The sequence below is a fragment of the Nonomuraea glycinis genome (assembly GCF_014646515.1).
Classification (GTDB): Bacteria; Actinomycetota; Actinomycetes; order Streptosporangiales; family Streptosporangiaceae; genus Nonomuraea; species Nonomuraea glycinis.
Window position 1 is genome coordinate 568,262 of the sequence record NZ_BMNK01000003.1, and the last position, 113,914, is coordinate 682,175.

At 69.4% G+C, this 113,914-nt stretch carries 104 protein-coding genes, 1 tRNA gene and 3 pseudogenes (1 of these 108 only partly in view); 60 read left to right on the forward strand and 48 right to left on the reverse strand.

The window, feature by feature from the left end; genetic code table 11:
- The first annotated feature begins 132 nt into the window (after nucleotides 1–132).
- Nucleotides 133–822 carry a DUF899 domain-containing protein gene (locus IEY87_RS12150; RefSeq protein ID WP_189138656.1) on the forward strand — a complete coding sequence of 230 codons (690 nt, stop codon included), beginning with the start codon at nucleotides 133–135 and terminating at the stop codon, nucleotides 820–822.
- Nucleotides 823–890: 68 nt separating this feature from the next.
- On the opposite strand, the gene IEY87_RS12155 is transcribed toward IEY87_RS12150, so the two are convergent.
- The 3 genes and pseudogenes from IEY87_RS12155 to IEY87_RS12165 all read right to left on the reverse strand — a co-directional run bounded on the left by IEY87_RS12155 (nucleotide 891) and on the right by IEY87_RS12165 (nucleotide 3,300).
- Nucleotides 891–1,883, reverse strand: a complete 993-nt coding sequence (locus IEY87_RS12155) for a hypothetical protein (protein ID WP_189138657.1) — start codon at nucleotides 1,881–1,883, stop codon at nucleotides 891–893.
- 116 nt (nucleotides 1,884–1,999) lie between these two features.
- Nucleotides 2,000–2,832 (reverse strand): annotated as a pseudogene (locus IEY87_RS12160) (transposase family protein).
- Between the two features lie 156 nt (nucleotides 2,833–2,988).
- The gene (locus IEY87_RS12165; protein WP_189138658.1) at nucleotides 2,989–3,300 is read right to left on the reverse strand and encodes a hypothetical protein; all 312 of its coding nucleotides are present in this window, start codon (nucleotides 3,298–3,300) and stop codon (nucleotides 2,989–2,991) included.
- 423 nt (nucleotides 3,301–3,723) lie between these two features.
- Here IEY87_RS12165 and IEY87_RS12170 point away from each other — a divergent pair, with 423 nt between their 5' ends.
- Nucleotides 3,724–4,143, forward strand: coding sequence for a spore-associated protein A (locus IEY87_RS12170; protein ID WP_189138659.1), 420 nt, complete (start codon nucleotides 3,724–3,726; stop codon nucleotides 4,141–4,143).
- A 111-nt stretch (nucleotides 4,144–4,254) separates the two neighbouring features.
- Here the strand turns inward: IEY87_RS12170 and IEY87_RS12175 are convergent, their stop codons facing one another.
- Nucleotides 4,255–4,698, reverse strand: coding sequence for a pyridoxamine 5'-phosphate oxidase family protein (locus tag IEY87_RS12175; RefSeq protein WP_189138660.1), 444 nt, complete (start codon nucleotides 4,696–4,698; stop codon nucleotides 4,255–4,257).
- Nucleotides 4,699–4,810: 112 nt separating this feature from the next.
- The gene (locus tag IEY87_RS12180) at nucleotides 4,811–6,535 is read right to left on the reverse strand and encodes a hypothetical protein (protein ID WP_189138661.1); all 1,725 of its coding nucleotides are present in this window, start codon (nucleotides 6,533–6,535) and stop codon (nucleotides 4,811–4,813) included.
- A 237-nt stretch (nucleotides 6,536–6,772) separates the two neighbouring features.
- On the opposite strand from IEY87_RS12180, the gene IEY87_RS12185 reads away from it, so the two are divergent.
- From IEY87_RS12185 to IEY87_RS12245, 13 genes are all read left to right on the forward strand, one after another.
- Nucleotides 6,773–8,371 carry an AAA family ATPase gene (locus tag IEY87_RS12185; protein WP_229699327.1) on the forward strand — a complete coding sequence of 533 codons (1,599 nt, stop codon included), beginning with the start codon at nucleotides 6,773–6,775 and terminating at the stop codon, nucleotides 8,369–8,371.
- A gap of 419 nt (nucleotides 8,372–8,790) precedes the next feature.
- Complete coding sequence (locus IEY87_RS12190; RefSeq protein WP_189138662.1) at nucleotides 8,791–9,159, forward strand: nuclear transport factor 2 family protein; 369 nt, start codon at nucleotides 8,791–8,793, stop codon at nucleotides 9,157–9,159.
- Between the two features lie 659 nt (nucleotides 9,160–9,818).
- A complete protein-coding gene (locus IEY87_RS12195; RefSeq protein ID WP_189138663.1) occupies nucleotides 9,819–10,832 on the forward strand; it encodes a WD40 repeat domain-containing protein in 1,014 nt (337 codons plus the stop codon).
- 453 nt (nucleotides 10,833–11,285) lie between these two features.
- On the forward strand, nucleotides 11,286–11,963 hold the full coding sequence (locus tag IEY87_RS12200; protein ID WP_189138664.1) for a hypothetical protein: 678 nt from the start codon (nucleotides 11,286–11,288) through the stop codon (nucleotides 11,961–11,963).
- A gap of 4 nt (nucleotides 11,964–11,967) precedes the next feature.
- Complete coding sequence (locus IEY87_RS12205) at nucleotides 11,968–12,474, forward strand: hypothetical protein (protein ID WP_189138665.1); 507 nt, start codon at nucleotides 11,968–11,970, stop codon at nucleotides 12,472–12,474.
- Nucleotides 12,471–12,965, forward strand: a complete 495-nt coding sequence (locus tag IEY87_RS12210; protein ID WP_189138666.1) for a hypothetical protein — start codon at nucleotides 12,471–12,473, stop codon at nucleotides 12,963–12,965. The genes IEY87_RS12205 and IEY87_RS12210 overlap by 4 nt, the downstream gene beginning before the upstream one ends.
- 6 nt (nucleotides 12,966–12,971) lie before the next feature.
- Nucleotides 12,972–13,130, forward strand: coding sequence for a hypothetical protein (locus IEY87_RS12215; protein ID WP_189138667.1), 159 nt, complete (start codon nucleotides 12,972–12,974; stop codon nucleotides 13,128–13,130).
- A 72-nt stretch (nucleotides 13,131–13,202) separates the two neighbouring features.
- Complete coding sequence (locus IEY87_RS12220; protein ID WP_189138668.1) at nucleotides 13,203–13,685, forward strand: hypothetical protein; 483 nt, start codon at nucleotides 13,203–13,205, stop codon at nucleotides 13,683–13,685.
- Complete coding sequence (locus IEY87_RS12225) at nucleotides 13,686–14,228, forward strand: MauE/DoxX family redox-associated membrane protein (protein WP_189138669.1); 543 nt, start codon at nucleotides 13,686–13,688, stop codon at nucleotides 14,226–14,228. It abuts the gene before it with no gap.
- A 22-nt stretch (nucleotides 14,229–14,250) separates the two neighbouring features.
- On the forward strand, nucleotides 14,251–14,760 hold the full coding sequence (locus IEY87_RS12230) for a hypothetical protein (RefSeq protein WP_189138670.1): 510 nt from the start codon (nucleotides 14,251–14,253) through the stop codon (nucleotides 14,758–14,760).
- Nucleotides 14,761–15,248: 488 nt separating this feature from the next.
- Nucleotides 15,249–16,226, forward strand: coding sequence for a multicopper oxidase domain-containing protein (locus tag IEY87_RS12235; protein WP_189138671.1), 978 nt, complete (start codon nucleotides 15,249–15,251; stop codon nucleotides 16,224–16,226).
- Nucleotides 16,227–16,405: 179 nt separating this feature from the next.
- A complete protein-coding gene (locus IEY87_RS12240; protein WP_225276955.1) occupies nucleotides 16,406–20,341 on the forward strand; it encodes a ThuA domain-containing protein in 3,936 nt (1,311 codons plus the stop codon).
- A 70-nt stretch (nucleotides 20,342–20,411) separates the two neighbouring features.
- On the forward strand, nucleotides 20,412–22,046 hold the full coding sequence (locus tag IEY87_RS12245) for an OmpL47-type beta-barrel domain-containing protein (RefSeq protein WP_189138673.1): 1,635 nt from the start codon (nucleotides 20,412–20,414) through the stop codon (nucleotides 22,044–22,046).
- Nucleotides 22,047–22,274: 228 nt separating this feature from the next.
- Here the strand turns inward: IEY87_RS12245 and IEY87_RS12250 are convergent, their stop codons facing one another.
- Nucleotides 22,275–22,805 (reverse strand): hypothetical protein, encoded by a 531-nt coding sequence (locus tag IEY87_RS12250; RefSeq protein WP_189138926.1) that lies wholly within the window; start codon nucleotides 22,803–22,805, stop codon nucleotides 22,275–22,277.
- 267 nt (nucleotides 22,806–23,072) lie between these two features.
- Between IEY87_RS12250 and IEY87_RS12255 the strand changes: the two genes are divergently transcribed.
- Complete coding sequence (locus IEY87_RS12255; protein WP_189138674.1) at nucleotides 23,073–23,750, forward strand: hypothetical protein; 678 nt, start codon at nucleotides 23,073–23,075, stop codon at nucleotides 23,748–23,750.
- A 213-nt stretch (nucleotides 23,751–23,963) separates the two neighbouring features.
- On the opposite strand, the gene IEY87_RS12260 is transcribed toward IEY87_RS12255, so the two are convergent.
- The 3 genes from IEY87_RS12260 to IEY87_RS12270 all read right to left on the reverse strand — a co-directional run bounded on the left by IEY87_RS12260 (nucleotide 23,964) and on the right by IEY87_RS12270 (nucleotide 25,709).
- Nucleotides 23,964–24,539 carry a hypothetical protein gene (locus IEY87_RS12260; RefSeq protein WP_189138675.1) on the reverse strand — a complete coding sequence of 192 codons (576 nt, stop codon included), beginning with the start codon at nucleotides 24,537–24,539 and terminating at the stop codon, nucleotides 23,964–23,966.
- A gap of 114 nt (nucleotides 24,540–24,653) precedes the next feature.
- Nucleotides 24,654–24,857: a GntR family transcriptional regulator gene (locus IEY87_RS12265; protein WP_189138676.1), complete on the reverse strand. Its 204-nt coding sequence runs from the start codon at nucleotides 24,855–24,857 to the stop codon at nucleotides 24,654–24,656.
- A 78-nt stretch (nucleotides 24,858–24,935) separates the two neighbouring features.
- Complete coding sequence (locus IEY87_RS12270; RefSeq protein ID WP_189138677.1) at nucleotides 24,936–25,709, reverse strand: maleylpyruvate isomerase family mycothiol-dependent enzyme; 774 nt, start codon at nucleotides 25,707–25,709, stop codon at nucleotides 24,936–24,938.
- A 79-nt stretch (nucleotides 25,710–25,788) separates the two neighbouring features.
- On the opposite strand from IEY87_RS12270, the pseudogene IEY87_RS45625 reads away from it, so the two are divergent.
- Nucleotides 25,789–25,968, forward strand: a pseudogene (locus IEY87_RS45625) (hypothetical protein); the annotation flags it as partial.
- 86 nt (nucleotides 25,969–26,054) lie between these two features.
- Here IEY87_RS45625 and IEY87_RS12275 read toward each other — a convergent pair.
- Nucleotides 26,055–26,510, reverse strand: coding sequence for a hypothetical protein (locus IEY87_RS12275; protein ID WP_189138678.1), 456 nt, complete (start codon nucleotides 26,508–26,510; stop codon nucleotides 26,055–26,057).
- Between the two features lie 780 nt (nucleotides 26,511–27,290).
- Here IEY87_RS12275 and IEY87_RS12280 point away from each other — a divergent pair.
- The 4 genes and pseudogenes from IEY87_RS12280 to IEY87_RS12290 all read left to right on the forward strand — a co-directional run bounded on the left by IEY87_RS12280 (nucleotide 27,291) and on the right by IEY87_RS12290 (nucleotide 30,281).
- Entirely contained in the window at nucleotides 27,291–28,097 is an 807-nt protein-coding gene (locus tag IEY87_RS12280) for a hypothetical protein (protein WP_189138679.1), read from the forward strand.
- Nucleotides 28,094–28,309 (forward strand): annotated as a pseudogene (locus IEY87_RS47165) (helix-turn-helix domain-containing protein); the annotation flags it as partial. The gene IEY87_RS12280 and the pseudogene IEY87_RS47165, both read left to right, overlap by 4 nt.
- Before the next feature lie 93 nt (nucleotides 28,310–28,402).
- Nucleotides 28,403–29,284, forward strand: a complete 882-nt coding sequence (locus tag IEY87_RS12285; RefSeq protein WP_225276995.1) for an ImmA/IrrE family metallo-endopeptidase — start codon at nucleotides 28,403–28,405, stop codon at nucleotides 29,282–29,284.
- Between the two features lie 313 nt (nucleotides 29,285–29,597).
- Nucleotides 29,598–30,281: a restriction endonuclease gene (locus IEY87_RS12290; protein ID WP_189138680.1), complete on the forward strand. Its 684-nt coding sequence runs from the start codon at nucleotides 29,598–29,600 to the stop codon at nucleotides 30,279–30,281.
- A gap of 140 nt (nucleotides 30,282–30,421) precedes the next feature.
- On the opposite strand, the gene IEY87_RS12295 is transcribed toward IEY87_RS12290, so the two are convergent.
- A complete protein-coding gene (locus tag IEY87_RS12295) occupies nucleotides 30,422–30,877 on the reverse strand; it encodes a GntR family transcriptional regulator (RefSeq protein WP_189138681.1) in 456 nt (151 codons plus the stop codon).
- A 138-nt stretch (nucleotides 30,878–31,015) separates the two neighbouring features.
- Between IEY87_RS12295 and IEY87_RS12300 the strand changes: the two genes are divergently transcribed.
- The 3 genes from IEY87_RS12300 (at nucleotide 31,016) to IEY87_RS12310 (ending at nucleotide 33,423) form a co-directional block, all read left to right on the forward strand.
- The gene (locus tag IEY87_RS12300; RefSeq protein WP_189138682.1) at nucleotides 31,016–31,285 is read left to right on the forward strand and encodes a hypothetical protein; all 270 of its coding nucleotides are present in this window, start codon (nucleotides 31,016–31,018) and stop codon (nucleotides 31,283–31,285) included.
- Between the two features lie 540 nt (nucleotides 31,286–31,825).
- Nucleotides 31,826–32,515: a GntR family transcriptional regulator gene (locus IEY87_RS12305; protein WP_189138683.1), complete on the forward strand. Its 690-nt coding sequence runs from the start codon at nucleotides 31,826–31,828 to the stop codon at nucleotides 32,513–32,515.
- Nucleotides 32,515–33,423 carry a phosphotransferase family protein gene (locus IEY87_RS12310; RefSeq protein WP_189138684.1) on the forward strand — a complete coding sequence of 303 codons (909 nt, stop codon included), beginning with the start codon at nucleotides 32,515–32,517 and terminating at the stop codon, nucleotides 33,421–33,423. Before IEY87_RS12305 ends, IEY87_RS12310 begins: the two co-directional genes overlap by 1 nt.
- Here IEY87_RS12310 and IEY87_RS12315 read toward each other — a convergent pair.
- Nucleotides 33,420–34,805, reverse strand: coding sequence for an NsdA family TPR-like regulatory protein (locus tag IEY87_RS12315; RefSeq protein WP_189138685.1), 1,386 nt, complete (start codon nucleotides 34,803–34,805; stop codon nucleotides 33,420–33,422). The genes IEY87_RS12310 and IEY87_RS12315 overlap by 4 nt on opposite strands.
- Nucleotides 34,806–35,114: 309 nt before the next feature.
- Between IEY87_RS12315 and IEY87_RS12320 the strand changes: the two genes are divergently transcribed.
- The 12 genes from IEY87_RS12320 to IEY87_RS12375 all read left to right on the forward strand — a co-directional run bounded on the left by IEY87_RS12320 (nucleotide 35,115) and on the right by IEY87_RS12375 (nucleotide 44,699).
- Nucleotides 35,115–35,282, forward strand: a complete 168-nt coding sequence (locus IEY87_RS12320) for a hypothetical protein (RefSeq protein ID WP_189138686.1) — start codon at nucleotides 35,115–35,117, stop codon at nucleotides 35,280–35,282.
- 61 nt (nucleotides 35,283–35,343) lie between these two features.
- Entirely contained in the window at nucleotides 35,344–35,634 is a 291-nt protein-coding gene (locus IEY87_RS12325; protein ID WP_189138687.1) for a WhiB family transcriptional regulator, read from the forward strand.
- The gene (locus IEY87_RS12330; protein WP_189138688.1) at nucleotides 35,634–36,017 is read left to right on the forward strand and encodes an RRQRL motif-containing zinc-binding protein; all 384 of its coding nucleotides are present in this window, start codon (nucleotides 35,634–35,636) and stop codon (nucleotides 36,015–36,017) included. The genes IEY87_RS12325 and IEY87_RS12330 overlap by 1 nt, the downstream gene beginning before the upstream one ends.
- Nucleotides 36,014–37,021 carry a DUF2637 domain-containing protein gene (locus tag IEY87_RS12335; RefSeq protein ID WP_189138689.1) on the forward strand — a complete coding sequence of 336 codons (1,008 nt, stop codon included), beginning with the start codon at nucleotides 36,014–36,016 and terminating at the stop codon, nucleotides 37,019–37,021. Before IEY87_RS12330 ends, IEY87_RS12335 begins: the two co-directional genes overlap by 4 nt.
- Nucleotides 37,021–37,425 carry a hypothetical protein gene (locus IEY87_RS12340; protein WP_189138690.1) on the forward strand — a complete coding sequence of 135 codons (405 nt, stop codon included), beginning with the start codon at nucleotides 37,021–37,023 and terminating at the stop codon, nucleotides 37,423–37,425. The genes IEY87_RS12335 and IEY87_RS12340 overlap by 1 nt, the downstream gene beginning before the upstream one ends.
- Nucleotides 37,422–39,686, forward strand: coding sequence for a cell division protein FtsK (locus IEY87_RS12345; RefSeq protein WP_189138691.1), 2,265 nt, complete (start codon nucleotides 37,422–37,424; stop codon nucleotides 39,684–39,686). The genes IEY87_RS12340 and IEY87_RS12345 overlap by 4 nt, the downstream gene beginning before the upstream one ends.
- A 140-nt stretch (nucleotides 39,687–39,826) precedes the next feature.
- Entirely contained in the window at nucleotides 39,827–40,045 is a 219-nt protein-coding gene (locus IEY87_RS12350; RefSeq protein ID WP_189138692.1) for a hypothetical protein, read from the forward strand.
- Nucleotides 40,046–40,071: 26 nt separating this feature from the next.
- A complete protein-coding gene (locus IEY87_RS12355) occupies nucleotides 40,072–40,518 on the forward strand; it encodes a single-stranded DNA-binding protein (protein WP_189138693.1) in 447 nt (148 codons plus the stop codon).
- A gap of 291 nt (nucleotides 40,519–40,809) precedes the next feature.
- Complete coding sequence (locus IEY87_RS12360; RefSeq protein ID WP_189138694.1) at nucleotides 40,810–41,736, forward strand: bifunctional DNA primase/polymerase; 927 nt, start codon at nucleotides 40,810–40,812, stop codon at nucleotides 41,734–41,736.
- 23 nt (nucleotides 41,737–41,759) lie between these two features.
- Entirely contained in the window at nucleotides 41,760–42,938 is a 1,179-nt protein-coding gene (locus IEY87_RS12365; protein ID WP_189138695.1) for a DUF3631 domain-containing protein, read from the forward strand.
- 175 nt (nucleotides 42,939–43,113) lie between these two features.
- Nucleotides 43,114–43,308 (forward strand): helix-turn-helix transcriptional regulator, encoded by a 195-nt coding sequence (locus IEY87_RS12370; protein ID WP_189138696.1) that lies wholly within the window; start codon nucleotides 43,114–43,116, stop codon nucleotides 43,306–43,308.
- An 11-nt stretch (nucleotides 43,309–43,319) separates the two neighbouring features.
- Nucleotides 43,320–44,699, forward strand: a complete 1,380-nt coding sequence (locus tag IEY87_RS12375; protein WP_189138697.1) for a tyrosine-type recombinase/integrase — start codon at nucleotides 43,320–43,322, stop codon at nucleotides 44,697–44,699.
- Between the two features lie 550 nt (nucleotides 44,700–45,249).
- Here IEY87_RS12375 and IEY87_RS12380 read toward each other — a convergent pair.
- From IEY87_RS12380 to IEY87_RS12390, 3 genes are all read right to left on the reverse strand, one after another.
- A complete protein-coding gene (locus tag IEY87_RS12380) occupies nucleotides 45,250–46,848 on the reverse strand; it encodes an ORC-CDC6 family AAA ATPase (protein ID WP_189138698.1) in 1,599 nt (532 codons plus the stop codon).
- Nucleotides 46,845–47,600, reverse strand: coding sequence for a hypothetical protein (locus IEY87_RS12385; protein WP_189138699.1), 756 nt, complete (start codon nucleotides 47,598–47,600; stop codon nucleotides 46,845–46,847). Before IEY87_RS12385 ends, IEY87_RS12380 begins: the two co-directional genes overlap by 4 nt.
- A 534-nt stretch (nucleotides 47,601–48,134) precedes the next feature.
- Nucleotides 48,135–48,206, reverse strand: a tRNA-Arg gene (locus tag IEY87_RS12390).
- A gap of 114 nt (nucleotides 48,207–48,320) precedes the next feature.
- Here IEY87_RS12390 and IEY87_RS12395 point away from each other — a divergent pair.
- Nucleotides 48,321–48,698, forward strand: a complete 378-nt coding sequence (locus tag IEY87_RS12395) for a response regulator transcription factor (protein ID WP_189138700.1) — start codon at nucleotides 48,321–48,323, stop codon at nucleotides 48,696–48,698.
- Here IEY87_RS12395 and IEY87_RS46975 read toward each other — a convergent pair whose 3' ends face one another.
- Nucleotides 48,699–51,437 carry a helix-turn-helix transcriptional regulator gene (locus IEY87_RS46975; RefSeq protein WP_189138701.1) on the reverse strand — a complete coding sequence of 913 codons (2,739 nt, stop codon included), beginning with the start codon at nucleotides 51,435–51,437 and terminating at the stop codon, nucleotides 48,699–48,701.
- Between the two features lie 102 nt (nucleotides 51,438–51,539).
- On the opposite strand from IEY87_RS46975, the gene IEY87_RS12405 reads away from it, so the two are divergent.
- Nucleotides 51,540–52,157, forward strand: a complete 618-nt coding sequence (locus tag IEY87_RS12405) for a LysE family translocator (RefSeq protein WP_189138702.1) — start codon at nucleotides 51,540–51,542, stop codon at nucleotides 52,155–52,157.
- 1 nt (nucleotide 52,158) lies between these two features.
- Here IEY87_RS12405 and IEY87_RS12410 read toward each other — a convergent pair whose 3' ends face one another.
- From IEY87_RS12410 to IEY87_RS12435, 6 genes are all read right to left on the reverse strand, one after another.
- On the reverse strand, nucleotides 52,159–53,355 hold the full coding sequence (locus tag IEY87_RS12410) for a hypothetical protein (protein WP_189138703.1): 1,197 nt from the start codon (nucleotides 53,353–53,355) through the stop codon (nucleotides 52,159–52,161).
- A gap of 9 nt (nucleotides 53,356–53,364) precedes the next feature.
- Entirely contained in the window at nucleotides 53,365–53,742 is a 378-nt protein-coding gene (locus tag IEY87_RS12415) for a RidA family protein (protein WP_189138704.1), read from the reverse strand.
- 8 nt (nucleotides 53,743–53,750) lie between these two features.
- Complete coding sequence (locus IEY87_RS12420; protein ID WP_229699328.1) at nucleotides 53,751–54,608, reverse strand: alanine racemase; 858 nt, start codon at nucleotides 54,606–54,608, stop codon at nucleotides 53,751–53,753.
- A gap of 277 nt (nucleotides 54,609–54,885) precedes the next feature.
- Entirely contained in the window at nucleotides 54,886–56,415 is a 1,530-nt protein-coding gene (locus IEY87_RS12425) for an N-acyl-D-amino-acid deacylase family protein (protein ID WP_189138705.1), read from the reverse strand.
- Between the two features lie 8 nt (nucleotides 56,416–56,423).
- Nucleotides 56,424–59,693: a DUF4153 domain-containing protein gene (locus IEY87_RS12430; RefSeq protein ID WP_189138706.1), complete on the reverse strand. Its 3,270-nt coding sequence runs from the start codon at nucleotides 59,691–59,693 to the stop codon at nucleotides 56,424–56,426.
- Nucleotides 59,690–60,373: a response regulator transcription factor gene (locus IEY87_RS12435; protein ID WP_189138707.1), complete on the reverse strand. Its 684-nt coding sequence runs from the start codon at nucleotides 60,371–60,373 to the stop codon at nucleotides 59,690–59,692. The genes IEY87_RS12430 and IEY87_RS12435 overlap by 4 nt, the downstream gene beginning before the upstream one ends.
- A 73-nt stretch (nucleotides 60,374–60,446) precedes the next feature.
- Here IEY87_RS12435 and IEY87_RS12440 point away from each other — a divergent pair, with 73 nt between their 5' ends.
- From IEY87_RS12440 to IEY87_RS12450, 3 genes are all read left to right on the forward strand, one after another.
- Entirely contained in the window at nucleotides 60,447–61,286 is an 840-nt protein-coding gene (locus tag IEY87_RS12440; RefSeq protein ID WP_225276957.1) for an arylamine N-acetyltransferase family protein, read from the forward strand.
- A gap of 73 nt (nucleotides 61,287–61,359) precedes the next feature.
- Nucleotides 61,360–62,436, forward strand: coding sequence for a protein kinase domain-containing protein (locus IEY87_RS46980; protein WP_189138709.1), 1,077 nt, complete (start codon nucleotides 61,360–61,362; stop codon nucleotides 62,434–62,436).
- A gap of 105 nt (nucleotides 62,437–62,541) precedes the next feature.
- Complete coding sequence (locus tag IEY87_RS12450; protein ID WP_189138710.1) at nucleotides 62,542–62,736, forward strand: tail-anchor membrane protein; 195 nt, start codon at nucleotides 62,542–62,544, stop codon at nucleotides 62,734–62,736.
- A 70-nt stretch (nucleotides 62,737–62,806) separates the two neighbouring features.
- Here IEY87_RS12450 and IEY87_RS12455 read toward each other — a convergent pair whose 3' ends face one another.
- The gene (locus IEY87_RS12455; RefSeq protein WP_189138711.1) at nucleotides 62,807–63,130 is read right to left on the reverse strand and encodes a DUF3817 domain-containing protein; all 324 of its coding nucleotides are present in this window, start codon (nucleotides 63,128–63,130) and stop codon (nucleotides 62,807–62,809) included.
- A 2-nt stretch (nucleotides 63,131–63,132) separates the two neighbouring features.
- Entirely contained in the window at nucleotides 63,133–63,912 is a 780-nt protein-coding gene (locus tag IEY87_RS12460) for an SURF1 family protein (RefSeq protein ID WP_189138712.1), read from the reverse strand.
- Between the two features lie 104 nt (nucleotides 63,913–64,016).
- Between IEY87_RS12460 and IEY87_RS12465 the strand changes: the two genes are divergently transcribed.
- On the forward strand, nucleotides 64,017–64,187 hold the full coding sequence (locus tag IEY87_RS12465; RefSeq protein WP_189138713.1) for a hypothetical protein: 171 nt from the start codon (nucleotides 64,017–64,019) through the stop codon (nucleotides 64,185–64,187).
- An 80-nt stretch (nucleotides 64,188–64,267) separates the two neighbouring features.
- Here IEY87_RS12465 and ggt read toward each other — a convergent pair whose 3' ends face one another.
- Entirely contained in the window at nucleotides 64,268–66,028 is a 1,761-nt protein-coding gene (ggt, locus tag IEY87_RS12470; RefSeq protein WP_189138714.1) for a gamma-glutamyltransferase, read from the reverse strand.
- 95 nt (nucleotides 66,029–66,123) lie between these two features.
- Here ggt and IEY87_RS12475 point away from each other — a divergent pair, with 95 nt between their 5' ends.
- The 9 genes from IEY87_RS12475 (at nucleotide 66,124) to IEY87_RS12515 (ending at nucleotide 73,247) form a co-directional block, all read left to right on the forward strand.
- Nucleotides 66,124–67,239: a sensor histidine kinase gene (locus IEY87_RS12475; protein ID WP_189138715.1), complete on the forward strand. Its 1,116-nt coding sequence runs from the start codon at nucleotides 66,124–66,126 to the stop codon at nucleotides 67,237–67,239.
- A gap of 72 nt (nucleotides 67,240–67,311) precedes the next feature.
- Nucleotides 67,312–67,959, forward strand: coding sequence for a response regulator transcription factor (locus tag IEY87_RS12480; protein WP_189138716.1), 648 nt, complete (start codon nucleotides 67,312–67,314; stop codon nucleotides 67,957–67,959).
- Between the two features lie 120 nt (nucleotides 67,960–68,079).
- The gene (locus IEY87_RS12485) at nucleotides 68,080–68,526 is read left to right on the forward strand and encodes a MarR family winged helix-turn-helix transcriptional regulator (RefSeq protein ID WP_189138717.1); all 447 of its coding nucleotides are present in this window, start codon (nucleotides 68,080–68,082) and stop codon (nucleotides 68,524–68,526) included.
- 92 nt (nucleotides 68,527–68,618) lie between these two features.
- The gene (locus tag IEY87_RS12490; protein WP_189138718.1) at nucleotides 68,619–69,524 is read left to right on the forward strand and encodes an LLM class flavin-dependent oxidoreductase; all 906 of its coding nucleotides are present in this window, start codon (nucleotides 68,619–68,621) and stop codon (nucleotides 69,522–69,524) included.
- Between the two features lie 59 nt (nucleotides 69,525–69,583).
- A complete protein-coding gene (locus IEY87_RS12495; RefSeq protein WP_189138928.1) occupies nucleotides 69,584–69,781 on the forward strand; it encodes a helix-turn-helix domain-containing protein in 198 nt (65 codons plus the stop codon).
- Between the two features lie 8 nt (nucleotides 69,782–69,789).
- Nucleotides 69,790–70,257 (forward strand): Clp protease N-terminal domain-containing protein, encoded by a 468-nt coding sequence (locus IEY87_RS12500; RefSeq protein WP_189138719.1) that lies wholly within the window; start codon nucleotides 69,790–69,792, stop codon nucleotides 70,255–70,257.
- Nucleotides 70,258–70,477: 220 nt separating this feature from the next.
- The gene (locus IEY87_RS12505; protein WP_189138720.1) at nucleotides 70,478–70,717 is read left to right on the forward strand and encodes an SHOCT domain-containing protein; all 240 of its coding nucleotides are present in this window, start codon (nucleotides 70,478–70,480) and stop codon (nucleotides 70,715–70,717) included.
- A 164-nt stretch (nucleotides 70,718–70,881) separates the two neighbouring features.
- Nucleotides 70,882–71,766 carry an urease accessory protein UreH domain-containing protein gene (locus tag IEY87_RS12510; protein WP_189138721.1) on the forward strand — a complete coding sequence of 295 codons (885 nt, stop codon included), beginning with the start codon at nucleotides 70,882–70,884 and terminating at the stop codon, nucleotides 71,764–71,766.
- A 53-nt stretch (nucleotides 71,767–71,819) separates the two neighbouring features.
- Nucleotides 71,820–73,247, forward strand: coding sequence for a tetratricopeptide repeat protein (locus IEY87_RS12515; protein ID WP_189138722.1), 1,428 nt, complete (start codon nucleotides 71,820–71,822; stop codon nucleotides 73,245–73,247).
- A 91-nt stretch (nucleotides 73,248–73,338) separates the two neighbouring features.
- Here IEY87_RS12515 and ald read toward each other — a convergent pair whose 3' ends face one another.
- Both ald and IEY87_RS12525 read right to left on the reverse strand, forming a co-directional pair.
- The gene (gene ald, locus IEY87_RS12520; protein ID WP_189138723.1) at nucleotides 73,339–74,454 is read right to left on the reverse strand and encodes an alanine dehydrogenase; all 1,116 of its coding nucleotides are present in this window, start codon (nucleotides 74,452–74,454) and stop codon (nucleotides 73,339–73,341) included.
- Nucleotides 74,455–74,515: 61 nt separating this feature from the next.
- Nucleotides 74,516–75,898, reverse strand: coding sequence for an aspartate aminotransferase family protein (locus tag IEY87_RS12525; protein ID WP_189138724.1), 1,383 nt, complete (start codon nucleotides 75,896–75,898; stop codon nucleotides 74,516–74,518).
- A 233-nt stretch (nucleotides 75,899–76,131) separates the two neighbouring features.
- On the opposite strand from IEY87_RS12525, the gene IEY87_RS12530 reads away from it, so the two are divergent.
- The gene (locus IEY87_RS12530) at nucleotides 76,132–77,487 is read left to right on the forward strand and encodes a M20/M25/M40 family metallo-hydrolase (RefSeq protein WP_189138725.1); all 1,356 of its coding nucleotides are present in this window, start codon (nucleotides 76,132–76,134) and stop codon (nucleotides 77,485–77,487) included.
- A 9-nt stretch (nucleotides 77,488–77,496) separates the two neighbouring features.
- Here the strand turns inward: IEY87_RS12530 and IEY87_RS12535 are convergent, their stop codons facing one another.
- Nucleotides 77,497–78,126 (reverse strand): winged helix-turn-helix transcriptional regulator, encoded by a 630-nt coding sequence (locus tag IEY87_RS12535; RefSeq protein ID WP_189138726.1) that lies wholly within the window; start codon nucleotides 78,124–78,126, stop codon nucleotides 77,497–77,499.
- Nucleotides 78,127–78,189: 63 nt separating this feature from the next.
- Between IEY87_RS12535 and IEY87_RS12540 the strand changes: the two genes are divergently transcribed.
- Nucleotides 78,190–78,675 (forward strand): pyridoxamine 5'-phosphate oxidase family protein, encoded by a 486-nt coding sequence (locus tag IEY87_RS12540; RefSeq protein ID WP_189138727.1) that lies wholly within the window; start codon nucleotides 78,190–78,192, stop codon nucleotides 78,673–78,675.
- A gap of 16 nt (nucleotides 78,676–78,691) precedes the next feature.
- Here IEY87_RS12540 and IEY87_RS12545 read toward each other — a convergent pair whose 3' ends face one another.
- The gene (locus IEY87_RS12545; RefSeq protein WP_189138728.1) at nucleotides 78,692–79,219 is read right to left on the reverse strand and encodes a cysteine dioxygenase family protein; all 528 of its coding nucleotides are present in this window, start codon (nucleotides 79,217–79,219) and stop codon (nucleotides 78,692–78,694) included.
- Between the two features lie 100 nt (nucleotides 79,220–79,319).
- Between IEY87_RS12545 and IEY87_RS12550 the strand changes: the two genes are divergently transcribed.
- Both IEY87_RS12550 and IEY87_RS12555 read left to right on the forward strand, forming a co-directional pair.
- Nucleotides 79,320–80,189 (forward strand): LysR family transcriptional regulator, encoded by an 870-nt coding sequence (locus tag IEY87_RS12550; protein ID WP_189138729.1) that lies wholly within the window; start codon nucleotides 79,320–79,322, stop codon nucleotides 80,187–80,189.
- Between the two features lie 21 nt (nucleotides 80,190–80,210).
- Nucleotides 80,211–80,837, forward strand: coding sequence for a LysE family translocator (locus tag IEY87_RS12555; RefSeq protein ID WP_189138730.1), 627 nt, complete (start codon nucleotides 80,211–80,213; stop codon nucleotides 80,835–80,837).
- Between the two features lie 61 nt (nucleotides 80,838–80,898).
- On the opposite strand, the gene IEY87_RS12560 is transcribed toward IEY87_RS12555, so the two are convergent.
- From IEY87_RS12560 to IEY87_RS12580, 5 genes are read right to left on the reverse strand one after another with little or no spacing between them, the layout of a single operon-like run.
- Complete coding sequence (locus IEY87_RS12560) at nucleotides 80,899–82,494, reverse strand: acyl-CoA synthetase (RefSeq protein ID WP_189138731.1); 1,596 nt, start codon at nucleotides 82,492–82,494, stop codon at nucleotides 80,899–80,901.
- 33 nt (nucleotides 82,495–82,527) lie between these two features.
- Nucleotides 82,528–83,676: a thiolase family protein gene (locus IEY87_RS12565; RefSeq protein WP_189138929.1), complete on the reverse strand. Its 1,149-nt coding sequence runs from the start codon at nucleotides 83,674–83,676 to the stop codon at nucleotides 82,528–82,530.
- Nucleotides 83,676–84,695 (reverse strand): thiolase family protein, encoded by a 1,020-nt coding sequence (locus IEY87_RS12570; RefSeq protein WP_189138732.1) that lies wholly within the window; start codon nucleotides 84,693–84,695, stop codon nucleotides 83,676–83,678. The genes IEY87_RS12565 and IEY87_RS12570 overlap by 1 nt, the downstream gene beginning before the upstream one ends.
- Before the next feature lie 48 nt (nucleotides 84,696–84,743).
- Nucleotides 84,744–85,643 (reverse strand): Zn-ribbon domain-containing OB-fold protein, encoded by a 900-nt coding sequence (locus IEY87_RS12575; RefSeq protein WP_225276958.1) that lies wholly within the window; start codon nucleotides 85,641–85,643, stop codon nucleotides 84,744–84,746.
- Nucleotides 85,633–87,183, reverse strand: a complete 1,551-nt coding sequence (locus IEY87_RS12580) for an acyl-CoA synthetase (RefSeq protein ID WP_189138733.1) — start codon at nucleotides 87,181–87,183, stop codon at nucleotides 85,633–85,635. The genes IEY87_RS12575 and IEY87_RS12580 overlap by 11 nt, the downstream gene beginning before the upstream one ends.
- A 230-nt stretch (nucleotides 87,184–87,413) precedes the next feature.
- Here IEY87_RS12580 and IEY87_RS12585 point away from each other — a divergent pair, with 230 nt between their 5' ends.
- On the forward strand, nucleotides 87,414–88,223 hold the full coding sequence (locus IEY87_RS12585) for a crotonase/enoyl-CoA hydratase family protein (protein ID WP_189138734.1): 810 nt from the start codon (nucleotides 87,414–87,416) through the stop codon (nucleotides 88,221–88,223).
- 5 nt (nucleotides 88,224–88,228) lie between these two features.
- On the opposite strand, the gene IEY87_RS12590 is transcribed toward IEY87_RS12585, so the two are convergent.
- From IEY87_RS12590 to pgfA (IEY87_RS12610), 5 genes are all read right to left on the reverse strand, one after another.
- Nucleotides 88,229–89,335: an NAD(P)H-dependent flavin oxidoreductase gene (locus IEY87_RS12590; RefSeq protein ID WP_189138735.1), complete on the reverse strand. Its 1,107-nt coding sequence runs from the start codon at nucleotides 89,333–89,335 to the stop codon at nucleotides 88,229–88,231.
- Nucleotides 89,336–89,419: 84 nt separating this feature from the next.
- Nucleotides 89,420–90,238, reverse strand: a complete 819-nt coding sequence (locus tag IEY87_RS12595; protein ID WP_189138736.1) for an SDR family NAD(P)-dependent oxidoreductase — start codon at nucleotides 90,236–90,238, stop codon at nucleotides 89,420–89,422.
- On the reverse strand, nucleotides 90,235–91,536 hold the full coding sequence (gene dprE1, locus IEY87_RS12600) for an FAD-binding oxidoreductase (protein WP_189138737.1): 1,302 nt from the start codon (nucleotides 91,534–91,536) through the stop codon (nucleotides 90,235–90,237). Before dprE1 ends, IEY87_RS12595 begins: the two co-directional genes overlap by 4 nt.
- Nucleotides 91,533–92,438, reverse strand: a complete 906-nt coding sequence (locus IEY87_RS12605) for a decaprenyl-phosphate phosphoribosyltransferase (RefSeq protein WP_189138738.1) — start codon at nucleotides 92,436–92,438, stop codon at nucleotides 91,533–91,535. The genes dprE1 and IEY87_RS12605 overlap by 4 nt, the downstream gene beginning before the upstream one ends.
- On the reverse strand, nucleotides 92,435–93,346 hold the full coding sequence (gene pgfA / locus IEY87_RS12610) for a cell envelope lipid trafficking protein PgfA (protein ID WP_189138739.1): 912 nt from the start codon (nucleotides 93,344–93,346) through the stop codon (nucleotides 92,435–92,437). Before pgfA (IEY87_RS12610) ends, IEY87_RS12605 begins: the two co-directional genes overlap by 4 nt.
- A 116-nt stretch (nucleotides 93,347–93,462) precedes the next feature.
- Between pgfA (IEY87_RS12610) and IEY87_RS12615 the strand changes: the two genes are divergently transcribed.
- Nucleotides 93,463–94,710 (forward strand): acyltransferase family protein, encoded by a 1,248-nt coding sequence (locus tag IEY87_RS12615; protein ID WP_225276959.1) that lies wholly within the window; start codon nucleotides 93,463–93,465, stop codon nucleotides 94,708–94,710.
- Here the strand turns inward: IEY87_RS12615 and IEY87_RS12620 are convergent.
- Nucleotides 94,647–96,551: a hypothetical protein gene (locus tag IEY87_RS12620; RefSeq protein WP_189138740.1), complete on the reverse strand. Its 1,905-nt coding sequence runs from the start codon at nucleotides 96,549–96,551 to the stop codon at nucleotides 94,647–94,649. The two genes, IEY87_RS12615 and IEY87_RS12620, sit on opposite strands and share 64 nt — an antisense overlap.
- Nucleotides 96,552–96,630: 79 nt before the next feature.
- Here IEY87_RS12620 and IEY87_RS12625 point away from each other — a divergent pair, with 79 nt between their 5' ends.
- Nucleotides 96,631–97,371: a methyltransferase domain-containing protein gene (locus tag IEY87_RS12625; RefSeq protein ID WP_225276960.1), complete on the forward strand. Its 741-nt coding sequence runs from the start codon at nucleotides 96,631–96,633 to the stop codon at nucleotides 97,369–97,371.
- Here IEY87_RS12625 and pgfA (IEY87_RS12630) read toward each other — a convergent pair.
- The 7 genes from pgfA (IEY87_RS12630) to IEY87_RS12660 all read right to left on the reverse strand — a co-directional run bounded on the left by pgfA (IEY87_RS12630) (nucleotide 97,312) and on the right by IEY87_RS12660 (nucleotide 110,842).
- The gene (gene pgfA / locus IEY87_RS12630) at nucleotides 97,312–98,277 is read right to left on the reverse strand and encodes a cell envelope lipid trafficking protein PgfA (protein WP_189138742.1); all 966 of its coding nucleotides are present in this window, start codon (nucleotides 98,275–98,277) and stop codon (nucleotides 97,312–97,314) included. The genes IEY87_RS12625 and pgfA (IEY87_RS12630) overlap by 60 nt on opposite strands.
- Nucleotides 98,274–100,103 carry an ArnT family glycosyltransferase gene (locus IEY87_RS12635; RefSeq protein WP_189138743.1) on the reverse strand — a complete coding sequence of 610 codons (1,830 nt, stop codon included), beginning with the start codon at nucleotides 100,101–100,103 and terminating at the stop codon, nucleotides 98,274–98,276. The genes pgfA (IEY87_RS12630) and IEY87_RS12635 overlap by 4 nt, the downstream gene beginning before the upstream one ends.
- Nucleotides 100,100–104,287: an alpha-(1->3)-arabinofuranosyltransferase domain-containing protein gene (locus IEY87_RS12640; RefSeq protein ID WP_189138744.1), complete on the reverse strand. Its 4,188-nt coding sequence runs from the start codon at nucleotides 104,285–104,287 to the stop codon at nucleotides 100,100–100,102. Before IEY87_RS12640 ends, IEY87_RS12635 begins: the two co-directional genes overlap by 4 nt.
- Complete coding sequence (locus IEY87_RS12645; protein ID WP_189138745.1) at nucleotides 104,284–105,471, reverse strand: glycosyltransferase family 4 protein; 1,188 nt, start codon at nucleotides 105,469–105,471, stop codon at nucleotides 104,284–104,286. The genes IEY87_RS12640 and IEY87_RS12645 overlap by 4 nt, the downstream gene beginning before the upstream one ends.
- Before the next feature lie 352 nt (nucleotides 105,472–105,823).
- Nucleotides 105,824–107,401: an MmpA family trehalose lipid delivery protein gene (locus IEY87_RS12650; RefSeq protein ID WP_225276999.1), complete on the reverse strand. Its 1,578-nt coding sequence runs from the start codon at nucleotides 107,399–107,401 to the stop codon at nucleotides 105,824–105,826.
- Between the two features lie 63 nt (nucleotides 107,402–107,464).
- Nucleotides 107,465–109,642: an acyl-CoA dehydrogenase family protein gene (locus IEY87_RS12655; protein WP_189138746.1), complete on the reverse strand. Its 2,178-nt coding sequence runs from the start codon at nucleotides 109,640–109,642 to the stop codon at nucleotides 107,465–107,467.
- 60 nt (nucleotides 109,643–109,702) lie between these two features.
- On the reverse strand, nucleotides 109,703–110,842 hold the full coding sequence (locus IEY87_RS12660; RefSeq protein ID WP_189138747.1) for a hypothetical protein: 1,140 nt from the start codon (nucleotides 110,840–110,842) through the stop codon (nucleotides 109,703–109,705).
- A gap of 78 nt (nucleotides 110,843–110,920) precedes the next feature.
- Between IEY87_RS12660 and IEY87_RS12665 the strand changes: the two genes are divergently transcribed.
- Both IEY87_RS12665 and IEY87_RS12670 read left to right on the forward strand, forming a co-directional pair.
- Nucleotides 110,921–112,351 (forward strand): AMP-binding protein, encoded by a 1,431-nt coding sequence (locus IEY87_RS12665; RefSeq protein ID WP_189138748.1) that lies wholly within the window; start codon nucleotides 110,921–110,923, stop codon nucleotides 112,349–112,351.
- A 19-nt stretch (nucleotides 112,352–112,370) separates the two neighbouring features.
- Nucleotides 112,371–113,435 (forward strand): S1C family serine protease, encoded by a 1,065-nt coding sequence (locus IEY87_RS12670; protein ID WP_189138749.1) that lies wholly within the window; start codon nucleotides 112,371–112,373, stop codon nucleotides 113,433–113,435.
- Nucleotides 113,436–113,546: 111 nt separating this feature from the next.
- Here the strand turns inward: IEY87_RS12670 and IEY87_RS12675 are convergent, their stop codons facing one another.
- On the reverse strand, nucleotides 113,547–113,914 hold the end of the coding sequence (locus IEY87_RS12675; RefSeq protein WP_189138750.1) for an MFS transporter. Its footprint extends 802 nt past the window's final position; only the last 368 of its 1,170 coding nucleotides appear in the window; the start codon falls outside the window, past its right edge — the gene reads right to left on this strand; the stop codon is at nucleotides 113,547–113,549.

Here is a 113,914-nt window from a genome sequence, read left to right on the forward strand (position 1 = left end):
GTGATGTCTCGGGAGGCATGTCGTCCCTTTCGCAAAGGCTGCTGCGGCTCGCTCATTCGGATCGGCCGATCACCGATGAATTTTACGACCGGGGCAGGTCTATTCCTGGAGAGCGAGAACCTGGGAGAGACCATGAGCACGAACGCCCTACCGCCCGTCGTCGACGCCGACACCTGGCTGCGTCACCTCGAAGAGCTGCGCGCCCGGGAGAAGGCCGCGACCCGGGAGCTCGACGCCGTCGCCGCCCAGCGCCGCCGCCTGCCCATGGTGCGGATGCCGGACTACACCCTTGAAGGCGAGGACGGACCGGTCCGGCTGGCGGACATCTTCGAAGGCAAGAGGCAACTGATCGTCTACAACCACATGTGGTTCCCGGGCAAACAGTGGCAGTGCTCGGGCTGCACGGGCTTCACCTCGCAGTTCACCCGGCTGGAGTTCCTGGACAACTACGACGCGCGGTTCGTCATCGTCACCCAGGGCCCGATCGACGAGGCCCTCGCCTACAAGCGGCGGGTCGGCAACCGGATGCCCTGGTACTCCACCGCCGACAGCCCGTTCGGCGCCGACGTCGGCGCACCGCCCGGCGAAGGATTCGGCGTCAACGTGTTCCTCCGCGACGGCGACACCGTCTACCGCACCTGGCACACCAACGGCCGCGGCACCGAACAACTCACCCACACCTTCGCCCTGATCGACCTGCTGCCGTACGGGCGTCAGGAGGAGTGGCAGGACTCGCCCGACGGCTGGCCACAGTCACCCACGTACGGCGGGTGGCCCAGCTCCGAGGACATCGCCGCACGCTACGGCCCGGCCACCGCCTAGAGACTGCTGTCAGCGGGCACCTGTCTCCGTGAGCATGAGCGCCCGTGCGGAGGTCGGAAACAAGCCGGCTACACAGCAGGCAGGTCCGACCGCATCTTGGCGATCTGCTGCTTGGCCTCCGCTTCGGCGACCGCCGCCTGGCGTTCGATGTCGAGCTCCAGCGTCAGCAGCATGTCCGGGTTGAGCGTCCGCCCGACGCCGACCCCTTCGGCGGCGGCGAGCCTGCGACGCCGTAGCGACTGGAACACCCGGCGTAGCCTCTTATAGAGGCGGGAATTCCGGTAGGCCCGGCGCTTCCACTGGCCACCGACATACCGGAAGGGGGACGCCAGAGCCCCGAGGACCCCGCCGCCCACCGTGGCGACGGCCTGGTAGATCCGCACGATCAGGCGCTGGTTGATCCGCTCTTCCAGGCGCGCCCGCAGCCGCAAGAGCGCGCGCCTTTCGGGTGACTCGGGCAGGGTGTGCCACCGGTAGGCCGGGTTGTTCAGCAACTCGTTCAGCGCTCTGAGCCGCTCCACGGGCCGCAGCCGGCGATGCCAGGCCAGGGCACGCAGGACCGCCGAGCGCGCCTCGGAATCCATGCTCTGGGCAGCTTCGAGCCGATAGGCGAAGGGCGCCGACCGGTTCTCGGCGACCTGTCGCAGCACATGCTGGGCTCGCGGCTCGCCGAGACCGTTCAGCACGTGACCGAGCTGCAGCAGGTCACCCGGCTCGAGGCGAGAGTCGCCGATCAGGGCGTCCACCGACGTGACCGCGGCCGGGTGCCCGGACGGCAGCACCACGGCCACGGCTCTGATCCGGCGCACCGCGGGGACGCGTTGATCCCTGACCAGCTCGACGAGCAGGTCCAGGGCCGGTTGCGCATATCCGGCCGCGCTCAGCAGCCCGGACCAGAGGTACTCCGACCCGAGAAGCGGGCGAACCAGGTCGTACGCCACCGGCTGCCCGGCCTCCAGCAGCGTACGCACGGCCTCGGCCCGCGCCGGTGCCGCCGTCCGCCCGTCGCCGGCCAGACGCTCCAGCGCGGTGGCACCGGCTTCCCGGCCCGCGCCGAGCATCAGTCCGGCCGCCCGCGGCCAGGTACTCCGCGATGCTGCGGTGCACGAAACTCAGCCGTCCGTCCTCAACCTCGAACAACGACGTGCCTAGCAGCAGCGCGTACAGTGACGTGATCTCAGCGAATTTCCGGTAGGTAGTCATGCTCGAAATGGGTGAGGACGAGTGCTGCGCGGGCGATGTCGCCGATTCTGCTTGGGCTGACGGTGATGTGCTGGAGGGTGCGCCAGCGGCCTTTGAGCAGGGCGAACCCGCGTTCGCCGAGGCATCGGCGCGTAGGAGCCGGTTGTAGGTGCGGTTGTCCGGGCTGAGGATCTGGTTTCCTCCGGGTTGCCTGATCGGTGTGTGAACGCCGATTCCGGCACCGTCGTAGCCGCTGTCGGCGAGGGTGGGCAGTCCAGCTGCGGCTGCGGCGTACAGCGCGCCCAGCACATGTGTGCGGGCGGCGGTCAAGTTGTGGACGGAGCCGGGCTCGACCTCGGCGATCCACAGCGGCAGTCCGCCGGGTGCCGACAGGACCTGGAGGTTGCCGGCGTGCTGGTGGGCTTTGCCGGAGTACCAGGTGTCGATAGGTTCGCCCTTGACGCTGAGGCTCTGCTCGGCGCAACGGTCGATGGGGATCAGGGTGCCGTCCAGGATCACATAAGCCAGCCCGTCTGCCTGGGCACGGTCCAGCGCCTCGTGCAGATCAGGGGCTTGAGCTGCCAGGACGTCGATCCCCTCGGCGATGTAGCGGTAGGCCGTGGCGCGGGAGACGCGATGGTCGCGGCCGAGTTTGGGAATGTCGTGCTCGCCCCGGAACCAGCGCAGGATCAGCACCGCCTGCCAGAACGGGGTCAGCGCACGGCTGCCCTTGGGTGTGCCGAGCCGGCGTCGTTCGTCTCGCAGCGACCGGGCGACATGGTGAATCAGCGCGCGGGAGACGTCGAGCGTGGCACGATGAGCAATCACGTGGAGCCTTTCGGCGGCGGGATTTCTTGTGGTGAGAACTCATCTACCGGAGGCTCCACGTCCATCTCCGGCCTTCGACGACTTCTCCCGAAAGGCCCGAAACGCCACCACGGGCGTCCCAAACATCCCTCATCGTCCCGAATTATTTCCCTGAGATCACCTCAGTGCCTCGTACCATTCCGACTTCGGGGTGTCCGGCCGCAGCGCCCGCATCTCATCGCAGGCCAGGGAGAACAACCGGTCCTCAACACCGTCGACCTGGGCGGCCGCCATGGCGTTCAGAATCGGGTCGACGGCGTCCAGCAGCCAGCGCGGCAGGTCGGTGGTGTCGGGAGAGGGCTTGGGCGACAGGCGTCCCTCCCGCAACAGGCCGACGAAATGTGCGAACAACGCGGTCCTGCTACTCGGCAGACCCTTGTCACCGTCCAGCCTGAAGACGAGCGCGGCCATGGTCGCCAGCAGTGGCACACGTACCAGGGCATCGAGGCCGGTGTCATGGATCTGCTCGATGTAACCCCGTCCACCATGACCAGCCAGGGCACGCCGGGCAGCGGCTGTTCGGTGAACAAGGCCCGCAGGTCCGCGCGCACGGCCGCGTCCTCGGTGTGCGCGTGGTGGGCGGCCAGAGCGTCGGCGAGGTCCTGGTCGGCCGCGGCGGTGATGGCGGGCAGCCGTACGGCCATTGCCCCGCCGAAGGGGGCGGGTTTGCGCGGGGATCTTCCCGTTCCGATCTCGCGGAGTCCATACCGGCTTCGTGATCTGCGCCGAAGAACCCGAAAACGGACCACTGAGTCAACTATGTGCCAATCGTCACATTGATCACGACTCGTGGGCGGCAACCGTGAGCCCGTGGTTAGCATGATCGCTCCGATGGAACCCGAAAGGATATTCGTGCGCACACGCAAGCTGGCCACCCTCCTGGCAAGCACGGCCCTGGCCGCCACCACCACGCTGGTAGCGGGCGCCGCTCCGGCCGGCGCGGCCGGACCCTGCGGCAGCAGCTACTCCCGGGTCGGTGTTTACGCCGTCTCCAAGGACGGGACCCGCACGGGCACGCTGGAGGTGTACTACAGCTCCAGCACCGGGAAGAACTGCGCCTTGACCTACGGCTACGGTGCCTACGCCAACACCGTGAGCTGGAAGAGAGTCACGATCTCGAGAGGCGACGGCAGCGGAGAATCCACCGATGCCGGGGACTACAAGATCTACGCCGGCCCGGTGTACGTCTCCGCGCCCGGCCAGTGCATCGACGTTGGCGCGACCGTACCGGCTTGGACGATCCGCGAGCTCAACAACGTGCACTGCGGCTGACCTCTGGTGACCGGACCGGGTGCTCTCCAGCGGGAACGTGGAGGGCACCCTCCAGGGCGCTGTGCGGTTCGCTGCCCTTCCTGGCATGACGTTCAACGCTGGTGCGATTCCCTACGACCCGGGCAGGGAAAGAACGTTGCCCAGCACGTTCGTCACCCGGATCTCCACGACCACCCTGGACGGGTTCGGACGCGGCGGCTTGTAGCGGGCGGCGTAGCGGCGCTCGGCGTCGGCCACCTGCTCAGGCTCGGTCCGCAGCACGGCCCGGCCCTCCAGCGTCGACCACCACCGGCCGTCCACCTGGCACAGTGCCACCAGCGCGCCGGACGAACCGGACGCACCGATGAGCCTGGCCTTGTACGAGGATCCCGAGGTGATCACACGGGCGATCGCGGTGCCCAGGTCCAGCGTGGCCCCCACGGGCACCACGTGCGGCGGGCCCCCGAGCCGGGAGGTGGCGAGCGTACACAGATGCCGCTCCTGCCAGAACGCGGCGAAGCCGTTGCCCTGCTCGACCAGATCCACGATCCTCCTCGGGTGTTTCGCGAGCGCCATCGTATATCTCCCGCTCCGACACCTTTCTCCGGATGAAGCAGTGTGCGCCTCTCTCCGGGGGAAGCCGTGTGCGCCTCGCCGCTCAACGCTCCAGCTCTCGCCGCTCAACGCTTCAGTACGGGCCCCGTCCTCGCTTCAGCTTGAGCGTTGCCCTCGACGCACCCGGGAACACGACGACCAGGTGCTCCTCCCCCGCATCAGAGAGCCGCACATAGACGCGAAGCCGATAGCGGCCCTTCCCCCTGATCGCCAGGTTCGGCATCGGGGCGCCGGCGCCCACATCTCCGCCCTCGCCCATCTCCGGCACGGTCAGCCGGCCGCTGCGGCTGACGATCGGCACCTCGGTGACCTGATACCACCCGGCCGTCCGCCGTGGCGGCGCGGTGCGAAAGGCCTTCACCGTGAGACACACATCAGAGACGTCTTCGATGTGCCCGACGAGCACCGCGCTGCCGCCCACCCCGATGTCGGCGCTGTCGTCGTCGTAGACCCTGTCCATCGCCCGCTCCGACGCCTTGTCGCCGGCTTTGTCCCCGGGGTCGTGGACCAGATAGCCGGGATCACCGTCGACGAACAGGAAGTAGTTGGCCGTGGCCTGGACGACACCCTTCGTCCGGGGCCACGGGTCGCGGCACTTCGCGTTCTGCTCGTCGACGTAGGCGGTGTTCGCCTCCTCGGTCTGCGTGCTCGACCGCAGCAGGTCGGGATGGGTCGCGCCGACGATCTCCGGGCAGACGTAGACGAGGTCCCACGGGTCCGCGCCCCAGCCGGGCCGAGCGCTCCCGGCCCGCGTCAGGATCGCCTCCTGCTCGCCGCGGTCCTTCGCCCGGCACAGCGCCCGCCCGTACGCGAGGACCGCCTGGTCCGACAGGTCCTCCGGGAACATGGGCAGGACTCCGCCATCCGTGCTCCGCGCCCGGCACAGGAACACGGCATTGCGCTCCGCAGGCTTCAGGTCGCCGAAGCTGGGCCGGTCGTAGCAGTCCATCGACCAGCCGGTGTAGGTGAGGTGCGCGGTCTGCTCCGGGTGGATCTGCGAGATGATCGGCAGTACGGCCACAGCCGCCACCCCGACGCGCATCATGCGCCGCCGCCTGGGCGGAAGGTCCACCGGGAGGCTCTCCGTGGGCAGCTCACGGGCGGTCGCCGCGATCCACACGATGCTGATGAGCCCCGCCGCGTCCATCACGACCGGCATCACCACAGTGCCGCTGAAGATCCCTCCGAAAAGAATGTTGAGCGGGATCACCAGCGCGGAGATGCCCACCGACAACCACCCGGCGACCAGCGTGCCCTGGCTCCACCGGCCGTCGCGCCACTGCCCGATGACCGTGACGATGATCGCCGCCGCTCCGCCCAGCATCAAGCCCAGTTCGACGATGCCACCCGAGCCGAACTCCGGAAGGTCGAGTTCGTCGAGCAGTTCGTTGGCCATCCCGGCCAACTCGACCGCGAACAGCACGCCGGCCGCCGCGCGCAGCACGCGGGACCGCCAGCGGATGACGAGCAGGTAGAAGACGTCGATCGCGATCCCCAGCGCGAGCTGAAACACCACGCCCACCACGTCGGGGAGCAGCCCGATCGGGTACCACAGCACAAGGCCGTACGCCACCGCCAGATACAGCAGCCGACGCAGCGCCTTCTCCCGGCGGTCCAGCGCTCCCGGCACGGGGGCACGCAGGATCAGCCAGAGCAACGCGGCCTTCACCAACGCGGCCACCAGCAGCGCCGCGGTCGTCGAAGTGTCGAACCCGCCGCGCGCGTAGAACCCCGCATAGTCCGGCGGCGTCCAGGTGACGGCCGCCCAGAGCCAGGCGTCGCCGAGCACGAGGCCCACGACCGCCGCCGCAAGAACCAGACCTATTACTACAACTCTAATAATCCGCCAGGAACTATGCGAAGGCACGGGACGCGATCTTAGCGCGACGCCACCGTACCGACGGACAGTCGAGCGCACCTCCTTCTGACGGCGTGAGCACCGGATCTCCGGGTGAGGTCAAGAACGCCGCAGCCGAGGCAGGGTGGCGCTCCAGATCATCCGGACGCGAGCGTCAGAGGGTGGCAGAATGTGACCGTGCGCCCACCGCGAGCGAGATTCTTCAACACCACCGGCCCGTGCGACCCGCGCCGCCATTACATGCTGCCCCCCACGCCACGGCTCCCTGAGGCACGGGTGCTCATCGAGATGGACCGCTATTTCGTCCTGCACGCGCCCCGGCAGACCGGGAAAACAACCGCGCTGCGCACCTTGGCCGCCGAGCTGGCCACCGAGGGCGATGTCGCTGCCCTGATGTTCTCCTGCGAGCGCGCCAAGGCGGCCGGTGACGACTTCGCCCTCGCGGAATCACTCCTGCTGGACTCCCTCCGTGCGGCTGCGACGCGGTCGGGCTGGCCCGACGAACTCCTGCCGCCGGACCCCTGGCCGCAGGTCACGCCAGGAAGCCGGTTCATCGAGACGCTGAGCGAGTGGTGCCGCCGCTGCCCGCACCGGGTCGTGCTGTTCATGGATGAAGTCGACGCCCTGCAGGGCAACAGCCTGGTCAGCATCCTCAGCCAGCTGCGCGACGGCCACAACGCGCGGCCGGAGGGCTATCCCTTCCCTGTCTCCGTCGTGCTGTGCGGACTGCGCGACCTGCGTGACTACAAGGTCGCCTCAGGCGGCGACCCCGGCCGGTCCAACCCCGCCAGCCCCTTCAACATCATCGCCAAGTCGCTGCGCCTGGGCGACTTCACCACCAGCCAGATCGCCGAGCTGTACGACCAGCACACCCAGGCAACCGGCCAGGAGTTCACCAAGGACGCGGTGGACCGGGTCTTCGAGCTGACCCAGGGACAACCCTGGCTGGTCAACGCCCTCGCCTACGAGATCACCTTCGAGATGGGGGTGACCGGCGACATCACCGCAGGGCAGGTGGATACGGCCAAGGAGCGGTTGATCCGGGCGCGCGCCACCCACCTCGACGCGCTGGTGGCCCGGCTGCACGAACCCCGGGTCAAGCGGGTGATCGAACCGATCGTGGCCGGGTCGCTCCCCGAGGTCGACCTCACCTTCTCCGACGCGCTGTCGTACGTCCGCGACCTGGGCCTGATCAAAGAAAGACCTCCGCTGGAGGTGGCGAACCCGATCTATCGTGAGGTCATCCTGCAGGTGCTGGGCGACCCGGCGGAACAGTACGTGATGGCCGATCCGCACAGCTTCGTCCTGCCGGACGGCCGATTCGACCTGCCGCGCCTCCTGCAGGAGTTCGTCGTGTTCTGGCGCGAGCACGGCGAAGTACTCATCCGCCAGGAGGGCTACCACGAGGCCGCCTGCCAGATCATCCTCATGGCCTTCCTGCACCGGCTGGTCAACGGCGGCGGCCAACTCGACCGCGAGTACGCCGCCGGCACCAAACGCCTGGACGTGCTCATCCGCTGGCCCCACACCGGCCCAGAAGGCCAACGGCTGATACAACGCGAGGCCATGGAACTGAAAGTCTGGCGAACCGGAGAACACGACCCGAAGCCCGACGGCCTCACCCAGCTCGACCGCTACCTGGACCGGCTCACCCTCTCCACCGGCGTGCTCGTCATCTTCGACCGGCGCCCCGAAGCCCCAACCTGGAACGAACGCGGCGGTTTCGAGCAGACGACCACCCCGTCCGGCCGCCAGGTAACCGTCCTGCGGGTGTGATGCCTGGAACCGACGAGGCCCAAAGCTGAGGTGGCAGCGTTCTACGACCCGGCTTGGCGGGCCACACAGTGTCGGAGGTAGACAGCTCTCGAGCTGAAGGTGCGGGTCTCGACAAGTTCGAGATCCACCCGGCGCTCGCGCGGGAAAAGAACGGCATGCCACCGCCGACCAGCACCGGGTAGACCTTGGGCCAAGGCGGTTCCTTCTGGGTCTGGCCGTTCCGGCAGCGTGCTGATGGGTCCGGCAGATCCTGGAGTCGATCAGCATCCGCTTTGACCTGGACGGCCTGCCCGTCGTCACTGCGGCCGGCGTTCATCCCCTTCTGCCAGCGTGAGCGCCGGGTGATGTCAAGAACGCCGCGGCCGCTCCGACCCTCCTGCGAAGGGAAACACCCCGACCCAGGACGCTAGGAAGTACGCATGTCACAGAACATCGACACCGTCACCACCTACTTGGACGGTTTCCGTAAGAACGATCACGAGCAGATCCTGTCCTGCCTGACCGACGACATCCAGTGGACCGTCTTCGGCGCCTTCCGCCTGACCGGTAAGGACGCCTATGACGGGGCCATCGACGGCCCGCCCGAACTGATCAACCCTCCCCACCTGGAGGTCGTGCGCATGGTCGAGCAGGGCGACGTCGTCATGGCGGAGCTCACCGGGACGGTGAAGCGAGCCGCAGGCGGTGAGATGCGCATGTCCATGGCAGAGGTGTTCGTCATGCGCGACGGCAAGATCGCCGAACGTCGCGCCTGGGTCATCGAACTGAAGGACAACGACTACCGCTGACCCGAGGAGTCCCTCAGGTTGAGGGGAGGTCAGGCCGGGAGGTCGAACTCACCGGTACTGACGCCGCCGAGGAACGCCTTCCATTCGGAGGGGGTGAAGACCAGTTTGGGGCCTATGCAACCGCATCTGGTGGTCGGTGACAGCGCGCTCCGCCGGGCCGACCCGAACGTCCGAGCAAGCCATGTCGAGGCATTCACCGGAGAACTTGCCAGGGAGGGCAGTTCTCCTGCGATTCCCACATCTCGAAGGGCACGAAGAGACTGGCGGGGCACCATCGACAGGCACGTCCGGTCTGGATCTCATCGCCCATCGAAGTTTCCGCTTAACATCGGACAACCGACGGATTGATCGGTCGAGTATCCGCGCACAACCGTCAGTTACGTGATGATTATGTTACTTCAACAGGTTACCGTGTCGCTCGGCATCGCACAGGGGGCTTGGGGATCGTGAGCGAATCTGTCAACGTGAGCGGGCCGATCGCCGGCCAATTGAATACTTCTCCTGACGATTTACCAGGCCATCCGAGACGCTGGCTGACACCCCGGTCAGGTGCCCTCCTCCTTGTCTTTGCAATCGGTGTCGGCTTCCTCTATCTATATGGGAACAACAGGCCAGGACCAACGGCCTGGGACTGGCATCCGAAACCCTATGATCCCCCTATGCAATACGCCTTCATCCCCGAGGGCTCGGAATGCCACAGCTGGCCTTCCAGACGCATCGATGAGGAGACCAAGCCTCCATTGATAGGCTGCACCGAGAGGCGGTTGCACGTCAACTTCAAGAGCGGTGACGGAAGACGGGACATCGGCACGCCATATGGCGCGGGCTGCGGCGGATACCGCGGAGGAGTCAGCGTCGGCGACGACGATTGCTCAGGCGACATACCCCTCTATGACGCAGCCAGCCAGGTGGAGTTGAGCGAGAACAAACGTCGCGGCATCGCTCTGCAAGTCAGCCGCGACGGCCACCGCGTCGCATACTTGAGCAAGAAGTACATGCGGTTCATGAGCTGGGACCTGCCGACAGCACAACTGAAGGCCATCTCGCCACGGCTGGACACGGCCCAAGCGCTGGATGAAGTCCGCGACCTGGCAATTTCTCCGGACGGCAAGTTCTTCGCGGTCTCCTTCGCCGGGGCTCAACCTCGCTTGCTGGTCACAGAGTTCGCCACCGGGCAGACCATCACCATTCCAGGGTTCTGCTCGATCCTCGGCATGAGCAGAGGCGCGTCCCGGATCGCGACACAGAAAACGTGTACCGAATTTGACACAGGCAGCAGGGAGATCCTCCTGAAGCGAGACGGTGCCGTGCTCGGCGAATGGAGCGCTGTCGATTTTCCGGGATACCTCTCCCCCGATGGCCGGTCAATGCTGGCGATACTCCCCGAAGTCAGCGAAGACGGCGACGAGTACGCTGTCATCCGCGACGCCATGACCGGCAAAGTCACCAGGAAACTCAAGCTCGACCTTCTCTCGGAACCGAGCGACGCCATAGAACATGCCTGGTTGACCAACGACGAGTACATCATCGAGGCGGAAACTCCCGAGCCCGACGGATCATTCGGCTACTACCGCTTCAATGTCAAAACGGGAGCCTCGCACAGAATTCGCGATCTCGGCCTGAACCCAGGCGAGAGCATCTCGCTGGGGATCGTCTTCGCGCGCGACCACTGAGGTGCGCATGACGGGCCACGCCCGAACTCACTCGTACGGTGTCCGGAACTCCCGCGGTTCGGCAGAGAGTGGCTCCACGACGTGGGGTCGGCGTCGCGGTCGGCGGATACACGACATATCAGCGATGGAGCCTTACCTTTCGACAGCCGGGAAGGGTGGATGTCCGGCCGTACATCGGAACTACACCGATCGCGCCAGTACGCGTAGGTGACGCCCTCGACGGGTTCGGCTGACGGCATCCCTGACCTGGGAAAAGTTCGTCTCTGCCGGGAAGCCGCTCGGTGGCGGAGGGGCGTCAACACGATCTTGACGGTGGGTGGACCCCGTGAGATATTGCCACTCGATCTTCATGGAGTTCGGCGCAGGCGCCGGGCACTGACACTCCCCTGCCAGTTCCAATGCCCATCTGGGCTATTCGGCGTGCCCCCACCCCCTCCATGCGAAAGGCCCCCCATGCAGATGCGCGCACCCAACGGACAACAGCTCACGGTCGACGGTAACCCTCAGCCCTTCATCGGCGGCTGGGCCTATCTCATCTGGGCCCACGGCCCCACCGGTGGCATGCGGTTCCAGGTCACCCCGGCAGGGTCCGCCGAGCTCGTCTCCAAGCAGATGGGCGACTGGTCCCGCTTCACCGTGCGTGAGGCCCAATGGAACGGCGACCGCATCATGTCGCTGGAGGACCCGGAGAGCGGGACCAACATGGTGTGGGTGGGACCGCACAACGAAGTCGCCACCTTCTTCACCGGCACGAACGTCCCCTTCGAAGCCTTCATGGACGTCCTGGCCAAGTTCGACATCCGGGACACGCCGGAAGGATTGACCATGCTGCCCCGGGCGGGATCGGGCCTGACGCTCGGCAACCTGCTGGCGGTCAACACCATCGACCAGGTGTGCAATGTCCAGGTCAAACCGGCCGAGGAAGCGTCGGAGTCGATCCCGCGCTCCGCGGGCAAGCGGGTGCGCGGCGGCTCGATGTGGCGCGTCGACGAGCGCGACGAGGCCGGCGCCGTGCAGACCCGCTCAGCCTTCATGGTCAACGACAGCACCGCGACGACCGTGGTCGCCGCGCGCCCGGACGACGCGCGCTTCATCAGCGTCGTGGAGTCCATCTCGTGCAGGCTGAGCTAGACCGATGAGAGCATTCCTGGACTCGCTGACGGTTCTGTCCTTCCTGGGGACGGTGCTGCTGCTCTTCGCCTTCGCCGCGATGCTGAACATGGTCCGTGAACTGCAGGGCAAACTGCTGCAGGCGCAGGCGGCCGCACCGGCGGCGCCGGCCGTCAGGTCGGTGGACAGGTTCGGCTCCGCCGACGGTCTGCCGACCTTCGTCCTGGTCGTGTCGGAGCACTGCCCCAACTGCCGGGAGCGTGCCCACCACCTCGCCGCCGTGGCCGGGCCGGACCTGTCCGGCCACGCCGTGCTGCTGGCCTCCGCTGACCGTTGCGCCGAGTGGGTGGCGGCCGGCGAGGTCCTGCCCGTCATCGACGCCGCCCTGGTCGGCACGGTCGCCGTCGGCGCGACCCCGACGCTGGTCAAGTACGCCGCCGACGGGACCGAGGAATGGCGCAGAGTCGTCGGTTCCGATGACGATCTCGACGCCTTTCTCGCCGTCAGCCCTTCAGAGAGGTTAAGCGCATGACAGTCGATGTCGACAGCTACTGGGCCGAGGTGCCCTCCGTGGAGGACGAGCCGGACAGCGGCAAGCGTCCCAGCCTGACGTGGTCGGTGCCCTCCCGCAGAACCGTCTTCAAGACCGCCGGCGTGCTGGGCGGCGCCCTGGCCCTGAACGTGCTGTCCGCCCTGCCGGGCAGGAACAACGCCGCCCAGGCGGTGGTGGGGAACGAGTACACCGACTGCGCCGGTTACAGCAGCAATGCCGGTTACAACAACAACACCAAGGTCTGCGTGGGCGCCCCCTACTCCAGGAGCTACTGCGGCGGCGACGGCTGGTTCGTGCGCTCCTCCGGCACCTGCTACAACAGCTACGCGATCAAGGCTTGTGGTGCGGGCAGCCTGACCGACAGGAACGCCTGGCGGTGGACGCACAGCGGCACCAAGTACCGCTGTGCCGACGGAAACGTCGCCACCTGCGGGGGTACGACCTTCTACATCTGCTCCTGGGCCCTGTAACACCACGTGAGCAACGCCTTCGCCGCCAACCGGGTCGCGCTCGGCCTCGCGCTGAGCGCGGCCCTGGTGATGGCCGCCCACCAGTTCTGGACCCCGTCGTTCGCCCTGCTCGCCTGGACGATGATGGGGGTGACCGCCGGGTTCTCGCTGTCCGGCTCCGTTTGAAGCCTCAACTCAGCGGACCTGCTGACCTCGTCGGTCTGGCGAGGCAAGTTACCGGTTTTCACCATCGGTCTCATGCTCGGCGCACTGCTGGCCGGCCTCCTCACGGGGACGCTCGGCGGGCTGGCCTCGATCATCCCGGAGACCGTGCGGCTGTGGGCTCTCGCCCCGATCGTCGCCGTCATCATGCTCTTCGAGCTGGCCGGACGGCCGCTGTCGCTGCCGCAGAATCGCCGGCTCGTACCGCAGGACGTCATCCCTCGCTCCGACTTCTCCGGGCCGCTGCAGTTCGGCTTCGAGATGGGCACGGGTGTACGTACCTTCACCCCGACCGCGCTGCCTCACCTGCTCGTCCTGATCGTCGTGCTGGCCGGAGGACTCGGACCGGGCCTGCTGGCCGGGCTGGGCTTCGGCGTGGGCCGGGCGCTCATGCCGCTCACTCGCGCGCTCAGCGACGACCCACGCCGGTGGGACACGAAGCTGCTCGCTTCGACGGCCTGGGTGGGACGCCTGTGCGCCACCGGGTTCCTGTTGTCGCTCGCGCTCCTCTGGACATAGATGACCATCTTCGACACTCTGCCTGCCTGCTTCGCCCTGGCGGGCGCCGTACTGCTGGTGATCGCCGCGGTGCGCCGCCGCGGCGACCTGACGAAGGTGATCAGAGCACACGACCTGCTCCCCTCCTTTCTGGTACGGCTCACGCCACTGGCCGGGCCCGCCGAGGGCTTGGCGGGAGCCGCCGTGCTGGCCGGGTGGCTGGCTGGAGAGGCCCGGCTGGTGCGGTTCGCCGCCGCGGCCGTGGCGCTCTGGTACCTGGCACTGGCCGCCTATCTGGCCGTACTGCTGCGGCGTAGGGGCAGGGTGCCGTGCGGATGCCTGGACGAGACCAGCCCGGCCTCGCCGCTGAAGGTCGGCCGTGCTGTACTGCTGGCAGTGGCCACGGCGCCGCTCGTCGCGGGTTGGCCGCCCGTACCTGCTGAGATGGGCGCCCGGCTGCTCGTCTGCGGGCTCGCCGCCGTGGTGGCGGGCTTCCTGATCGTCGCCGACAAGGTGGCCGATCTTCAGGGAACCTCCGCGGCCCACGGGCGGTCATCCAGGTGACTCCGAGAGAGGATCATCAGTCGTGAACCGCACGATCGTGACGCTCCTCGCGCTGCTCTGCGCCTGCGCCGCCTGCGGCACGGAGCCGGTGAAGGCCGACCCGGCCTCCCTCCTCCTGGAGCCGGGCCAGTTGAAGGACGGCCGTACGTGGACGGTCGCGAGCACCTCGCACGGCACCTGGCGAGACCTGGACGAAAGCCTGGTGCCCTGCGGGAAGCGGGTCATCGTGCCGATGGAGGCCACGACCTGGTGGCGTTCCTTCACGGCGACGGACGGCACCGCGATGACGCAGGTCGTGGCGAGCGGGGTGGACGCCATGAACGCCTTCAAGTTCTTCTACGCGGAGTGCGGCGCGGTCGGCACCGTGACCTCGACGGTCGGGCCCAAGAACATCGCGCGCCACGACGGCGAGGTGGAGGTGGCGGCGATGTCGAAGGACAGGTTCATCGTGCTCGCCGGCACCGGCTCTGACACCGAGCTCCAGCGGTTCGCGGAGACCGCGCGCACCCACCTGGACACTGTCCCGTCCTAGACGTGTTCGGGGCGGCATACGGCCCCTCACGCACGCCGGCACACTTCCGACGCTGTCAGCGGCACCTTTCGCATGAGCATCGACATAAGCCCCTGGATCGCCGCACAACGGGATCGGAGCGGCTGGGCGCTGTGTTTCTGCCCCTGCGAGCCCACGACCGGCGATAGGAGGGGGCAGGGGGTGTGGGCGGGGCGCTGACGTGGGGGATGCGGGGAAGTTCGATCTCGGGGTCACCGTAACAGCCGCATCCACCTTTGACCAGATATAAGCGGAAGTTCCGCGTCTTTCGCCGTTACTTATTGACATTTGATCGAAAATGGCGCGTACTTCGATCGAAAGTCGATCTCATTGACTCCGCAGCATCACCCATCATGACGCGACCGGTCCAGGCCAGGCCCATGTCGTGCGCGTAAGCAGTGTCCCGAGCACCCGCAAGTCGCCCTCAAAGCGTCACCGATTGGGGAACCATGACCGAGGTAGGCAGAGGCATGGCGAAAAGCCTGCTCTCCCGGCGTGTCTTCACCACGTCCGCGACGGCTGCCGCGCTGGCAGCATTGGTCCCGGCGAATCAGACCGCGGCGTCGACCCAGGCCCGTACGGCCGGCACGACCATGGGCGCGGTCCGCCGCATCACCCTGTACGCCGAGCGGCTGGAGGACGGCCAGCTGGGCTACGGCCTGGAGCCCGGCAATGCCACGATTCCCGGGCCGCTCATCGAGCTGGTCGAGGGCGACACGCTGGAGATCGAGCTGGTCAACAACCTGGACGTGACGGCGAGCCTGCACGCCCACGGGGTGAACTACGACGTGGCCAGCGACGGTACGCGACTGAACGACAGCGTGGTCGAGCCCGGGAGCCGGCGCACCTACATCTGGCGCACCCACGCGCAGGGCAGGCGCGTGGGCGGCGCCGGCATCGAGCCCGGCAGCGCAGGCTACTGGCACTACCACGACCACGTGGTGGGGACCGATCACGGCACGATCGGCATCCGGCGGGGGTTGTACGGCCCGCTGGTGGTCCGGCGGAAGACGGACGTCAGGCCGGACAAGACGTTCACCGTCGTCTTCAACGACATGATGATCAACAATCGCCCCGCGCACGCCGCGCCGGAGTTCGTCGCCAAGGTCGGCGAGCGGGTGGAGTGGATCGTGATCACCCACGGCGAGTTCTACCACACGTTCCACATCCACGGGCACCGCTGGGCCGACAACCGCACCGGCCTGCTGGAGAGCCTTGAGGACCAGAGCCGGATCATCGACACCAAGATCACCGGGCCCGCCGAGTCGTTCGGCTTCCAGGTGATCGCGGGCGAGCGGGTCGGCCCGGGGGCGTGGATGTACCACTGCCACGTCCAGAGCCACTCCGACATGGGGATGGCCGGCATCTTCACGGTGACGGACGCGGCCGGGAACGTGCCAGGTCAACCGGGCGGCGGTCACTCGGGCGGCGACCACTCGGGCCACTGACGGCCCGCCCCCGAGACCGGATCCGGTCTCCCATGCCGTACGAGCACGGCCCCACGCAGACATCCACGCCCCGGACCGCGGCCGACGGTCCGAATCACCCCCCAACCCAAGGAGCGATGATGGGTCGAACAGGCTGTTTACCGCCCCGACCACCCGCCTGGCGACGCTTACTGATCACGATGGCGAGTGCCGTCCTGGTGCTCGGACTGGCGGCCCCGACCGCCGTGTCAGCTCAGGTTCAGGCCCAGGACCCCGCCCCGGCCGTCAAGAATTCCGGCGTCAACGTGCTGGTCTTCAGCGGTCAGGCCGCGCAGCAGGACGACCCGGTACGGGCGGCCGCGACGGCGATCAGGGAACTGAGCAAGAAGAACGGGTTCTCCGTCGAGGAGGCCCAGGATCCGGCGGTCTTCACCGCCGACAACCTGGCTCGGTTCCGCGGCGTGGTGTTCCTGTCCGCCAAGGGCGTGAATCTGGACGCGTCGGAGCTCGCCGCCTTCCAGGCGTTCATCAGGGGCGGCGGCGGGTTCGTCGGCATCCGTGACGCCGCCCGCGCGCAGGTGGACTCGGCCTGGTTCACCGAGCTGATCGGCACCCGCCCCGTCGGCGCCCTCCCCATCGCGGAGAAGGTGACGGAGAGCGCGGCGAGCGGGGACAACCCGCCGAACGAGACCAAGGACAAAGCTTTCGACGGGGACAACGACACCAAGTGGCTGGCCCGGACGCCGACCGCGTGGGTGCAGGGCAAGCTGGACAAGGCCGTCGCGGTGGCGCACTACGCGCTGACGTCGGCCAACGACTTCGCCGGCCGGGACCCGAAGGACTGGACCCTCCAGGGCTCGCAGAACGGGACGACCTGGACGGATCTCGACAAGCGCAGCGGGGAGACCTTCCCCCAGCGGTTCCAGAGCAAGGAATACAAGTTCGAGAACACCACGGCGTACCCGTACTACCGGCTCAACATCACCGCGAACAGCGGTGAGCCGCTGATCCAGCTCGCCGAGCTGCGGCTGTTCGGGCCCGACTCCGCGCCTCCCCCCGCGCCGAAGGAGCAGAAGGCCGTCGTGGACATCCTCGACCGCCGGCACCCGGCGAACGAGGGACTTCCGCTCACCCTGTCGCGGACCGACAAGTGGCTGAGCTGGAACCCCAATCCGGTGGGCAAGGTCCACACGATCGCGCAGGTCGAGGAGTGGACCTACAACCCGAGCATGAACGGCAACGGCCCGTTCCATCCGGTCTCCTGGTGCCGTGACTACGACGGCGGCCGGTCCTTCTACACCGGCATGGGCGGCACCAAGGCGAGCTACACCAGCGACGACCGGTTCCGCACGCACCTCGCCGGCGCCATCCGGTGGGCGACCGGCATCGTCCGGGGCGACTGCCAGGCGACCATCGCGGCCAACTACACCGTGGAACGGCTGACCGCGCCGAACACGCAGGGCCGGCTCGACCAGATCGGCGAGCCGCACGGCCTGACCATCGCGCCGAACGGCAAGGTGTTCTACATCGGCAAGGCGGCCTGCGCCACCGGCCCGATCCCCGACTGGAACGACCCGAAGGTGGGCCTCGGCTGCGGCACCATCCACCAGTGGGACCCGAGGACCAAGCAGGTCAAGCTGCTGACCACGCTGCCCGTCATGGGCAACCGCGGCAGCAGCAACGATGAGCTGGTCAAGAACGAGGAGGGCCTGGTCGGCATCACCCTCGACCCGGACTTCGCGGAGAACGGCTGGGTCTACGCGTACTGGATGCCGCACGACTCGATCGACCGGAACAGGCGCATCGGCAAGCGGACGGTCTCCCGGTTCAACTACGAATCGCGGACCCAGACGATCGACCTGAGCAGCCGCAAGGACCTCCTGCGGTGGGACACCCAGATCCACAGCTGCTGCCACGCGGGCGGCGGCATGACCTTCGACGAGGACGGCAACCTCTACATCGGCTCCGGTGACAGCAACTCCTCCGGCGGATCCGGCGGCTACTCCGGGAACAACTGGACCCAGGACTACAAGGGCACCTCGTTCCAGGACGCCCGCCGTACCTCCGGCAACACCAACGACCTCAACGGCAAGATCCTCCGCATCCACCCGGAGCCCGACGGCACCTACACGATCCCCAAGGACAACCTGTTCACCGGCAAGGAGGAGGGCGGCGGCAAGACCCGCGCGGAGATCTGGGTGATGGGCGTCCGCAACATCGCGCGGCTGGAGTGGGACAAGAAGAACGACTGGCTCACGGCCGGCTGGGTCGGTCCGGACGCCGGCGGCCCGAGCGAGACGTGGGGACCGGCGAAGTACGAGACCGTGACGGTTCTCACCTCCGCCGGCAACCAGGGCTGGCCGTACTGCATGGGCAACAAGCAGCCCTACCGCGACCGCAGCAACAGCGACGCCACCCAGCCCGCCGAGTGGTACGACTGCGACAACCTGAAGAACACCTCGCCGCGCAACACCGGCCTCGTCGACATCCCGCCGGCGCGCGCCAACATGATCTGGTACTCGCCGCAGGGCGGCGGCCCGGTCTACCCGAAGCGGCAGGACGACAGCGGTCTCCCCACGTACAAGCAGGGCGAGGAGACCTTCACCATGCCCTACCTCAAGGGCGGCGGCCAGGCGGTCATGTCGGGCCCGACCTACCACCGCTCCCAGACCAACACCGCCAGCGGGGTCGCGTGGCCGGAGTACTGGGACAACAAGTGGTTCATCGGTGACGAGTCCAACGGCAACAACCGCATCGCCGTGACCGTGAACCCGGAAACCGCCCGGGACGCGGGCCGGCCGGCGTTCGCCGAGGACCTGCGGAACATCATCCCGACCGGCGGCGCCGCCAACCAGCTCCAGTCGTGGATGGACGCGAAGTTCGGTCCCGACGGCGCGCTCTACATGCTCGACTACGGCAGCGGCTTCTTCAGCCTGCACGCGAACCAGAAGCTGATCCGCGTCACCTACAAGGGCGGCCCGGCGACGCCGGACCCGGCCGCCGCCGTGGCTCGTCCCGCCCAGCAGAACGCCGAGCCCAGGACGATGACGTTCTCCAGCGCCAAGGCCGGCGGCGTGGCGTGGGAGTGGAACTTCGGCGACGGCAGCGAGCCGTCGACGGAGGCTGACCCGACGCACACCTACGCCGGCTTCGGCACCTACCAGGCGACGCTGAAGGTCACTTACGCCGACGGCGAGCAGGCCACCGGGAAGATCGCTGTCACGGTCGGCTGCGCCGCGCCCGACGCCCGGCCGACGGTGCAGCTGCTCGACGCCTTCACCGGCGTGCGCAACAAGGCGGCCGGCGGCGGCTGCACGATCAACGACCTGATCGACGACGAGCGCGACTGGGAGAACCACGACCAGTTCGTCAAGCACCTCGACACCGTCGTGACCCAGCTCCTCGGGAACGGCGTCATCACCGCCCAGGAGGCGGAGGCGCTGCGCACCGCCGGCGCCGAGTCGGAGGTCGGGAGGGTGACCGGGTACCAGCCCATCTTCGACGGCACGGCGTCGTCGCTGCAGGGCTGGAGCCAGGCCCCGTCCGGGCAGTTCACCCTCCAGCCGGACGGCACGATCCGCAGCTCTGGCGGTCTGGGCATGCTGTGGTACTCCGACAAGGCGTACGCGGACTTCTCGGTCCGGCTGCAGTTCCGGGACAGTTCGCCCGGCCAGCATCGCGCCAACACCGGCGTCTTCGTCCGGTTCCCTGACCCGAGGACCCCGCTGGAGCAGCGTCCCGCCGGAAGCTGCGGCACGGTCGGCACGGCGCGCACGTCACCCGCGTGGGTCGCGATCTTCTGTGGCCACGAGATCCAGATCTACGACGGCGACACGGGCGAGCCGCAGAAGACGGGCTCCGTCTACAACTTCTTGCCCAATGGCCTGAACCGGGCCGGGGTGACCCCGAAGGAGCAGTGGAACGACTACGAGGTCCGGGTGGTCGGCCAGCACTACACGATCATCCGCAACGGCACCGTGATCAACCAGTTCGACAACACGCCGGGCAAGGCGTCCTCCCGCGCCGGTGACCCGCCCACGGACCTGCGCCAGTTCATCAGCGGGTTCATCGGGCTGCAGAACCACGGCGGCGACGACGTGGTCGACTTCCGCAACGTCCGCGTGCGCGAACTCTAGGCCGGGTGCCGGGCCGGGAGGCGATACCCGTGCCCGGCACCCCACCCCCAGCTCGGAAAGGTGCAGACACATGCATGTCGGATCTCTCCCCTCCCTCGTGATCAGAGCCTTACGGCGGGCGGCCGGAGCGGTGACGGCGCCACGCCTCGCCATGGCGCTGCTCGCCGTGGCGCTCCCCGCGCTCTTCCTGTCGTCGATCCAGGCCACCGCGCAGCCCCGTACCCAACTCACCGCCGCGCAGGCGGCGGACCAGGTGCTCACCTGGACCGCCGACAACAGCATGACCGCGTACAAGTCGGCGCCGGAAACGGCGGCGGCGGGTCCCGCCACCATCGTCTTCGAGAACAGCGCGGCCACCGGCAACACCAGCGGCATGACGCACACGCTGACGTTCGACACCTCCACCCCCGGCTACAACCACGACGTCAGCCTCAACATCATCGCCAGCCCCTTCGACGCCGACGGCGGCCGGCACATCGCCCAGGTGAACCTCACCCCCGGCAAGTACCGCTACGCCTGCGCGATCCCCGGGCACCCCCTGATGACCGGCGAACTCATCGTCACCGAAGGCGGGGGCGAGGACACGACCGCACCGCAGGTCTCCGCGCAGGTGGCGGGCGACCAGGACGAGAACGGTGCCTACGTGGGCGCGGCGACCGTCACGGTCACGGCGAGCGACACCGAGTCCGGGGTGGACACCGTGGAGTACGCGCTCGACGGCGGGGAGTTCGCGGCCTACTCGGCCCCGGTGTCGGTCAACCAGCCCGGCGCGCACACGGTGACCTTCCGCGCCACCGACAAGGCCGGCAACACCTCACCCGTGGACTCGGTGGAGTTCACGGTGGCGGCTCCGCAGGAGGAGGACACCACTCCCCCGCAGGTCACCGGGAAGGTGACCGGTGACCAGGACGAGGACGGCGACTACGAGGGCGCGGCGACGGTCACGATCACGGCGAGCGACACCGGCTCCGGGGTGGACACCGTGGAGTACTCGCTCGACGGCCAGCCGTTCGCGGCGTACACGCAGCCGCTGTCGGTCAACCAGCCCGGCGCGCACACCGTGACCTTCCGCGCCACCGACAAGGCGGGCAACACCTCGGCCGTGGGCTCGGTGGAGTTCACGGTGGCGGATTCGGAGGGGAAGGACAAGACCCCGCCGCAGGTCTCGGCGCTGCTGTCGGGCCCGCAGGACTCGGCGGGCAACTACGTCGGCGCGGCGACCGTGATGATCTCGGTGAGCGACACCGAGTCCGGGGTGGAGATCGTGGAGTACGCGCTCGACGGCGCGCCCTACATCGAGTACCCGTCCCCCGTGTCGGTCAACAAGGCGGGCGCGCACACCCTGTCCTACCGGGCCACCGACAAGGCCGGGAACACCTCGCCGGTGGCGACGCTGAGGTTCACCGTGGTGCTTCCGGAGGACGACACCACGCTGCCGCAGGTGGCGGCCGCGATCACCGGCACCCAGGACTGGGCCTGGAACTACGTCGGCTCGGCGACGGTGAAGCTGACGGCGAGCGACGTCGGCTCCGGCCTGGACAAAGTGGAGTACTCGCTGGACGGCCAGCCGTTCGCGGCGTACACGAAGCCGCTGGTGGTCAACCAGCCCGGCGAGCACGCCCTGTCCTACCGGGCCACCGACAAGGCCGGGAACATGTCGGTGGGCACGGCCAATTTCATGATCGTGGAACCCGACAGCGAGTAGCGCCCTCGTCCCGAGAAGCGAGTCCGTCAACCGGCGAGCGGCCCCCGTCCACGGACGGGGGCCGCTCACACACGCGAGGCCTGCGTACCTGGCGGTTCGCGGCCCGTTCACCGCGATGGCCGCCTGCCTTCTCCTGAGCGGCCTACTCGCCCTGTCGGTCCCCGCAGGCACACGCCCGGGAGAGGAGTCACGCGCACACGCGTCCTGACCCCCTGATGGCGCAGCGGTTCAGCCGCCACCGCCCCCGATCAGCGGGTCCACGTTCCACTGCTCAGGCAGATCACTGCCGCAGAAGACGCAAACGAAGTCGCTCTCGCGCACGATGTTGTGCTCCTGGCACCCAGGACAGCGTCGGAATATCACTTCGTGAGTGAAGCCGGACGGATGCCCGAGCCCTACGCAATCGAGAGCCTGGACGACCGATGACCAGGAGCTGACGTCCGGGCAGTACCCGGTTGATTGGTTGGTGACCTCGCGCACGACCCATCTGTCTGCCTCGGGGGCGAAGCTGATCTCGCCGGCGCTCAGGACCGATCGTCCGCCTGCACAGGCCACATGCTCGCTCTGTCGCGGCGCCAACCAAAGCACGCCGTCCGCGCCGACCACAAAGGTGAACGGCTCGACCAGCTCCGCCGCCGAACGCTCGGCGACCCAGCTGTCGAAGTCGGTCGCCGATCCGATCCGGCAGCCGCCGCTGCCAGGTCGAACCGCGGCCTTCAGTTCAGCCGGTCCCACGTACCGATAGTTCCACCCCCGCATGCTCACCTGAGCCAACCTAGAACACTTCCGATACACCCCCTAGATCGACTTCTGAGCGTTTCTGCTCGCTGACCGCCAATCTCTGAGAACGGGCGGGGCTCCGTAAGACTGAAGACCCGCCCGTTCGTACGATGTTCGCCCTGGTCAGCGACCCGAACCGCCAGTCAAGATCGAGCGCCCCGCCAACCTCGGCATCGCCCAAGGCATCAGTGGGCCGCTCACCCAAGCCCTGCGCCGAGACGTCACCGTGGACGGGCACCGAAGGGCATGAGTAACGTGATCCCCGTGCCTCGAACCTCTCTTCTGGCCGCTGCCCTCACGTTGTCGGTCTGCCTTGCGAATGCCTCAATGGCAAGCGCAGCTTCATCGTCACCGCACCAGGCGTCGATTAGTACTACTCACGCATCGACGTCAGCCCAACCGGGCCTGCTACAGACCTTGATCACGCCCAAGCAGACGGCCATCAACAAGACCAAAACCCTGCTGACGACATTCTTCACCGATCAGCAGCTGTCCAAAATCCTGGACAAAATGGCGGAGAACATCTACGCCAACAAGCCTCTTAAAGAATCCTTCGACACTCTCATCGCCACGAATGATCTCACCGCAAGTCAAATGGCGATCATAGCGAGAGTGGAGAACATCTTGCAGAACGATTCCGGGTCGACCTCCGGGACTCCGCTGACCAAGACCAACGCAGTCCTTCTCCGCAGGCTCGAACCATATCACAAGGATATGAGCAAGAAGATTCTCGCAATGAAAAGCGCCCGGAAGACGAAAGCGGAGTGCTTCAATCAGGTTTACGTGATGGTGACCGAACGTCTCACCAAAGCCAATATCACGCCGGCCCTGACCGAGATCAAAAGCAGTCTGACGTCGAAAGAGTGGCAGTCTGTGAGAGTTAATGGCGCAGCACTATTTCTTTGGAGCAAGTACGGGTTGTAGGGCCGTCTGGTCTGCGCCGGCCGCAGTGGCGAGAAGGTCCTCGTCTGATCCGGGCAGCGGGTGCCCGGTGCGGGGTTGACGTTTCACAGCCACCTACCCTGCCGGGCAGGGTCTTACGGGACGAAGTGTGGATCATAGCCATGTGACCTTGCCATCACGTACGGCCTTGCCCGTGCCGACCACCGCATAACGCGGGCTGCCGTCGGCGTTGACCTACCGCCCGATCAGCGCCGTGAACAGGAACACGGCCAGTACGACGGCTGCCACCACCAACCCGGCCTCGCGCAGATCGGTCGGTCGCGGCCGGACCCCCGCACCCGCGATCCCGGCCAGCAGGACCATGGTGGCCGGGGAGAGCAGCCAGGCCAGGATCAGGCGCGGCACCACGAAGGACGGCGGCGCCACCTGCGCGTGCAGGCACTCCTGCCAAGCCAAGGGCATATCGGGAGACAGCCACTTCTCGGCCTCGGCCAGCGCGGCGGGGAGCAGGGCGACCACCAGTCCCAGCGTGGCGGGGAGCAAGGAACTGCTCCGGCTCACGTTGAGACCACCCCGGGACCGCGATCGAATCGCCCAGAACGCGGCCAGCGCCAGCAGCACGGGCTGGAGTCGGGCGAGCCGGTCACCGAGGAAGCCGGCCACCTGAGCCGCCGGAACAGGCTGCGGCCAGTCCAACGACCCGGCACTGCTGCAAGTGATCATCACCGTCACGGCGAACAGGGGCTCGACCAGCAGATCCCACAGCGACAGCGCCACCGCCGCCGACCAGAAGACCTTCATCACGCGCATGGGGGCTTTCCGAACTTGTGTAGAGGGCCGGAATAGCCCAGGCGGTCGCGGGTCTCTGAATGCGCTTGGACCATCTGCGACTCGAATGATCGAGCTAGGAGGCGAGTCAGTTGATCAGTCGTCCTGCAAGGCCTCGTCGCTCCGGACGAAAGTGCCGACACCGCGAACTGCATAAGCGGCGCCCTCCTGGCGCAACCTGGTCAACACCTTCTGAGCGGTGTTCGGTGCAATGCCGAACTCCTCCACGAGTTGATGCTGTAGCGCTTCGCGGATGGCGACCTGCCGATACACCGGCATCCCAGAGCTGTAGTCGGTCACAACCACAGCCGCGCGATGTCCGCAACCCCGGGCCCAGTGGCGCCCGCAGGACCGACAGATGCGTCACAAGTGCGCGTTTTACGCGTTCGGGTCCCAGTCGGCGAGCTGCTCCATCGGCTCGGTGTCGCCGGTGGTCTCCAGGCCGTCGAGCGGGACGCGCTCGTAGAAGTAGAGGACCAGCTCGCTCGCTGCGCCTCGCATCGCCATGTCGCCCGGCTCCGCGTCGGCGGCGAGGTCGTCGCAGCGGACGCCGTCGGCGTTGAGGGTCAGGCGCCAGGAGCGGCCCTCGGTCGCGTGCAGGTCGATGGTCGCCGGCTTGAACGGCCAGGGGACGCTCGTCGCCGCGACGGTCGTCAAGAACTCGTCGACGCCCTCGACCGCGACGTCCGTCGGCAGCGGCTGCGCGGCCCCCTGGGCGAGCAGGGCGTCGTAGGTGTGGACGGCGATCTCCTGGATCTGGTGCCGGGCCACGGCTCCGCTGGTCTCCGGGGCCTGCGAGCGACCCCACCAGGTCCAGCAGCCCCGGTCCGGACCGGCCTCGCGCAGCGCGTCGAGCATGAGCCCGGTCGACTCGGCGAGCCAGGCGTCCAAAGCTTCGCGATCGCGAGGCGCGGTCGGGGCACCCTTCGGGTCCGTCCTCGCCGGAGGCTCAGCGCCCGGACCCGCCGCGACGATGGCAGCCTGGCGGCGGCGGCCGTCGCCGAGATGCTGCACCAGTTCACGCAGCGTCCAATCCGGGCAGGCCGTGACCTGAACGTCAAGGTCGGGAGCGGACGCGATCGCGGCGCGGAACGCGGCCGAGCGGTCTTCGATCAGCCGCAGGACCTCGGGGAAGTCCAGAATGTTTTGCACCTCGGTTGTGTATCACGGCGCTCCGGCCGCCGGGTAGCGAATTTATCGGACGAATGCGTCGACGGCCGGGCGGAGCGTCGGCGCCGAAGCCGGCCTGAAACTCCGCGCGCTGCTCGCCAACGGCGACTTCGACCGCTACTGGACCTGCCATCTGGGCCAAGAGCACCAGCGCAACCACCGCACGACCTGGGCCGGCCCGCCGGGGAGCGCAGGATCTGGCGGGACTGCTTCACGACTCTGCCGGAGGCGCGCCTCCTGACCCGCGCGGAGGTGGACAAGCTGCTCGATCAGCCCGTCCCCAAGATGCCCGGGCCGATCGGGAACATGCTGTGACCTGCCTGAGTGTCAGCGGCCCCGGTGTACGTACTGGTTGTAGCGAGTGGTGGTGTTGACGCAGTGAAAGTCAGATTTCTTGTTGTAGACGCACAGCTCCAGAGCGACCGCCGATATGGCCCGGGAGCCGGAGCGGACGTAGTTTCCGAAGTTGGTGCCTTTGTCGCGGCAGCCGTTGGTGTCCTTTTTCCAGGCGCCTGTGTGCCAGCTTCCGGTGGTGTATTTCCATACGGCCCGGGCCTTCACCGGAAGATTGTCATGGGGGCAGAGGTCCCGAACCTTCAAGTTCCGGAAGACGACCTTCGTCCGGCTGACGAAGTCGACGGTTACCTGGGCGTACCCGTTGCCGCCGCTCGGGCGTGTCGTGCGGCCGGAAGACACTCCGTCCCTCGCCTGCGCCGGGCTTGCCACCAGCAGTCCGCTCAATGTTGCGATGGCCAGCGCGGCGCTCAGGATACGGGTCTTCAACAGTCCTCTAGCAAGAGATGGCCTAGTTGGCCCTGAACCCTAGGGAGGATCTGCCTGATGATCAACCCTGCTTCGAATGGTGAGACGCCCGGTGAGCCTCGGCGGGCGGCAGAGCGGTGTCGGCCGCGGTGGTGCCGGAACGCCGACGGTCCGTCCATCTCACGTCCGGCGACGCCGGCGAGGAACTGGTCGCGGTCGTCGTGCTCGCGCGGCCGCGTCGCCGCCTCGTGCACGAACGAACGCTGGGGGCGGCTCATGTGCAAGGCACACAGGTGACATGGGGCGTCTCGCCGTCCGAAGCTCGATCAGCAACTTGATCACGGCCCATCCCTGGCCCACAGCTTATGAGCGTCAACGAGAACGGGCGGGACTCCATGAGACTGGAGGCCCGCCCGTACCTACGATGTTCGCCCTGGCCAGCGGCCATAACCGCCGGTCAAGATCGTGTGCCCCCTGTAGGATTCGAACCTACGCACCCGGCTCCGGAGAGGAGTGCGGTTGCAGACCCTACCACGCACTTGAGCTGCGAAAACGAGCCTTAACCTGCGTCTCCAAGCCGGCCCGGTCCATGACTGGTCCACGAGACCCGTATCCATTGATCCGTAAGCGGCTCGCATGCTCGGCGGACGATCAGTCGTTCGACGCTCAGCGGTTCCCGAGGAGCCACTGCCCCGGCGACAGCAGAACTCCAACCAGCCGCAGAAGTTCAGCTGGGAGCACAGTCACATCCATACGGTTCATTCTCAAGCAAAATTTACTGAGATCAGCTATGCTCTCCGCATGACTGAGAAGGATGATGCGCTCGGCGACTTGAGGGACGCCGACGTGCTCAAGGCTCTGTGCTGGGCCTGGGACAGCGCCGTGCAGCATGCTCTGGACTCGTACGAGCCCACGACTGGTCACCATCAGGGTTGGGTGGGGTACACCGCCTGGACGATCCTCGTTGACCGCTTGGACCGAGTGTTCTCGTGTGAGCGCTTCTCCGTGAACCCGAACGACACGTTCGAGGTCGGGGAAGATCTGGTCGCTGAGGGCCTGCTGTCCGGTGAGTACGAGGCCATGCCCCGTCTGATTCCCGGTCTTGTCGTGCGCGACGACCTGAATGGGTCTCCCGGATGGCGCTACAAGGAGTGGCGCTTCCTTCTCCAGTCCTTCGGCGGTAAGGATGTGGACAGCATCCCATGGCCGCAGGCGCGGCCCACCAAAAAGGCCGTCGCCACGCAGCCCTATCCTGACGAGATGGTGCTTCCGGGCTTCGAGCAGCTCATGGCGATCGATGTCCTCGCCGACGTTCTCAAGACACCGGTCAGCGACCTTACCGTGGTGACCCTAGTCGCGGCGTGGGCGATCGACGCGCATACCAAGGGTTCTGAGCTTCACCTCGGTCGACCGCGTTATAACCGGAAGGGATCGGAGGCCTGGCACTGGCGTGTCGAGCTGCGGAACGGTCCTCCTGATGGAAGACAGGGCATTGACCCCATCCCCGCCACTCCGCCTAAGAGTCCTTCGCCTCAGGAGGTGCAGGACGCCGAGGTCACGCTTCGCGCTATGCCGCGCAAGGCTAATTCACAGAAAGACGAAGGGTGAACAACCAGCAATACAGGGCAGGGATAACAGAGGCAGCTAAGCTTTTCGTCGGAAGCCGTCTCAAATTGGCGCGCCAGCTAGCTGGACTCCGCAAAGTCGAGCTAGCAGCACAAATTGAGAAGACACCGACAGCGATTGCAGGCTACGAGTCTGGGCGTACACGTCCTGCTCCCGCCACAGTTGCTCAGTTGTCTGTGGCGCTCGGGGTGGAACCAAGTTTCTTCTTGGCTACCCCGAGCACCATGCTCTCGCCCTCATCAAATGTCATACCGCACTTTCGGTCGCTAAGGACTACAACGCAAGTTGTGCGGGATCAAGCGACCGCCTACGGATGGATAGTTCACGATATTGTACAGACGCTCGAACGATATGTAGATATGCCGCAATGCCGAATTCCATCACTCCCCGTGCCGGTAGATAGCGAAACGACGTCAGAGCCTGTCATTGCCGCACAGGAACTGCGTAAGGCATGGGGAATCGAGAAGGGGCCTATCGCACACCTTCTGCGGTCTGCAGAGAACAATGGAATTGTAGCGGCCTTCGGTCCAGCCCAATCGGCCTCTGTGGATGCATATTCGTTTGAAACGCCACACCGGCCTATAGTAATCCTAAACCCAATAAAGGATGATTACTATAGGCAGCGATTTGACCTTGCTCATGAACTGGGTCATCTGGTAATGCACTTGGACGTAGAGCCAGGAGGGCGCCTAGTAGAACTGCAAGCTCACCATTTTGCTTCGGAGCTGCTTATGCCGGAAAGTGAAATAATCGGCCAGCTACCCCGCCGCCTTAATTGGTCGCAGCTCCTTACTTTGAAGGAGTATTGGGGCGTGAGCATGCAGGCACTTCTATATAGGGCCAGGGAGTTGGGTACTCTATCTGATATAACCTACCGAAATGCCATGATTAGAATGTCCAAGGAAGGGTGGCGTCGCCAGGAGCCGGGACGTCATCCTGGGCTTGAGCAGCCCTCAATACTCCCGAAGTCTCTTGAGCTCTTGGAGAGCGCAGGAATCGCGGCGGTTATTATAGCGCGCGAGGCACGTGCACCCATGAACCTTTTCTCAACGGCCACCGCACGTCAACCGACACTATCGAACGCGACGGCAGAAGAACTCACCATTGAGGCCCACGATTTTGCAAGCCCGGAGAAGGGAGGGAGGGTATTCTCTCTGTTCGATAACTAGAGCTTCTCTCGTCGCGAACCTTGAGGAATGGCGAACCTGGCAGAAGCAGGGCTCGATGCAGCGAGGAGACCATAGGTACACACCGCCCTTCGCCAGATTTCCTTTTTTAAGCTATCTCCATTTCGGGGACAGTCTCTCTACCCGGAATAGACTCCCCGGAAAGACTGTCCCCGAAATGCCCTCTTGTTCATATCCCTCCATACGGCGAAGGGTGGCAGCAATGTCCAGCGATTCATTCAGTACCGATAATGAGCATCAAACGGTCGTTCCCACACCTCAGCAATGGGCACGGTATGAAGAGGAGGTGCGCAGGATGCTTGCGAAGCTCGATGAGGACGCACTTGTGCGTAGGGATGTTTCGGTCCCAGGCACTCTTAGTGGTGAGACGAGACAAGTCGATGTGCTGATAATGGGATCTCTATCTGGCCAAGACATAAGTATAGCGGTTGAGTGTAAACACTATAAGCGCAAGCTTGGCATTGGGATAGTGGATGAATTCGCGGGCAAGCTCCAGGACTTAAATGTCGAGCGGGGTTTGCTATTCGCACTTAACGGCTTTACGCAACCGGCACAGAACCGCGCGGCAGGAGCAAGGGTACCGAAGATTGTCTTGAGCAGCCTTGCCTCATACGACCATACTCCTGCAGATCTCGATTCTCTGTTTACGGGTTTGGGAGATTGCCCACACCCCAACTGCTACACGGGGGACATTGGATGGTACGTCTGGATAGCCACCATAGAGGATAGCGAACCCGACACTCTGGAATTTGGCACCTGCGATATCTGTGGGACACAGGCGCTCCGCTGTTCGGAGTGCGAGGATATAGTCGATTTTTCTTGGAGCGAGAGTTCCTGTGGATGCGAAACCGATTACAGCCTTATCGAAGACCGTAAAGGAATTGATGTGAAGGAGATCGAAAGACGCATAGATGGAACAATCGTCACGTTCAATCCTGACTTCTCCCGGGGCGTGACCTACCGCACGCGTAGTGATTGACCTGGCCACCCGCCACAGGCAAGGCGTGCATTATACGAACGCTCGACATTGTCGAGTTCATAGCGTGCGGCCTCCGTGATGCCGCCATATGCTCCATGTTCGGGATTGCCCTACGCCGTGCCCGTTCCTCATCTATGGAATTAATCGCAGTCGGATGGTTCGTGGACGAAGAGTTCCACGTGATCACTGCGTAGCACCTTTCGATGCTTGCGTGCTCCAGGGAAGATTTCGAAGACGGGCACGCCCTCGGGCATGCCGCCGAATTCACGCAGTTCTGCTGGTGTGGCGAGGTCTCGCCGTTCGTCTGGTGTAGGCATGCGGGCAACCACGCGAGCTCCGGGCGGCACGGGGTACGCCTCCCGTGTCGGCTCAACAGCCACCATCGACCCCCGCTTGCGGACTGTGGTGATCCGCCCCTCGGCCCGTAGGTACGCCAGCGCTTCGCGAACGGTGTCGCGGCCCACCTCGTACATCTGCGCCAGTTGGGCCTCTGAAGGCAACCACGCTCCTGGCCGGTAGCGGCCGGCGGTGATGTCGTCGCGGATCGCATTGGCGACCTGCCGATACACCGGCACCCCAGAGCTGTAGTCGATCACAGCACACAAGTCTCACGCGGCTATGTTGCCATGAGCCTTGTGGCTATGAGGCCCTAGAGTTAACGTGGGCAAACGTCAGCCTGCAAGGATTTTTGACTGACTTCCCTGCCCAACGCAACACGGGGAGATCAATCCCGCATGACTTCCATACTCGGTGTCTCGCCTCACGACCTGCGTGGCGCGTTCAGACGCTTCTACGTGTGGCGCAACCAGCTCGGCGTCTGGCGGGCAAGGCCGCTGCCCAAACTGGCCGCCGACGAGATCGCCTATGGCGTCAAGCCGCAGCTCGAAGCCGACACGCTTCTAGAGCTCGCCTTCGCCTGCGCATGGCAGCGATGCCGCCGCAACGTCTTCCGCTACCTGCAGGAGTACGCCACAGAAGGGCCGAGTAACCGTGTCGGCTCCTGATGCGCCCGAACCGTACTGGGAACCTTACCTACGTCCTCGGGGAGACCACATTCGGATCAAGGAGACATCGTGCTGCGGAGTGTATGAGTGGGCGAGCCAGGGCGGCCAGTTCTTCGTTCTCCGTGCTGTGTATCCCGAGGGCTACGAGGAGGCCGGTCGGGGATGCTACAAGCACGCGCGTGAGGTCTGGGTGATGCTCATCGCCGGCTTCGAGAAGAGACACAGATGCAAAGACCCGGACGATGTCATCGCCGAAGCCTGGTGGCGTAGCCGCACACGGCTGGCCAGGAGGAGGCCAAGGCCTAAACGGTCGCGTACATCTGCCGGAGGCGCTGCTCCAGGGGATGCATAGACCGTCCACCGCCCCTCATGGTCCGCGCTCAGAAACCTCGACTGAGACTTGGTGGCCGGCTCGACGCCGCTCACCCTCGTGGCTCCATCGAAGGGAAGACTCCAGAAAAGGCGTGGAGCCGCGATACTTCGCAGGTCTTGGCCTGTCCGCCCTACCCTAGAGACGATATGCCTCGGCGAGGGAGCGCGATGAGCAAGGCGAAGGATGGCCCCACCTACGTTCGGATAGCCGAAGATATCCGCCGTCGCATTCGCGAAGGAGATCCGCCCGCCGGCGGAATGCTGCCCTCCGAGGCCGAGCTTGCTCGTACGTACAGTGTAGCGAGAGGAACCGTTCGTCAAGCTGTCGCCGAGCTGGAGCGCACGGGACTAGTGCTCAGCGAGGCAGGCCGGGGGCGCAGGGTGGTGGGAGACGGCCTGCCAGGCGCCGACCGCACCGCCTCGGCCCAGTACGAAACGATCGCCAAGGCTCTACGCAAACGCATCGAGAGCGGCGAGCTCGCGCCCGGCCAGCAACTACCGGGCGAAGCCGCGGCCGCGGATGAGTACGGCGTCTCGAAGGGGACTGTCCGGCAGGCGTTCCAACTGCTCGCCTCTGAACAGCTGATTGCCGCCGTCCATGGCAAAGGGTGGTTCGTCGGTGGGCCCGATCATGCGCGTACGCGTGCTGACGACGTGGCCGCCGTCCTACGGCAGGAAATAGCCGGCGGGAGGTTCGCCGTTGGTGCTGTGCTTCCCGGAGAGAATGTACTGGCCCAAGAGCGAGGTGTTGGTCGTATCACCGTCAGGAGGGCGTTCGCGCTGCTAGAAGCAGAAGGGATAGTCGAGAAGCGGGCCGGAAGAGGCCGCGTGGTCAAGACGCAACCAAAGGGCTCCTAGTGACCGTGTTCCAGTCAGCCGCAGTCCCGTTCACCTCTCAGGAAGCACGGGCGACCCTCCAAGAGGCTTGCAAGGTCGCTGGCCTCGCGAGCGAAGACGCGCGGCTGATCCGCCTCGGCGAGAATGCTCTCTTCGTCCTGGAGGCCGAACGGGTCGTCGTGCGCATCGCGCGGAGCCTGGACGTGCTTGACGATGCTCGCAAAGAGGTGGCCGTGTCCGCATGGCTTCATGAGGCGGGACTGCCGGCGGCGCGAACGACCCATCACCCCCAACCTCTCGTTGTCAGGGACAGGCCCGTCACGCTGTGGCACTTCATCGACAACGGCGGTGATGCCGCGACTTTGACTGATCTGGCCGAGGTTCTGCGGGCTCTCCATCAGTTGCCGGTTCCTGAAGCCCTGGCGCTGCCACAGCTCGACATCCTTGGGCGCGTCTCCGAACGCATCTCCTCGGCCAATGGTCTCTCGGACGAGGAACGCCACTTCCTGCTGAGGAAGTACCATCAGCTCCGGACAGCCTATGGGGCTCTGCATTTCCCTCTCGATGCCTGCGCCGTACATGGTGACGCTCACTCTGACAACCTCATCAAGGCCACTGACGGCACCATCGTGCTGATCGACTTGGAGCGGTTCGCCTTCGGCCCTCCTGAGACCGATCTCGCTGTCACAGCCCTTGAACACTCTCTGGGTTGGGGCACCCGTGCCGAATATGACCAGTTCGCGGAGCGCTACGGCTTCGATGTCCTGGCGTGGGAGGGCTATCCCGTGCTCAGAGACATTAACGAGTTGAAGATGACGACATGGCTGATGCAGAACGTCAACGAAGATGAGGCCATCGCTCGCGAGTTCCGTAATCGCCTTTTCTGCCTGCAGAATCCGGACGCGCCTCGCCAGTGGCAGGCTTTCTAACCGCCGAGGGAAGGATATTTCTCGGCGATGAGAGTGTTGAGCGCCCTGACCGAATCTTCGCCGCCGAAGCTCGCGAGGTCGGCTTTCAGATCTCGAACGTAACGGAGATAACGCGCGGACTTGAGGGGGCCGGCAAGGTTGACGGCTTCCAGCGCAACCAAGGCGGCCTTCGCAGGCTGCCCCATGTGGACGTAGCTGGCCGCCTGCACGAGGCGGTCGAAGGCGAGCGTCCTCACGTACATCGGGTCACAGAGATCGACGGCCTGACCGACGAATTCCATGGCTTGTGAAGGGATTCTGAGGTCGCGATAGCAGTGCGCACCTTCGCTGGCCAGTTCCGCGGCGTCGAAGTAACGTGACCACGGAGGGTCATCCTCCACATTACGCTTGTTGAAGTACTTCTCGGCCTGGAGCAACGCGCGTGCGCACTGCGCCTCATCACCGTTACCTGCGTGAGCCCGCGCTTCCATGGCGTGGAACAAGGCCATGGGCGTGGCGCTGGAGACGTCCTTGCACCCTTCCTGGGCTGCCCGTGCAAGCTGAATCGCCTGGTCGTAGCGGCCGAGGTAGTTAGCTTGATGGCTCATATCGGCGAGTAGCAGACCGCCCATCATGCGGTCACCCGACGCCTGTGCGAGGCGTAGCCCCTGGAGGAAATACCGCTGAGCGAGCCCATGTCTGCCCAGGTCGTAAGCCGTCCAGGCGACCAGCTCGGTGATTTCCGCAGCCGCCGCGTACAACGATCGTCCAACCGGCTCGGTGAACTTTCCGTTCAGCATCGGGACGACTTCGCGGTTGTAATACTGAATGAGCGCAGAACGCGCGTGACCGCCGCCGAACTGAAACCCCATGTTGGCGAAGATCTCGGTTGTCGCCCGGATCGCGTGGACGTCCCACACACCCACAGATGGCCGGGCATTCTCCCTGGCTTGATGCGGCTCAGGCCGCGACAGCAGCCATGCGATCAGAGCCTCACTCCAGGCGTCCGGCACGATCACGGACTCCAGAGCCACAGGATCATCAGCGAGGTCTCGCCGGGTAAGACCCAGCAGCAGGCTTCCGACATCGGATATCCCACCGCCGTGGGCGAGGGTGGCTTCAAGCGTCTCCGGAGTGACGACGCTGCCCAAACCTATGTCGTCCAACGAGAACGTCATGCCGGCCTTCTGAGACAGGGCCTCGGCGATGAACCGTGCTGTCGCCGAGCGAGGCTTCACGCCATCAAGCCAACGCTTGACGTCCACATGGGTGCAACTCAGGCTTATGCCGTCATTTTGGGCAATTTGCCGTACTCGCGAAGCAAGTCCCGAATTTGAGCAATCCGCACGCCGCATAGCCTGCGCGAGCGCAACATTGGGCATTCGAGACACGTTCACCTCCATATATCCGCGCCTTCGCATCATGGCGCGGACAAGGCTTCCGTGGCTCGAACTCCACAAGTTTGGTCTGGATGTTTCTCCTGGCCGAGGGCCAAATCACCCCCCAAAAGCACCCCCTGTGCATTCAGTCACGGGGGTGATCACAGTGTTGCCGCAGCGCGCGGCGAGGAATCCTTGAGTCAGCAGGAACGAGCGAGGCGAGGCCCGCAGGAACCCAAAGCGATCGGTGCCTGTGACTTGACTCTCAGTGACTGTACATGTTCTATGTCTTATAGAACCTGCTCGCAGGTTCTCGAACCGAAAGGGATCAACATGCTTGTCCGTCCGCGAAAGGTGCTCCCGACCGTCCTCATGATCTGCGCTGCCCTCTACGCCCTGAAGGACCCCGAGGGCGCGGCAACCATCGTCAAGGCGGCGGCGCACCTGGTCATGAGCGCGTCCGAGTCGTTCGCGCGGTTCGTCCAGACCGTCAGCAACTGACCGCAGGAAGAGAGACCCACCAGTGGCACACAACACCAACCGACCGATCCACCCGGCACGCATGTCGCTCGCCGACGTCGAAGCGATTTGGCGCGTGGACGGCGAAACTCCGCTTCCCGAATGCACCTACGACCCCGAGCTGCACACCGGCCCTCGGCTCACGATCGAGAGCACCGAGGAGCGCGCCGCCCGCGAGGCCGTCGCCCGCGAGGTCTGCGCCACCTGCCCGGCCCTGCTGGTCTGCGAGCTCTACGCGCTGGAGACGCGCCCGACCTCGGGCATCTGGGCCGGCCGGACGCCCGCGGAGGTAGCCGAGCAGGCCGCCGAGCTAGAAGACCTGGAGGTGGCCTGATGACAAGCCGCATCCGCGCCCGCTTCTGGGACCCGACCGGCGACCGGTACAGCATCCCCACCTACCCGTGGAAGATGGCCCCGCCGCACCTGCGCACCCTCCGCCAGCTCACCGCCGAAGGGCTGCGCCCTGGCGGCCAGGGCGTACAGGCCCAAGTGCTGTGGTGCTCCCGCCGCTACGGTGCGCCCGGCGTTCGTACCGCCTACCTGTACGACGTCCGGTTCGCCCTGCCCAAGCGCACCGCGACCCCACGCCAGCGCGCCGCCTTGTCGAAGGCGAACGCGGCCCGCCGTACCTGTCCGGAGTGCCTGACGGACGTCGGGTACGTGCTGCCGCGCCACCTCGGCACCTGCCTCGACTGCGCGGAGGAGGTAGCCGCATGAACGCCTGCACCACCGCACCCCGCCCCCTCACCGAGGGAGAGCGGACAGCCGTAGCCATCACAGCCGCCGTTACCGGCGCGCTCGGCCTGATCGGCTTCCTCAACAGCTTCGAGCGCGTCGCGCACGCCGCCGGCCCTTCGTTCGGTTGGTTCGCCTGGACGGTCCCGCTCGGCATCGACCTGGGCATCGCCGTGTTCTCGGCACTCGATATCGTGCTGGCCCGCCTCGGCATGAGGGTGAGCTGGCTCCGGTTCATCCCGTGGGCACTGACCGGCGCGACGGTCTACCTCAACGTGGCCGCCTACCTCAGCGCACCAGGACCTACCGACTGGTTCGCGGTCGTCGCCCACGCGCTACTCCCGCTGCTGTGGGTCATCGCCATCGAGGTCGGTGCCCACGTCATCCGCAAGCGCGCCGACCTGGCCAAGCTCGATCACATGGACGGGATCCGCCGCTCACGCTGGCTGCTCGCCCCGATGGCGACTGTCACGCTCTGGCGCCGCATGGTGCTCTGGGAGATCTGCAGCTACCCCGAGGCCCTCGGCCGCGAGCGCGAACGCATCCTGGCCAAGACAGAGCTGCAGGATCGGTACGGCCTGCTCTGGCGCTGGAAGGCCACCCGCCGTGAGCGAGCCCTGTACTACCTCGGCGAGCTAACGCCCAAGAACATCCCGATCAAGGCGGAAGCCGTACGTGTCGATCCGGAGAACGTCCCCCCGGCCCTGCCACCCGCGCCGCGTAAGCGCTCTACCTCCAACCGCACCCGGACCAAGAAGTCCCTGCCGCCGACGCCGAACGTGGGTGACCTCGTCCCCCTCGGACGACGCGTCGCCGCTGATCTCAAGGCACAAGGAGAGCCCCTGACCCGTGACCGCCTTCGAGACGCCATTCGCCGCCAAGGACAAAGCATCTCGACCGACCGTGCCGGGGCGCTCCTGTCGCGCCTGAAGGTTGAGAGCTCCGCGAAACAGACGACTCCCGTACGCAAAGACGAGGCCGCCTGATGACCCTGACCATCACGGACACGCACATAACCGCGGACGACTGTCCGAACGTGGCAGAACTTCGAGGGCGCCGCTGGATCGTCACCGGCTACCCCGGACGGACCTTCGACCGCAACCAGGCCATCACCGCCATGCTGCTGGCCGGACTACTGGCTCAGCGCCCGTTCTCGGAAGACCGTACCGAACTGCTCGCCGCCACCTGGCGCGCCGAACTCGGCATCACCGAAGCGGACGGACCGCACACCCCGACCGCCACCGAAGAACCCGCTGACCGACCGGACGAGCAGCGGTCGGACCGCGCATCGTCCTTGACCGTCACATGGGGCGCGGCCTCATCCGCCAAGACAACGACCGCGCCCCAGGACCCCGCGACCAGCAAGTCAAACGAGGTGCACACATCATGACCCACCAGCAGGACAACCCCAACCACGAGGACGACAAGGACCCGGATCGGTCCGCCGCCCCGGACCACGAGAACGGCAAGGACGCCGACATCGTCCACCTGGACACCGCCCGCGCGGGACGTCAGCCACAGAGTCCCGCCGACCGGTCCGAGCCGGACACCGAGGACAGCCCTGCGAACACGGATGGACCGGTTCTGGAAGGCGCGGTCGTCCGCGTCGACCAACCCAGTCCGACCGCAGCGGACTGGCGGACCGCGCTGGAGGCGAAGGCGCGCAGCCGACAGCCAATCGTCCCGCTGTGGCTGCGCTCCCGGGCGGAGGCCATCGAGACCGTCAGGTGGATCAGCCTCCACTACCTGCACGTGGCCGGATACCAAGTCTCCCGCGTGCCGTTGTACGGCGGACGATTGACCGCACGCGCCCCGCGAGGATTCCTGCGCCTGGTTGGCGGCGTCATCAAATGGACCTTCGACCTGGAGGGCGAACCGGTACGACTGGCCGCCGTCCAGAAGGCCGACCCCGAGGCGTACCTGAAACTCAGCAGGCAGCGAGACACTCGCGTACGGCTACGCACCCTGGTCTCCATCACCGCCCTCGTCACGCTGCTGATCGCAGGCTTCATCGTGGCTGACCAGACGAACCCCGTGCAGTGGATGACGCTCGCGATCGCCATCGCCACGCTCGGCATCCTCGGCAAGCCCGCCGACCGACCGCTGATCAACCGCGCGGTCGTACCGTCCACGGTGGAGAAGCTCACCAGCGACATCGTCATCCGCTCCCTGACCGTGCTCGGCATCGCCGGCATCAACCAGGCCATCGCCAAGAACCCCAAGGACGCCATCCGGTTCGTCGCCCCGATCACCCGCGACGGCCCCGGCTGGCGCGCCGACATCGACCTGCCGTACGGCGTGACCGTGGCCGACGTGATGGACAAGCGCGACCGCATGGCCTCGGCGCTACGCCGCCCGCTGGGCTGCATCTGGCCCGAGGGTGACTCGACCATCCACGAGGGACGGCTGATCCTGTGGGTGGGAGACAAGGACCTGTCCAAGACGGTCGTCAAGTCCCCGCTGCTCAAGGCCAGCTCTCACGACCTCTTCAAGGGCATCCCGTTTGGCTGCGACCCACGAGGCCGCGCCGTCGCCGTACCGGTCGTAGAGCAGAACATCCTGATCGGCTCACAGCCCGGCCAGGGCAAGACCGCCTCAGTGCGGGTGCTGGCCTCCGGCGCGGCCCTCGACCCGAGCGCCGAACTGTGGATCCACGAACTCAAAGGCACCGGCGACCTCGACCCGCACGAGCAGAACTGCCACCGCTACGTCTCCGGCATCGAGGACGAGGCCATCGGCTACGCCGCCGACTCTCTGATGCTCCTCCGCAAGGAGGTGATGCGCCGCGCCGCCGCCCTCAAAGCCCTGCCGCCGGACCTGTGCCCGGACAAGAAGGTCACCCGGCAGATCGCCGACAAACGCTCACTCGGCCTGCATCCGCTGGTCGCCATCTTCGACGAATGCCAGAACCTGTTCGCCCACGCCGAGTACGGCGACAAGGCGGGCGAGGACGCCGAGTTCATCATCAAGCTCGGCCGCGCCCTCGGCGTAATCCTGGTGCTGGCCACCCAGCGCCCAGACAAGGACAGCCTGCCCACCGGCATCAGCGCGAACGTCACCATCCGGTTCTGCCTACGAGTCGCCGGCCAACTCGAAAACGACATGATCCTCGGCACCTCCGCCTACAAGAACGGCATCCGCGCCACGGTGTTCCAGCCCAAGGTGGACGCCGGTATCGGCTACCTGCTCGGCGCAACCCCGATGCCCAAGGTGGTGCGCACCGCTTACCTGGACACGCCCGCCACGCAACGCATCGCCGACCGCGCCCACGCGCTACGGGCCAGCACGGGAGCCCTGAGCGGGCACGCCCTCGGCGAGACGCCCGAGCAGCACGCGCCCACCTTCGATCTGCTCGCCGACATCCTCGCCGTGGTCCCGCCGTCCGAGGCCAAGGTATGGAACGAGGCGGTCGTGGATCGCCTCGCCGAGCTGCGGCCCGACATCTACGGCCCGTGGGCGCGCCTGGAGGGCGGCGCGAAGACGGCCCAGCTCACGACCGCGCTCAAGCCGTACGGCATCAAGACCATGCAGGTCTGGGGCACACCCGAGAGCGGCGGCAAGGGCGCGAACCGCATCGGCGTAGCCCGAGACGACATCACCACCGCCATCACACACCGTGATCGCGGCAGAGGCTCCAGCGCCGCTTCCTAAGGCCCCGATCGCCTCTAGACCTAGAGGCAGACCCCTCTAGGTCTAGAGGCCCACCTAGAGCCCAAAACGGCACTCGACCTGCGCTCTAGAACCTAGACCCTGACCTGCGGAAACCCTAAAAACGGCCCTGGAGGCCCCACATGGCCACTGTCCTCACTCTTCTAGCAGTCTGCCTACCGTCAATCACTCTCAGTTACATCATCATCTGCCTGGCGTGGCCCTGGGGCCGCTGCATCCGATGCCGCCCCGGCGGCAAGAACCGCACCTGCCGCGCCTGCGACGGCACCGGCATGCGGCCCCGCCTCGGCTGGCAGCTCTACGTCTACGCCCGCCGCCTGTACCGGGACGGCACCCACTAACCCAGACCCAAGGAAGGAAGCCCGCCATGTCCGGCGAGACCACCATCACGATCATCGGCAACCTGACCAACGACCCCGAACTCCGCTTCACCCAGACCGGTACGGCCGTCGCCACCTTCACCATCGCCTCAAGCCCACGCACCTACAACAAGCAGCTTGAGCAGTGGGAGGACGGCGAAGCCCTGTTCATGCGCTGCTCGGCCTGGCGCGACCTCGGCGAGCACATCTGCGAGTCCCTCACCCGAGGCACCCGCGTCATCGCCTCCGGACAACTCCGGATGCGCACCTACGAGACCGACGAGGGCGAACACCGCACCGTCTTCGAGATGACCGTGGACGAGATCGGCCCGTCCCTCCGCTTCGCCACCGCCAAGCCCACTAGAGCGGCCCGCAAGACCCCTACCAGCCAGAACGGCAACGCGCCCGACACATGGGCCGCCACCGCTCCAACGGGTGACAAGCCGCCGTTCTAGCCCCGCCGACGCAGCACCGGGATACGGCCTCGGCGACCAGCCGCCAAGCACAACCGCCGAGGCCACCCACCCCGATCACGAGGAAAGGCACTGCCAGCATGGCATCGACCAGCACCCGTTCCCACCGCTACACCCGAACGATCACACCGCGCCCACACCGGGAGTACCTCAACCACCTCGGCCGAGGTCGGCTCACGCTCAACGCGCGCTCCGTCACCCCATTGGACGCTCCTATCCACGTCCCTGCCGAGGGCTACCGCCTCCGGTTCCTTGAGGTCAAGGAGGCGTCCAATGGGGTGGCCTGACCTGACGCGCGCCGCCCTACAGGCCGCCGTCCGTGGCTGGTACGTCTTCCCGCTCACCCCACGCGGCAAGAAGCCGTTGCGTGGCTTCACCGACTGGGAGCAGCACGCCACCACCGACGCCGATCGCATCGCCGCTTTCTGGCCACACCAGCCGTACAACATCGGCATCGCCTGCGGCCCGTCCCGGCTGGTCGTGATCGACCTCGACCAGCCCAAGCCCGGCGAGCGCCCGCCCGCCGGCCTCGCCCAGCATCACCCGCAGAACGGAGAGCACGTCTTCCGCCTGCTGTGCGCTGAGCACGGTCAGCCGTACCCCGATGACACTCTCACCGTCCGCACCCGGCGCGGTGGCACACATCTCTACTTCACCCCGCCTGAGGGTCTACGGCTACGCAACAGCGCGGGTCACAAGGGCGGGCTCGGCTGGCTGATCGACACCCGCGCCTGCGGTGGCTACGTCGTCGGCCCTGGGAGCCACGTCGCCCAGCCGGACGGCACCGGCCCTTACGAGATCACGCGCGACCTACCAGCCGCACCGCTCCCGGCCTGGCTCGCCGAGGCGCTCACACCCGCCGCGCCGCCCTCGCTAAGCGCCGCCGATCTGCTGGCCTGCCTGCCCAGCCACCGCCTGAACCGGTACGGCGAGGCCGCGCTACGCGGCGAGATCGAACGCGTGGCCACCGCCCAACGCGGCACCCGCAACCACACGCTCAACACCGCCGCCTTCAACCTCGGCCAACTCGTCACACGCGGCGTGCTGCCCGCCGAAGTGGTCATCACCGCTCTCCAGTCCGCCGCCGAGAACGCGAACGCCGAAGGCGACCCGAACCCGCCCCGCGAGATCGCCGCCGTCATCGCCTCCGGCTTGTCCGCAGGCATGAAAGCCCAGCCACGCCGTAGCAGGGCCGCATGAACACCCCACAAGGAGCACCAGCCATGAACGACCACACACCCAACGGCGCCGCCCTGCTCGACCGACTACGCGCCGCGCTCACCCGCTACGTCATCCTGCCGAGCCCCGAGGCCGCCGACGCCGTCACCCTCTGGATCGCCGCCACCCACGCCCAACCCGCATGGGCACACGCTCCCCGGCTGGTCATCCGAGGCCCGGAGAAGCGCTGCGGCAAGTCCCGACTCCTGGACGTGGTGGAGGCCACCTGCCACGAGCCGTTCATCACCGTCAACTCATCCAGCGCCGCCGTCTACCGCTCCATCACCGAAGACCCACCGACCATGCTCGTGGACGAGGCCGACACCATCTTCGGCCCCAAGGCAGACGGCAACGAGGACCTCCGCGGCTTGCTCAACGCCGGACACCAGCGCAACCGCCCGGCCAAGCGATACGACGCCGCGACCAACCGCGTCGAAAGCATCCCAACCTTCGCCATGGCCGCACTCGCCGGCATCGGTGCCATGCCCGACACCATCGAAGACCGCGCCGTCGTCATCCACATGCGCCGCCGCGCCCCCGGCGAAAACGCCGCCCCCTACCGGCACCGCCGAGACCGGCCCGCCCTGCGCGACCTCGCCGCCGACTTGAACCTGTGGCTCCGCGCTGACCTGCCCACCTTGGAAGCAGCAGAACCCAGCATGCCGGTAGAAGACCGCGCGGCCGACACCTGGGAACCCCTCGTCATCGTTGCGGACCACGCGGGAGAGAGCTGGCCGGATCGCGCCCGCGCCGCCACGTTGACACTCACCACCGAGGCCGACGACAAGGGCCAGACCTCGGCCAGCGTACGACTACTGTCCGGCTGCCGCACCGCGTTCGGCCCCGACACCGCACTACCTACCGCTGTCTTGCTGGAACGGCTCAAGAGCGACCCCGAGAGCGAATGGGCCGACCACGGCACGGCCGGACTGACCGCGATGAAACTCGGCACGATGCTGCGCGAGTACGACATCCGCTCAGCCAACATCCGCTTCCCCAACGGCCAGCAGGCCAAGGGCTACCAGCGCGCGGACTTCGCCGACTCCTGGACGCGCTACTGCCCCGCCCTCGGCCCCATCCCAGAGGCCGATGTCGTACCGATCGACAGGGAGGTCCGTCCCAGCCGTCCCAGCCTCGTCACCGCAGGTCAAAGCGGGACGGCTCCCATCGCCGGGACGGCATGACCCGTCCCACCAAAACAAGCCGTCCCAGGCTTGACCTGCGGAAATGACCCTGGGACGGCTGGGACGGCTCACCCCTCAACAACCACCCGCGAGCACCCTCGGCGACCAGCCGCCAAGCACAACCGCCGAGGCATCACCCAGCACCGATCACGATGCCCGAAAGGCAACCACCACCATGACAACGCGCCCCAAGACCCTGCTCACCATCGCCGAGGTCCTCGACGAGATCGACGTCCCGAAATCCACCTTCTACCGCTGGCTGCACACCGGCCGCGGCCCAAGGTCCCTGAAACTCCCCAACGGCAAGCGCAAGGTCCGCCGCTGCGACCTGGATGCCTGGCTCACCACCTTCGAGCAGACCGCAGCCTAGGAAGGGGCGACATGCAGACCCACGACGTCGTGATCTGGAGCATCCGTAACCGCAAGGACCGCGCCAAGCCATACCAGCTCCGATGGAAGGTCGGCGCAGAGCCGAAGTCCAAGACGTTCCTGACCAAGGCACTTGCCGATCACTTCCGCGCCGATCTCCTGAAGGCCGCGAAGAAGGGTGAACCGTTCGACACGGTCACCGGCCTGCCCGCCTCCATGACGAAGACAGAGAAGGCCGCCCTGAGCTGGTACGGCTTCTGTCGCAAGTACGTGAAGATGCGCTGGAAGGGCGCTGCCGCCAAGACCCGCGAGAGCATCGTGGACAGTCTCACGGTCGCCACGTTCGGCATGCTGACTGACAAGGCTTCCGGCCTCACGAAGAAAGAGATCAGGACCGCGATGCAGTGGGCCCTCATCCCGCGCCAGGCAGACGAATCGGCACCGCCACATCTCGACTACGCGGTTCACCTGCTCGAAAAGGGCACCATAGACGTGAGCGACCTCGCGGACCCCATCGTGGTGCGCCAAGTGTGCGAGGAACTCACACTCACGCGCGACGGCAAGCGCGCGGCAGCCGATACAACGGCCCGCCGACGCCGTGGCCTCAACACCGCGCTTGAGTACGCGATCGACCTCGGCGAGCTGGCCGAGAACCCGCTCAAGCGCGTCAAGCAAAAGAGGGTGGCCAGGGACAACACCGTGGACCGGCGATGCGTGGTCAACCCAGTCCAAGCCCGCGAACTGCTTGTGGCCCTCTCCTATGTCGGCAGTTGGCATCGCGGGCGAGGCCGCCGCCTCGTGGCGTTCTTCGCCACGCTCTACTTCGCCGGCCTCCGCCCGGCCGAGGCGATCGGGCTCCGAGGAACCGACTGCGCTCTTCCGGAGGAAGGATGGGGATTGCTCACTCTCGAAATCACCCGCCCGAGCAGCGGCAAGCAGTGGACCGACAACGGGACCGTCCACGACCGACGCGGGCTCAAGCAACGAGAGGAACGAGAAGTCCGGCCCGTGCCCATCCCGCCGGAACTGGTGACCATCCTGCGGACGCACCTCGAAGAGTTCGGCACGGCCCCGGATGGCCGGTTGTTCCGGAACGAACGCGGTGGCGTCCTTGGCGCATCCACCTACTCACGGGCCTGGGAAGAAGCCCGCCGCTTGGTCTTGACCCCGCAGCAGGTCGCTTCACCTCTCGCTGGAAAGCCCTACGACCTGCGCCATGCCGCCCTGTCCACATGGCTCAATGCAGGCGTCGACGCGACGGTGGTAGCGGAGCGCGCCGGCAATAGCGTGGAGGTCCTCCTCAAGCGGTACGCCAAGTGCCTCGACGGGCGAGACTGTCAGATTAATCGCCGAATCGAGGCCGCCCTCGAAGCTGATCAATTCAAGCGGTAGAAGCCTGACCATGCCTCAAGCGGTAACGGGGAGAATAGGGCGGAACCTCCATACGCGTCTGGAGGCCGGCTGATGAGCACCCATTCGCAAACGGAAGGCAGCCACACCGTCGAGCAGTCTTCATCCTGGTCAAGCTGCAGGTGCTGGCTGATGGTGTCTGCGCTTATGCTGCAGCGTTGCTGTGCAGCACCGCCGCAAGTGACCGGCCCCCTCATTCTGTGGCAAGGGGAGCCGTACCCCCAGCGCCGCCAGACCCGAGGAACGAAGCCACGTGGCAGCCTGACCTTCCGCTTTTCATGCAGAGCAATCACCCTGCTCGGCTGCCCACCTCCGACGACCTGCGTGCGTCGAGACAGTCGCTGGCCGCACTGCGGCTCTTCGGCCGGCCGCGGCCAGCACCGCCTGCGCTACAGGCCGCCCGATGGGGCAGGAGTGGGAAGCATCGGCAGTGCCTGTATCGGTTAACGAACCTCGCTTGCTTTTGAGATGCGCGTGCTCGCGCATTGGGCATCATGAAAAACCACCCGATCGAGTCAGCGCATCAAGGACCTCAGCCGGACAAGTATTCTAGGACGGCAGCAGTAGCGATGTTCATCATCTGTCGCGATCGTACAGGACCCACCCACTTCGCCTGTTGGAAGTCGCTCTCGGAAGCTGTCAGAATTTTCCCGACAGTGTCGAATCCAAGCTGCTTAAGAACTCCCCTAGAAAAAGCAGTCATATCCAATTGATCAACGGAACGATGCAGTTGGGACTTAAGGAATTCCCGCCCCTCTTCATCCATTTCTTCAACGTCGAGGCGAGCGATGTCCTCATAGAGATCATGATTAGCACCGAATTCCATCATCCGTTTTATCGAAATAGATTTGCGCAGCCACGCAGTGGCGGACACGGGCTCCGGCTCTGCACCCGTTCTGGTGCCAATATTCAGCATGTACCGAGTTCCGACTAGCCCACGTGTAGCTACGAGGCCGCTGCCCGCCTCATGAAGAATGCCACTGTAACAGAGAAGCCGAAGTGCCTCTTTGACCGCGACTGGCGCGTCTCGGTGGACCCAAAGGAACACGCGCCTGTCGGGTTCCTCGCTTTGCCGCTGCCTAGTACGCAGCGACGGGATTACGTGAGTCTGCAGGAACTCCCTTCCCCAGTCGATCACAGCACGATGACCTACATAGCGATCAGCTAGCGCAGAGTGTTCGCTCCAAATAGTTTCACGATAGTACTCCCGCATGACGCGCTGTGCGTTACTAGTATTCAGAGGCGAGGCTGCGGACACTGTCTTGAGAAGGGTTCGAGGATTGCCACTTGCGGCAAACGCTAGCGCATCAAAAACTTCCCCGTTTTTCTTGACCTGAGGGAGAAGGCTTGGATCTTGGCGAAGCACTATCTCACGCATAGCGTTGAGATATTCCGGGTCCAGAATATCTCGATTGACGCTGATCATCTCCGCGTCATGGCTCAACTGGAAGGAATCACCGAAGTATGTAACACCAGGATAGACCGCTGCCTTGACTGAAAGATAGGGACTACGAAGATCCCGCATCAGCGTGAAGAATTGCCGCTGTTGCTCCGGAATGAAGACATGCGCGGCCTCATCTACAAGAAGGACAACCCTTCTTACCTTGGCCTGCAGGCATAGATCCTCTACCGCGTCCTTGATTACCTCCGGATCGATTCCAGAGTCAAACTTAGATGATACGCCCTCATTCTTCCAGGCATCCTCCAGATCGCGCTCCAGCTCTTGAAGGCGAATCTGCGCTGCCTCGTCAGTCCCATCATGTGACAACGTGGCAAAAATAGTGCTTTGTTGGCGAAGAGTCCCCTTCTTACGCGCCTCGCGAATCACCCTGTTGCATACCTTTGCCAACATCCAATGTTTGAATCGCTCCGGATTGGAAGTTTGAAGCAATCCAGCTTTGTTGAAGGTCACATAGACAGCAAGGATTCGCGAATCCGAAAAAGATTCGTCTAGTTCTTTTTGGGCTACCTTGAGAAGGAAGGATTTACCAACACCTCTCGCGCCTTGCAGGACCACCGTTTTCTTGCTCTTCAGCTTGTCGATCGTCTGACGATCCATGCTAGTTTCTACGAAATAGTCACCGACTTCTTGCAGGGTGAGGTCTTCTGTTCGGAAGTTAAGCTCGCTCACGTCTTCGACCTTTCTGTCTCAAGAGGTAGACCCAGGAGTGTTCGAATTGAAGCTAGGTGCGAAAGATTATCTTCAAGCGAGGCCTCAACGGCTTGCTTTTGAAGTGTGCTTAAGTCCTTATAGTATCTAACTGTAAGACAGTGGATTATTGAACCGAGGATAAGCGTCGCAATCGATAGCCACTCCTCCATCAACGCCTTTTTAAAAGAGATATCTGGAGGGAGCATTTGCGAGGTAGCGACGTTGCCGTGAATATACTCTGAACATCTCCGGTATGAACTTTTTAGATCTGCAACCATGCCCCCTTGCTCGGGAATTGCCTCCGGGCAGAACTCTCGCAAAAAGGCGGTGGAATATATGCCATCCTCGCTTGAAGTTATTGCAGTCCAACTTATATCGAGCTTTCCGCTGACCCATTGGCGTCGTTTAAACTCTAGGGAACTTAGATAGGTTGCACCTGTCGTCACTTCAAGAAATGACCTTAGGCTCGCGAATGCTTGGCGGTAGAGACCGCTCATGGCGGCGTAGAATGCAAGCCCAAAATCTTGATGAGCTGATCGCAACTGCTGTGCTTCTGGCCGCTCGCTTAGAACGTCCAGCCACGCGGCAAGGTCGGCTTCTAGATGCAGCACCTTGTTTATCTCGGGATCCAGCGACTCTGCCGCCTGTTGGATATGTTGCATACAGGCCTTATGGAGCTTGAGCATGCTCGCTTGAACGCCGTGAGCATTTACAACGTCTTCTTTCATCATAATGAATAAAGTTAGCACTGCTTGGGCAATCTGTCCTATGCTTCCTGAGTAGAAAGTTAAGCCAGATCCGCTACTTCGGCCGTGGCCCTGACGGAGCGCCAAGACCGGCCGGCAGCCCAGGCCGTGACGATCGCTGACTTCGGCTCTCGCCGCCGTGGCTGAGGCGGTTGGCGCCGAGCGCCGAGGCAAGGGGTGAACGTGGCTGAGGTGCCAGCGGCGCTGACAGCAACGCCCGCACACACCGTCGCATCCGCGCCGGTATACCCGCGCCGAACCGCGGCCTGCTCCTGAAACCGTAGAGGAAGTCCTCATCCGTGCTGATCCAAGATCTTGTACCGTGCAGTCGCCTGGAGAGACCCAGGTGACATACGCCACCTCGGGTTCAGGCTTAGGTGGGAGCTCGATCTTGGTCCACAACTGGTCCACAACCAGCGAGCTATAACGAGAACGGGCGGGGCTCCGTGAGACTGGAGCCCCGCCCGTTCGTACGATGTTCGCCCTGGTCAGCGGCCATAACCGCCGATCAAGATCGAGTGCCCCCTGTAGGATTCGAACCTACGCACCCGGCTCCGGAGGCCGGTGCTCTATCCCCTGAGCTAAGGGGGCTCAACGTGTGACTAGGCTACCAGCATCCCGGAGCCCCTCGTCACAGATAAAGGTCCGCGAACACATCACGCGAAAACCGCACGTGACAGCCCTGCTACGGGTAGCTTTGCCGCCGTGGGCGAGGTTCTTGGGAAAGTACTGGTCGTAGACGATGACGAGGTCATTCGTCAGCTCATCACGGTCAATCTCCACCTTGAGGGGTTCGAGGTGACGACCGCCACCGATGGGCAGGACTGCCTTGACCAGGTGCTCGACGTCATGCCGGATGTGATCACGCTGGACGTGATGATGCCGCGCCTCGACGGGTGGACGACCGCGCAGCAGCTACGCAGCGGCGAGGCGACCAGCCACATCAAGCTGTTGCTGATCACCGCGCGGGCGCAGGATGACGACAAGCGGCGGGGCCGGAGCATCGGCGTCGACGCGTATCTGACCAAGCCCTTCGACCCGGCGGAGCTGATCCAGGTGGTCAGGGAGCTGGCCGGCAGGTAGTCAGGCGAGCAGGCCGTGCTTGCGGGCGGCCGCCGCCGCCTGGGTGCGGGTGGAGACGTCCAGTTTGGCGAGGATGTTGGACACGTGCACGCTCACCGTCTTGGGGGCGATGAACAGCTGTGCGGCGATCTCCCGGTTGGTCAGGCCTTCGGCCACGAGGCGCAGGACCTCTACTTCCCTGGCCGTGAGGCCGCCCTCGGGGTCGCCGGTGCCGAAGCGGGCTCGTCTGCCGAACTCGGCCAGGGCCGCTTCGAGGGGTGCCGCTCGTAGCTTTCCGGCCTGCTCTCTGGCGTGCTCCCATTCGGCCTGCGCGGCCGGCCGGTCGCCGGTGGCCAGCAGGGCCTCTGCCAGGCGCCAGCGGGCTCTGGCCTCCTCGTAGACGAACCCGTACGAGAAGGACGTGACGACCTCGCGCCACAGGTCGGGGTCCAGGCGGCCGTGCACGCGGTGCCACTCCGCCTCCAGGCGCAGTGCCCAGGCCTGGCCTTCAGGGCCCAACTGGCCGCCCTCGCCGACCGGGCCGGTGGTGAGGGCGAAGCGGGCGCGGGACAGCAGGTCGTCGGCGCCCTCGGTGATGCCGAGGTCGGCCATGGCCCACAGGCCGATGGCGGCGATGCGGATGGTGCCGGATTCGCCGGGGTCGAGGGTGGCGAGGGTGGCGTGGATGTGGTCGAGGGCGGTGGCGGGGTCGCCCTGCCAGAGGGCGTGCTCGGCGGCGAGGCCGCGGGAGATGTAGGCGACCAGGGCGTCGTGCCAGAAGGGGCGCAGCCAGGACAGCCGGTCCTCGACGGCGGGCAGGCCGCGGGCGACCTCGATGAACAGGGCGAAGGACGACAGGGTGGCCTCGGGGGCGGTGCCGACGCGGGCGCCGAAGCCACCGGCCACCGACTCGGCCTGATCCCACTCCCCCGCCACGTAGTGGATGAGGAAGCGCAGGAAGCGCAGGTCGGTGCCGTAGGTGCTCCACTTGAGGCCGCTTTCGACGGCGAGCCGGATGCCTTCGTCGGCCACCTCCGCCGCCTCGGCGAGCAGGCCCTGCTCGTAGTGGATGCGGGCGTGGTGGAAGCGGGCTCGCAGGTCCATGGCCAGGTCGCCGGTGCTCTCGGCGGAGGCGGTCTCGACGAGGTCGTGGGCGGCGGCCATGTCGTGCCGGATCTCGGTGAAGGTGGCCAGCGTGAGCAGGGCGCCGACCTCGGCGTCCTTGGCGCCGGCGGTGCGGGCGGTGTCGAGCGCGCGGTGGGCGAGCTCCTCCACCTCGGCGTGGCGGTGGCCCCACAGGAGGGTGCGGGCGTAGGTGGCCAGGGCTCTGGCCAGGGCGATCTGGTCGAAGGCGGTTTGCACGGCGTGCTCGGCGGCGGCGATGGCGGCGTCGAAGTCGTCCGTCTCGAACAGGTAGTAGGCCAGGCGTTCGCTGACCTCGGAGGTGGGCGGCAGGGCGCGCAGGGCGGCGACGGCGCGGTGGTTGTCGCCGCTGTCGGCGGCCATGACGGCGCTGCGGAAGGCCAGCGCGACGCGGCTCTCCCCGGCGAGCTCGGCGGCGTCGGGAACCCGGTCCCACAGGCTGAGCGCCCGCTCGTAGTGGCTGTGGGCCTCGGCGGGCGCGCCGAGGCGCTCGGCCTGGCGGCCCGCCTCGGTGGAGGCGGCCAGCGCTCCGGCGAGGTCGTGGCTGGCCAGGTGGTGGTGGGCGAGCTCGGCGGGGGCGGTGAGCAGGCGGGCGAAGTCGGCGTGCAGGCGGGTGCGCTCGCCCGGCAGCAGGTCGGTGTAGACGACCTCCTGGAGGAGGGCGTGGCGGAAGGCGTAGCCGGGGCCCCGGACGCGCAGCAGGCCGCGCGAGACGATCTCGCGCACCGCCTCCTCGAAGTCGGCCAGAGGCAGGCCGGAGACCTCGCACAGCAGCTCGTCCTCGACGCGGCGGCCGGCCACGGCGGCGGCGCGCAGCACCTGCTGGCCCGCCGGGGACAGCACCTCGACCCGGGACATGAGCAGGCTGGCCAGCCCGTCGGGGAGGGTGTCGCCCTCGGCCACGGCGGCGAACAGCTCTTCGGCGTAGAAGGGATTGCCCTCGGCCCGGGTGACGATCATGCCGAGCGCGCGGGCGTCCACCGGCCCCAAAGTGCCGACATAATCGGACATGTCGCCGCTGTCCAGCGGGCCCAGCTCCACGTGCGTCACGCTGGGCAGCCGCTTGAGCTCGGCGAGGACCGAGCGCAGCGGGTGGCGGCGGTGCAGATCGTCGGTGCGGTAGGTGCCGACCACGCACACCCGCTCGGTCTGCACCATACGGCTGAGGAAGACCAGCAGGTCACGGGTGGAACGGTCGGCCCAGTGCAGGTCTTCGATCACGAACATCACCGGCTGGACCTCCGCCAGCAGCCCGAGCAGCGAGCCGAACAGCCGCTGCTGGGTGAGCCCGGCCGACGGCGCGCTCTCCGTGCCCGGCAGGAGCTGGCCGAGCATGGGGTGGGCGGCGGCCGCCTCGCGCACTCCCGGCTCCGCGCCGCGCAGCGCGTCGGCCAGCGGGAGGTAGGGCAGCGCGTCGCCGAGCTCGGCGCACTGGCCGACCAGCACGTTGAAACCGCGCCGGCGGGCCTCCGCGACCAGCTCGGTGGCCAGCCGGGTCTTGCCGATGCCGGCGTCTCCGCCGACGAGCGCGACCCCCGCCGTGCCCGCGGCGGCCGCTTCGAGCACCCGCGAGAGCCGAGCGAGCTCGGCCGAGCGCCCGACGAGAGTTCCGTTCACCCAGCCACTATGCCACGCGCCCCCGACATTCCCATTGGACCACGATCAGCGGCCGTGATTGGCCCTGACGAGAGGACCAAAGTCGGCCTACGCTCAGCATTCGTGATCTCCCTGACAACGTTCGTCTTCTTCGTGCAAGCCTCGCTCGTCTTGGTGCTCATCCCAGGGCCCAACCATCTCTACATCACCGCCCGCGGCCTGGCCCAGGGCAGGACGGCGGCGCTGGCCAGCGCGTTCGGCGTGGAGGCCGGGACGCTCGTGCACATCGCCGTGGCCGCCGCCGGCCTGTCGTACGTCATCTCGCAGTCGGCGACACTGTTCGCGATCGTCAAGTGGGCGGGCGTCGCCTACCTGGTCTACCTCGGCGTGCGCGCCTTCACCGCCAAGCGGGAGACCGTCACGCAGGCCCCGCCTCCCCAGCCACTGCGCAAGATCTTCCTCGAAGGCGTCCTGGTCAACGTGCTCAATCCCAAGGTGACGCTGTACTTCCTGGCGTTCCTGCCGCAGTTCCTGGAGCCGTCGGCGGGGCCGCCCGCGCCGCAGATCGTGGTGCTCGGGCTCACGCTGCTCGTCCTCGGTCTGCTGTCGGACCTGGCGTACGCGTTCGCGGCCGGCGCGCTCAGCGGCCGCCTGGAGCGCAAGGCCACCTCGATGCGGTACGTCAGCGGCGTCGTCTACCTGGGCCTGGGCATGGCCACGGCGTTCGCCGGGAGCAGATGACTCAAAAAGCCTCGGCCAGGGTCGCCGGGATGCGGTCGAGCACCGGGTGCGGCACCAGGCCATAGGCGTAGAAGTCCACCGCCATCGCCCCCGCCGCCTTCGCCCCCCGGGCCTTGGCCACGAGCCGGTCGGTGGAGTCGCTGTCCGGATATCCCGGCCGCAGCACCGCCCGCACCTCCCGGTCCTTGCCCACCGACCGCAGGTAGGCGCCGACGTCGTCGGCCACCCGGGCGGCATCGCGAGCGTAGGCGAGCACGCCGAAGGCGGGCACCAGGTCGCCGAGCGCCACCAGGTCCACGCCGAGTTGCCAGGCGTCGTGCGCGGCCAGGCCGGGCGTCGGCAGGCCGTCGCGGTAGCCCTTGACGGCCCCGGTGGAGTCGATGAAGACCAGCTTGGAGCCCTCGGCGGCGACGGCGGAGGCGACCTCGGAGACGAGGGTGGTGACCGTCTCGGAGCGGGCGCGGGCGTAGGCGACGACGTCGGGGCCGGCGTAGGCGGTCAGCGCCGCCCTGGTCACCTCGCCCTGCGCGGGCGGGTCGCCGCCGAGCACGCCGCCGACGATCCTGGCGCACTCCTCGCGCGCCACCTCGGCGTCGACGCCGAGGTCGGCGGCCCGGCGCATGCAGTAGTCGCAGAAGCACAGGCCGAACAGGTAGGCGTCCATCGGCCCGAGCGGCACGAAGGAGCGCTCCGGCTTGAGCGGCCTGAAGTGCAGCGACTCGGCGACCACGCTGTCGACGCCGAGCCTGGCGACGGCTCGGGCCAGCGCGACGGCGTACTCGCGCACGTCGGGGTGCGCGGGGCACAGGTCGGCCGGGGAGCCGCGGTCGCCGAAGCAGTCGCGTACGGTCACGTCGGGGTGCGCGGCGCCGATGGTGGCGTTGCGCAGGAACACGGTCCAGCCGTGCAGCGCGAGCCCACGCCTGGTGCAGGCCTCGCGCAGGCCGTCGAGGGCGTCCTGGTGCCCGGTCGCCGGCTTGAGCCGGCGGCCGGAGAACAGGTCGGGCGGCGGGGGGAAGTGCGCCCCCTCCCGGCGGATGGTCAGCCTGGACAGTCCGTGCGGGGTGATGTCGCGGGAGGCGTGGTGCACGGCGCCTACAGTGACGCCGCGCACGCCGTACGCGCTGATCCTGTCGAGCACCCGCTCGACGCCCTCGCCGCGCAGGTCCTCGACGAAGACGTACACCGAACTGTCCACGAAGCGACCTTACGCGCTCTTGTGGGCTACGAAGTCGATCTCCACCAGGATGTCGAGCAGCTCGGAGCCGACGGTGGTGCGGACGGGGTACGGCTGGGTGAAGTAGGTCTTGTAGGCCTCGTTGTAGGCGGCGAAGTCCCGTTTGACGTGCTGGAGGTGGACGGTGGCCTTGATCACGTCGTCGAAGCCGAGGCCGTGCGCGGCGAGGACGGCGCCGAGGTTGCGCATGACCTGGTGGGTCTGGGTGGCCACGTCGGTGCCGACGAGTTCGCCGGCCGTGTCGAGCGGGCCCATGCCGGAGGTGTAGAGGAAGTCGCCGACGACGAGTCCCTGTGAGTAGGGGCCGATCGGGGCTGCCGCCTCGGCGGATCTGAGCTCCTTCTTCATGGCTGCTCCTAGAAGTGGGTGGTTATGGTGCCGCTGACCCGATAATCCCTCTCGATCAGCGGCAGGGACCGCCACTTGTCGAAAGCGGTACAGGGGTGGGAGATGCCGAAGGCCAGCAGATCCCCCGGGGCGAGCCCGTCGGCGTGCACGATCGTGTGCTGGTCCTGCATGGCGACGACGGTGACGCCGTCGCGTCTGGGGATGGGCAGGCCCTCGTCGTAGGGGGCGTCGCGCTTGCCCATGCCGACGATCGCGAGGCCGGGCTCGGGGGTGGACAGCACCTGCGCCCACACTTCGAGCGCGGGCCGCAGCTCGCCGTCGAGGCGGTTGAAGGGGGTGCGGTCGCGGTAGTAGCCGTCGTCGTGGGTGACGTACGCGCCGCTGCGCAGCAGGATCCTGGCCTGGGTGGCGGCGAGGTGGCGGCCGATCACGTCGAACCACTGGCTGCCGCCGACGCTCAGGATCGGGGTACGGACCCGCAGATGCTCGACGGCCTCCTGCAGCGAGTCCAGATATTTCCGGACTTCGGCCGCCGACTTGAGCGCCCCCTCGTACCCGGCCACCCCCGCCAGCTCGACCCCGTCGGTCTCCTGCGCGTGCCGGGCCACGGCGAGCAGCTCGTCCAGCGTCCGGCACCCGGCCCGGCCACCGGCGTGCCCCAGCTCGGCCAGCACCCGGAACGGCCGCGAGCCGGCGTGCCGGGCCAGGATGTCCACCCCGGCCACCGAGTCCGCGAACGACAGGAACTCAAAACCCGGATCCCGCTCCAGCTCCCCCGCCGCCCACCGCAGCCCGGCATGATCCGGCTCACCCCGAACCCGCGCACGGTCCTCGCCTGCCGCGACGTCGCGACGGTCAGCCCCCACGCCCCCGCCGCGAGCTGCCGCGCGGCGATCTCCGGCGACAGGTGCGTCTTGGCGTGCGGCGCCAGCTCCAGCCCATGCTCACGGGCGAACGCCGCCATGGTCGCGATGTTGTGCTCCAGCGCCTCCCGGTGCACCACCATCACCGGAAACCCGAGCTCCCCGTCCAGCACGGAACCTTCCCGCACGGCACACCACCCCTCCTCAAGATCTTGTACGGCCCGCGACGCATGCGGATCCCGTACGGTCATCGCGGCCTGAGCTCGAAGATCCCGTACGGTCATCGCGGCCGGAGTGCCCGGCCGGGGGTCGCGCCGGTCAGCTCGCCGCCCGCCAGCACCGGCCTGCCCGACACCACCACATCGTCCACCCCGCGAGCCAGCCTGCGCGGCGCGTCGTAGGTGGCCCGGTCCCCCACTGTCACCGGGTCGAACACCACCACGTCCGCGGCGAACCCGGCCCGCAGCAGCCCACGGTCCGCCAGCCCGAACCGCCTGGCCGGATGCGAGGCCAGATGCACCACGGCCTGCTCCCACGTCCAGTCGCCCAGCTCGCGCACGTGCCGCCCGAGAAAGCGGGCGAAGGCCCCGAACGCCCGGGGATGCGGGTGCGCGCCCACGAAGATGCCGTCGGAGCCGCCGGTGTGCGACGGATGCCGCAGGACGCGGCGTACGGACTCCTCGCCCGCCGGGCCCTCGTCGGGGCGGGCGGCCACGCAGCCCGCCTCCAGCCGCGTCTCGATGAGCAGGCGGCGGCAGAACTCGCCGGGCTCCATGCCCGCCCGCTCCGCCGCGGCGACCATGGTCAGGCCCTCCGCCCACTCCAGGCCGGGGGCGTGCGAGATGGTCAGGCGCGGATAGGTCTGGGCCAGCTCCGGCCACCAGGCGTCGAGCTCGGCGGAGGCGATCATCTCCAGGGCCCGGTCCGTCTCCGCGCCCGGCACCTGCGGCGGCAGCGCGATCATCGCCAGGATCGTGCTGCCGCGCAGGTAGGGGTAGGTGTCGAAGGTCAGGTCGACGCCCTTGCCGAGCGCCTCGTCCACCAGCGGCAGCAGCACGTCGGCCGGGCCGTGCAGGTGGGAGACGTGCACGGCGGCGCCGGACAGCTCGGCGATCTCCACGACCTCCGCCATGCCCACGCCCGCCCCGGAGCCGTATTCGCGCATGTGGGTGACGTAAGGCAGGCCACCGAGCGGGCGGCAGAGCTCGGCCAGCTCGGCGGCGGTGGCGTAGCGGCCCGGCAGGTATTCCAGGCCGGTGGACAGGCCGCACGCGCCCTCGGCCAGGCCGCGCTCCACGTGAGCCAGCATCAGGTCCAGGTCGTCCCGGGCGGCGTGGTGCGCCGCGGGGCCCATGATGTCGTAGCGGATCGTGCCGTGCGGCAGCAGGTAGGCGGTGTTGACGGCCACCGAGCGGTCGTAGCCGTCGAGCAGCTCGGCCACCGTGAGCGGGCCCTCCAGGAGCGGCCCGTTGACGGCGGCGAAGTAGCGGGAGGTGTAGGCGACGGTCTCGGCGGAGCCGGGGGCGAACGACAGCCCGTCCTGGCCGAGCACCATCGTCGTCACGCCCTGCCGCAGCGCCGCGAGCTGCACCCCGGGGTCGAAGACCGCCGCGTCACCGTGCGCGTGGCAGTCGACGAACCCCGGCGCGACCAGCCGCCCCCCGGCATCGATCACCGACGCGGCCCGCGCCCCTTCGAGGCGGCCCACCGCCGCGATCCGGTCGCCGGAGATCGCCACGTCGGCCTTGTAAGGAGGCGCGCCGGTGCCGTCGAGCACCCGGCCACCGCTGATGACCACATCGAACGTCACCTATGGATTCAATCACCAGCACGGCCCGCGCAGGAGGCGGCCGGGCGGATGGGATGCTCGGCCAGCAGGGCGCGGGCTTCGGCCCTGGCCAGGTTCCAGCCGTTCCAGGGGTCGGGCCCGACCAGCTCGTTGGCGGCGGCCACGTCGGCGAGCACGCAGCTGCGCAGCGGCTCCGGCAGCCGGTCCAGCGCAGGGACGGCCTCCGCGCCCAGGTCCCCCAGGTAGTCGGCGTCGAACGCCTGCCCCTGGCGCGCCACGACCTGCGACTCGGCCACCCGCAGGTCCGGGTTGACGACGGCGAAGGCGCCCAGGCCGAGCGCGGTGACCAGGACGATCGTGCGCGGCAGCCAGCCGGTCCACCGCCCGGCCAGCCGCGCCCCGCCGGCGATCAGCACCAGCGCGAACAGCGCGCCCAGCCACCAGATCGCGGCCTGCACCGACAGGCGCAGCCGGGACTGGCCGTAGGCGTCGGTGTAGAGGCCCAGCCGGTGCAGCGCGGAGAACAGCACCACGAGGGTGAGCCCGCACAGCACGCCGAGCAGTCCGGACAGCACCCAGCGCGCGCGCCGCTCGGTGCGCAGCACGCTCGCGGCCACGGCCACGATGCCGAGCACGATCACGCTGACCGCGACGAGCTGGAAGAAGCCCTGCCTGGCGTACTCGGCGTAGGTGAGCCCCGCCGTCTTCAGCACCCAGGCGTCGCCGCCGAACAGCGCGGTGAGCTGGACCATGACGAACGCCGCGAACAGCAGGTTCACCGCGGTGAGCGGCAGCAGCCAGACGGTGCTGCGTACGCCGACCTTGATCTCCGGCGCCACCGGGTCGACGACGGGCCGCGACGCGACCAGCACCACGGCGGCCAGCAGCGCCGCGAACAGCACGCACACGAAGATCCGCAGCGGCAGGGACTCGGCCCAGTCGGGCGTGGTCATCAGCCGCTCCACATAGCTCGCGAACACCGCGTCCGCCGAGGCGAACAGCAGCCCGAACACCACCAGCAGCACGGCCGTGATGCCCAGCGCGGCGAGCGTGGACACCAGGGCGCCCTTGGCCCGCAGGTTCTTCAGCGGCCTGGCCAGGAACCAGGGCACCGGCCCGAGCGCCAGCAGCACCGAGGCGCCGCCCCTGATCACCCCCAGCCAGCCGAGCCCGGCTCCGGACACGGCCAGCGCGACCAGTCCCGCCCCCGCGAGGACCAGGAGCGCCACCAGCCAGTCGGCGTCCCGGACCGCGGCCATCGCGATCAGGGCGTACGCCACCAGCCCGAACGTCACCGTCCACGGCGTCATCCGGCGCAGCACCGCGGGCAGCGCCGCCGCGCCCAGCACCATGGACACCAGGACGATCCCGAGCCCCGCCTGCGCGTCGGGCAGCGCCACCGCCGCGAACACGCCCGCCCCTACCGCCGCCGGCAACAGCCAGCGCGGCGTCTCCGGCAGCTCCGGCCGGGGGAACAACGGCGGCGGCACGTAGGCGGGCGGCGGGGGTTGCGCGCCGTGCGGCTGCCCAGGCAACGGCTCCTGACGCTGGTACGTCGCGGCGACCGCGCCGTGCGGCTGTCCAGGCAAGGGCTCCTGACGCTGGTACGGCGTGCCGTGCGACTGTCCCGGCGACGACTCCTGACGCGGGTACGGCGTGCCGTGCGGCTGTCCGGGCGACGGCTCCTCGCGTCGGTACGGCGCTCGCTCCGCCATGGCCGGGCCGGTGCCCCTGCGGCCCGAGCCGGCGCCCAGGGACGCGCCGACGGCGCCGAAGAGCGCGGTGCAGAGGACGAGCATGACGAGCCCGAACCCGTCTCCCAGCATCACACTGGCGAACACGGCCGCGAACATCCCGATCAGGAAGCCGACCATCACCCCGATGACGATCCCCGCGGCCATCTTCGCCAGCCGCTCGCGGGCCATCTCACCCGCCTCCCGAGCCCGCACCTGACCAACCGGCCACGTCACCGGCGCATCTCCCCCGGCGCCCGGTCCGCCCCCCTGCCCCACGAGGGCGGCCCCAGCCGTACCGGGAGAAGCCTTGAGCACGTCCCCGCCGACATCACCCGAGCCCTCTCCCTCGGTACGGCCACCCGCACCCGGCCGGCCTCCCGCTTCGGCCGGACCGCCCGCGCCCTCGACCGGCCGGCCCCCGGCTTCGGCCGGACCGTCCGCGCTCTCGACCCGGTCGGGCACCACCACCACTGCCCGGTCCGCCTCGGCCGTGTCCTGGCCGGCCTCGGGCCGGGGGGTTGGGGCCGAGGTGGGGTCGCCGTTCTCGGCCGGCTGCCGTGGCTCGTCGGTCATCGTGGTCCTCCCTGGTAAGTCGATGACCATGCGGCACCCCGCGCAGTCGTCGATGCGGATCGAGCCGGCGTGCAGTTCGACGATCTCCTTCACGATGGCCAGCCCCAGCCCGGCGCCCCCGGCGTCGGCGGCGCGGCCCGCGTCCAGCCGGGAGAAGCGCTCGAACACCCGCGCCCTGGCCGACTCCGGGATGCCCGGCCCCCGGTCGGCGACCGCGAGGCGGATCCCGGCGCCCTCCCCGGTGGCGGTCACGGTGACCGTCCCGCCGGCCGGGCTGTGCCGTACGGCGTTGTCGAGGAGGTTGGCCAGGACCTGGGCGAGCAGGTCGGGGTCGGCGCGCAGGGCGAGCCCGCCGGGGGCCCGCAGCAGCAGCCGGACGTCGTCGCGCGCCAGCGACGCCTCCCGCACGGCCTGTTCCAGCAGCGGCGCGAGCTCGACCGCCTCCGGCTCGATGAGCCGCGCGCCCGAGTCCAGCCGGGACAGGTCCAGGAGCTGGGCGACGAGCCGGCCGAGCCGCTCGGTCTGGGCGAGCGCGGTGCGCATGGTGATCGGGTCGGGCGCGGACACGCCGTCGACGACGTTCTCCAGCACGGCGCGCAGGCCGGTGATGGGCGTGCGGAGCTCGTGGCTGACGTTGGCGACGAGCTCGCGCCGCTGCCTGTCGACGGCGCCGAGCTCGTCGGCCATCGCGTTGAAGGCCCTGGCCAGCTCGCCGACCTCGTCGCGCGAGGTGGCCAGGACGCGCAGCGTGTAGCTGCCCTTGGCGATGGTCTGCGCGGCCTTGGCCATCTCGCGCAGCGGCTTGGTCATGCCGGTGGCGAGCAGCTGCACCATGATCAGGGCGAGCGCCACGGCCACGGCGATGCGGGTCTCGGCGGAGATGTTGGAGGCGATGCCGACCTCGTTGACGACGAACGCGGTCGCCACCGCCAGCACGATGACCAGGCCGAGCTTGACCTTGATCCGGCCGAGGAAGTCGAGCGGTCTCATCGCCGCACCAGGGCGTAGCCGACGCCGTGCACGGTCCGCACCACGTCGGGGCCGAGCTTGCGGCGCAGCGCCCGTACGTGGCTGTCGACGGTCCTGGTGGCGGCGGCCTCGGAGAAGCCCCACACGTCCGACAGCAGCCGCTCGCGCTCGAACACCTGGCCGGGCCGCTCCGCCAGGCGGCGTAACAGGTCGAACTCGGTCCTGGTGAGCTGGGCCTCCGTGCCGCGCACGAACACCCTGCGGGCGGCGGTGTCGATCTCCACCTCGCCCACCCTGATCACGGTGTCCTCGGCGACGAGTTGCCCGGCCCGCTCGACCCGGCGCAGCAGCGCGTGGATCCGGGCGACCAGCTCCCGCATGCTGAACGGCTTGGCGAGGTAGTCGTCGGCGCCCACCCCGAGCCCGACCAGCACGTCGGTCTCCTCGCCGAGGGCGGTCAGCATGAGTACGGGCACCGGCCGGGCCGCCTGCATCCGGCGGCACACCTCCAGCCCGTCGAGGCCGGGCAGCAGCCGGTCGAGGATGACCAGGTCGGGCTCCGCCCTGCCGTACTCGGCCAGAGCGGTGTGCCCGTCGGCGGCCACCCGGACGCCGAACCCCTCCGCGGCCAGCCGGTCGCGCACGGCCAGCGCGATGGTGGCGTCGTCTTCGACCACGAGGATGCGTCGCTGCTCTGTCACGTTCGAAAGCCTAGGAGCGGGCCGTGCAGACGGCACTCCCCAATTCGTGCACATCCGGTGCAGACTTGGACGGGTGGACACCGCCGGTTACCTTCGACGCCTGGGGCTCGTCCAGGCCCCTCCGTCCGCGGCCGCCCTCCGGGCACTGCACGCCGCGCACGTGGAGCGCGTCGCCTACGAGACCCTGCAGATCTGGCTGGATCGGCCCACCACGGTGGACCCGCTGGAGGCGGCGGCCCGCGTCGTCGGCGGCCGCGGCGGCTACTGCTACCACCTGAACGGCGCGTTCTCCGCGCTCGCCACCGCTCTCGGCTATCAGGTGACCCGGCACGTGGGCGGCGTCCAGCTCCGGGGCGGCGAGCCCGGCATCACCGCCAACCACCTGGTGCTGACCGTGCGCGGCCTGCCGGAGGAGGCCAATCCGGGCGGTGCGTGGCTGGTCGACGTCGGGCTCGGCGACGCCCTGCACGAGCCGCTCCCGCTGGTCGCCGGCTCCTACGAACAGGGCCCTTTCCGGTACGGCCTGCGCCCGTCGGAGGTCGCGCCCGGTGGCTGGCGGTTCGACCATGACCCGGTCGGCGCCTTCGCCGGCCTGGACTTCGGGCTCGCCCCCACGGACATGTCGGCCTTCACGGCCATGCACGAGCAGCTGAGCACGTCGCCGACGTCCGGGTTCGTCCGGGTTCTGAGCGTACAGCGCAGGGACGCCAAGGGGGCGGACAGCCTGCGCGGGCTGGTGCTGTCCCGGGTCGGGACCTGGTCGGACTCGATCACCCTGGACAGGGCCGACGACTTCTACGCGGCCCTCGCCGACATCTTCAGGCTGCCGCTCGACGACGTCGGAGCCAAGGACAGGGACACATTGTGGCGTAAGGTCCATACGGCGCACGAGAGATGGCTGGCGGGCGGCTGACGCGGGTAGACCGTTCTTGGTAGAAGCCGACCATGGCCATGTCCGGAGGCGTGACGCTATCGTGCACCTCGCTATGGGAGAGACAGGAAAGCTCGCCGGACGTTACCGCCTGCTCAATCCCTTGGGCGGCGGTGAGCTCCTGCTGGCCTTCGACGAGCGGGAGCACCGTGACGTCGTGGTCAGGAGGCTGCGTGTCCCGCCCGAGTCGCTTGAGCTCGCGGTCACCGAGGCGCGGCGCGCCGTCGGGCTGGCGCACGCCTGCGTGGTGCCGCTGCTCGACGTGCCCGTCGAGGCCGGCGAGGCGTGGCTGGTCATGGAGTTCGTCTCGGGATCGTCGCTGGAGCAGAGCGTGCTCGCCCGTCGCCCGCTGCCGGTCCTGCAGGCGGCGCGGGTGGGTGTGCACCTGCTGTCGGCGCTGGAGACCGCGCACGCGGCGGGGATCGTGCACGGCCGGGTCAATCCGGCCAACGTGCTGCTCACCAGGACCGGACGGGCGCTGCTGACCGGGTTCGGGCTGCCCGCGCTGGGCATGCGGCCACCGGCGGACATGTGGTCGCTGGCCGCCACGCTGCACTTCGCCGTCGAAGGACGCCCGCCCGGTCAGGCTCCGGTCGAGGGCACCGAGCCGCTGCGCTCGCTCATCAGGGCCATGCTGAGCCCCGCGGACACGCCGCCGGTGCGTACGGTGGCCGAGACGCTGCGCCGGCTGGCCATGGACCGCTCGCTCGACCAGGTGGTCGCGGCCGGTGGGCCGATGCCGCCCGCGGAGGTGGCCGCGATCGGGCTGGCCGTGCTCGAACAGCTCGTGGAGCCGCACGCGCGCGGCGAGCATCATGGCGGGGTGCAGCCGGGCAGTGTGCTGATCAACGAGTGGGGGCACGCCACGCTGGTCCCCCGCCTGGCGCCGGCCCAGCTTCCCGCCTTCACGCCGCCCGAGGGGGCCGGGAGCCCGGCGGCGGATCTGTGGTCGCTCGGCGCCACGCTGTTCGCGGCGGTGCAGGGGCAGCCGCCCGCCCCCGGCGCGCCGCTGAGCATGGCGGGGGCGCTGGCCCCGGTGCTGTTCGACCTGCTGTCGGGCGACCCCGGCCGGCGTCCCGCCGCTGACGTGCTGCGCCGCCGGCTCGTGGGGGTGCTGGAGCACAACGGTTGAGATACATCGTGACCAGGAACCAAAGCGGGCGCCCCACTCGTTGGCAGGACGACGCACAATGTGGGAGAGGCGGGGCGCGCGCTCCGCGGTCGGAGGAAGTTGAGGATGTCACCAGTCCAGAAGTACGCCATCGGCGCAGGCGCCGCTGTTCTGCTCTCGCTGATTTTCTTTGGGGCCGGGTTCGTGACGCTGCTCGTCATCCTCGGCGTGGTCGCCGCTCCGGTGATCGGCTACCTGATGCTCGACCCGTCGCAGCGCGAGCGGCTCAAGCGATCCCGCAGGCGCGGCATCGGCCGTTGACCCGGGGCGGCGGGGGCCCTCAGGCCTCCGCCGTGCTCAGGCCTCCGCCGTGCTCAGGCCTCCGCCGTGCTCAGGCCTCCGCCGTGCTCTGTCCGGCGGCGCTCTGCCCGGCCACCCGCTCGCGCACCTTGCGCTCGACGAAGAACGACAGGAACGGCACGGTCCCGCCGAGCATCACACCCAGCATGTACGGCCACGACCAGCGCGCCTTCATGCCCAGGTTCATCACCGCGACCAGGTAGAGCATGTAGAGGCCGCCGTGAATGGGCGCAATCGTCTTCGACAGGCCCGCGCTGCCGAAGCCGTAGCGCATGACCATGGCGACGCAGAGGATGAGCAGCATCACGCCGACCACGTAGGCGAGCACCCGGAAGGGCTTGAGAGCCGATTCCACCGTTAACCTTCCAGAACCATCTCGGGGGACCTGTCCCGGTCCCGATCCGCTCGTACGGCGTCGCGTACGAAGTGGAACCACATGAACACGGCGAATCCGGCGAAGATCCACCAGTTGGCGGCGTAGGCGAGGTTACGCCACGTCAGTTCGCCGTTCACGATCGGCGGGTCCGTCTTGACCTGCGTCAGTGAGCCCGAGGGCGGCTGCGCGACGACATAGCCGTTGCGCACCTGCTGCCCGCTCCACAGGTTGATCAGCTCGCCGGTCGAGACCGTCTGCACCTGGCCGGCGGGCACGCCCTCCGGTCGCCGCTGCACCCCGTCGGTGCCCTGCGGCGGCCGCAGCCGCCCCTGCAGCGTGATCCGGCCGCCGGGCACCGCGGTGCCCGGGTCGTCGGCCCGCGCCACCCAGCCGCGCACGACCGGCATCAGCGTGCCGTCGTCGAGCTTGAGCGGGGTGAGCACCCAGTAGCCCTCGCCGCGCGAGACGTTGCCGCCGGGCGCCGCCACGTCGGGCGGCCGGTCGGCGACCAGGAGCTGGCGTCCGGCGTCGTAGACGCCCTCGGCGGTGACCCTGCGCCCCACGGCGACGGTGTGCAGGTGCGCGCCCACCTGGGCGAGGGTGGTGACGCTCACCGGCGCGGGATCGGTGACCGACTGCGGCTTTCCGGAGTCGTTGAACACGCCGAGCTGCCAGCGCCCGAGGAGGATGAACGCGATCACGACCCCGATCGTGAGCAGGTGCAACCCCAGAAGGCGCGGAGAGAACAGCGTCCTGAGCATGGGTCAAAGCTATCCGCCCACCGGACCGGTCCCGTCACCAGCCCACCCCACCGATCGCGCAAAACCGCGCAAAAACGGCAGGTGATCCCGCTAGGCTGCTGCCCATGTCTGACCAGCATATCGACCCTTCGGGTAGCACCCAGCAGTTCCGCGCGTTCGCGCAGCAGTCCGAGCAGGAGTCCCAGAAGGCCAAGAAGTCGCCGCTGCTGCTGATCGGCGCGGTGGTCGTGGTGATCGTCGTCATCGGCGTGGCCGCGTTCCTCCTCATGCGCTAAGCCCTTCCCCCATAGAGCCGACCACCCGCCGCGGACAGTGGCGGGTCGTTGCCGTGCCCGCGGCGGGTCCCGCTAGTGGATCACCGCCTCGGCCGGACCACCAGCGCACTGCCTCCGCCGCGCCTGGTGGGCTCGGCGACCGCCTGGACCCGGTCCCGGTCGACGAACTCCAGCGCGGTGGCCGCGCCGATCTCCGGGTTGAGCACCAGCTCGTGCCCCCTGGCCGTCAGCTCCGCCTGGTAGCGGTCGAGGAAGGCCTGCTCGGCCTGCGTCTGCGCGGTGTTGCGCTGCGTGGCCCTCGGGGCGGCGAGCGCCTCGGGGAGTGACATGCCGAACTCGTACCGGTTGACCATGATCTGCAGCACGGTCGTGATGATCGTCGAGCCGCCGGGCGAGCCGAGCGCCAGCGCCGGCCTGCCGTGGTCGAACACCAGCGTCGGCGCCATCGAGGAGCGGGGGCGCTTGCCGGGGGCGGGCAGGTTCGGGTCGCCGGGCGCGGGGCCGAAGGTGAAGTCGGTGAGCTCGTTGTTGAGCAGCATGCCGCGTCCGGGCACCACGATGCCGTTGCCGCCGGTGGACTCGATCGTCAGGTTGTAGGCGACCATGTTGCCCCAGCGGTCGGCCACCACCAGGTGGGTGGTCTCGGGGCCCTCGTCCGCGGGCGGGGTCCCCTTGCCGGTCGGGGTGGCGCAGGGGCCGTAGTCGCCGTCGGGCTGACCGGGCGCGGCCGGGGCCGGGATGGCCCGGTCGCCGATCAGGCAGGCGCGCTCCTTGGCGAAGCCGTCCGACAGCAGCGCCTTCAGCGGCACGCCGGGCAGGTCGCCGACGTAGGCGTTGCGGTCGGCGAAGGCCAGCTTGGACGCCTCCAGATATTCGTGCAGGCCCACCTCGGGCAGCGCGTCCAGGATGTTCAGCGCCTCGCCCACGGTCGAGCCGCCGGACGACGGCGGCGCCATGCCGTAGACGCTCATGCCGCGGTAGTCGACGCGGGTCGGCTCCCGCCGCAGCGCCCGGTACCGGTCCAGGTCACGCATCTCCAGGAGGCCCGGCCTGACGGTGCGGGTGGCGCCCGGGGTGATCGGTGGCCGCTTGACCGTGGCCACGACCTCCTTGCCGAGCTGCCCGCCGTACATCCAGCGTGGGCCTCGTTCGCCCAGCTCGCGGTAGGTGGCGGCGAGCTCGGGGTTTCTGAAGACGGAGCCGACGGGCGGCGGTGCGCCGTTCGGGAGGTAGAGCTTGGCCGTGGAGGTGAAGTCCTTGAAGCGGTCGGCGTTCTGGGCGGTCTGGTCGTAGAAGGTCTGGTCGACGACGAAGCCCTTGGCCGCCACGTCGATCGCCGGCCGCAGTGCCTGCTTCAGCGACAGCGTGCCGAATGTGCGCAGGGCCAGGTCCCACTGGGCGACGGTGCCCGGGACGCCCGCCGACAGGCCGCTGGTGACGGCCTCCGCGAACGGGATGCCCTCCAGGCTGGTGGCGGTCATGGCCTGGGGAGCGGTCTCCCGGCCGTCGATGGTGTGGACCTGACGCTTCTTGGCGTCGTAGTAGACCATGAAGCCGCCGCCTCCCGGACCGGCGGAGTACGGCTCGGTCACGCCGAGCACCGCCCCGGCGGCGACCGCGGCGTCCATGGCGTTGCCGCCCTTCTTGAGCACGGCGACGGCCGCCTTGCTCGCGTCCAGGTCGACCGTGGCGACGGCGCCGCCGTACCCCTCGGCGACCGGGACCTTCTGTTGCGGGCTGGCCGGCGCGGGGGTTGCCTGTTGAGGTGGTGTGGCCGCCGCGGGGGCTGCGGTGGCCAGCGAGACGAGGACTGCTACTGCGGGAACGATCACTCGGCGCATGGTTTCCACCATGGCCCAGCTACGCCCGTCGCGGTAGGGCCCCCTGCCACCCTCAGAGGATGCGGTGGGGAAATGCGGGACTTAGCGTGGGGTTTGTGCGTAAGCAGCCCGGTTTCGAGCCATATCTCGCGTTGATCGTGGCGGTGGGCCAGGTGGTGCTGTCGCAGGGCGCCTCCTGGGGGCAGCGGGCCTTCAAGGAGCCGCTCGACGCGATGGCCTACGTGCTGCTGTTCGTCGGGCCCCTGGCGATTCTGGCGCGCCGGAAATATCCGGTAACGGCTACGATTATCGCGCTATTGGCGACATATGCGTATACGTGGCTTGGGTACCCGCTCGGGCCCATCTACCTAGCTCCGGTGATCATGCTGTTCTCCCTGGTCACCCACGGGCTGCGCAGGATCGCCTGGGTGCTGGCCGCGGTCACCCTGGCCGTCTCCCTCGCCTACAGCCACGCGATGTCCCGCCCCGGCGCCACCGGGCTCTTCCACGACCTGGCGATCACCGCGTTCATCCTGCTCCTCATGGTGGTGGCCGAGCTCGCCAGGATCCTGCGCGAGCGCCGCGTCCAGCAGCAGCGGGCCGTCGAGGAGGAGACGAGACGGCAGGCCAGCGAGGAGCGGCTGACCATGGCCCAGGAACTGCACGACGTGCTCGCGCACAACATCTCCCTCATCCACGTCCAGGCCTCGACCGCGCTGCATCTCCTGGACGACAACCCCGAGCACGCGCGCACCGCGCTGGCCACCATCAAGACCGCGTCCAAGGAGGTGCTCGGTGAGATGCGCTCGGTGCTGAACGTGCTGCGCGAAGGCGCTCCCCGCTCCCCCACCGCCGGGCTGGACCGCCTGGAGGAGCTGGTCGAGCGGGCCGGCCTGGACGTGACGCTCAAGCGGGTCGGCTCCCGCCCGCTGCCGAGCCAGGTGGAACGCGCCGCCTACCGGATCGTGCAGGAGTCGCTCACCAACGCCGCCCGGTACGCGCCCGGCGCGCGGGTCACGGTCCGGCTGGAGTACGGCGCCACCCAGCTGGCCGTCCGGATCACCGACTCCGGCGCGACCACGCACGCCGTGCTGGCGGAGGAAGGCGGCGGCAACGGCATCCCCGGCATGCGCGAACGCGCCGCCGCCCTCGGCGGCACCCTGACCGCCGGCCCGTCGGGCACCGGCTTCGAGGTCTCGGCCCTGCTCCCCCTCCCCGAGGAGAACTCATGATCAAGCGGCCGTTGCCCATCCCTGGGGAGAACTCGTGATCAAAGTGCCGTCGCCCTTCCCCGAGGAGAATCCGTGATCAAGGTGCTGCTGGCCGATGACCAGGCGCTGGTGCGGGCCGGCTTCAGGGCGCTTCTGGACGCCCAGCCCGACATGACCGTGGTCGCCGAGGCCCCCGACGGCGCGGAGGCGATCCGCTTGTCCCGCGAGCACGCGCCGGACGTGGTGCTGATGGACATCAGGATGCCCGGCACCGACGGCCTCACCGCCACCCGCCAGATGCCCGCGGGCCCGCGCGTCATCATCCTGACGACCTTCGAGCTGGACGAGTACGTCTTCGAAGCCCTGCGCGGCGGCGCCAGCGGCTTCCTGGTCAAGGACACCGAGCCGGCCGAGCTCATCCAGGCCGTGCGGGTGGTCGCCGCCGGCGAGGCGCTGCTCTCCCCCAGCGTGACGCGCCGCCTGATCGCCGAGTACGCCTCCCGCGCCAAGGAGCCGCTGGCCGCCGACGGCCTGAACCAGCTCACCGATCGCGAACGCGAGGTGCTGGGCCTGGTCGGCACCGGCATGACGAACGACGAGATCGCGGCCAAGCTGTTCATGTCGCCGGCGACGGCCAAGACGCATGTGAGCAGGACGATGATGAAACTGCACGCCCGCGACCGGGCCCAGCTCGTGGTGATCGCCTACGAGTCGGGCCTGGTCCGACCGGGCTGGCTCTGATGCCCCCAAGGACCCGGCTTTCGGGCGCCGTACCCGCCAGGAGATTGTCAGCCACGGACGGCAGCGTCGCACCTGGGCGAGCCCCGGTAGTTCGTTCTGCGAATTTGTTACCCTGGGGAAATGAGTGAGCATGTCGAGGGGCCCATCGGAGTGGTGCCCGCGCTGGTGCGGTCCGCGTTCCTGGTGAATTCCGTGTACGTGAATTCCGCCCGTGAGTACGGGCTCACCCAACAGCAGGGGCAGTTGCTGTGCGTCCTGATGGCGCAGCCGTACGGCATGGGCGAGCTGGGCGCGGTGCTCGGCCTGGCCAAGTCGAGCCTGACCGGCCTGGTGGACCGCAGCGAGCGCAACGGCCTGGTCCAGCGACAGGACGATCCGCAGGACTCCCGCGCGGTGCGGGTGGCGCTCACCAGGCGGGGCGCCAAGCTGGCCGAGGAGTTCTACGCCGAGACCTGCCGCCGCGTCGAGGTGCTGGCCACGGGGCTCGCCCCAGGGGAGCGCGACACGCTCGCCGCGCTGCTGGGCCGGGTCGTGACGGACAACAAGGTGCCCACCGTCTTCCTGTGACTAGTTGAAGTTCGCGACACGAACTAATATTGTTCGTGAAACGAACTTGCCGATGGCGTACGCCTGGCGAACCTTCAGGGAAAGGCAGACCATTGTCCCCACGTGACGTCGTCTTCGGTTTCGGCGCGCATCCCAGCACCGACGACATACCAGAGCTGCTGCGCACGGCCCAGCAGGCCGACCGCGACGGGCTCGACCACTTCACCCTGTTCGACCATCCCTACGTCGGCGGGTGGCTGGACGCCTACGCCGCGCTCGGCTTCGTCCTCGGCAGCACCGAGCGCATCACCGGGCTCGTCAACGTCACCAATCTGCCGACGCGGCCCGCTCCCATGCTGGCCAGGACGGTGACGTCGCTGTCGGCGCTGTCGGGCGGCCGGGTCGTGCTCGGCCTGGGCGCGGGCGGGCGGTGGGATCGCATCGCCGACATGGGGGTGCCGCCGCTGTCACCGGGCGCGGCCGTGGACGCCTTCGAGGAGGCGATCGTGCTGGTCAAGCTGCTGTCCGGCGGCGGCGCTCCGGTCACCTACCAGGGCGGCCACTACCAGGTGCGCCACATCGAGCCCGCCCCGGTGGCCGCGCCGCCGGTGTGGACCGGGTCGGTCGGCCCGAAGTCCCTGGCCGCCACCGGCCGGGTGGCCGACGGCTGGATCCCCGGCCACGCATCGGACTGGCTCAGCGAGCGATACCTGTCCTCGCGGCCCGTCATCGACGAGGCGGCGGCGTCCGCCGACCGCGATCCGAGCGAGATCCGCACCGTCTTCAACTTCCCCGGCCGCATCACCGACCGGCCACTGCCCGCCACCCGCGACCACGACGGCCGCTGGATCGGCGGTTCCACCGACCAGTGGATCGAGGAGCTGACCGGGGCGGTGCTGGAGCACGGCGCGTCGGGCTTCACGCTCTTCGCCGTCGGCGAGGACACCCTCGACCGCACCGTGCTGGCCCGCTGGGCCCAGGAGATCGTCCCGGCCGTACGCGAGGCGATCGCGACATAGCCGCCTTGTCAGGCCAGGTTGACAGCGGCGCTCTGTCAATCTAGCCTGACAGCGTGGACATGGGAGAACTGTCGGAGCGCATCAAGTCCAACGACCCCGCCCTCGGGCTGCGCGCGGTAGGCGCGCTGCACCGGCTGGCCGAGCAGGTCGAGGCGGCCTCGGTCGCGCTGGCCAGGGAGCAGGGCTGGACGTGGGAGCAGATCGGTGACGCGCTCGGCATGTCGCGCCAGTCGGTGCACGCCAAGTACGGAAAGTGAGGCTCGTCATGTTCGGATTGGACAAGAGCCCGTTCGCGGTCGCCGTCAAGGCGGCCATGGACGAGGCGAGACAGCGCGGCGACCGCCGCATGGGCACCGAGCACCTGCTCCTGGGCCTGCTGCGTGACCCGTCGGGCCCGCCGGCCCGCGCCCTGGGCGTGGACGCGCGCACCGCGCGAGCCGCCCTGGCCTCGCTCGACCGGGCCGCGCTGCGGGCGATCGGCCTCGACCCCGGCGACACCCCGCCGGGGGGCACGCGCAAGCACCCGCCGATCCCGGGCACCGCGCTGACGTCGGGCGCACGGGCGGTCATCAACCAGGCGGTCAAGGCGACCGACCGAAAGTCCAGAGACCGCACCGGGCCGGCCGCCCTGCTGCGGGCGCTGCTGGACCAGCGGCACCCCGACCCGGCGGCCGCCCTCATCGACCACCTCGGCCTCGACCGCGCCACCGTCCGCACTCGCCTCGAATCCTGAAAGCCAGGGGGATCCGCGCCCTCCTGGAGGCCAGGGGCCGAGCCGGAGGGAGCCGCGCCCGCCGGGAGGTCTGGAGGCCGGGGCCGGTTCGGAGGATACGTCCGGGGGCGTAGGGCGGGAGGCTTCGAGCACTCCCCCGGGCGGATGGTGAGACGGGCCCGGGGTCCGATTCGTGACGTGTCCACTGCGGCGAACCTTGGAGGTACGTCAAGGAGGAGACATGAACGCTTTCGCACACGCGGGCTTCTGGCCCGTCATCCCGCTCATCTGGGGCCTGTTCTGGGTCGCCGTCGTCGCCTTCGGCCTGTGGGTCTGGCGGAAGAAGGGCCAGGGCGACCGTACGCACGCCCCGGCAACGGCGTCGGCGGAGCAGATTCTCGCCGAGAGGTACGCACGCGGCGAGATGAGCGATGACGAGTACTTCGAGAAGATGTCGGTCCTGAAGGGCGCGGTCTCGTAAACGGCACCCTGGGTCAGCGAACTGTAACTGGTCGCGTTCGGCGAGCGCCGATACGTTCCTGGGGAGGACTCTTTACGAGAAGTGGGGCGAGGCATGCGGGCGATCGTCAGGTTCTACGGCCGGCACGATAGCGGCCGCCCCGGCCGGACGCAGGCCCGCTGACCGTGCAGGCGACAGCTCTGCTCGCCAGCGGCCTGGCGGCCGGGCTGGTGGCGGGGACCGCGTCGTGCACGGCCGTGCAGGGCGGCCTGCTCATGGGGCTGACCACCCGCGCCGCGGGCCGCACCAGCGATCCGGTCGTGCTGGCCTGGTTCCTCGCGGGCAGGCTCGCCTCCTACTCCGCCGTCGGCGCTCTGCTCGGCCTGCTCGGGGCGGCCGTCAAGCCGCCGCCGGCGCTCCGGGCGGTGCTGCTGGTGGCGGCGGGCGTCATGGTGATCGCGTTCGCGGTCGGCCTGCTACGCCGCACCGGCTGCGACTCACCCGGGCGGGCGTTGCCCGGCCTGGCCGCGCCGCTGCTGGGGGCGGCGACGATCCTGGTGCCCTGCGGGGTGACGATCGGCATGGAGCTGATCGCCGTCTCCAGTGGTTCGCCGCTGGCGGGCGCGGCGGTGATGGCCGGGTTCGTGCTCGGCACCACCCCGGCCCTCGCGCTGCTCGGCTATCTGCTGCGGCGCGTCTCACGTACCAGATTGTCGAAGGTGGCGGCCGTGGTCGCCATCGCGGCCGGGGTGTGGACCATCGGGTCGGGGATCAGCCTGGGGGGCTGGTTGCCCGCCACCGCGACGACGGAGCGCGGCGGGCCGCCGAGCCCGATCGTCACCATCTGGGCCACCCATGACGGCTACCGGCCCGCGGCCGTGGAGGCGCCCGCCGGGGTGCCCGTCGAGGTGGTGTTCAAGGTGGTGGACCGGGGGTGCACGGACACGGTCGTGATCGACGGACGGGACGTCGCCCTGCCGGCCACCGTGCGACTGCCCGCGCAGCCGCCGGGATCGCTGCGTTACGCCTGCGGGATGGGCATGTTCACCGGGTTCATCAAGTTCTCCTGAACGGCTCGGCGATTACGGTTCGCATCCGAGTGATTACATGCCACTCTGTGGCCATGGCCAGGTGGGAAGGTGAGGTGGCGATGCCGGCCGTCCCGGCGCCACGTGTGGGAGACGAGGCCGAGCTGCTGATGGCGGCGCAGGCCGGGGACGTGCAGGCCGCGCACCGGCTCGGCCGGCTCTACGCCCAGCGCGGCGACCGCGCGGCGGCCCGGCACTGGTGGGAGCGGGCCGCGGCGGGCGGCAACCTCGACAGCGCCTACAACCTAGGCATCTGGCACGAGAAGCACGGCAGCCTGGACAACGCCGTCGCCTGGTACGAACGGGCCGCCGGCGCCGGCGACGCGGAGGCCGCGGTCAATCTCGCCACGCTCCTGCTGGAGCAGCGCGGCGACGTCGAACAGGCCAGGAGCTGGTACGAGATCGCCGCCCAGCAGGGTTCGCGGGCCGGAGCCCGCAGGCTCGCGCTGATGTGCGAGGACGCCGGCGAGACCTCGGCCGCGCGGGAGTGGCATCGCGCGGCGGCCGCCGCCGGGGACGCCTCCTCCGCGCACGACGCGGGCTTCCTGGCCTACTCGTGCGGGCACGAGGAGGAGACCGTGCACTGGTGGGAGTGCGCGGCGCAGAGCGGCCACGCCGACTCGGCGTACTGCCTGGGGCTGTTCCTGCAGGCCAGCCGCGACCCGGAGGGCGCCGAAGCCTACTATCGGCTGTCCGCCAAGAGCGAGCATCCCGGTGCGGCGTCCCAGCTCGGCGGCATCGCGCTGTCCCGGCGCGACCTGCGCAGCGCGCGGGCCTGGTACGAGCAGGCCGCGGGCGCCGGTCGGCTGGAGGACCAGCGGATGGCCGGGTTCGTCTGCGTGGAGCTCGGTGACGCCCGGGGCGCGAGCCACTGGTTCGGCAGGGGCGCGGCCGGCGGGGACGCGGAGTCGGCGTTCAACTTCGGGCTGCTGCTCATCGCCGAGTTCGGCGATCTGGGCGGCGGGCAGCACTGGTTCCGGCAGGCGGCGCTGGCCGGGCACCACGGGGCCGCCGTGGAGCTGGGCGGGCTGCTGTCGGCGGCGGGCCGGCGGAGCGAGGCGGAGGAGTGGCTGGCCGACCCGCCGCCGCCCACCTGGGACCGGCCCGCCGAGCCGGAGCTGATGGCGCGGGCCGAGCTGGCCGCGGCCGCCACCGGCCGCCGGGGCGGCGTCGCGCTGGCCGTGCCGGAGCTGGCCGAGATCCTCGGCACCTGGGACCTGGTGACCAGGCCGCTGCACGACCACGCGGACGTGATCGACTGGCTGGTGAACCGGAGCCGGCTGCACGCCAGCGCCGTCGAGCACCTGGCCTCGGTGCGCGGCACCCTGCTCCGGCCGGGCAGCGGCCCGTGGCCGAGCCCCGGCGAGGTGCGGCACGTGCTGACCACGGCCAGGGAGCTGCGCCGCCGCCTCGGCCCGTCCAGCGCCAGACACGGCGGCAGGGACACCCCTCGCCCCCGCTGACGCCCCACGCCGCAGAAGCCCCACGCCGCTGAGGCCGTACACCGCAGAAGCCCCACGCGGTAGGGCCTGCGGCCGTTGCCGCGCGAGGGCGTCAGGCGGCCAGGACGTCGGCCGCCGGGGTGAAGGGGAGGCGGAGTGCCTGGGCTACCGGCTCGTTGGTGAGGGCGCCGGCGTGGGTGTTGAGGCCGCCCGCGAGGCCGGCGTCCCGCCGCAGCGCCTGCTGCCAGCCCAGTTCGGCGAGTGCGATCACGTACGGCAGGGTCGCGTTGGTCAGCGCGTAGGTGGAGGTGTTGGGCACCGAGCCGGGCATGTTGGCCACGCAGTAGAAGAGCGAGTCATGCACCCGGTAGGTGGGCTCGGCGTGCGTGGTGGGGCGCGAGCCCTCGAAGCAGCCGCCCTGGTCGATGGCGATGTCGACGAGCACGGAGCCCGGCTTCATCCGGGCCACCAGCTCGTCGCTGACCAGCGTCGGGGCCTTGGCGCCGGGGATCAGCACCGCGCCGATCACCAGGTCGGCCCGCAGCACCTCCTGCTCGATCGCGTACGCCGTGGAGACCAGTGTGGTGAGGCGGCCCTGGTAGACGGCGTCGATGAAGCGCAGCCGGTCGACGTCGGTGTCGAGGACGGTGACCTGGGCGCCCATGCCGACCGCGATCTGCGCCGCGTTCAGGCCGGAGACGCCGCCGCCGATCACGACCACCCGGGCGGGGGCGACGCCCGGCACGCCGCCGGGCAGGATGCCGCGACCGCCGTTGAAGCGCATCAGGTTGTAGGCGCCGACCTGCGGGGCCAGCCGGCCCGCGACCTCGGACATCGGCGCGAGCAGCGGCAGCGACCGGCCCACCTGCACGGTCTCGTACGCGATGGCGGTGGTCCTGGCGGCGAGCAGGGCGTCGGTGCACGGGCGGGAGGCGGCCAGGTGGAGGTAGGTGAACAGCGCCAGGCCCTCACGCAGCCGGTGGTACTCCTCGGCGATCGGCTCCTTGACCTTGAGCACGAGGTCGGCCTCGCCCCACACGGCGTCGGCGCTGCCGCGGATCTTCGCCCCGGCGGCGAGATACTCCTCGTCCGTGATCTGCGAGCCGAGGCCCGCCCCTCGTTCTACGGTGACGTCGTGGCCGTGACTGACCAGTTCGTGTACTCCGGCCGGGGTGACCGCGACGCGGTATTCGTGGTTCTTGACCTCGGCCGGCACGCCTATCTTCATGGCGATGTTCCCTTTCGGCGAAAAAAATTGTCCGGTACGGCGTGCCGTACCGGACAGGTGTTCAGAGCCGCGCCCACGCCTCGGTGAGCACCGTGCGGAGGATCGACTCGATCTCGTCGAACTCCTTCGGTCCGGCGATGAGCGGGGGCGCGAGCTGGATGACGGGGTCGCCGCGGTCGTCGGCCCGGCAGTAGAGGCCGGCGTCGAACAGCGCCTGCGACAGATAGCCGCGCAGCAGCCGCTCGGACTCCTCGGCGGTGAACGTCTCCTTGGTGGCCTTGTCCTTGACCAGCTCGATGCCCCAGAAGTAGCCGGAGCCGCGCACGTCGCCGACGATCGGCAGGTCCTTGAGGCTTTCGAGGGTGGCCTGGAAGACCGGCTCGTTCTTGGTGACGTGGCCGAGCAGGTCCTCGCGCTCGAAGATGTCGAGGTTGGCCAGCGCCACGGCGGCGGAGACGGGGTGGCCGCCGAAGGTGTAGCCGTGGGCGAACATCTCCTCGCCGCTCTTGAACGGCTCGAACAGCCGGTCGTGCGCGATCATCGCCCCGATCGGGGAGTAGCCACTGGTCATGCCCTTGGCGCAGGTGATGATGTCCGGCACGAAGTCGAACTTCTCACCGCCGAACATGGTGCCGAGGCGGCCGAAGGCGCAGATGACCTCGTCGGAGACGAGCAGCACGTCGTAGGTGTCGCAGATCTCGCGCAGCCGCTGCCAGTAGCCGGGAGGCGGCGGGAAGCAGCCGCCCGCGTTCTGCACCGGCTCGGCGAAGACGGCGGCCACCGTGTCGGGGCCCTCCATCTCGATCGCGCGGGCCACCCGGTCGGCGGCCCAGATGCCGTACTGCTCGGGGGTCATGCCCGCGATGCCGCTGATCTCTTCGGCGCGGTAGTGGTTGGTGTTGGGGACCCGGATCGAGCCGGGCACGAGCGGCTCGAACATCTGCTTGAACGCCGGGATGCCGGTGATCGACAGGGCGCCCTGCGGGGTGCCGTGGTAGGCGATCTCGCGGCTGATGACCTTGTGCTTGAGCGGCTTGCCGATGAGCTTGTAGTACTGCTTGGCCAGCTTCCAGGCGGATTCGACCGCCTCGCCGCCTCCGGTGGTGAAGAAGACCCGATTGAGGTCACCGGGCGCCAGGCTCGCCAGGCGCTGCGCCAGCTCGGCCGCCTTGGGGTGGGCGTAGGACCACAGGGGGAAGAAGGCGAGCTCCTGCGCCTGCTTGGCGGCGGCCTCGGCCAGCTCGGCTCGCCCGTGACCGACCTGGACGACGAACAGCCCGGCCAGGCCGTCGAGGTAGCGCTTGCCGTGGATGTCGTAGATGTAGGAGCCCTCGCCGCGGACGATGGTCGGGATCTCCGCCTGCCGATGGGCGCTGTGCCTGGTGAAGTGCAACCACAGGTTGTCCTGAGCTGCCTTCAGGACGTCGTTTTCCGGCTGCGTCATGTGTATCTTCCCTTGCGTCTGACCTGCCCCACAGTCTGCATCTTCACCTGGCCTTTGCCAAGCGAATGCGTCGCGAGTCTCCACAAGAAAACCGAGATCCGCAGCCCTGGCATGTAACCACTACGAAATCCGCAGGTAGATTTGCGCGCGGGTCATCCCGATTCACGCACTGTGAAACCCTGTGTGATCCAATGAGACGTTGACCATCGCGAACGACCCCGGGGGACCTTCCCGTGACGCCTGACCAGATCGAGAGTGCCGTACAGGCTGGAATGCCGCAGTCCGTGGAGGAGCTGAAGCGCCTGGCCGCGATCCCCTCCGTGGCCTTTCCCGGACACCCCGAGGAGGCCGTGCACGCCGCCGCGGCGGCGACCGAGGAGCTGCTGCGCAGCACGGGACTGACGCGCGTCCAGCGGATCCCCGTCGAGGGCAGCTTCCCCGCCGTCTACGGCGAGGCGCCCGCCCCGCCCGGCATGCCGACCGTCCTGCTGTACGCCCACTACGACGTGCAGCCGGCCGGTGACCTCGCCGCCTGGCGGACGCCGCCGTTCGAGCCGACGCTGGTCGACGGCAAGCTGTACGGCCGTGGGGTGGCCGACGACAAGTCCGGCATCATCTCGCACGTCACCGCGCTGCGCGTCTTCCAGGGCCGCTTCCCCGTCGGCATCAAAGTCATCGTCGAAGGCCAGGAGGAATACGCCGGCGAGCGCCTCGAAGCCTTCGTCGAGCGCAACCCCGAGCTGCTGCGGGCCGACGCCATCGTGGTGGCCGACACCGGCAACCCGCGCGTCGGCGACCCGGCCGTCACCACGTCGCTGCGCGGGATGGCGGCCTTCACCATGGAGGTGCGCAGCCTGCGCGAGTCGCTGCACAGCGGCTCCTTCGGCGGCGCCGCCCCCGACGCGCTGGCCGCGCTGATGCGCATGGTGACCGCGCTGCACGACGACAACGGCGACATCCGCGTGCCCGGCCTGCCGCGCGGCAGGTTCCTCGGCCAGGGGCCGGCGGAGGAGGAGTTCCGCCGGACGGCGGGGGTGCTGGACGGCGTCTCGCTGGTCGGCTCCGGCTCGCTGGCCGACCGCCTCTGGGCTTCCTACGCGATCACCGTGACGGGCCTGGACGTGCCCTCGGTCTCCGGCGCCATCAACGCCGTGCAGCCCGTTGCCCGCGCCCGCGTCACGGTCCGCATCCCGCCGGCCGGCGACCCCAAGACCACGGTCAACGCGGTGGTGGACTTCCTGCGCCAGGTCGCGCCCTGGGGGGTGCAGACCTCGTTCGGCGACTTCACGGTCGGCTCGGGCTTCCAGGCCGACTCCGGCGGCAAGGCCCGCGCGGCGCTCAACCGCGCCATGGAACGCGCCTTCGGCCGCCCGCCCAGGGACGTGGGCGCCGGCGGGTCGATCCCGCTGGTCAACACGCTGCTCAAGCAGTTCCCCGCGGCGGAGATCCTGCTGTTCGGCGCGGAGGACGAGGACGCCGCCATCCACGCGCCCAACGAGCGGCTGGACCTGGAGGAGCTGCGCCGGATCGCCACCGCCGAGGCGCTCTTCCTGCATGAGCTCAGCCAGCCCTCGGCGCTGGGCGTCTGACCTCGGCCGTCAGATCGCAGGGCGCGGGAACAGCTTCACGAAGCGCCCTGCCATCTGACGGTCGCCCTCCACCATGCCGGAGTCGAGCCGGGCGCCGGTGAAGACCAGCGCCCGCAGCGTGTCGGCGTCGGCGCGCAGCACCACGTCGGCGGGGGTGGCGCCCGGCTCGGCCCGGCGGAGCGTGAGCCGGCCGCCCGACACCGCCGCCAGGAAGCTCTGCTCGCCCAGCCTCAGCTCCACCCGCCCCGCGAAGTCGCCGGCCGCCTCGGGGTCGAAGGTGGACTTGAGCGCGTACATCAGCGCGTCCACGCTCAACGGCTTCGCCGAGCGCAGCGGCGCCCGGCTCCCCCAGCGGGCCAGCGCGAGCACGACCGGCTCCAGCTCGTAGCCCCGGTCCGTCAGCTCGTAGACCTGGCTCGCGGCCGGCGGGGGCAGCTTGCGGCGGCGGCATATCCCCGACTCCTCAAGCTCGCGCAGCCGCTGGGACAGCACGTTCTGGCTCGCGCCCGGCAGGCCGGCCCGCAGGTCGGTGAAGCGTTTGGGACCCAGCAACAGCTCCCGGACGATCAGCAGCGCCCACCGCTCGCCGACGTGGTCGAGCGCGCGGGCGATGCCGCACGGGTCGTCATAGGTCCTCATGGAGCCACCTTGCCATGCCGCACCATCTAGTCCTAAGTTAGGACCAACAAGGAAAGGGGTCCCATGACCGCGCTCGACTCATTGCCGCAGGGGGACGTCAGGCTGCTGGAGCACCCGGTGGCGCGGCGGCTGCTCGTCTCCACAGAGCTGGCCCGGGTGGCCTACGTCGCCTCCGACGGCACGCCGCGCGTCTACCCGACGCTGTTCCACTGGACCGGCGAGGAGCTGGTGATGGCGACGTTCGCCGGAGCCGCCAAGATCCCCGCGCTGCGGGCCAGGCCCGACGTCGCCATCACCATCGACGTCAACGCCATGCCGCCCGAGGTGCTGCTGATCCGCGGCCGGGCGGAGGTGACGGACGTCGATGGCGTCGTGCCGGAGTACGCACTGGCCCACTACCGCTACTCGGGCCCCGAGCAGGGGGCCAAGATCGTGGCGGAGGCCGACCAGCCGGGCGTCCGGATGGCCCGCATCGCGGTCAGGCCGTCCTGGGTGGGCGTGCTCGACTTCCAGAGCCGGCTGCCCGGCCCGCTGGCCGGTAAGGACTGAGACGTGGACCTGCCGACTAACGCACCGGGATGTCGTACGTGCGGCGGATGCTGCTGCCCAGTTTGCGCAGGTCGGCGCCGTAGACGTGCACGGACACCCCGGTCACCGCGCTGGTGTTGCGCACCTGGTGGATGTCGCCGGGCGGCGCGAAGCCGCTGACCTCGCCGGGCCGGTTCTCCGCGTGCCCGATCTCGACGAGGTGGTCGCCCTCGTCACGGTAGAGGGTCTCGTACTCGATGCCGCTGAGGATGCCGAACGTGCACCAGGACACGTGGTCGTGGATCACCGTCTCCTGGCCGGGGCGCCACACGACGGCGGCGATGGAGAAGTCGTCCTGGGCGTGCAGCACGTGGGAGACGTACCCGTCGGGTGAGCCCGCGCGCTCCTGCTCGGTGAGGAGGTCCTCGGTGGGGAGCCGCTCGCGCAGCAGGACGGCCACGGCGTCCGCGGCCTCCTGGAGTCCTGGGCGGCGGGCCGTGATCTCGGCGATGCCGGACACGAGCTCAGCCAGGCCCGGCCTGCGGATGGAAGCGACCGTTTTCATAGCATCTCTCCTCGAAGAACCTCTTTCCTCCTACGGTCCTCTCTCTTCACCGATAGGTCCAACAGAAGTTATTGGGCTTACCCATAGATACGATTGATAGATGCTCGATGTCGTACGGCTCCGCGTCCTGCTCGCCGTGGCGCGCCGGGGCTCGCTCACCGCCGCCGCCAAGGAGTTGCACTACTCCCAGCCGTCGGTCAGTCACCACCTCGCCCGGCTGGAGGCCGAGACCGGGGCCAAGCTGGTCCAGCGTGCCGGGCGCGGCATCCGGCTGACCGAGGCCGGCCGGCTGCTCGCCGACCGGGCGGCGGACATCATCGGCAGGCTCGACGACGCCGCCGAGGAGCTCGCCTCGCACGTCGGACTGCGCTCCGGGCGGGTGCGGCTGGCGGCCTTCCCCTCGGCGCTGGGCACCTTCGTGCCCAAGACGGCCATGCGGCTGGCCCTGGACCATCCCGGTCTGCGGCTGGAGATCACCGAGACCGAGCCGCCCGAGGCGCTCAGGCTGCTGCGAGCGGGGCGGGTGGACGTCGCGGTGATGTTCCGCTACGACGACACCGCACCGGAGGACAACGGCATCCAAATGATCCACCTCCTCGACGACCCCAGCTACCTGATCCACACCGGGCCGCAGGGCGAGCTCACCGAGCTGGCCGAGCATGCCGAGACGGCCTGGATCGGCGGCTGCGACCGTTGCCGGCTGCATCTGCTCGACATCTGCGCCAAGGCCGGGTTCGCGCCGCGGATCACCTTCACCAGTGACGACATCGTGGCCGTGCAGGCGCTGGTGGCGGCCGGGATGGGGATCACCGTGCTGCCGGGGCTGGCGCTGCGCGCGCACCGCCACCCCGACGTGTCGGCGGATCTGATCCCCGGCTCCACCAGGCACGTCCACGCCGCCGTCCACGGCGACCCGCCCCACCCGCCGGCCACCCAGGCACTGCTGTCGGCGCTGCGGGAAAGCCTTTGACGCCGCTCGTACGATGTGGCCATGCCGGATTTCACGACGCTCATGCTCTTCTGCGCGGCCACGCTCGCCCTGCTGCTCGTGCCGGGGCCCGCGGTGCTGTTCATCGTCACCCGCAGCGTCGCCCAGGGCAGGTCGGCGGGGCTGGTCTCGGTGCTCGGCGTGCACGCGGGATCTCTGGTGCACGTGGCCGCCGCCACGCTCGGCATCAGCGCGCTGCTGGCGGCGTCCGCGACGGCCTTCACCGTGGTCAAGTACGCCGGCATCGCCTACCTGGTCTGGCTCGGCGCGCGCAAGCTGCTGCGGCGGGGCGGCGGCGACGAGGCAGTGGAGTTGCCCGTGCACTCCCGGCGGCGGATGTTCTGGGAGGGGTTCGTGGTCAACGTGCTCAACCCCAAGACCGCGATCTTCTTCCTGGCCTTCCTGCCGCAGTTCACCGACGCCGCGATCGGGCCCATCGCCCCGCAGATGCTGCTGCTCGGCCTGCTCTGGGTGGTGCTCGGGATGGCCAGCGACGGCACCTACGCGATGCTCGCCGCCACGCTGGCCGGGCGCGTACGCCGCTCGGCGACGGCCCGGCGGCGGCTCGACATCGGCACCGGCCTGGTCTATCTCGGCCTGGCCGCCTGGCTCACAGGCGAGAAGGCCTGACCTGCCGGCCGTCTCCTTGGTTCACCGGTCAGACAGCATGACCACCGGCCGTCTTCTTGGCTCACGACTGAGACGGCTTGGCTCTGCCGACCATTTCCTTGGCCCATCTGTAGTCGGCCTTGCCGGCCGGGGAGCGGACCATCTCGGCCACGAAGACGTACGTGCGGGGCACCTTGTAGCCCGACAGCAGGCGTCTGCAGTGCGCGTCCAGGTCGGCGTCGGTGACGCCGGAGCCGGGGCGGGGCTCGACCACGGCCGCCACCCTGCTCCCCCACCGCTCGTCCGGCACGCCGGTCACCACCGCGTCGAAGACGGCGGCGTGGCCCTTGAGCACCGCCTCCACCTCCTCGGGGTAGACCTTCTCGCCGCCGGTGTTGATGCACTGCGAGCCCCGGCCGAACACGGTGACCGTGCCGTCCTCCTCGACCCTGGCCAGGTCGCCGGTGAGCAGCCAGCGGGTGCCGTCGTCGGCGGTGACGAAGGTACGGGCGGTCTTGTCCGGGTCGTTGTAGTAGCCGAACGCGATCCGTCCCGACTTGGCCAGCGTGCCCACCTCGCCGGAGCCGGGCTTGACGGGACGTAACCGCTCGTCGACCACGGCCAGGCCGGAGGTGGCGTTCGGCTGGTAGCGCAGGCCCTTCTCGGGGCTGGATCCGGCCACGCCGGAGGCGGTGTAGCCGGATTCGGTGGAGCCGAAGTTGTCGAGGATCATCACGTTCGGCAGCAACTCCTGCAGCCGGTCGCGGACCGCGCCGGTCAGGATGGCGCCGGTGGAGCTGACCACGATCAGCGACGAGACGTCGTAGGAGCCCCCGGCGAGCGCCTCGGCCAGCGGCCTGGCCATCGCGTCGCCGGTGATGTTCAGGGTGAGCACCCGCTCCCGCTCGATGGTCCGCCACACCTCGTCGGCCTCGAACTTGCGCACGTAGACCATGGTGCCGCCCATCCACCAGGTGATGAACGTGGCCATCTGCGCGGCGCCGTGCATCAGCGGCGGGGCGGCCATCATGGTCAGCGGGCCCGCCTTGACGGCCTCGTCGATCACTTCCTGCGGGGTGGCGCGCGGCTCGCCGTACGGGTTGCCGCCGCCGAAGGCCATGAACAGGTCCTCGGCGTGCCACATGGCGCCCTTGGGCATGCCGGTGGTCCCGCCGGTGTAGATGATGTAGACGTCCTGGCCGGACCGCTTCTCGAAGCCGCGCCCCGGGCTTCCGGCTCGCAGCGCCTCCTCGTACGGCACCGCCCCCGGGACGATCGACGGGCCGCCCACCGCGATCAGGTGGTCGAGCCCCGGGGTCTCCGGCATGACCGCGGCCACCCGCGCGTCGAACTCCACGTCGTAGACCAGCGCCCGGATCTGGGAGTCGCGGTAGAGGTAGAGCAGTTCGGCCTCGACGTAGCGGTAGTTCACGTTGACGGGCACGGCCCGGATCTTCAGCGCGGCGAGCAGGGCGGCGACGTACTCGATGCCGTTGTACAGGTGGATGCCGACGTGGTCGCCGGGCCGGATGCCCCGGTCCAGCAGGTAGTGGGCGAGCCGGTCGGCCTCGGCGTCGAGTTCGGCGTACGTGCGGCGCTCGCTGTCGCAGATCACGGCCGGCCGCTCCCCGATGGCGTCCGCGAGCCCTTCGAACAGGTCAGCGTGATTGAACTCCATGAGGCGCCATCCCTTTCGTCCAGGGCATACGGGTCAGGGTCTGTCTCGTCCGACTATCCACATCGCGAAGAACTGGGCGCCGCCGCCGTAGGCGTGTCCGAGCGCGAGCCGGGCGCCGTCCACCTGGTGCTCGCCCGCCATCCCGCGCACCTGCAGCGCGGCCTCGGCGAACCTGATCAGCCCGGACGCCCCGATCGGGTTGCTCGACAGCACCCCGCCGGAGGCGTTCCACGGGGTGTCGCCGTCGAGCGCGGTGGCCCCCGACTCGGTGACCTTCCACCCCTCGCCTTCGGCGACGAACCCCAGGTTCTCCAGCCACATCGGCTCGTACCAGGAGAAGGGGACGTACACCTCGGCCACGTCGATCTGCCGTCGCGGGTCGGTGACGCCCGCCTGCTGGTAGACGTCGGCCGCGCAGTCCTTGCCCGCCTGCGGGTTGACCGTGTCGCGCCCGGCCCGGAAGATCGGCTCCGAGCGCATGGCGGCGCCGTGCACCCAGGCCGGGGTGCCGGTGACGGCCCGCTCCGAGGACAGGACCAGCGCGCAGGCGCCGTCGCTGGACGGGCAGGTCTCCAGGTAGCGGATCGGCTCCCAGAGCATGGGCGTCGACTCGACCATCTTCCGGTCGATGCCGGGGATGCGCAGGTGCGCGTACGGGTTCTTGAGCGCGTTGAGCCGGTCCTTGACCGCTACCAGCGCGCCGATGTGCTCGGGGGCGCCGGTTCTGCGCATGTACTCCCTGATGTGCGGCGCGAAGTAGCCGCCCGCGCCCACCACCAGCGACGAGCTGAACGGCAGGTGCGTCGACAGGGCCCAGGTGGCGTTGGACTCCGACTGTTTCTCGAAGGCCACCACCAGCACCCGATCGTGCACGCCGCCCTGGATGAGCCCGGCGCCGACCAGGGCGGTGGACCCGCCGACGCTGCCCGCGGTGTGCACCCGCATCATCGGCTTGCCCGCCGCGCCGAGCGCGTCGGCCAGGTAGGCCTCGGGCATCATGATGCCCTCGAACAGGTCCGGGGCCTTGCCGATGACGACCGCGTCGATGTCGGCGAAGGTGAGCCCGGCGTCGTCGAGCGCGCGCAGGGCGGCCTCGCGCACCAGGCCGGCGATCGAGACGTCCCGGCGTTTGGACGTGTAGTGCGTCTGCCCGACCCCGATCACGGCGCAGCGTTCGGCCATCATGCCTCCAGGACGGTGACGAGGTTGTGCTGCAGGCAGGGTCCGCCGGCGGCGTGGCCGACGGTGCGCCGGGCGGTGCCGTCGTGGATGCGGCGGGCCGCCTCGCCGATGCGGATGAGGCCGGTGGCCATCACCGGGTTGGCCGCCAGCGGGCCGCCCGACGGGTTGATCACCGTGTCGTCCGGCAGCTCCATGGCCTGGCGGAGGATCACCTCCTCGTGGGCGAACTGGGCGTGCAGTTCGGCCACCTCGACCGGGGCCTTGCCGACTCCCGCGGCCCGTGCGGCGTCGGCCGCCGACGCCGAGCGGGACAGGTCCCGCATCCCCAGATAGTGGGGTTCGATGCGGTGCGCGATGCCGGTGATGTACGCCGGGGTGGCGCACAGCCGCTCGGCCAGGTCCCCGGCCGCCAGCACCACCGCGGCCGCGCCGTCGGTGATCGGCGCGACGTCCGAGGTCTTGAGCGGCTCGACGGCGAACCCGTCCGGGATCTGTTCGGGCAGGTCCAGCGCGTACGGGTTGCGCCTGCCGTCGGCCCGGCTGCGCCGGACGATCTCGTCCAGCTCCTTGCGGTCGGCGCCGGTGGCCGAGGCCTGCAGGGCGGCGAAGGAGAGCCGGTCCAGGCCGAGCGGAGCCAGGTAGTAGGGGTCGAGCTGGAGCGTCATGATCTCGGCCAGGTCGCCGAGCGACGACTTGCCGAAGCCGTACACCAGGGCGGTGTCCACGTCGCCGTGCTGCAGCCGCACCCACGCCTCGTACAGCGCCCACGCGCCGTCCATCTCCACGTGGCTCTCCGAGATCGGCGGCCAGGCGCCGAGCGCGTCGAGCGCGGAGACGAACGAGAACGGCGCGCCGGCCAGGTAGTCGCAGCTCCCCGAGCAGGTGAAGCCGAAGCGGGTCAGCCCGGTGCGCTCCTTGACCTCGTTGATCACCGGCAGGATCAGCTCGACCTCGCCGACGCCGGTGTCGTGTCCGGTGTGCTCGGTCTGCGCGAAGGCGACGACCGCCACCCGTCTCATCGCGCCCCTGCTCTCATCGCGCCCCTGCTCATCGCACCTCAGCTCTCATCACAGCTCCACGTCGGGCTCGCCGGTGGGTGCGAACCACCGGATGTTCGCCATGGACAGCGTCCGCTCGCTCTCGGGCAGCCACTCCGCCCGGACGCGCATGCCCTGCCGCACCTCGTGGGCGGGGACGCCGCCCACCAGGCTGATCATGGGCACGTCGCTGCCGTCGAGCAGGATGTACGCCGAGACGAAGGGGACTTCGGGTGCGCGCGGGTCGGGCAGGTTGTTGATCGCGAAGGTGGTGATGGTGCCGGTGTCGGGCAGCTCGACCTGTTCGGCCATGGGGATGCCGCATTCGGGGCAGGACAGCCGGTAGGGGACGTACACCTTGGCGCAGCCGCCGCAGCGGCCTCCCACGAAGACGCCGCGCCTGACGCCTTCGAGGAAGACCTGCAGCGCCCCGCCCGCCTGCAGCCGGTACACGGTCCGCACAGGCGAAACGATCGTGGTGACCTCAGCAACGAAGCACGAAATATCGGTTATGTGGCCGGTACGGTCGCCGCGCCAGACCGGCCACACCCGGGTGCCGGCGGCGATCGCCTTGGGGTTGCCCGCGTCCACCGCGTGCACCAGCGTGGTGTCCGCGCCGTCCAGCTCGATCAGCGCCCAGGCGAAGGGCCGGTCCAGCGGATGGGCCGGGCGCGGCTCGGCCACCCAGGCCCAGGCCCGGACCGTCCCGGCCGGCCCCACCTCGACGTACTCGCCGGTCACCGCGTCGCCGGTGGCGGGATCGTACTCAAGGGGCGGGACCAGCACCTTGCCGCCGGCCGTGCGCACGCCCACGATGCGCCCGCCGCGCAGCTCGGTCAGGAACCGGCCGATCACCGGCCCGGTGGTGCGCGTGTAGCCGCCGGGGAACTCCAGCACGTGCTCCGCGCTCAGCCCGCCTTCAGATGGCACGATCGCGACCTTCCCAGTAGGGGGCCCGGAGTTTGCGTTTGAGCAGCTTGCCGTTGGGTTCGCGGGGCATCTCCGCGATGAAGTCGATCGTCCGCGGCCACTTCATCTTCGACAGCCGCCCTTCCAGCGAGGCGAGGATCTCCGCGGCGAGCTCCGGACCGGGCGGCGAGCCGAGGGCCGGCTCCACCACGGCCTTGATCTGCTCGCCCCACTCCTCGTCCGGGATGCCGAACACGGCCACGTCCGCGACCTTGGGGTGGATCATGATCTCGTTCTCGATCTCGGCCGGGTAGATGTTCGCGCCACCGGAGATGATCATGTCGGCCTTGCGGTCGCACAGGAACAGGAACCCGTCCTCGTCCAGGTAGCCGATGTCGCCGACGGTGAAGTGGTCCTTGAGCCGGTTCGCCGCGGTCTTGGCCGGGTCGCCCTTGTACTCGAAGGTGGCGCCCATCATCTTCATGTAGATCGTCCCGGGGGTGCCCGCGGGGACCGGCTCACCCTCGTCATCCACGATGAGCAGCTCGCTGATCGGCCAGGCGTTGCCGACCGTGCCCGGATGGGACTTCCAGCCTTCGGGCGTGGCCAGGGTGCCGCCGCCCTCGGTGGCCGCGTAGTACTCGTACAGGCAGTCGCCCCACCATTCGAGCATGGCCCACTTGACCGGCACCGGGCAGGGCGCGGCGGCGTGGATCATCCACCTGAGCGAGGAGAGGTCGTAGCTCGCGCGGGTCTTCTCCGGCAGTGACAGCAGGCGCTTGAAGTGGGTCGGGACCAGGTGCGAGTTGGTGATCCGGTGGCGCTCGCTGAGCCTGAGCATCTCCTCGGCGTCCCACCTGTCCATGTAGACCAGGGTGTGTCCCATGTGCAGCGCGGTGCCGCCGAACTGCGTCACGGCCGTGTGGTAGTTGGGCGAGGTGACCAGGTGCGCGTTCGGCCGCCCCGGCGTGATGCCGAACAGGCCCAGCAGGAAGGTCATCAGCTCGGCCGAGTCGTCCGGGTCGAGGCCGTTCAGCGCCCGCTTGACGCCCTTGGGCTTGCCGGTCGTACCGGAGGTGTAGTGCATGGCCGCCCCGGCGGTGCGGTCGGCGGGGGCGGTGTCGGGCCGCCCGTCGGTCAGCTCACCGATCGCCCTGAACCCCGAAAAATCCCCATCCGGTACGGCGAAGCGGCGGTCCGGCGCGATGGCCTCGGCGCCCCGGGCCCCCTCTACCGCGTACCTCGGGTGCACGAAGAAGGCCTTGGCCTCGCTGTCCTCCACGATGTAGGCGATCTCCGGGCCGGTCAGGTGCCAGTTGACCGGCGTGTAGTACCACCCGGCCTGGAGGGCGGCCAGGTAGAGCACCAGCCCGTCGGCGCCGTTGGGCACCAGCGCGCAGATGCCGTCGCCCGGACGCAGGCCCAGCTCACGCAGGCCGTGCACGAGGCGGTTCGCGCGGACCAGGAGGTCGCCCGCCCGGTGCTGCGTGCCGTCCGGGTCCACGGCCGCGATCCAGTCCGGATCGGCCTGCGCCAGCCTCCAGAAGCCGAGTGTGCCCAATTGAACTCCTTCACCAGGTGTTCGAGCCCCCGAGCCGCCGGAAGTGAATCATGCGATCGCCGTCCGCCACAAGGCTCCCGGCGGGCTCAGGTGGGGATAAACAAGAACAGGTTCTTGTTTATCCCGGGCAGCGTAACCCGGCGTACACACATGAGCAAGCGCTTGGCTAATGCGGCTGGCGGCGGGTTACGATCACCCCTCCGGCACGCGTTCGATCACGGAGGTCCTCTGTGGAGCTTCTGCCCATCAGCACCCCGCACTGCCGCGTCGAGCGCGACGGCCACGTCGTGATCGTCACCATGAACCGGCCCGAGGCGCGCAACGCGCTCTCCTCCGACATGCTGATCGGACTGGCCAGTGCCTGGGCGTACGTCTCGGCGGAGCCGGAGGTCAGGGCCGCCATCCTGACGGGCGCGGAGGGCACCTTCTGCGCGGGCGCCGACCTCAAGGCCATGGGGCAGCCCGCCGCGGACCCGGAGGTGCGGGCCCGTGCCGCCCAGATCGCCAACTTCCACTGGAAGGGCCTGCTGCGCGAGGACCTGCCCACCAAGCCGATCATCAGCGCGGTGGAGGGCTACGCGGTGGCCGGCGGCACCGAACTCCTGGTCGGCACCGACCTGCGGATCGTGGCGGAGTCGGCCACGCTCGGCCTGTTCGAGGCCAAGCGGGCGCTGTTCCCGATGGGCGGCAGCGCCGTGCGGCTGCCCCGGCAGATCCCCTACTGCCACGCCATGGACCTCCTGCTCACCGGCCGTGCCGTCACCGCCGCCGAGGCCCTGTCGATGGGTCTGGTCAACCGCGTCGTCCCCGACGGCCAGGCCCTTCGGGCGGCCCGCGACCTCGCCGCCGACGTGGCCGCCTCCGGCCCGCTCGCCGTCCAGGCCATCCTGCGCACCTACCGCGACACCCTGGGCCTGCCGGAGCCGGCCGCCCTCAAGATCTCGGACGACCTCGGCTGGCCCGTCATCGGCTCGGAAGACGCCAAGGAAGGCACCCGCGCCTTCCGCGAAAAACGCCCCCCGACCTACCAGGGCCACTGACAGCGTCAGTCGTCGGTGAGGTGGGCCAGGCGGTCGAGGGCTTGGGCGTACTCCTCGATCAGGGAGTAGATGACGTCCTTGGTGGAGCGGACCTGGTTGGTGATGCCGATGATCTGGCCGGCCGGGAAGGTGGCCAGCTCGGCGGCGTCCGAGCGGCCGATGCGGCGCAGCGCGTCCGAGACCAGCATGAACTGCATGGGCATCGGCAGGGTGCCCGGCGACTCCTGGGCCTCCCAGGCGTCCGTCCACTCGTTCTTCAGGAGCCGGGCGGGCTTGCCGGTCCAGCTTCTGGAGCGGACCGTGTCGCGGGAGGTGGCCTCCAGGATGCGGCGCTTGGCCATCTCCGGGGTGTCGGCCTCCTCGACGGTCAGCCACAGGGAGCCGGTCCAGACGCCCTCGGCGCCCAGCGCCATCCCGGCGGCCATCTGGCGGCCGTTGCCGATGCCGCCGGCCGCCAGCACCGGGACGTCGACCGCGTCCACGACCTGGGGGATGAGGACCATGGTGGAGATCTCGCCGGTGTGCCCGCCCGCCTCGGTGCCCTGCGCGACCACCAGGTCCACACCGACCTCCACCTGTTTGAGCGCGTGGCGCGGGGTGGAGGCGAGGGCGGCGACCTTGACGCCGTGCGCGTGGGCCAGGTCGACGACGTCGGCGGGCGGCGGGCCGAGGGCATTGGCCAGCAGCGCGATCGGGTGCCGGAGCGCGACCTCGACCTGCGGGCGGGCGGTCGCGTCGGTCCAGCCGAGCAGCACCCGCCCGGCGTCGGCGTCCTGCGACAGCGGCGGCACGCCGTGCGCGGCCAGCAGATTCTCGACGAACGTCCGGTGCCCCTCGGGGATCATCGCCTGCAGGCGGCCGACGAGTTCCTCGGGGGCGAAGTCCGCGCCCTCGTAGGAGGCGGGCATGACGACGTCCACGCCGTAGGGTTTGCCGTCGACGTGGTCGTCGATCCACGCGAGCTCCGTCTCGAGCTCTTCAGGGGTGAAGTAGAGAGCGCCCAGCACGCCCATCCCGCCGGCCCTGCTGACGGCGGCGACCACGTCGCGGCAGTGGCTGAAGGCGAAGATCGGGAGGTCGATTCCGAACATGTCCGTGGCACGGGTCCGCATGGCCCGACGATAAGCCGCCGACCCAGCGAACTGCAACGCGTTCTACTCTAGAATCTTTAGTCGGTACGCTCGATAGAACGTGTTCTAACGTGGCATCCGGCGCCAGAGAGCCCGCGGCAGCAGCCGCAGCACGCCGAACGCCGGCCCGAGCGCGCGCGGCACCCACACCTCGGCCGAGGTCCGAGTGCCGTCCCGCAGCGCCCGCACCGTGGCCACCGCCACCTGCCGGGGCGTCGAGGACAGCGGCGCGGGCGTGAGCCCCTCGGTCATCCGCCCGATCACGAAGCCCGGCCGTACGATCAGCACCCTGGCCCCCGAGCCGTGCAGGGCGTCGCCGAGCCCCTGCGCGAACCCGTCCAGCCCGGCCTTGGCGGAGCCGTACACGAAGTTGGCCCTGCGCACCCGCGCGCCCGCGACCGAGGACAGCACCACGAGCGTGCCGTGGCCCTGCGCGCGCAGCACCCTGGCGGCGTGCAGGCCGACGGACACGTGCGCGCCGTAGTTGACCGCGACGGCCGTCATGGCGGCGGCCGGATCGGCGTCGTAGGCGGCCTGCGAGCCGAGCACGCCGAACCCCGAGATCACCACGTCGAGATCGCCCACCAGCCGCACCGCCGCGTCGAAGACCTCCTGGTGCGAGCCGGGATCCAACGCGTCGAACGGCACGACGTGCACCTCTGCGCCGAGACCGGAGAGCCGGCCCGCCTCAGCCTCAGAGCCCGACCCAGCCTCAGAGCCTGGCCCGCTTCCCGCGCCCGGCCCGCCGAGGCCAGGGGCGTCGCGCACGGCCAGCACCACCCGGCTCGCGCCCAGCCGCACCAGCAGCCGGACGATCTCCAGGCCGATCTCGCTACGGCCGCCGAGCAGGAGCACGGTGTCGACCGCGCCCAGAGAGTTCTTCACAGGCCGAGCCTCCTGGCCAGGTCGGAGCGGAACAGGCCGGCGGGGTCGGCCTCGTCCCTGATCCGCCGCCACCGCTGGAGCGACGGGTACATCTCCGCCATCATGTCGGATCGCATCCGGGAGTCCTTGGCCAGGTAGACCCGCCCGCCGGCGCGCGCGACGAGCTCGTCGAAGCCGCGCAGCAGCTCGCCCAGCCCGCGCTGCCCGGCGGGGACGTCCAGGGCCAGCGTCCAGCCGGGCAGCGGGAACGACAGCAGCCCGCCGGAGCCGGGGCCGAACCTCTTGAGCACGGGCACGAACGACACCGTGCCGCGCGCCGACAGCGTCCCGACGATCCGGCGCAGCGTCTCCTCCGCGCCGAACGGCACCACGAACTGGTACTGCACGAAGCCGCGCGGGCCGTACATCCGGTTCCAGCCCTCGACGGCGTCGAGCGGGTGGAAGAACGGCGCGATGCCCTGCACGACGGTGGCCCGCCGGGGGGCCTTGCGGTACCAGGCCTCGTTGAACGCGCGCACGCTCAGCCCGTTGAGCAGCCCGCCGGGCGCCCGGGCGGGCGCGCGCACCAGCGTGCGCGGCGCGAAGTCCGAGGTGCCCCGCCGGGCGTGGTCGCCCCTGGTGAGCACGCCGCGCCCCAGCCGCCGCCCCCGGGCGAGCAGGTCGATCCAGGCGACGGTGTAGCGGTAGCGGTCGTCGCCGCTCGCCATCGCCGCCATCGTCTCGTCCAGGTCGGCGGTCCGCTCGATGTCCACCAGCATCCGGGAGCTCTCGACGGGGACGCAGTCGAACGTCGCCTCGGCGATCACCCCGGTCAGCCCCATCCCGCCCACGGTGGCCTGGAAGAGCGGATCGGCGGGGCTCAGCGTCCTGACCGTGCCGCCGGCGGTCACCAGGGTGAGCGAGCGGACGTGCGCGCCGAAGGAGGAGTCGCGGTGGTGGTTCTTGCCGTGCACGTCGGCCGCGATGGCGCCGCCGACGGTGACGTGCCTGGTGCCGGGGCTGACGGGGACGAACCAGCCGCGTGGCACCAGCGCCGTCATCAGCTCGTGCAGGCTCACCCCGCCGGAGGCGGTCACCCGGCCGTCGTCGAAGGTCCATTTGTCCAGGCCGGTGCAGTCGAGGACGAGGCCGCCGGAGTTCTGCGCGGCGTCACCGTATGCTCTGCCGAGGCCGCGCGGCACGACGCCGCGCACCGGCGCGGCGGCGACCAGCTCCGACAGCTCGCCCAGGTCGCGGGGGCGGGCGAGCGTGGCCGGGGTGGGGGCGGTGCGCCCCCACCCCGTGAGGAACGTGGTCACAGTTGTACGCCCAGCCCCACGAACACGACGAGGGCGACGGCGAAGAGCAGCAGCGGCCGGTCGCGCACCGCGAGCTCCTCCGGCTCCTCCCCCATCCCCCGGTCGACCAGCAGGTTGTGCCTGAGCACGAGCAGCAGGAACGGGACGATGCTGAGTGCGTAGAAGACGCCGTCGTGCGCGTTGAGCGCCCACAGGCAGTACGTCACGATCAACGCTCCCGAGCACATGACCCGCACCTGGGCCAGGTAGGCGGGGCTGTAGGCGGCCAGCGTGGCCCGCGTCCCGCCGTCGCCCTGGGCGCGCAGCTCGGCCTCGCGCTTGCCCGCCACCAGCTGCAGCGCGGCCAGGGACACGACCACGAGGAACCAGCCGGTCACCGGCACGTCCACGGCGACGGCCCCCGCGAACGCCCTGACCACGTGACAGGCGGCGACCGCGATCAGCTCGACGACCTCCTGATGCTTCAGCCACAGCGTGTACGACAGCGTCAGCACGAGATAGCCGGCCACGACCGCGGGCGACCTCCAGTCACCGGTGAGCGCGGCCACCGCGGGCGCGAGGAGCATCAGGGCCACCCCGGTCACCCTGGCCAGCCGGACGGAGACCGCTCCCGAGGCCACCGCCCGCGTCCGCTTGCGCGGGTGCAGCCGGTCCGCCGCCACGTCGGAGGCGTCGTTCAGCAGGTACGTCCCGCTCGCGGCCAGGCAGAAGGCGGCGAAGACGAGCAGCGCCGCGAGCAGGCTGCGGGGGTCGCCCAGCACCCCGGCGGCCATCGGCGCGGCCAGCACCAGCACGTTCTTCAGCCACTGGCGCGGCCGGGCCGCCTTGATCAGTCCCAGGACGGGCCCCAGGACGGACACGGCCACCGACGGCGGCCGCGCCACGGTCCCGTTCTGGCTCATGCGACCTTACGCCGGAACATCCAGACGCCCACGACGAGCATGACCACGCCCACGATCAGCAGGACGAGCGGGATGGTGGTCCTGATCAGGGTGACCTGGCTCCTGCCGTCGATCGCGCTGTCGACCAGCTCCTGGACGGTCTCGTCGGTCATCTTGGCGTCGGCGACGAAGGCCTTGGCCCGCTCGGTGCCGTCCTGGCTCTTCAGCACCTCGTGGCGCTGCTGCTCCTGGCGGACCGGCGCGCCGGTGACCGGCTCGACCCAGTAGGTGTTCGTACCCGAATAGAACCGATCGAGCTGCACGTCGCCCGACTCACCCATGTCGAAGAGCGCGGCCGGCACGTTGCGGGTCTCGGTCTTGGTCTCCGGCACGACCTGCTCGAACTTGTAGACGTCGAGGCCGTTGACCTTGTCCTCGCCGACGAACCTGGCCTCCAGGGCCTTGCCGGCCGTGGAGTTGAAGACCAGGTAGGTGCGCTTCTCCATGTCGAAGGGGAACTTGTAGATCTGCCCCTGGAGCTGGACCGGCTCCTTGTCGACGCTGACTCCGCAGCAGTTGAGGCCGACCCCGGAGCGCTTGTCGAAGGCGCTGCGCCGCTCGCTGAAGCTGATCCCCGGCTTGCTGTTGGTGACGTCGTTCACCGAGGTGAACTCGTCCCACACCACCCGGTCGCCCACGGCCTCCTTGACGTCGCCGCGGGTGGTGACGGTGATGTCGAGGTCGGCCGTCAGCACCTTGCCGTCGGGGACGCTGAAGTACTGGGCGCCGGTGGCTTCGAGCTTGCTGATCAAGTAGTAGTCCGCTTTGGCGGCGATGAGCGCCGGCGCCACCTGGAAGCGCACTAGAGGGGCCAGCACGATGAGAAAGGCCCCGACGGCGATGAGAACGCTTCCAACGACCCGGTTCATGGACCCTCCATGTGCAGGTGCACGGATGCCTTTTGGGTGATTAAGTACTGAAACGGAGTTCTACTTGCCGGTATGTTATTGCGGCCAGTGACCAACGTCACCAGGGATGCGGAAACGTGACCGAAACAGGTTCTACCTTGTCGGGGAGTCAGGTCGTCAGCGACCGTCAGACCTCTCTCGACGGCGTTCGCGCCATCGCGGCCTTCGCGGTCCTCGTCTTCCACGTCGCCATGGAAGCCGGCACCGCGCTGGAGCCCGGCTTTCTGGGCGCGCTGCTGTCGCGGGGCGAGATCGGCGTGCCCATCTTCTTCACGCTGTCCGGCCTGCTGCTCTACCGCCCCTGGGCGGCGGCCCTGCTGACCGGCTCGCCGGCCCCCGACGTCGGCCGGTACCTGTGGAAGCGGTTCTTCCGGATCATCCCCGCCTACTGGCTGGTGGTGGCGGTGGCGCTGGTCCTGTGGGGCGAGGCGTACCGCGAGGACCTGTGGACGTGGGCGCAGATGCTGCTCCTGGTGCACACCTACGACGTGAGCCCGTGGTGGTTCGGCCTCGGCCCCAAGGGGCTCGGCCAGATGTGGAGCCTCGCCGTCGAGCTCACCTTCTACCTCACGCTGCCGCTGATGGCGGCCGCGCTGCGGGCCTTCGCCCTGCGCGCGGGGCCGGACGTCGCGGCCCGGGCCAAGCGGCTGCTCCTCGGGCTGGCGATCTTCGGCGCGCTCTCGTACGTCTACACGATCTTCGAGTACTGGCCGGAGTACCGGCCGTGGATGAACGTGTGGCTGCCGCGCTCGTGGACGTTCTTCGTGCCGGGGATGGCGCTGGCGGTGCTGACCGTGTGGGCCGGGGCGCGACCGGGCAGGGCCCGCCGCCTGAGCGTCGCCCTCGCGTCCTCTTGGGGGTCGCTGTGGCTCATCGCCGGGCTGGCCTACGCCATCGCCGCCACCCCGGTCACCGGGCCGCGGTTCGTCGGGCTGGGCGGCATCTGGACCGCGTTCTACGAGCAGGCGCTCTACACGCTGATCGCCTTCTGCCTCGTCGCGCCCGCCGCCGTGGCGCCGGTCGCGCAAGTGCGCCGGATGCTCGGCGGGCGGGTGATGAGCTATCTGGGCCAGATCTCCTACGGCGTCTTCCTCTGGCAGTTCGTGGTCATCTACCTCTGGTACGACTTCACCGGCCAGCAGCCGTGGAGCGGCAACCTGCTCTTCAACCTGGCGGCCATCACCGCACTCACCGTGTTGTTGTCCCATTTCACCTACCGCTATCTCGAAGAGCCCGCCAGACGCCTGATCCGCTTCGTCCCTCATCGGGTCGGGGGCGCCGGGCCCGGCTCGCCGAAGGCCACCGCCTTGAGGCAGAAGTCCTGACCCTGCTCACCGGCCGCGGTGACGCGCAGCCCCTTGCCCAGCCCGTCGTGCGGGACGTAGTGCAGCGCCCCCAGGGCGGACGTCGCGGGCAGGGTGGCCGCGCGCTGCGTGCCGCCCACGTCCACCACGACCTGCACCGAGCGCGGGCTGAAGTAGGCCAGGGCCACCACCGTGCTCGGATCGCCGAAGGACTCCACGGGGAACGCCTTGTCCGCCGGGTAGCAGTCGTCGCCCTTGACCCCGTCGAAGAACGGGGTCACCTGCCCGACGGGCACCAGCTTGCCCGCGTCGTCGAAGACGTACGGCCTGGCCGAGGGGCCGGGGTGGCGCATCCGCTGCCTGAGGTGCGGGGCGGCCAGCGGCGCCAGCACGTGGGAGGTGAGCCGGCGCGCGCCGTTCCAGGGCAGCACGATGTGCGCCGGCACGGGCCGCGCGTAGATGTCGGCGTCGGGCGCCGCCAGGGCCAGTGACTCCCGCGCCGCCTGTAGGTAGGGCCTGATCCGGTCGCCGGTGAGCGTGTCGCCGAAGCCGTTGATCGACATCAGCGAGGCGGCCAGGAACACGGCGGTCAGCACGCCACAGACCGGCGTCATCCAGCCAGGCACAGGCCGACGCCGGTCATCGACCCCGCCGTCACCCCCGCCGTCACCCCCGCTGCCGACCTCGCCGTCGCCCCTGCCGCCGGCCCCGCTGTCGCCCCTGCCGCCGGCCCCACCGTCGCCTCTGCCGTCGACCGGCAGCGCCGCGAGCGCCAGGCACAGGGCGAAGACGAGTGCGGCGTCGGCGACGTAGCGGGTCTCGGCGCCGATCAGGTCCCACTGCGTCGCCCGCGCGATCACGGTCGGCACCGTGTCCGCCGCGACGACGTAGGCCACCAGGATCGCCCACGCCCGCCAGGCCCGCCTGCGGTACAGGCAGGTCACCAGCACCAGCAGCGTGATCACCGTCCAGGAGACGATCACCGTGACCGTGGTGGGATCGGCCAGCCCGCCGGTGGAGGTGACACCGCCCCACCGCAGCGGCCCGCCGACGACGCCCGTCGGGAAGGTCTCCCCCAGCAGCCTCCGGACCAGGCCGGGCACCACCTCCGCCTTCGGGCCGGTGAGCGCGTCGTCCCCGGTGCCGCGCCGCAGCAGGTAGAGCACGGCGTACCCGGCCAGAAGCAGGCCGTGCGCCCACCAGACAGGCTTGCGCAGCTCGGCCAGGATGGCGCGCGGCCAGTGCCCCCGGCCCAGGTAGGCGCTGGTGACGCCGAACACCACGAACGGGATGAACACCCCCTTGGTGGAGAAGGCCATCCCGACGGCGGCCCAGGCCAGGCCGTGCCATCGCCCCTTGCCCGTCTGGACGTACCGGAGGTGCGCCGCCAGGGCCGCGACCAGCGCGAGCTGGAGCGGCACCGCGTTGAGCGCGGCCGACCACCAGCTCATCGCGGGCACGGTGAGCGGCGCGAAGACGTAGACGGCCAGCACGGCGAGCACCCCGAACCGGTCGCCGAACAGGCGGCGCAGCAGCACCAGGAACATGATCGAGGCCGCCGCCTGCAGCGCGATCGTCACCGCCGAGACCAGCGCCCAGCTGTACGGCGCGATCGTGGTGAGCACCCAGACCAGGGCGAGCGAGCCGGGCATGAGGTGGCCCTTGTGCACCCGGGTCAGGTAGTCCCAGGTAAGCCCGCTCTCACCGGCGCCCGCGACGAACAGGAAGTCGTCCTCGACGAAGTAGGCCTTGCTCAGCACGCCGGCCTTGAAGGCCAGCGAGACCAGGATGAGCAGCAGGCCGACGCCCGTGACCGGGCCCCTGCCCAGCGCGGGCAGCCTGATCTGCAACGGCTCAGCCATCGACGTCTCCCTGCCCCTCGGCCTTCATCCCCGGCCGGGAGGCCGAGGCTCGCCGCGGACCTTCGGTAAGCTCCGCGCCGTGGACACCCCTGAACCGTTCCGGGCGGATCTCGCGAGATCTGTCCGGTTGCTGCGCGCGTTCCGCCTGGAGCAGACCGATCCCGACTTCTTCTACGGCACGCTGGCCGCGGACACGGTGGCGCAGCTGGCGACGTACACCGAGCTGGCGGGGGCCACCGTGGTCGACGTCGGGGGCGGCCCCGGCTACTTCGCCGACGCCCTGCGGGCGGTGGGCGCGCGGACCGTGTGCGTGGACTGCGACGCCGGGGAGATGCGGCTGCGCGACGGCGAGCCGCCCCGGGACGCGCTGCTGGGCAGCGCGCTGGACCTGCCGCTCGCCACCGGCTCGGTCGACGTGTGCTTCTCCTCCAACGTCCTGGAGCATGTGCCGGATCCGCTGCGGATGGCGGAGGAGATGGTCCGGGTCACCCGTCCGGGCGGGATCGTCTACCTGTCGTACACGATCTGGCTGGGGCCGTGGGGCGGCCACGAGACCTCCCCGTGGCACTACCTCGGCGGCCACCGCGCGGCGCGGCGCTACGAGCGCACGCACGGCAGGCCGCCCAAGAACGTCTACGGCGAGAGCATGTACGCCGTCGGCGTCGCCGAGCCGCTGGCCTGGGCGCGCGGCAACAAGGACGTGCGCGTCCTGGACGCCGTCCCCCGCTACCACCCCCGCTGGGCCCGCCATGTCGTCCACCTACCTGGCCTGCGCGAGCTGGTGACCTGGAACCTGCTCCTGGTCCTGCGCCGCAGGTGAGCGCCGGCGGACGAGCCAGATCGCGGCCACCACGCAGCCGCCGCCGAGCAGCCCGCCGCCCACCGGCACCACCGTGTCCACCAGCAGGACCCAGCGCCGGTAGAAGTCCGCGATGTCCAGCGCGGCCAGGACATCGCCCGCCGAGGTGCGGAAGACCGCGTCCAGGCCGGTCACGCGGGCACTCCCGTCGGCCGTGCTCAGCGTCTCCGTCACCTGGTCCTCGGTCCTGATGGGCAGACCGCTGACCGGTTCGACCCAGAACGTGCGCCGGATCTCGGCGTGCCGGGCGACGCCCACGTACCCCTTGCCCTTGAGGCCGAGCAGGCGGCGCGGCAGCGGCGCCTCCTCGCCGGGCACGAGCTGCCGGGGCGTGCGCTGCACGTAGCGGTAGGTCTCCACCTCGCCGATCAGCTCGACCCCGTCGAACGTAGCGCTCACGGGCCGGCGCAGGCGCAGGTCGAACAGCTGGTAGTCGCGCCGCCCCGCCTGGAACGGCCAGCGGAAGGCCTGCCCGGTCTGCCTGACGCGGGTGTCCTCGTCCAGGTACTCGCCACAGCAGTTGACGATTTCGCCGCTGCGGCGGTCGAAGGCCAGGCGCCGCTCGTGGTAGTCCAGCCGCTGGTCCTCGGCCGTGGTCAGGGAGACGGACTCGCCCCACACCGCGCGCTCGGCGGTGCCCGCCAGCACGTCGCCGATCAGCCACCGGGTCTGCACCAGCGGGCCGACCTCGATCGTCATGGTGGCCGGATCGAGGTAGGTCGCGGACTCCGCCGTCGCCCTGGTCACGCTCTGCTGCTCCAGCGGCGTCCTGAGCACCTGGTCGGACACGTACAGGCGGAGCAGCGGGATGAGGGTCAGCAGGAAGGCGCCCAGGGCGGCCAGGAGCAGGGGCAGGTGTCTTCTCACGGCCGGGGCACCGCCTGTCCGGGGGTCACCGCGCCGAGGCACACGCCCGGCGGCACGTCGGGCACCGTGATCCGGTCGGCTCCGGGCTCCGCGAGCACGAAGATCTTGCCCACGCCGAGCCGCAACTCCACGTCGGCAGGCCGCTCGGCCATCCACAGCGTGATCTTGGTGGCCGCTTTCGCCGAGTAGTCCAGGCGTACCAGGGTTCCCGCCGGATGCCGGGCGCTGGTGTCCAGCGGCACCAGTACGGTCCCGCCGGTCACGGGCCAGCACCGGTCCCGCGTCCGCGGCGCCAGCGGCACCCCGGCGACCTCCATCGGCACCAGCCGGCCCTGGTCGTCGAAGACCATGCCGTCCAGCGCGGCGGGCGGCGCCTGCATCCTGGCCCGCAGCTCCGGTGCGGCCATCGCGCCCAGGACCCGGGAGGTGAGGCTGTAGTCCTGGTAGCTGCCGGGCATCACGTCGGCCGGCACGACCCGGTCGTAGACGACGACGTCCGGAGGCGCTTTCGCCAGCGCCGCGCGGGCCGTCTCGATGTAGTCATGCCGCCGGTCCGCGCCCAGGTAGCTGCCGAAAATCGTCACCGAGACCAGCGACGCGCCCGCGAACACCCCGAGCACCACCCCGCACGCCCCGGTGACCCGCTCCCTGGCGGGCAGCGCCCTGCGGTACGGGTCCGCCTCGCCCTGGTGCGGCAGCAGGACGAGCCCGACGACCAGGGCGATCAGCGGGGCCGCGTCGGCGACGTAGTGGGTGTTCGTGCCGGCGAACGCGCCGAGCACGTGGACCCTGCCCCACAGGGCCGGCAGCGCGTCGGCGACCACGGCATAGCCGAGCAGCATCCCCCAGGCCGCCAGGGCTCGCCTGCGGTAGTGGCCGGTCACCGCGACCAGGGCCACGAGGACCACGAGCGAGGCGATCACCGCGGCCGCTGGCGGCGCGGCCACCCCCCAGTCGTTGCCCGCGAACCACTTCCACGGCCCGCCCAGCACGGTGGTGGCCAGGGTCTTGCCGAGCAGTTCCCAGACGAAACCGGTGGCCTGCTCGAAGCTCGGCAGCCCGCCGGTCTCGATGGCCGACCGCGACCGCTCCAGGTAGACCACGCCGAAGCCGGCCAGCACCCCCACATGCATGAGCCAGGCGGCCCAATGGCGGCGCAGCGCGCTCCTGAGCCCGCCGAAGTAGATGGCCGTCAGCGCGAACAGCACCAGCGGCACGGCGAAGCCCTTGACGAACCCGAGCAGCCCGAACAGCACCCACAGCGCCGCCGCCACGGCGTGCCGCAGCCGGCCCGAGCGCAGATAGTGCCAGTGGGAGGCCACCGCCATCGGCAGGGCGAGCTGCAGGAAGACGGTGTCGAGCCCCGCCGCCCACCAGGTCAGCGCGGGGACGGTGATCGGCGCGATCAGGAAGACCAGGAGCGGGGCGAGGATGGCCGGCCGGTTGCCGAGGACGACGCGCAGCATGCGGTAGACGGCCAGGCAGGCCAGCGCGTGCAGGATCAGCACGCCGCCCGCCGCGACCCCCCACTCGTACGGCGCCAGCCTGGCCGAGACCCAGGCCAGCAGGAAGCCGCCCGGCATGAAATGGCCGTAGTGCACGCGGGTCAGGTAGTCCAGGGAGAGTTCGTTCTGCATGGCCCTGGCCATGAACTCGAAGTCGTCCTCCTTGAAGTAGGCGTACTGGACGATGCTCGTCTTCCAGGCCATGACCACGGCGATGAGCGCGAGCGCGGTCAGCAGGACGCCGTGCCGCCGCAGCCCGCGCACGGCGTTCGCGATCGGCGCCGGGATGGTGATCGTGATGGGTTCGCGCGTCTGGGTCATCGCGCTCCCGTCATGCTCGGGTCGCCCTCGGCGGCGACGGGGGCGGGCGCCCTGAGCCGCTCGGCCGGTCGCCGCCCGGCGGCCACCTCGACGGACAGTTGCGCCAGCAGGGGAAGGCAGAGGACCTGCGACCACAGGCCGCCGCCGCCCACGGCCAGCCACGCCGCGGCGAGCAGGTAGAGGCAGATCCCGGCGTACGGCCCGGTCAGCAGGCGCAGCAGCCGCCCGCGCGGCCCCGCCCGCAGGTGATCGGCCTCACGCAGCGGCCGCAGCCAGGCGCCCAGCAGGTACGTGGCGGCGACGACGGCCACCCCGGTCACCCCGCCGACCCAGAAGCCGAGAACGGCGGTGAAGGGCATGACGAAGCCCGCGCGCAGCCTGACGGGCCGGCACGGCGCGAGGCGCGGCATCGGCCGGCGGTCCTTGACGAGCGCCAGCAGCAGGACGAGCAGCGCCAGCGCGCCGCCCGCCGCGAGGCTGGCACGGTAGGGGGCGTCGGGCACGTAGGTGAGGGTCACGGTGCCGGCGGTGTAGGCGGGCACGAACCAGGCCTGCCGCCAGCCGTCCAGCCGGACCGGCTTGAGCTCGGCGGCGCCGAGCGTGGCTCGCCAGCCCGCGTTGAAGTTCTCGTTGACGACCAGGTAGGAGTCGCCGGTGACGTTGACCTTGACCACCCGCTCGCCCGGCTCCCAGGTGTCCACCGGCACCGCGCTCATCGTGGCGGTCGCGGGCGCCGGCGCGCCGCCCCGGGCGGGGCGGACGATCGCGGACTCGACGCGGTAGGAGTCGCCGGGCCGCGTCGACAGCCGGTTCCGGCCGGCTTCCAGGGGGAGCCGCTCGCAGGTCTCGAACGTCACCGGCCTGCCGGTGACCATGTCGTTCAGCGTGCCGTCGGTGATCTCCGTGTGCACCGTCTCGCCGCCGACCTTGAAGGTGGGGCCGAACCCGCAGGGCAGCCTGAGCGGGAAGCCGTGCAGGGCGCTGAGCCGGCTCACCTTCGGCAGGGCGATGTCGCTGATCTCGATGGGCCGCCCGCCCGAGACGCCGAACTCCAGCTCGATCTTCTGGGCCGCCATGGCGGGGAACCTGACGATCCCCTCCTGGCCGACCCAGCTCTGCCTGACCCCGCCTTCGGCCCGGATCGTCACCTGGATCGGCGGCGCGCCGAGATAGGAGTCCGGGGTGATGATCCGCAACTGGGACAGCTGGATCCGGCGCTCCAGCTTGACGGTCAGCGTGGGCCGGGGGTCCAGCGGGTCGGCGAACCACACGGTCTGCGGGTCGCCGTCGAACGCCCACCGCCCGCCGGCCGCGCCGTGCGCGACCGCCGTCGAGGACGCCGTGACGCTCAGCGGGTCGCCCGGCAGCGTGCTGAGCCGCTCGATCGCGGCCCGCTCGGTGAGCACCGCCCGGCCGGAGAGGGCGTAGTCGCCGTCCTTCCTGGTGGTGAAGGTACGGTCGAAGCCGTGGCCGTCGTCGCCCAGGACCTCGTGGCCCTGCGAGCAGCTCCAGGTGAGCGACCCACGGACACAGCCGGCCACGTCCCCGGTCCTGCTCAACGTGACGGTGGCGGGCTCCTCCGCCGCGTCGGCCAGGCCTGCCTGCTTCGTGCCTGCCGGGTCGGCCGCGTCAGCGGCGGCGGCCGGGTCGGGGACGACGATCGTGCGGCCGGGGGTGATGCCGGGGATGACCAGCTCGCTGATCCCGACCCGGCTGCCGAGCGCGCTCGGCGGCTCGTAGGCGGTTGCGACGACCTTCACCCGCAGCCTGCCGGTGGCGCCCTTCGGCACCACGAGCTCCTGCGGCTCCGCGCCCGCCCGTACGCTCTGGCGCAGCGAGCCGGCGTCGGTCTCCACGACCACCTCGGTGGGCGGCGGGCCGATCGGCCCGGCCTCGAACGAGACCTTGACCGTGGCCGGCTGGACGCGCCCGGTGAAGGCGACCTCCAGCCATTCCCCGACCGCGCCGTGCCAGCCGGTGGAGCGCCAGCTGGTGCGCGGATCGCCGTCGAGCGCGGCGAACGGCTGGCGGCCCGGCTCCCTGGCGCCCGCGGAGGCGCTGACGTCCGCTTCGGAGGAGGACGCCGTGACCCCGGCGATCCCGGTGAAGCTCGCCGTGGCCAGGTAGCGCGCCCAGCCGGGGTCGAGCAGGTCGTTCGCCGGCGAGTCGCCCTTGAACGGCTCGTCGGCGGTGAGCGTGGCGCCGCCGGCGCGCCGCAGGTCGGCGAAGGCCACCTCCCTGCGCCGCAGCGTGTCGGTCAGCACCGTGTCCTCGGCGGGCACCTGGACGGCGCCGTCGTCGTCGTTCAGCAGCACCGGCCGGTCGTCGGCCAGCAGGCCCTGCTCGGCCAGGTCGAGCACCGCCTCCGGGGCCCCGCCCACCCGCAGCGGCCGGTCGGCGTCCACGGTGCCGACCAGCGGCGCTGCCCCCTCCACCTGATAGACCTCGACCGCGGGGTAGGGCTGGTCCACCCAGGCGGCGGCCCTGCCGTGCTGGCCGACCCCCACGCCCGGCCCGAACTGGGTCACCCGCGTGATGCCCGGCGAGTCCTGCAACGCCTGGTGCACCCGGACGGGCCAGGCCGTGCCGATCGTCGCCCGGTCCAGGTCGTTGCGGACCACCAGGTGCGACACCCCGATGCGGCGCAACGTGGCCGCGAGCCCCGCCGAGCCCTCGCCGGCCGACAGGCGCTCGTCGATGGCCGCCATCAGCCGCGAGCCGCCCGCCGACCCCCAGGGCACGATGGTGTGGGTGGCCCAGCGGGCCCGCGAGAGCGGCTGCAGCGGCTCGTCCAGCGGGCGGCCCCACAGATACTCGCCGCGTTTGGCGCCGGGCACCGCCAGCACCATGCCGTCACCGGCGTTGCGGCCGAGCCAGGTGATGGCCTGCTTCCAGTAGTCGGGGATCGTGGTGAACCCGCCGGTCGGGGCGAGACCCGCGTACAGGATGGGCAGGCTCGACAGCGTCACCAGGCCGGCCGCGGCGACGGTCAGGTGCCGTCGCCAGGAGAGCCGGACCAGGTGCAGCGCGCCCGCGAGGCCGAGCGCCACGGGCAGCCGGATCAGCGCGTCGAACTTGTGCAGGTTGCGGAAGGCCGACAGCGGCCCGTCCAGCAGGTCGATCACGAACTGCGCGTGCGGGGTGCCGGGGTGGCCGGTGGTGATGACGATGACGCCGCACAGCAGGCTGATCAGCAGGAACGACCGCTCCGGCATGGCGCGGTAGGCGAGCCCGGCGCAGCCGAGGGCGGCGACGGCCGCGGTGACCACGATCAGCCAGGGCGCCGTCGACTGCTGGTGGGCGTCCGGCAGCCAGACCTGCCCGTCGACGGTCAGGAAGCTGAGCCAGCTCGACGTGCCGCGCAGCGCGTTGACCAGGGAGGTGACGCTGGTCGTCGCGCTGGCCGTCTCGATGAAGGGCAGGAAGGAGAAGATGTAGCGGCCCATGGTCAGCAGCGGGACGGCCCACCACATCGAGGCGAGGGCGACGAGCGGCAGCCACCACAGGATCAACCGGCGTTTGACCGGCCCGCCGCGCCTGGTCAGCAGGTACAGCAGCGGGACGACGAGGACGGCGAGCACCGCCACGGCGTTGACCCCGCCGCAGCAGAGGTAGGCCAGTGCGGACAGGGCGGCGGCCCGCCGGGGGGACAGCTCGCGCTTGGCGCCCTTCACCAGCGGCAGCAGGATCCACGGCAGCAGCGCGCTGGGCAGGAACTCCGAGGAGTTGATGCCGATCAGGGCCTGCGCGTGCGGCGCGAGCGCGTACCCGAAGCCGGCGATGATCCAGGCGGGCGGGCGCCCGATGCCGAAGGCGCGGGCCAGCTGCACCACGCCGAGGAAGGCCGTGCACAGCACCAGCGACATCCACAGCCGCTGGACCGTCCAGGACTCCATGCCCAGGTTGAGGCCGAGGGCGTAGAAGGGGCCCATCGGGAAGAGGTAGCCGTAGGCCTGGTTCTGCAGGTGGCCGAAGTAGGCGCCGTCCCACAGGTGCAGCGCCCTGCCGAGGAAGCCGAGCGGGTTGACCGCCATGTCGAGCTTCGTCTCGGGGATGATCTTCTCGGTCGAGGTGTTGAACGCGATGGCGACGAGCAGGAGGCAGGCCGCGAGCAGTCGCAGCCGGTGCCTGATCCGTTTCTCGAAGCTCTCGGCCCTGAACTCCTCAGGCGAGGCATCGGTCACTTGGAGGCTCCGCCACCGTCTTGGAGTTTCGTCACGATAAGTTCGGTTATGTTAGCCCCAGTTCGGGCCCAGGTAAATTCGCGCGCCCACGCGCGGCAGGCCTCGGCCACCTCCGCGCGGCGGCACGGCGACGCCAGCTCCTCCAGCGCGCGGCCGACCACGTCGACCAGCCTCTCCCCGTCCCGCACCAGCCACCCGGTGACGCCGTCACGCACCGAGTCACGCAGCCCCGCCACGTCGTAGGCCACCGTCGGCACGCCGAGCGCGGCCGCCTCCATCACGGTCAGCCCCCAGCCTTCGAACTCCGACGCCGTCACGTTGAGCCGGGCCGCGCCGAGCAGCGCGACCTTGCGCGCCTCGGGAACGAACCCGTGCAGCCGGACCCGGTCGCCGAGCCCGCCGCGCTCGATCCGCCTGGCCAGCCGCTCACGCTCCGGCCCGCGCCCGATGATGTGCACCGCCACCCCGAGCTCACCGGCGAGGTCCACGACCCGCTCGATGCGCTTGTGCCCGACCAGCCGCCCGGTGTAGACGATCGCCGGCTCGCCGGGCGCCTCCACCGGCGGCACCCGCTCGGGCACCACGCACCCGTTGGGCACGATGGTGATCGGGCCGAGCCAGCGCAGCTTGCCGATCAGCTCCTGCCGGGACGACTCCGAGACGGTGATCGTCACGCAGCGGCGGTAGAGCAGGCGGGCGACCGGGCCCTCGACGAAGCAGCCGAGCACGGCCAGCCACCTGGGCAGGAAGGCGGCGAACTGCCGGTCGTGGACGTGGTGCACGAGACAGAGCACGTGGGTGCGGCGGCTCACCACCACAGGCGAGAAGAACGGGATGCCGTTCATCGTGTCGATCACGGCGTGGAACTGCCGCCGGTGGAACAGCAGCCAGAGCGGCACCAGCAGATAGACCAGGAACGGGTTGCCCATCCTGCGCAGGCCGATGCCCTCGCGGACCTCCGCGCGGCGCTGTCCCCGCTGCCGGCCGGTCACGAACACCACCGAGGCTCCCTGGGACAGCAGGAAGCGGCTGACCTGCCAGGCGTACTCCTCCGCGCCGCCCGCCGTCGTCTGCTGCGGCTCGCGGAAGTTCAGCATGGCGATCCGCACCCCCGCGAGCGGCCGATCGTCGCCCGGGGCGGCCGGTCGTGCGGTGTCCGCATGCTCACCGGCAAAGACCACCATCACTCCTCACTGCGGGCATGCGGGCATGGCGAAGCCACGCCCTGAGCTCAGTCGGCATGGCTTCGTCAGTGTGGTTCTCTAGGGGGGCAGGATTACCTGGTGCCGTAGTTGTACAGCGGCTGGTTCGCCGGAGTCGGCACCGGGGACGCGACGTTTACCACCGCTACAGAGGCTCCGACCGCCAGCAGAGCCCCGATGCCCAAGGCCGCGAGGATTCGAACCACAGAGCAACTCCTTCCACATCGGTGTGCAGTGCAGTGAGCCGAGACTAGAACGTGTTCCGGCTTGAAGCCAGGGTTTCGTCAAACCGTGATGATATAAGTTACCCTCTGGTACGACAGGAAAGTGCCGGTCAGCGCCTCAGCAGGACCAGGTCTGGGCCCTCGAAGACAGTCGTCCAGCCTGTGAGCCCAGATGGGAACCGGTTCTCAGTACCGACTGTGAGAACGTACCTGACATCGAGTCGCGCGGCGAAGTCGGGTCGTCCCAGCAGGTCACCCGCGCGGCGGTTCAGCGGATCCTCGCCGCGCACCCGCAGCCGGCCGCCGTCCGGCAGCCCGACGAGCAGCGTGTCGTCCCAGATCACCCGGCGGTCGAAGAGCTTGGTGGCCGGGTCGAGCACCACCCGGCCGCCGTTCCAGGCGAAGGCTCGGTGCGCCCCCCAGGGCAGCGACAGCAGCGCGCCGGGCGCCGGGTCGGCGTTGACGATCCGCTGCACCTCCCGCCACTCCCGCGGGTATTCCACCGCCGCCAGCCGGCCGAAGGCGCCGACGGCGAAGGTGGGCAGCACCAGCACCGGCGCCAGCACCCCGACCACCGCCGGGATCCCCGACCGCAGCACCGAGCCCAGGCCCACGGCGGTCAGCAGCACCAGCGGGGCCAGATAGACCTGGCCGTCCCGCAGCGGCCCGAAGCCCGGCCACAGCCCGATGAGCCACTTGAGCGGCCCCGGCGCGAGCGCGCCGAACCCGGCCACGCAGAACCCCGCCCCCGCCGCCACCGCCAGCCCGCGCCACCACCCGGGCCGATCCCCGCCGACGCGCAGCCGCGCGTACCCGAAGACCCCCACCACCACGATGAGCAGTCGTACGGTGGCCGCCCACCACTCCCCCTGCCCCGGCAGGCCCGCCTCGGCCGTCCAGATCCCGCCGAGCGACAGCAGACTCCCCAGCACCCCGAACGGCCCGTCGGCCCGCGCCGCGAACGCGTCCACCCCCGCCGGATCCGTCACCGCCCCGGACGCCAACGCGGGAACCAGCCACGGCAGACTGAACACCCCCAGAACCCCCACCACCGCGAACACCCCGCGCGGCGACGTCACCGCGCCTCCCGCCACGCCCAGGACGGACGCTCCCCGCGACCCACCCTCGGCGGGCGCGACCCGTGTGCCGCTCCGGAGGGCGGCGATCGGCAGGAGGGTGAGCGCCGAGACCAGCATCGCCTGGAACCCGCCGATCGCCGCGGGCAGCAGCGCCAGCGCCAGCCGGGGCCAGGGCAGGGCCGTCGCCCGCACCGCCCACGGCAGCCCCGCCACGCCGAGCAGCAGCGCCCACTGCCCGAGCATGAGCCGCTGGGCCAGGTAGATGTTCCAGGCGTAGAAGGCGGCGGCGACCAGCCTCGCGAGCCGCCGCTCCGGCGGCACCAGCGCCGCCGCGCCGCTCGCCGCGAGCACGAAGATCCCCACCAGAAACGCCTTCTGTACGACCTCCGCCGGCACCACCCGAGACAGCAGCGCCACCACGAAGTCGCTGGGCACGGCGCGGGGAAACCCCCCGGTGTCGGGCAGCAACGGCGGATCCGGCACGAAGAGCAGGTCATACCGGAGCACGAACCCCCACCCGAGCGCCGGCCCGAGCGCCAGCACGGCCAGCCCCAGCCCCAGGAACGCGGGAGCCAGCCGCCACGCCCGCTCGCCACCCACCGCAGCCACCACCCGTCCCTGTCCCGGAGCCCTCCGGGAACAGGGAGGGTAGCGGCCCGCGCCCCGCAGGTGTTACTTGCCCGGCTCCGGGTCCCGGGGCAGGCCGAGCATGCGTTCGGCGATGATGTTGAGCTGCACCTCGGTGGTGCCGCCGTAGATGGTCATCGCCCGGGTCGCGAGCACCGCCCGGTTCCAGTAGCCGGGGTCGCCGAGCTTCATGTCGGCGGCCGTCACGGCGGCCGCGCCGAGCAGGCTCACCGCGGTCTCGGAGACGTGCTGGGCGTGCGCGGTCGACAGCAGCTTGCGCACCGAGGCGTCGGCGCCCGGCTCGGCGCCGGCGAGCTGCTTGAGCGTCACCCGCAGCGACAGCGCGCTGATCGAGTGGCCCTCGCAGATGACCCCTGCGACCTCGTGCGCCTCGACGGGCGTGAGCTCGCGGCCGAGCCTGCCGACGAGCCCGAGCAGGTCGGGGACCGAGGACCCGGTGCCGCCCGAGCCGGAGGAGAGCGAGACGCGCTCGTTGGACAGCGTGTTGCGCGCCACCTTCCAGCCCGCGCCGACCTCGCCCACGACCAGGTCGTCGGGGACGAACACGTCGTCGAGGAAGACCTCGTTGAACAGGTTCTCGCCGGTCATCTCGGTCAGCGGCCGGACCGTGACGCCCGGAGCCTTCATGTCGACGAGGAAGTAGGTGATGCCCTCGTGCTTGGTGCCCTCGGAGGAGTTGCGGGCGATGCAGATGCCCCACTCGGCCACGTGCGCGACGGAGGTCCAGATCTTCTGGCCGTTGAGCCGCCAGCCGCCCTCGACCCGCTCCGCCTTCATCTGCAGCGCCGCCAGGTCGGAGCCGGCGCCGGGCTCGGAGAAGAGCTGGCACCAGATCGTCTCGCCGCTGAGGGTCTTGGGCAGGAAGCGCTCCTGCTGCTCCTGCGTGCCGTAGGCGGCGATGGACGGCACCACCCAGGCGCCGATGATCATCTGCGGCAGCCTGACCTTGGCGGCCTTGAGCTCCTGCGCGATCAGCACCTGCTCCAGCGGCGTGGCGCCACGGCCCCACGGCCTGGGCAGGTGCGGCATGACGAAGCCCCGGTCGGCCAGGGCCCGCTTCTGCTCCTTGCCCTCCAGGGCGGCGAGCTCCGCGATCTCCGCGCGCAGCGCCGCACGCATCGGCTCGGCGTCCTCGGGCAGGTCGATCTCCATCTCCCGGCCGACCCCCCGCAGGGCGAGGTCGGTGACGCGGGCGGCCCACTCGGCGGAGGAGCCGAGCAGCGCGCGCAGGGTGAGCGCGCGCCGGTAGTAGAGGTGGGCGTCGTGCTCGAAGGTGTAGCCGATGCCGCCGAAGGTCTGGATCGCGTCCTTGGCGCACTGCACGGCGGCGTCCGGGGCCATCACCCCGGCGATGGCGGCGGCGTAGTCCAGCTCACGGCCGCTCGCCCGGGTGGCGTCCCAGACGGTGGCGCGGGCCTGCTCCAACGCGACGAGCATGCGCGACAGCTTGTGCTTGATGCCCTGGAACTGGCCGATCGGACGGCCGAACTGGACCCGTACCTTGGCGTAGTCGGAAGCGGCGGTGACGCACCAGGAGGCGAGGCCGGCCGCCTCGGCGCCGATCAGGATGGCGGCCAGGTTGCGCACGTCGGAGCCGGCGACCCCGTCCAGCACGCGCTCGGCGGGCACGCTCACGTCCGCCAGCTCCACCTTGGCCACGGACCTGGTGAGGTCCAGCGACCTGACCGGGGTGACGGTGACGGCGGCGGCGTCGAGGGCGATCCACTCCTCCCCGTCGGCGGTGACGACGGGCAGGACCAGCACGTCGGCCGACGAGCCGCCCAGCACGGGCTCGGCCGTGCCGGTGACGATCAGGGAGCCGTCACTCGCCCGCGTGCCGGTCAGGGCGCCGCTCAGGGCCAGCGCGCCGGTGTGGCTGCCGTCGGCCAGGCCGGGCAGCAGCTCGTGGTGCTTGGAGGCGTGGATGACCGCGCTGGCCAGCACGGTCGGCAGGTAAGGGCCGGGGGTCACCCGCTCGGCCAGCGCCTCGATGGCCACCGCGGCTTCCAGCAGCCCGTAGCCGGAGCCGCCGGCGTCCTCGGGCAGGTGCAGGCCGAGCAGTCCCTGCTCGGCGAGGCCGGTCCAGAACGCGGGCCGCTCGTCGGTCGCGGAGCGCAGCAGCTCGGCCGGGATGTTCCGGTCGGCCCAGCCGCTCACGGACTCGCGGAGCGCCTCGTGCTCCTCGCTCAAACCGATCGCCATGTGCATCCTCCAGGCAGGTCCCGTAGTAGCCAGAACCATATTCTAGAGGATGCTTCTGGCCTAGAGCGGACGGACTTTTGTCACCAAGGTATTCAGATCCGCCCAGTAGGCCTTGCCGGTCGCCGGGATGGACGCCACCAGCATGGTGGGTTTGGTCTTGCCGGCCTCCAGCACCGACACCAGGGCGCGGCCCTCCTGGCGCTTGCCCGCCAGCGTGTAGGTGACCTTGAAGCCGAGCGTCCACCCCTTGGCCTCAGACGTCTTCTGGGAGCCGGCCCAGGCCAGCGTGGCGCCCTTGGGATACTGCGTGCGCAGCGTCCAGCGCGCGGCCCGTACGGCCAGCGCGCGATAGTCGGCGTCCTTCGACGGCTTGGTCTCGATGGCGCCGGGCAGCGGGGCCGAGGCGATCACCGTCTGCGGGACCGCCACCTTGCCGGCCCGCTGCGCGATCGAGAACGGCGCGTACGACCGGGCCGACCACGGCTCGCCGAGCCTCGGATAGCTGATGCCGCCGGCCTGGTCGACGATCGTGCCGGACACCACGCTGGCCTTCCCCGGCAGCTTGGCGAACGCCTGCTTCGCCGGGGCCGCCGGCACTGCCACCGGCGCGCCCCCGCTCGGCGGGACGGACGCCGAGACGGCCGAGGGCACTGGCTGCACCGGCACCACCGGCTCGCCCTCCGGCCGGCCGGGCACCTCGCCAGGGAAAATCACGAACACCAGCACCACGGCCAGAACGGTCGCCAGGATGGCGCCCAGCAGGTAGACGACCTTGATCGGAATGTCGCCGATCCGGCCGAGCAGCCCGCCCTTCGGCGGCGGTGGCGGAGGCGGGAACGGCGGCAGCGCGGGCGCCCCCTGCTCCGGAAAGACCGGCGGCCCGGCCGGCCGCGCGGAACCTGGGAGAGACTCGGCCTTCGGAGCCTGCCCCGCGAAACCTGGCTCGACCTCCGGGGCCTGCCGCGCGAAGCCTGGCTCGACCTCCGGGGCCTGCCGCGTGGGGCCCGAGCGAGGCGTCGGCGGGACGGCTTTGGGGCCCGTCGTCACCGGCTTCGGCTCGGTGTCCGGGGTGGGGTGGGGAACGGCTCCGGGCTGCACCTTCGGAAAGGTGATCGTTTCGTCCGTCGGCGGCAAAACGATCTTACGGAAGGGAGCGGTGGGAGCATCGTGGGTCTGATCCTGGTCGCCGACGTCCGCCATGGGTCGAGGCTACGTCACCCGAGGAAGGGATATTTCTGCTATTCCCCCTGCAGAACTTAATTCTGTAATGTCACCGACATGAGGGGCTTCTATGAGATCGCGGCCGATGACCCGAAACGTGCTGCTCTGCTCGGCGATGACACCACCACCTACGGAGAGCTGCTCGCCCAGGTGAACCGGGCCTCGAACGGCCTGCTGGCCCGGGGAACCGGCCAGGGCGACACGGTGGTGACCGTGCTCAGGAACGGCCTCGACGCGCTCACCATGATGCTCGCCACCTACCAGATCGGCGCCTACCTGGTGCCGGTCAACTGGCATTTCACCGACGAGGAGATCGCCTACATCGTGGCCGACTCCGGCGCCGGGATCGTGATCTCGCCGAAGCACCTCATGGTCGCCGGCCTCACCGCCGGGCAGCCGGACGACGCGCCCGCGCACCGGCGGGCCGGGTCCATGATGCTCTACACCTCCGGCACCACGGGCCGCCCCAAGGGAGTGCGCAGACGGCTGCTCGACCTCACCCCCGAGGAGCTCCACCCGATCCTCATGCGCAAGAGCTGGACGCACTTCGGGCTGCCGCCCGAGGGTGTGCACCTGGTGTGCTCGCAGCTCTACCACTCCGCGCCGTACGGCCAGGCCATGATGGCGCTGCAGTTCGGGCACGCGATCGTGGCACCCGAGCGGTTCGACGCGGCCGAGACGCTCCGGCTGATCGAGCGGCACAGGGTGACGAACGCGTTCATGGTGCCCACGATGTTCCACCGGCTGCTGGCCGTACCGGATCGGAGTTCGTACGACCTGTCGTCGCTCACGCACCTCTACCATGGCGCGGCCCCCTGCCCGCCCGCGACCAAGCAGGCGATGATCGACTGGCTGGGCCCGGTGCTGTGGGAGTACTACGGCTCCACCGAGGCGGCGGTGGCCACCATGGTCTCCTCCGCGGAGTGGCTGGCCAGGCCGGGCACGGTGGGCAGGGCGCTGGACGGGATGGAGTTCAGCGTGATCGGCGAGGACGGCGAGCCGGTGCCCGCCGGGCAGCCCGGCCTGGTCTACATCGGCGGGATCAATCGGTTCGAGTATCACGGCGACCCGGCCAAGACGGCCGAGGCGATGCGCGGGCGCGACTACACGCCGGGCGACATCGGCTATCTGGACGCGGACGGGTACCTGTTCCTGCTGGACCGCAGGACCGACCTGATCATCTCCGGCGGCGTCAACGTCTACCCGGCGGAGATCGAGGCGGCGCTGCTGGAGCATCCGTCCGTGGCCGACGTGGCGGTGATCGGGGTGCCGGATCCCGAGTGGGGTCACACGGTCGTGGCGCTGGTCCAGCCGGTCGCCGGCGTCCCCGGCGGCGCGGAGCTCACCGCCGAGCTGCTGCGGCACTGCGAGCCCCGGCTGGCCAGGCTCAAGCATCCGCGCGTGATCGAGTACCGCGACGCCCTGCCCCGCACGCCCACCGGCAAGCTGAGCAGACGCCAGGTCCGCGAGGCGTATCTTTCCCGCTGAGCTGGGCACAAAGGCCTCTATGGGGAGGGTCGCCGGGGGGCTGGCCGCCGCGGTCCTGCTGACCGTGTGCGGGACGGCGGGCGCGCCGGCCGTCCTCCCACGGGCCACCCCGCCCGCCCCGCCACCGGCCTCGGCGTCCGTCAGCGCCCCTCCCGTTCAGCCGCTGGAGGAGGCGTACGAGCGCGTCATCGCCGAGGTCCTGCCGTCGATCGTGCAGATCAACACCAAGGCGGGCCTCGGCTCCGGCATCGTCTACGACGCCGAGGGACACGTCATCACCAACGCGCACGTGGTCGGCGAGGCGACCCAGATGAACGTGACGTTCGCCACCGGAGGCAGCCCGCGCAAGGCCCGGCTGGTCAAGACGTTCGCCGCGGGCGACCTCGCGGTCATCAAGGTGGACAACGCGCAGGGCCTGCAACCGGCCAGGTGGGGCGACTCGGCCAAGCTCAGGGTGGGCCAGCTCGTGCTCGCCATGGGCAACCCGCTCGGCCTGTCCGGCAGCGTGACCGAGGGGATCGTCTCGGCGCTCGGCCGTACGGTCTCCGAACCGGAGAGTCCCGGCTCGACCGGCGCGACGATCGCCGGCGCCATCCAGACCTCGGCGGCGATCAATCCGGGCAACAGCGGCGGCGCCCTGGTGAACCTGTCCGGGCAGGTGATCGGCATTCCCACCCTGGCCGCCTCCGACCCCACCATGGGCGGCCCCGCGTCGGGCATCGGCTTCGCCATCCCGAGCAACATCGCCCTGGACATCGCGGCCCAGATCATCGAGCACGGCAAGGTGATCAACAGCCACCGGGCCGCGCTCGGCATCAAGGGCAACACGATCATCGGCGCGAACGGGCAGCCGACGGGGATCGGCGTCGGCGTCGTACAGAAGAACAGCGCCGCCGCCCGCGCCGGCCTCCGCGAGGGGGACGTGATCATCGCCATCGGCGGCAAACGCGTCTCCGCGATGGCCGAGCTCACCGAGTCCCTGACCACCTACCGCCCCGGCGACACGGTCCCGGTCAAAGTCATCCGCCCGAACGGCAAGACCGACACGATCACCGTAACGCTGGGCGAACTGTCAGGCGAATAACCGTCGGTCACCACGTCCGGCGACCGGCAACACGGCCACCATCACACTCGCCGGCCTGCCAGGCGATCGATCACCATCACACTCGCCGGCCGGCCGGGCGATCGATCCCCATCACACTCGCCGGTCTGCCGGGCGGGTGACCGGTCGTAGATGGCGTATCAGGCAGGCGGTGGCCGTCAGGGACGCCAGCCCGGCCAGCGCCATGGCGACGGGCACCGGCACACCCTCCGCCAGCGCGCCGGTGAGCGAGGCGGCCAGCGCCTGGGCGCTCAGCATCCCGCTGCCCGCCAGCCCGAGCCCCTGCCCGCGCATCCGCTCGGGCAGCGCCGCGAGGTAGCGTTCCTGCGTGCCCAGGTGCCCGGCGAACCCGAACGACGCCACCGCCACCAGCGCCGCCGCCATCCACACCTCAGGCCGCAGCAGGAACAGCAGGTACGGCGCGGCCAGCAGCACGTAGAGGGGCACGCCGAGCCGCAGCC

Bases quoted from the DNA above. Each gene is read 5' to 3' on its own strand.
- IEY87_RS12220 (WP_189138668.1), top strand. From the start codon at position 13,203: ATGCTCGGCGCACTGCTGGCCGGCCTCCTCACGGGGACGCTCGGCGGG.
- IEY87_RS12605 (WP_189138738.1), bottom strand. From the start codon at position 92,438: ATGAGCCAGAACGGGACCGTGGCGCGGCCGCCGTCGGTGGCCGTGTCC.
- IEY87_RS12315 (WP_189138685.1), bottom strand. From the start codon at position 34,805: ATGGAGGTGAACGTGTCTCGAATGCCCAATGTTGCGCTCGCGCAGGCT.
- IEY87_RS12360 (WP_189138694.1), top strand. From the start codon at position 40,810: ATGGGGTGGCCTGACCTGACGCGCGCCGCCCTACAGGCCGCCGTCCGT.
- IEY87_RS12560 (WP_189138731.1), bottom strand. From the start codon at position 82,494: ATGGAGTTCAATCACGCTGACCTGTTCGAAGGGCTCGCGGACGCCATC.
- IEY87_RS12535 (WP_189138726.1), bottom strand. From the start codon at position 78,126: ATGAGGACCTATGACGACCCGTGCGGCATCGCCCGCGCGCTCGACCAC.
- IEY87_RS12565 (WP_189138929.1), bottom strand. From the start codon at position 83,676: ATGGCCGAACGCTGCGCCGTGATCGGGGTCGGGCAGACGCACTACACG.
- IEY87_RS12570 (WP_189138732.1), bottom strand. From the start codon at position 84,695: ATGAGACGGGTGGCGGTCGTCGCCTTCGCGCAGACCGAGCACACCGGA.
- IEY87_RS12205 (WP_189138665.1), top strand. From the start codon at position 11,968: ATGAGAGCATTCCTGGACTCGCTGACGGTTCTGTCCTTCCTGGGGACG.
- ald (WP_189138723.1), bottom strand. From the start codon at position 74,454: ATGAAGATAGGCGTGCCGGCCGAGGTCAAGAACCACGAATACCGCGTC.
- ggt (WP_189138714.1), bottom strand. From the start codon at position 66,028: ATGCGCCGAGTGATCGTTCCCGCAGTAGCAGTCCTCGTCTCGCTGGCC.
- IEY87_RS12660 (WP_189138747.1), bottom strand. From the start codon at position 110,842: ATGGCGGACGTCGGCGACCAGGATCAGACCCACGATGCTCCCACCGCT.
- IEY87_RS12525 (WP_189138724.1), bottom strand. From the start codon at position 75,898: ATGACGCAGCCGGAAAACGACGTCCTGAAGGCAGCTCAGGACAACCTG.
- IEY87_RS12550 (WP_189138729.1), top strand. From the start codon at position 79,320: ATGCTCGATGTCGTACGGCTCCGCGTCCTGCTCGCCGTGGCGCGCCGG.
- IEY87_RS12195 (WP_189138663.1), top strand. From the start codon at position 9,819: ATGCAATACGCCTTCATCCCCGAGGGCTCGGAATGCCACAGCTGGCCT.
- IEY87_RS12210 (WP_189138666.1), top strand. From the start codon at position 12,471: ATGACAGTCGATGTCGACAGCTACTGGGCCGAGGTGCCCTCCGTGGAG.
- IEY87_RS12325 (WP_189138687.1), top strand. From the start codon at position 35,344: ATGTCGCTCGCCGACGTCGAAGCGATTTGGCGCGTGGACGGCGAAACT.
- IEY87_RS12235 (WP_189138671.1), top strand. From the start codon at position 15,249: ATGGCGAAAAGCCTGCTCTCCCGGCGTGTCTTCACCACGTCCGCGACG.
- IEY87_RS12670 (WP_189138749.1), top strand. From the start codon at position 112,371: ATGGGGAGGGTCGCCGGGGGGCTGGCCGCCGCGGTCCTGCTGACCGTG.
- IEY87_RS12415 (WP_189138704.1), bottom strand. From the start codon at position 53,742: ATGAAGAAGGAGCTCAGATCCGCCGAGGCGGCAGCCCCGATCGGCCCC.
- IEY87_RS12345 (WP_189138691.1), top strand. From the start codon at position 37,422: ATGACCCACCAGCAGGACAACCCCAACCACGAGGACGACAAGGACCCG.
- IEY87_RS12330 (WP_189138688.1), top strand. From the start codon at position 35,634: ATGACAAGCCGCATCCGCGCCCGCTTCTGGGACCCGACCGGCGACCGG.
- IEY87_RS12260 (WP_189138675.1), bottom strand. From the start codon at position 24,539: ATGCGCGTGATGAAGGTCTTCTGGTCGGCGGCGGTGGCGCTGTCGCTG.
- IEY87_RS12505 (WP_189138720.1), top strand. From the start codon at position 70,478: ATGAACGCTTTCGCACACGCGGGCTTCTGGCCCGTCATCCCGCTCATC.
- IEY87_RS12515 (WP_189138722.1), top strand. From the start codon at position 71,820: ATGGCCAGGTGGGAAGGTGAGGTGGCGATGCCGGCCGTCCCGGCGCCA.
- IEY87_RS12495 (WP_189138928.1), top strand. From the start codon at position 69,584: ATGGGAGAACTGTCGGAGCGCATCAAGTCCAACGACCCCGCCCTCGGG.
- IEY87_RS12590 (WP_189138735.1), bottom strand. From the start codon at position 89,335: ATGCGGACCCGTGCCACGGACATGTTCGGAATCGACCTCCCGATCTTC.
- IEY87_RS12155 (WP_189138657.1), bottom strand. From the start codon at position 1,883: ATGCTCGGCGCGGGCCGGGAAGCCGGTGCCACCGCGCTGGAGCGTCTG.
- IEY87_RS12430 (WP_189138706.1), bottom strand. From the start codon at position 59,693: ATGAGACCGCTCGACTTCCTCGGCCGGATCAAGGTCAAGCTCGGCCTG.
- IEY87_RS12460 (WP_189138712.1), bottom strand. From the start codon at position 63,912: ATGCTCAGGACGCTGTTCTCTCCGCGCCTTCTGGGGTTGCACCTGCTC.
- IEY87_RS12450 (WP_189138710.1), top strand. From the start codon at position 62,542: ATGTCACCAGTCCAGAAGTACGCCATCGGCGCAGGCGCCGCTGTTCTG.
- IEY87_RS12150 (WP_189138656.1), top strand. From the start codon at position 133: ATGAGCACGAACGCCCTACCGCCCGTCGTCGACGCCGACACCTGGCTG.
- IEY87_RS12225 (WP_189138669.1), top strand. From the start codon at position 13,686: ATGACCATCTTCGACACTCTGCCTGCCTGCTTCGCCCTGGCGGGCGCC.
- IEY87_RS12540 (WP_189138727.1), top strand. From the start codon at position 78,190: ATGACCGCGCTCGACTCATTGCCGCAGGGGGACGTCAGGCTGCTGGAG.
- IEY87_RS12620 (WP_189138740.1), bottom strand. From the start codon at position 96,551: ATGGCTGAGCCGTTGCAGATCAGGCTGCCCGCGCTGGGCAGGGGCCCG.
- IEY87_RS12290 (WP_189138680.1), top strand. From the start codon at position 29,598: ATGCTTGCGAAGCTCGATGAGGACGCACTTGTGCGTAGGGATGTTTCG.
- IEY87_RS12335 (WP_189138689.1), top strand. From the start codon at position 36,014: ATGAACGCCTGCACCACCGCACCCCGCCCCCTCACCGAGGGAGAGCGG.
- IEY87_RS12200 (WP_189138664.1), top strand. From the start codon at position 11,286: ATGCAGATGCGCGCACCCAACGGACAACAGCTCACGGTCGACGGTAAC.
- IEY87_RS12320 (WP_189138686.1), top strand. From the start codon at position 35,115: ATGCTTGTCCGTCCGCGAAAGGTGCTCCCGACCGTCCTCATGATCTGC.
- IEY87_RS12255 (WP_189138674.1), top strand. From the start codon at position 23,073: ATGAGTAACGTGATCCCCGTGCCTCGAACCTCTCTTCTGGCCGCTGCC.
- IEY87_RS12370 (WP_189138696.1), top strand. From the start codon at position 43,114: ATGACAACGCGCCCCAAGACCCTGCTCACCATCGCCGAGGTCCTCGAC.
- IEY87_RS12365 (WP_189138695.1), top strand. From the start codon at position 41,760: ATGAACGACCACACACCCAACGGCGCCGCCCTGCTCGACCGACTACGC.
- IEY87_RS12355 (WP_189138693.1), top strand. From the start codon at position 40,072: ATGTCCGGCGAGACCACCATCACGATCATCGGCAACCTGACCAACGAC.
- IEY87_RS12300 (WP_189138682.1), top strand. From the start codon at position 31,016: ATGACTTCCATACTCGGTGTCTCGCCTCACGACCTGCGTGGCGCGTTC.
- IEY87_RS12240 (WP_225276955.1), top strand. From the start codon at position 16,406: ATGGCGAGTGCCGTCCTGGTGCTCGGACTGGCGGCCCCGACCGCCGTG.
- IEY87_RS12645 (WP_189138745.1), bottom strand. From the start codon at position 105,471: ATGGTGGTCTTTGCCGGTGAGCATGCGGACACCGCACGACCGGCCGCC.
- pgfA (WP_189138739.1), bottom strand. From the start codon at position 93,346: ATGAACCGGGTCGTTGGAAGCGTTCTCATCGCCGTCGGGGCCTTTCTC.
- IEY87_RS12385 (WP_189138699.1), bottom strand. From the start codon at position 47,600: ATGATGAAAGAAGACGTTGTAAATGCTCACGGCGTTCAAGCGAGCATG.
- IEY87_RS12485 (WP_189138717.1), top strand. From the start codon at position 68,080: ATGAGTGAGCATGTCGAGGGGCCCATCGGAGTGGTGCCCGCGCTGGTG.
- IEY87_RS12500 (WP_189138719.1), top strand. From the start codon at position 69,790: ATGTTCGGATTGGACAAGAGCCCGTTCGCGGTCGCCGTCAAGGCGGCC.
- IEY87_RS12250 (WP_189138926.1), bottom strand. From the start codon at position 22,805: ATGCGGGGGTGGAACTATCGGTACGTGGGACCGGCTGAACTGAAGGCC.
- IEY87_RS12280 (WP_189138679.1), top strand. From the start codon at position 27,291: ATGACTGAGAAGGATGATGCGCTCGGCGACTTGAGGGACGCCGACGTG.
- IEY87_RS12655 (WP_189138746.1), bottom strand. From the start codon at position 109,642: ATGGCGATCGGTTTGAGCGAGGAGCACGAGGCGCTCCGCGAGTCCGTG.
- IEY87_RS12665 (WP_189138748.1), top strand. From the start codon at position 110,921: ATGAGGGGCTTCTATGAGATCGCGGCCGATGACCCGAAACGTGCTGCT.
- IEY87_RS12245 (WP_189138673.1), top strand. From the start codon at position 20,412: ATGCATGTCGGATCTCTCCCCTCCCTCGTGATCAGAGCCTTACGGCGG.
- IEY87_RS12465 (WP_189138713.1), top strand. From the start codon at position 64,017: ATGTCTGACCAGCATATCGACCCTTCGGGTAGCACCCAGCAGTTCCGC.
- IEY87_RS12175 (WP_189138660.1), bottom strand. From the start codon at position 4,698: ATGGCGCTCGCGAAACACCCGAGGAGGATCGTGGATCTGGTCGAGCAG.
- IEY87_RS12340 (WP_189138690.1), top strand. From the start codon at position 37,021: ATGACCCTGACCATCACGGACACGCACATAACCGCGGACGACTGTCCG.
- IEY87_RS12545 (WP_189138728.1), bottom strand. From the start codon at position 79,219: ATGAAAACGGTCGCTTCCATCCGCAGGCCGGGCCTGGCTGAGCTCGTG.
- IEY87_RS12555 (WP_189138730.1), top strand. From the start codon at position 80,211: ATGCCGGATTTCACGACGCTCATGCTCTTCTGCGCGGCCACGCTCGCC.
- IEY87_RS12190 (WP_189138662.1), top strand. From the start codon at position 8,791: ATGTCACAGAACATCGACACCGTCACCACCTACTTGGACGGTTTCCGT.
- IEY87_RS12375 (WP_189138697.1), top strand. From the start codon at position 43,320: ATGCAGACCCACGACGTCGTGATCTGGAGCATCCGTAACCGCAAGGAC.
- IEY87_RS46980 (WP_189138709.1), top strand. From the start codon at position 61,360: ATGGGAGAGACAGGAAAGCTCGCCGGACGTTACCGCCTGCTCAATCCC.
- IEY87_RS12305 (WP_189138683.1), top strand. From the start codon at position 31,826: ATGAGCAAGGCGAAGGATGGCCCCACCTACGTTCGGATAGCCGAAGAT.
- IEY87_RS12350 (WP_189138692.1), top strand. From the start codon at position 39,827: ATGGCCACTGTCCTCACTCTTCTAGCAGTCTGCCTACCGTCAATCACT.
- IEY87_RS12635 (WP_189138743.1), bottom strand. From the start codon at position 100,103: ATGACCCAGACGCGCGAACCCATCACGATCACCATCCCGGCGCCGATC.